The organism is Oerskovia sp. Root918 (assembly GCF_001428945.1).
GTDB classification, from domain to species: Bacteria; Actinomycetota; Actinomycetes; order Actinomycetales; family Cellulomonadaceae; genus Oerskovia; species Oerskovia enterophila.
The window spans coordinates 113288-228229 of the sequence record NZ_LMJG01000011.1 but is presented as its reverse complement, the minus strand read 5'-3'; the positions used below and the strand labels follow the sequence as shown (position 1 = coordinate 228229).

The following is a 114942-nucleotide window of genomic DNA, read 5'->3' as shown; positions in this document are numbered from 1 at the left end:
GCCAGCAGGACGAACGGCTCCGGACGGAACCCCAGCGAGGCCCCCACGACGAGGAGGAGCCCGACGCCGACGGCGATCGCCTTCGGCAGGTCGCGTCCGGCCTTCGGCGTCCGCCGGGGCTCGGACGCGACAGCATCACGTGTCATCGGTGCGTTCGGAGTTCGCCATCAGACCTCGAGGAGCTCGCTCTCCTTGCCGGCGAGCAGCGCGTCGATCGTGTCGACGTGGCTCTTGGTGAGAGCTTCGAGCTCCTTCTCCGCACGCGTGCCCTCGTCCTCGCCCGCTTCGCCGTCCTTCACGATGCGGTCGAGCTGCTCCTTGGCACGACGACGGATGTTGCGCACCGAGACGCGTGCGTCCTCGGCCTTGCCCTTGGCGAGCTTCACGTAGTCGCGGCGACGCTCCTCCGTGAGCACGGGGAGCACGACCCGGATGATGTTCCCGTCGTTCGACGGGTTCACGCCCAGGTCCGAGTCACGGATCGCCTTCTCGATCGCGGACAGCGCGGTCTTGTCGAAGGGCGAGATGACGATCGTGCGGGCCTCGGGCGTGTTGAACGAGGCGAGCTGCTGGAGGGGCGTCGGGGCCCCGTAGTACTCGACCGTGATCTTGTTGAACATCGCGCCACTCGCACGTCCCGTGCGGATGTTGGCGAAGTCCTCCTTGGCGACCTCGATCGCCTTGTCCATCTTCTCTTCGGCCTCGAGGAGGGTCTCGTCGATCACCAGTGCTCCTTCGTCGTGCGTTGCAGGGCTTGCCGTCCTGTGCGCCGCGGGGCGCACCGGGACGCAGCGCGCCCCGGGTCGTGCGTCGGTCGTCCGGTCAGCTCGTGGTGACCAGTGTCCCGATATTGTCCCCCAGGAGGGCGCGGGTCACGTTGCCCGGGTCCCCCATGCCGAAGACGCGCATGGTCACGTCGTTGTCGCGGCACAGGCTCAGGGCCGTGGCGTCCATGACGGCGAGGTCGCCCACCAGGGCGTCGGTGTAGGTGAGGTGGTCGAGCTTGACCGCGTCCGGGTTGGTGCGCGGGTCCGCGCTGTAGACCCCGTCGACGCCGTTCTTGCCCATGAGGACTTCCTGGCAGTGGGTCTCGAGCGCGCGCTGGACCGAGACGGTGTCGGTCGAGAAGTAGGGCATGCCCGCGCCGGCACCGAAGATGACGACGCGCCCCTTCTCCATGTGACGGATGGCGCGCAGCGGGATGTACGGCTCGGCGACCTGGCCCATCGTGATGGCGGTCTGCACGCGCGTGTCGACGCCCGCCTGCTCGAGGAAGTCCTGGAGCGCGAGGCAGTTCATGACCGTGCCCAGCATGCCCATGTAGTCGGCGCGCGCACGGTCGAGGCCACGCTGCGAGAGCTCGGCCCCGCGGAAGAAGTTGCCGCCGCCCACGACGATCGCGACCTGCACGCCCTGACGCACGGCCTCCGCGATCTCGCCCGCGACGCGCTGGACGACGTCCGGCGCCAGGCCGATCTGTCCGCCACCGAAGGTCTCACCGGAGAGCTTCAGCAGAACTCGTCGTGCCGGGGTCGTGGTCTCGATGTTGTCGCCCATGTGCAGCGCCACCTGTTCTTCGTCGTTCCGAGCTCCCGAGGTCTGCCCCAGGACGTTCCGAGGACGGTCCTGCGAGGTGTCCCCGGGGTGTTGCGTGGTGCGCCGGGACCTGGCCGGGTCCCGGTGCGCGGTAGCCCGGTCCGCGCGGGTGCGCGGACCGGGCCACCGGTGGAGTGCGTCAGGCGCCGACGCGGTACCGCACGAACTCGGTGACCGTGCCACCGACCTCGGCGAGCACCTGGCCGACGGTCTTCTTGGGGTCCTTCGCGAGCGGCTGGTCGACGAGGACGACGTCCTTGAAGAAGCCGTTCAGGCGGCCCTCGATGATCTTCGGCAGCGCGGCCTCGGGCTTGCCCTCGTTGCGCGAGGTCTCCTCGGCGATGCGACGCTCGTTGGCGACGACGTCCTCGGGGACGTCCTCACGCGTCAGGTACGTCGGGGACAGCGCGGCGATGTGCTGCGCGATGTCCTTGGCGACGGCCTCGCCGGCAGCGTTCGTCGCGACGACGACGCCGATCGACGGCGGCAGGTCCTTGGCGGTGCGGTGCAGGTACGCGGTGACGCGCTCACCGGCGATGCGCGTGGCACGGCGAAGGACGACCTTCTCGCCGAGCGACGCAGCGGTGTTGTCGATCACGAGCTGGACGGACTCGCCGTCGGCGTCCGCGGCGAGGGCCGCGTCCGTGTCCGCAGCACCCGAGTCGGCGACGGCCTTGAGCACGCGCGCCGCGAGGTTGAGGAAGTTCTCGTTCTTCGCGACGAAGTCCGTCTCGGAGTTGAGCTCGATGAGCGTGGCGACCTGGCCACCCTCGGTCTCGGAGATGTCGACGGCCACGAGGCCCTCGGAGGTCGAACGGCCCTCGCGCTTGGCGACGCCCTTCAGGCCCTTGACGCGGATGATCTCGAGCGCCTTCTCGGAGTCGCCGTCGGCCTCGTCGAGAGCCTTCTTGACGTCGAGCATGCCGGCGCCGGTGCGCTCGCGCAGTGCCTTGATGTCGGCTGCGGTGTAGTTCGCCATGGTGCTGTCCTTACCTGTCTGGGGTCCCGGGGCTCCCCGGGGAGAACGTGGAGCGGGCGGTGCGGCGGGTGCGCGCCCCTCGTGAGAGGGGCGCGCACCACGTCGTCACTTGGACTCGTCGGCCTCTTCGGCGATGACCTCGGCCTCGGCGACGACCTCAGCCTCAGCGGCGGCCTCGACGGCAGCCTCAGCGACCTCGGCAGCAGCCTCGGCGACGACCTCGGCCTCGGCAGCAGCCTCGACGGCGACCTCGGCGACGACCTCAGCGGCGGCTGCGGTCTCGACAGCGGCCTCTGCCTCGGAACCGGCGAGGAGCTCGCGCTCCCACTCGGCGAGGGGCTCTGCCTCGGTGGCCGTGCCGGCCTCGGCGCCCGTGCGGCCCGAGTGGCGCTGGAGCAGGCCCTCGGCGGCGGCGTCGGCGATCACGCGGGTGAGCAGCGTGACGGCGCGGATCGCGTCGTCGTTGCCCGGGATCTTGTAGTCGACGACGTCGGGGTCGCAGTTGGTGTCCAGGATCGCGACGATCGGGATGCGCAGCTTGCGCGCCTCGTCGACGGCCAGGTGCTCCTTGTTGGTGTCCACGATCCACACGGCGGAGGGGACCTTCGCCATGTCGCGGATGCCGCCCAGGGTGCGGGTCAGCTTGTCCTTCTCGCGACGCAGGACGAGCAGCTCCTTCTTGGTGAGACCCGAGGCTGCGACGTCGTCGAAGTCGATCTCCTCGAGCTCCTTCATGCGCTGCAGACGCTTGTGCACCGTGGTGAAGTTGGTGAGCATGCCACCGAGCCAGCGGTGGTTCACGTAGGGCATGCCCACGCGAGCGGCCTGCTCGGCGACGGGCTCCTGCGCCTGCTTCTTGGTGCCGACGAAGAGGATCGTGCCACCGTGGGCGACGGTCTCCTTGACGAACTCGTACGCGCGGTCGATGTAGGACAGCGACTGCTGCAGGTCGACGATGTAGATGCCGTTGCGCTCCGTGAAGATGAATCGCTTCATCTTCGGGTTCCAGCGGCGGGTCTGGTGTCCGAAGTGGACTCCGCTGTCGAGGAGCTGGCGCATGGTCACGACGGCCATGGCACGTCCTTTCAGGCGTGACGCGGGATCCTCCCGCTGCTCACGCTCGTTCGTCCGACCGGGCGCGCGGCGTCCGGTCGGTGCTTTCGGTTGTCGGTGCGGGCCGGGATTGGCCGTGCACCCCTGGCGTCACACCGCCTGGCGACGCCGGACCCTGGCGAACGAGGGTCCGGACCGTTGTCGTGGCAGCCCCTGCCGCTGGCCCTGACGAGCCGGGAGGCGGGGAAGTGACGCGCGAAGTCGACGGCGCGCAGCGGGGGCCGTGGCGTCTCCGGCGGACTCCGCCGGAGGTGCTCGTGGGCCGTCCGAATGAACGTGCCGATCGCGGCGTTAAGTCTACCTGATGCGCGGCCCCGACCGGACCCGTCCACAGGTCCTCGCGGATCGGTCCGGTCCACAGGCTCGGATGCCGGCACACCGCACGCCACGGCGGTGCGCGATGCTCGGCCCGTGCCCGCCATCCTGTCACGCCCCGCCCGCCTCTCCGCCGTCGTCGCCGGGGCCCTCGCGCTCGCCCTCGTCGCGTCGCCTGCGCCCCTCGCACTGGGCGGGGGCGCAGGTCCGCCGGCGAGCGATCCCTGGGTCGCGCCGGTCGCCGGCGACCTCGTCCTGCTGCGCCCCTTCCTCCCACCCGACCAGGACTGGCTCGCCGGGCATCGCGGCGTGGACCTCGGCGCGTCGCCCGGGGCGGCGGTCGTCGCTCCTGACGCCGGGGTCGTGACGTTCGTCGGGACGGTCGTGGACCGCGGCGTCGTCGTGGTGCTGCACGACGACGGGCTGCGCACCTCGCTCGAACCCGTCGCGGGGAGCGTGGGTCCCGGGACGAGGGTCGCGCGCGGCGAGGTCGTCGGGACTCTCGAGAGCGGCCCCGACGGAGGTGGCGGGGCCGCCGCCGGGCACTGCGTGCCGGCGTCGTGCCTCCACTGGGGCGTCCGGCGGGGAGAGCACTACCTGGACCCGCTCGCCCTGCTGGCACCGCGTGAACCGATCGTGCTCCTGCCGCTGCGCTGAGCCTCGCCCGGCCGAGCACGACGTCGGCGTCGACGTCAGCGTCAGCGTCGGTACCGGTGCAGCAGCGGCCCCGGGCCCAGGCCCAGGCCCAGGCCCAGGCGATTGACGCCCCGCGCCCGCCGGCCGCGGCAGGGACCCGTCACGCCCTCGGGAACGCCTGCTCGAACGAGGCCCGCAGCCGGTCGGCGCTGACGTGCGTGTAACGCTGCGTCGTGGAGAGCGTCGCGTGCCCGAGCACCTCCTGGACGCTGCGCAGGTCGGAGCCGCCCTGCAGCAGGTGCGTCGCGGCGCTGTGGCGCAGGTCGTGCGGCGTCACGTCGTCGACGCCCGCGAGCGCCGCGAGCCGGTGCACCGTCTCGCGCGCCTGTCGCTGGCCCCATCGATGCCCGCGGTCCCCCAGCAGGAGCGCCGGTCCGGAGTCGGCCACCGCGAGCGCGGGGCGACCGGCGTCGAGCCAGCGACGGATCGCCCGCCCGGCAGGCACCCCGAACGGCACGACCCGCTCCTTGTCGCCCTTGCCGACCACGCGCAGGGTCCGCTCCCCCAGGTCCACGTCGTCGACGTCGATCCCGACGAGCTCGGCGACACGCACACCCGAGGCGTAGAGCACCTCGAGAGCGGCCCACTCGCGCAGCCGGGCAGGGTCGCCGTCGGCGGCAGACTCGCGGGCGGTCTCCATGAGGTGTGCGGCCGAGTCGACCGCGAGGACCGTGGGCAGGTGACGCGGGACGCGGGGGCTCGCGAGGCGCAGTGCGGGGTTCTGCGCAGTGCGCCCCGTGCTCGTGGTCCAGGCGAAGAAGGCGCGCGCCGCGGCGCCGCGGCGGGCCATCGTGGTGCGCGCCAGGTCCCGCGCCCCGAGGTCGGCGAGCCAGTCGCGCAGCACCGCGATGTCGACGTCGTCGAGCTCGCGCACGCCCGTCCCGACGGCGCGCCCCAGGAGCGAGCGCACGTCGCCCGTGTAGGCGCGCACGGTGTGTGCAGAGAGTCCGCGCTGCACGACCAGGTGCTCCTCGAACGCCGCGACCGCGGCGGTCAGCCCGGCCGGGAGGTCGGGCGCGGCCTCCGGCTGCCCGGGTTCGTCCTGCCCGGCCTTCTCGGCACCGTGCGGACGCTTCTCGGAAGTGCTCATGGCCCCAGTCTCGCGGAGCGCCACCGCCGAGCCGGGTCTGCCACGCCCGGCAGCCCTACCTGCCGAGCCGGCGCCACCGCCCGCCCGACTGCTCGGCGAGCCCCACGAGCTCGAGGTGGCCGAGGCCTCCGAGCGTCTCCTGGCTGCCGAGCCCGGCCGTCCGGGCCACCGACTCGACCGGAGCGTGGGCTCGCACCGGGAGCGCGTCCCAGAGCCGCCGGCCCACCTCGTCGAGCCCGTCCTGCGGCTCGTGGCGTCCCTCCGGGACCGTGACCGCGTCGGCCCCCGCGGTGCCTCCCAGCTCGGCAGCCTCGGCGGCGTCGGTGACGCAGACCGCCTTCGCGTCCCGGAGCAGCCGGTGGCACCCGCCCGAGGCCATCGAGGTGACCGGTCCGGGGACCGCGCCCACGGGGCGCAGGAGCGCAGCCGCGTGCGTCGCGGTGCTCAGTGCCCCCGAGCGCCAGGCCGCCTCGACCACGACGGTCGCTCCGGAGAACGCGGCGATGAGGCGGTTGCGGTGCAGGAAGCGCACCCGGCTCGGGACCGAGCCCGGCGGGACCTCGCTGACCACGCTCCCCTCCTCCAGGACGGCGCGCAGCAGGTCGGTGTTCCCCGCGGGGTAGAGACGGTCCGCCCCTCCGGCGAGGAACGCGACCGTCCGCCCTGCGGCGGCGAGAGCGCCGCGGTGCGCGGCGGCGTCGATCCCGTAGGCGCCTCCCGAGACCACCGTGAAGCGACGGTCGACCAGTCCCACCGCGAGGTCCGCGGCGACGTGCCGCCCGTAGTCCGTGCACGCGCGCGCCCCCACGAGCGCGAGCGAGCGGGTCGAGAGCGCGGCGAGGTCGTCGTCGCCCCGGACCCAGAGCGCGAGCGGGGCGGCGGCGCCCAGGTCGTCGAGCGCGGTCGGCCACCGCGGGTCCTCCGGGACCACGAGGCGGCCGCCGATCCTGCCGAAGGCTCCCAGCTCACGCGCAGGGTCCAGGCCGGGCAACCGTCCTCGCCAGCGCTCGACCGCGCGCACGAGCCGGTCCCCTGCGGGTCGCTCGTCGCAGCCCGCGAGCGCTCCCAGCGCCAGCCGGTGGGGGTCGTCGACGACCTCGTGGAGCCACGCGAGAGAGTCGGCGGCACCGAGGTGCGCGACGAGCGCGCCCGCGACCTGGTCGCCCGGCTCCGTGATCCGGCTCCACGCCGCACGCGCGAGCAGCGGGTCGGAGAGGTCGAACGAGGCACGACGCCGCTCACCCATGGTGGCCCCTGGTCCGCAGCGCGAGCCCCTGCCCCACGTCCGACCGGGTGGGCGCGGCCCGCCCCGCGAGGTCCGCGACGGTCCAGGCGAGGCGCAGCACCCGGTCGGCCCCGCGCAGCGAGAGCGTCCCGCGGTCGAGCGCCGTGTCGACGTCGGCCAGCAGGCCTCGCCCCGCGCCCAACCGTTCGCGCAGCCACGTGCCGGGCACCTCGGCGTTCGTCGACCAGGGGGTCCCCGCGAGCCGAGCCTTTGCCGCGGCCCGCGCGTCGGCGACACGCACGGCGACCGTCGCGCTCGTCTCCACGTCCCCCTCGCCCGCACGGTCCACCCGGGTCACGGGGCGGACCTCGACCTGGACGTCCACGCGGTCGAGCAGCGGCCCCGAGAGGCGCCCGAAGTACCGTCGGCGGACGATCGGCGTGCACTGGCACTCGATCCCCTTGCCGATCGAGAGACCGCACGGGCAAGGGTTCGCGGCGAGCACCAGCTGGAAGCGTGCCGGGTAGCGCGCCGAGCCCGCGGCCCGGTGGATCACGAGCTCGCCGTGCTCGAGCGGTTGCCGCAGCGTCTGGAGCACCCGGGAGCCGAACTCGGGGGCCTCGTCGAGGAAGAGCACCCCGCGGTGCGCCCGCGAGGCGGCACCGGGACGAGGCAGGCCCGACCCTCCTCCGACGATCGAGGCGGCCGTCGCCGTGTGGTGGGGGTCCTCGTAGGGCGGACGCCGCACGAGTCCCTGACCGGGGTCGAACACCCCCGCGACCGAGTGGACCGCGGTGACCTCGACGGCCTCTGCTTCGTCGAGGTCCGGCAGGATGCTCGTGATCCGCGACGCGAGCATGGTCTTGCCCGCCCCGGGGGGTCCGACGAGCAGCAGGTGGTGACCTCCCGCTGCGGCGACCTCGACGGCTCGTCGGGCCTGCTCCTGCCCCAGGACGTCCCGCAGGTCGCCCTCGGCCCGTCGTGGCCGTTCGACCCGTGGCGCACGGGAGGCGGCCGACGGCAGGACCATGCCGGGGACCTCGGCGCCGTAGAGGGCCGCGACCTCGGCGAGGCTCGCGACGCCGACGACGCGCGCCCCGGGCACGAGGCGCGCCTCCTGCGCGTCCTCCAGCGGCACGACGACGTCGCACAGCCCGGCCGCGACCGCGGCGGCCACAGCAGGGAGCACCCCGCGGACGGGCTGCAGCCGACCGTCGAGCCCGAGCTCGCCGATGTGCACGACCTTCTCGGGGTCGGACACCGAGATCCGGCGAGCGCCGGCCAGCATCGCGACGGCGATGGCCAGGTCGAAGCCCGAGCCGGACTTCGGCAGCGACGCGGGAGACAGGTTGACCGTGACCTTGCGCTGGGGCCACGAGATGCCGGACGAGGCGATCGCGGCCCGGACCCGGTCGCGCGACTCGGACAGCGCCGCGTCCGGCAGCCCCACGAGCGTGAACCCGGGGACCGAGGCCGCCAGGTGGGCCTGGACCTCCACGAGGTGGCCCGAGAGGCCCACGAGCGAGACCGCGAAGGTCGTGCCGAGGGTCATCAGCTGACCCCGACGAGGTGCTCGACCTGCGCGGCCCCTGCTTGCGGGAGCACGACGGCCACGACGTCGATCCGGACCGAGCCCGGTCGCACCGGGTGGGTGGCCATCCACTCACCGGTCAGCCGGCGCAGCCGCGCGAGCTTGTCCGGGGTCACGGCCTCGGCGGGATGCCCGTAGGCCGTGCCTCGTCGCGTCTTGACCTCGACGACGACGAGCACGTCGCCGTCCCTGGCCACCACGTCGAGCTCGCCCCGGGTGCCGCGCCAGTTGCGGTCGAGCACGACCCACCCGGCCTCGACCAGGTATCTCGCGGCGATCTTCTCCCCGTACCGACCGACAGCGTCCTTCGCTCCCATGTCCCACCTCCGGGCCACACCCTGACGCACTCAGGGGTGGCGCGGGGCGCGGGGGCGCAGGGCCTGTGGACAGCCCCGCGGGTCACGCACCTGTGCACGGCTCGAAGCCGCGGGCGGCCGCCGCGTGACCGTGCACGGCGGCTGACGGCAGCACCGCACGCGGCGATCACGGGTACAGGTACGGGCGGGCCAGCACGGGCTCAGCAGCACCCGCCGCCGCCCCGTGGCTCCTAGAGCTGGAGCTCCGCCTTGGCCAGCTCCTCGACGTTCACGTCCTTGAACGTCACGACGCGCACCGACTTCACGAAGCGGGCCGACCGGTAGACGTCCCAGACCCACGCGTCGGCCAGCCGTAGCTCGAAGTACACCTCGCCGGCGGCCGAGCGGACCTGCAGGTCCACCTGGTTCGCGAGGTAGAAACGTCGTTCGGTCTCGACCACGTAGGAGAACAGACCCACCACATCGCGATACTCGCGGTAGAGGGCCAGCTCCATCTCGGTCTCATAGTTCTCGAGGTCTTCGGCGCTCACTGGACCATCATGGACCATCGGCGGACCGAACCCGGGACGCGCACCCGCGCACGCACGCTGCGGCGCGCCGACGAGCCTCGCGCTCAGGCCCCGTCCTGCTCGGGGAGCCGCCAGCTGCGCCGGTGCTGCGGCGTCGGGCCGTGGGCCTTGAGCGCCTCGACGTGCACGGCCGCGCCGTAGCCCTTGTTGCCGTCCCAGCCGTAGGCCGGGTACTGCCGGGCGAGCCCCGTCATGAGACCGTCGCGCTCGCACTTGGCGAGCACGCTCGCCGCCGCGACCGAGGCGCACTGGAGGTCGGCCTTGACCAGGGTCCGCACAGCCGGGTCCGGCAGCGCCCCCAGGTCGTCCTCCGGGTCCAGGTCGAAGGCCTCGAAGAGGTCGACCGTCGGGCGGGTCAGCCAGTCGTGCTTGCCGTCGAGCAGGACGGCGTCGACAGGTCCGAGCGACCTGCGGACCTGGGCGAGCGCACGGCGCCCGGCGAGCCGGAGGGCGGCCACGATCCCGTGGGCGTCGATCTCCGCCGGGCCGGCGTGCCCGACGGCCCATGCGAGACCCCAGTCGCGCACCGCGGGCAGCATCGCCTCGCGCGCCGCGGGCGTGAGCATCTTGGAGTCGGTCAGCCCCTCCGGGAACGCGCCCGTGGTCAGGTCGACCACGACGACGCCCACGCTGACCGGTCCGGCGAGCGCCCCGCGCCCGACCTCGTCCATGCCGGCGACGAACCGTGCCCCCGAGTCGAGCATCGAGCGCTCGTGGCGCATGGTCGGCGGCACGGGACCGGTCGCCCGCTTCGCGGGGGCCTTGCGGGGCTTGTTCGCGGCCGCGGGGCGCGCACCGAGGTCGGTCGTCACGGCTCCGGCACCTCCGCGAACACGTCGCCCGGGTTGCGCATGAACGTGAAGTCGCTCAGGGGCCAGACCTTGACGAACGCGGTCCCCACGACGTTGTTGATCGGCACGAACCCTCCGCCCGGCTTGCCCGTGTTGTAGCGCGAGTCGGCGGAGTGCTGGCGGTTGTCGCCCATGACGAACAGCATGCCCTCCGGGACCACGGTGTCGAAAGGGTCCTGGCTCGGGACGGAGCCCGGCTTGATGTACGTCTCGTCGATGGGCTGGCCGTTGACGCTCACGCGCCCCTGGGCGTCGCAGCACACGACGGTGTCGCCCGGGAGGCCGATCACGCGCTTGATGAGGTGCTCGCCCGTGTCCTGCGGGAGCAGTCCCACGAACGTCATGGCCGACGTCACGGCGTTGCCCACCGGCCCGCGGTCGGGTGCGACGTACGGTGGGAGCCAGCTGCCCGGGTCCTTGAAGACGATGACGTCCCCGCGGTGGACGTCGAACGCGTCGGGCACGAGCCGGGAGACCATCACCCGGTCCCCCTCGACGAGCGTGTCCTCCATCGAGGCGCTCGGGATGAAGAAGGCCTGCACGAGGAACGACTTGATGAGCCACGAGAGCACCAGGGCGCTGACCAGGATGATCGCGGTCTCGCGCACGAGCGACGGCCTGCGGGGTGCGCGGCGCGCGCCGGGCTGCTGCTCTGCCATCTCGCTCCTTGCGTGAGCACCGGCCCCCGGATGGTCACCGGGGGCGGGTTCGGGTCGGGCTGCTGCCTGGGCGGCGCTCTCTGTCACGCGCTCACTGTGCCATTTCGACGCCCGAGAGGGGAAAACGGCGCGCGCCGGGACGCCGACGGGCGGCCACCTCGAGAGGTGACCGCCCGTGGGCGTGCAGTGCGGCTGACGGGGTGTCAGGACCGGATCACTTGGCGGGAAGCGCGTCGCGCTTCTCCTTGATCTTCGCCTTCTTGCCGCGCAGCTTGCGCAGGTAGTACAGCTTGGCGCGACGGACGTCACCGCGCGTGACGACCTCGATCGTCTCGAGCGTCGGGGAGTGCACCGGGAAGGTACGCTCCACGCCGACACCGAAGCTGATCTTGCGGACCGTGAAGGTCTCGCGGACGCCGCCACCCTGGCGGCCGATGACGACGCCCTGGAACGCCTGGACGCGGGAGCGGTTGCCCTCGACGACCTTGACGTTGACCTTGACGGTGTCTCCGGCCCGGAACTCCGGGATGTCGCTACGCAGCGATGCTGCGTCGACGCTGTCCAGCGTGTGCATTGTTCTCTCCCCGCTCTGCCACAGGTCAGACGCGTTCTCGTGGCCCACCGCGAGGTGGGTCCGGTTCAGTACAAGGGTGGTGCTCGCATGAGATCGGTCGCGCACGCGGACGTGCGGTGAGCCTCCCCTGTGGCAGAGACCCGACCGGCGGACACCGAGGGTCTATTCTGCCACACCGCCGGGAACGGTCCCCGGGCCTGTTTCAGGAGCAGGGTTCTCGACCGTCACCGGGCGGCGCAACGCGCCGTCGGCGATCGTCCACCCGAGCCCTGCCAGGAACGCGCGGTCGTGCTTGTCGAGCGTGCTCACCTCGAGCGTCTCGATCAGGTCCGGCCTGCGGGCTGCGGTCTTCTCGAGCGCGCGGTCCCTGCGCCAGCGGCGGATCTTCGCGTGGTGGCCGGAGAGCAGGACGTCGGGCACCTCGATGTCCTGCCAGACGGGCGGCTTGGTGTACACGGGGTACTCGAGCAGGCCGGCCGCACCGTGCGACTCCTCCACGAGCGACTCGGGGTTGCCGATCACTCCCGGCAGCAGGCGGGCGACGGCCTCGACCATGACGAGCGAGGCGACCTCACCGCCGTTGAGCACGTAGTCGCCGATCGAGAGCTCGCTCACGCGGTGCCCCGCGGCGCGGTAGTGCTCGGCCACGCGCGCGTCGATCCCCTCGTAGCGCCCGCACGCGAAGACGAGCTGGTCCTCGGTCGCCAGGGCTTCTGCGGTGCGCTGGGTGAACGTCGTGCCCGACGGCGTCGGGACCACCAGGTGCGCGGGTCCGGTCGAGGTCAGCTCGTCGATGGCCTGCCCCCACACGTCGGGGCGCATGACCATGCCCGCTCCCCCGCCGAAGGGCGTGTCGTCGACCGTGCGGTGGCGGTCGGTCGTCCAGTCGCGCAGGTCGTGGACACGCAGGTCGAGCAGTCCTGCGACGCGCGCCTTGCCGACGAGCGACAGGTCGAGCGCGGCGAGGTACTCGGGGAAGATCGAGACGATGTCGATGCGCACGTCAGTCGTTCGTCCCGTCCGCACCGGCCGAGTCGTCGGAGTCGTCGGCGTCGTCGCCCGAGCCCGGCGTGGGCTCGGCGACCTCGAGCCGGTCCGCGTCCCGGGCGAGGAGCCCACCCGGCGGGTCCAGCACCACGCGACCGCCGGGGACGTCGACCACGGGCACGATCGCGTGCACGAACGGCACGAGCGTGCGCGAGCCGTCCGTCTCCTTGATCACGAGCATGTCGTGGGCGGGCAGGTGCTCGAGCCCCTGGACCTCACCGACGACCGTCCCGTCCTCGAGCTCGGCGCGCAGGCCTGCGAGCTCGTGCGGGTACCAGGCGTCCTCCTCGTCGGACACGTCGGCCTCGACCACGAGCGTGACACCGCGCATGCGCTCGGCCGCGGAGCGGTCCGTCACACCCGCGAAGGTCACGAGCCACTTGCCCTGGTGCAGCCGTGCGCGCTCGATCGTCAGTGGGCCCGCCTCGGCGGGCTCGGTGTCGATCGAGGACCCGACGACGAGACGCGCCTCGGGGTTGTCGGTGCGCAGGTCCAGCGCGACCTCGCCGCGCAGTCCGTGGGCGCGGCCGATACGGGCCACCGTGAGCTGCATCGTGTGCTCCTTCTCGTCGTGTACGTGCTGGTCGTTCCGGGGCGCGGACCGCTCGACCGGACGGGACCACCGTGGCACCCGCACGGCATCGCCGCACTCGTGCCCGGTGTCGGACAGACGACGAGGCCCGGTCCACCGTGAGGGGACCGGGCCTCGTCGTACCGTGCAGTCGGCGGACCGACCGTCACGTCGTGCTGTGAATCGGCTCTGCGCTCAGCAGGCGTCAGCGGCGATCGACGTCAACGACGTCGACCCGCACCGGACCGTCGACCGACAGGGCTCCGATCACCGTGCGCAGCGCGCGGGCAGTGCGCCCGCCTCGCCCGATGACGCGTCCGAGGTCCTCGGGGTGAACCCGGACCTCGAGCAGCTCGCCCCGGCGCAGCGGCTTCGCGTTGACCCGGACCGCGTCCGGGTTGTCCACGATCCCGCGCACTAGGTGCTCGAGCGCCTCGCCGAGCATCAGGCCTGCTCTTCGGCTGCCTCAGCCGCGTCAGCGGACTCGACCGGAGCAGCGGACTTCTTCTCGGCAGCCTTGGCCTTGGCCTTCTCGGCGTCCTGAGCGGCAGCCTCGATGGCAGCGGCCGGGTCGACCTTCTCGCCCTTGACGCGCAGGGTGCCCTCGGCACCCGGCAGGCCCTTGAACTTCTGCCAGTCACCCGTGATCTTGAGGAGCACGAGCACCTGCGGCGACGGCTGGGCGCCGACGCTCAGCCAGTACTGCGCACGCTCGGAGGAGATGTCGATGAGCGACGGCTCCTCGGTCGGGTGGTACTTGCCGATCTCCTCGATGACGCGACCGTCGCGCTTGGTGCGCGAGTCGGCGACGACGACACGGTAGTACGGCGCACGGATCTTGCCGAGACGCTTCAAACGAATTCTGGTGGCCACTGTGGTGGTCTCTCCTGGTTCTGGGTGAGGTGACCCGTGCATCCTCCCGGTGGGGACCAGGCGAGCACGAGGTCGGGACACGGCGTAGCGCGGAGAGAGGGGCCGGGCACGCCGAGTACCCGGCTATTGTGCCAGACCAGGCACCGTGCGACCAACCCGTCCTTCCGGGACCCGGCACGCACGAGCGCGCGCCGTCAGACCGGAGACACCACCCTCACCCACCACGCACGACGCGCCCAGGCGAGGGCCCCACCCCTCAGACCGGAGACACCACCCCCACCCACCACGCACGACGCGCCCAGGCGAGGGCCCCACCCCTCAGACCGGAGACACCAGTTCCCCGCGCAGCACCACGGCCTTCGGGTGCCGCAGCACCTCGATGTTCTCGCGCGGGTCCTCCGGGTAGACCACGAGGTCCGCGCTCGACCCCTCGACGAGCCCGCCGTAGCCCAGGAACTCACGCCCCTGCCAGCTCGCGGCCGCGACGACGTCGGCCGTCGGGACGCCCGCGGCCACCATCTCCGCGCACTCGTCGGCGATCCGGCCGTGACCGAGGGTGCCGCCCGCGTCGGTGCCGACCAACAGCTGGATGCCGGCCTCGTGGAGCTGGCGCACCTGCTCGTACCGACGCTCGTGCATGTCGCGCATGCGCGAGGCGAAGAGCGGGTACTTGCCCTCGGCCTGCCGGGCGATGTTCTCGAACTCGGCGACCTGCAGGAGCGTGGGCGTCACGGCGATGCCCCGCTCGGACAGCGTGTACATGTCGTCGGGGTGGATCCCGGTGCCGTGCTCGATGCAGTCGACGCCCGCGGCAAGCAGCGAGGGGACGACCTCGCTCGAGAACGCGTGGACCGTGACGCGCGCGGCCTCGGCGTGCGCGACCGCGACGGCCTCGGTCAGCACGTCCTGCGGCCACAGGGGGCGCAGGTCGCCGTCGGCGCCGAGGTCGCGGTCGATCCAGTCCCCGACGAGCTTGACCCAGCCGTCCCCGGCGCGCGCCTCCTGGCGCACGACCTCGGGGAGCTGCGAGACGTCGTCGAGCTCGAGACCGAAGTTGCGCAGGTAGCGCTTGGGGCGCGCGATGTGGCGCCCCGCCCGCACGATGCGCGGCAGGTCGCGGCGCGACCGGACCCACCGGGTGTCGAGCGGGGACCCCGCGTCACGCAGCAGGAGCACGCCGCTGTCGCGGTCCGCGACGGCCTGCGCCTGTGCGGTCGCGTTGTCGACCGGCCCGTCAGGACCAAGACCGACGTGGCAGTGCACGTCCACGAGCCCGGGCAGCACCCAGCCCTCGATCGCGACCATGTTCGTGCCCTGCGCGGACGGGCGGGTCAGCGTGACGTGGCCGTCCTTGACCCAGAGGTCGGAGACCTCGCGGTCGTCTCCCAGGAGGATGCGACCTCTGATGTGCAGCGAGGGGCCTTCCAGCGCGGACATCGGTCTCCAGGTTCTCGGACGGTCGGGGTGCGTCCGTCGCGCAGCCGGACGGGCCGGACCACGGTGTCGGACGAGGGGTCGGACGAAGGTCGGGTGTGAGCCACCGTGACCTGCAGGACATAACCTAGCGCGCTAGCGCCCCAGGAACTTCTCCAGGTCGGGTGGGAGCTGCAGGTCGGTCGCGTCGGTCGACTTCTGGGTGGCCTTCGCGCCACCCAGCCCACCGAACGCTGCACCGGGCGCCGCGGGCGGCGCGGCTGGGCCGCCCAGGGCGCGCGCCTGGCGCGCGGCCTCCTCCGCTGCCCGCTTGGCCGGGTTGCCGGACTTCGCCTTGCGCCCCTTGGCCGGGGGCGCGACGCGCCCGCGGGCCTTCTTGCCCCCCATACCCGGCAGGTTGCCCATGCCCGGCATGCCAGGCATGCCGCCGCCGCGGCTCATCTGGCGCATCATCTTCTGCGCGCCCGCGAACCGGTCGAGGAGCTGGTTGACGTCGCTCGTGGTGACACCCGAACCACGGGCGATGCGCGCACGGCGCGACCCGTTGATGATCTTGGGGTTCTCGCGCTCGCCCGGCGTCATCGAGCGGATGATCGCCTCGATGCGGTCGACCTCGCGCTCGTCGAAGTTGTCGAGCGCCTCGCGCATCTGCCCCATGCCCGGCAGCATGCCGAGCATCTTCTTCATGGAGCCCATGTTGCGCATCTGCTGCATCTGGACGAGGAAGTCCGCGAGCGTGAAGTCCTGGCCCGTGGCCACCTTCTCGGCCATCTTCGCGGCCTGCTCGGAGTCGAACGCCTTCTCGGCCTGCTCGATGAGGGTGAGCACGTCACCCATGTCGAGGATGCGCGAGGCCATGCGGTCGGGGTGGAAGGCCTCGAAGTCGGTGAGCTTCTCACCGGTCGAGGCGAAGAGGATCGGGCGGCCCGTCACACGGGCGACCGACAGCGCCGCACCACCGCGCGCGTCGCCGTCGAGCTTCGACAGGACGACGCCCGTGAAGTCGACGCCCTCCTCGAAGGCCTTGGCGGTCGCGACCGCGTCCTGGCCGATCATGGCGTCGATGACGAACAGGATCTCGTCGGGGTCGACCGCGTCGCGGATGTCCGCGGCCTGGCGCATGAGCTCGGCGTCGACGCCGAGGCGGCCTGCGGTGTCGACGATGACCACGTCGTGCTGGCGCTGGCGCGCGGTCTCGACGCCGTCGCGGGCCACCTGGACCGGGTCGCCGACGCTCGTGCCCGACTCGCCCTCGGAGCCCTGGTTGCCCGGCAGCGGCGCAAAGACCGGCACGCCCGCGCGCTCACCCACGACCGACAGCTGGTTGACCGCGTTGGGGCGCTGGAGGTCCGCGGCGACGAGGAGCGGCGTGTGCCCCTGCTCGCGCAGGTGCAGCGCGAGCTTGCCCGCGAGGGTCGTCTTGCCGGCGCCCTGGAGGCCCGCGAGCATGATGACGGTCGGCGGGTTCTTCGCCAGGCGCAGGCCGCGGCTCTCCCCGCCGAGGATCGCCACGAGCTCCTCGTTGACGATCTTGACGACCTGCTGGGCAGGGTTGAGCGCGCCGGAGACCTCGGCCGACAGGGCCCTGGACCGGATGGCACCGGTGAAGTCCTTGACGACGGGTACAGCGACGTCAGCGTCGAGGAGCGCGCGCCGGATCTCACGGATCGTGGCGTCGATGTCCGCCTCGGAGAGACGGCCCTTGCTCCGCAGGTTCTTGAAGGTCGACGTCAATCGATCTGACAGCGTGGCGAACACCGCGTCATCCTTACCGCTCGTGAATCAGGGAAGTGCCCAGCCTACCGGTCGGGGGCGTCGGCTCGGGCAGCACGGCCCGGGTCGCGACCGTGAGGTCGTCCACGAGGCGCGCGCGCCACGAGGTCCAGGCCGTGGGGCCGAGCGATGAGGAGTCGGCCTCGGTCAGCGCGCGCAGCACCTCGAGCAGGTCCCGTCGGTGCCCGACGGCGTCGGCGAGCTCGGCGACGGTCGCCGGGTCGTCCGGGTCCGCCGAGACGGCGAGCCGCGAGAGGGTGAGGTGGTGGCGCACGAGGCGCGCGACGTCGTCGGGCACCCCGTCCTCGAAGCCCATCCGGTGCAGGATGCCCGGGACGAGCCGCGCACCCTCCTCCGAGTGGTCGGCCGCGCCGCGCCGCTTGCCGATGTCGTGGAACAGCGCCGAGAGCAGCAGGAGGTCGGGGCGTGCGACCTCCTTCCGGTCGCGCGCGGCCCGCGCGACCGTCTCGACGAGGTGGCGGTCGACCGTGTGCCGGTGGATCGCGGCGCGCTGAGGCCGGTTGCGCACCCCGGCCCACTCGGGGATCCAGGTCGTGACGACCCCCGCGAGGTCGAGCGCCTCCCAGACCGCGACCTGTGCGTGACCGCTGCCGAGCAGCGAGAGGAAGGCCGCCCGCGCCGCGGCGGGCCACGGTTCGGGGAGCGGTGGGCAGTGCGCGAGGCTGCTCACCGAGACGGGCGAGAGCGTCAGGCCCGTCCGTGCGGCCGTCGCGGCGGCGCGCAACGACAGCATCGGGTCCGTCTCGGGGTGCGCGTCGATGGCCAGGACGAGCTCGCCGTCGTGCTCGACGAGCCCGTCCCCGACCGACCGCAGCCGGGGCGCGGCCCGTCGGCCCCGCACGAGGACCGGGCGGCGCGTGGTGCTCGGCCGCTGGAGGGCCTGGCGGGCACGGCGGACCGTGGTGTCGAGCGCGTAGGAGATCTCGCGCCCGGAGGCCGCGAGGCTCGCGAGGAGCTCGTCGGGGTCGTCGTACCCCGTGAGCGCCGCGACCTCGTCGAGGTCCGCGAGCAGGAGCTTGTTGGTGTGCCGTCCCGTGACGACCTGGATCGCGTCGCGCACGTCGAGCAGGTGCGCGTGGGCCCGGTCGACCGTGCCGTGCGGCCGGTCCGTCAGCCAGGTCGCGGCCAGGGCCGAGAGCACCACGGCGTCACGGATCCCGCCACGCGACTCCTTGAGGTCGGGCTCGATCAGGTACGCGATCTCGCCCGACCGCTCGGCCCGCTCCTTCGTCGAGGACAGGAGCTCGGGCAGGCGGCGCCGCGAGGCGGAGCGCCAGTCCGTGAGCACGGCCGACGCGGCCCGGTGCACCACGAGCGCGTCGCCCGCGACAGGACGGACGTCGAGCCACCCGACCGCCGCCGGGACGTCCTTGGACGCGACCTGGCGGCACTGGGACAGCGACCGCACCGCATGGTCCAGGTCGACGCCCTCGTCCCACAGCGGGTACCAGAGGCGTTCGGCGATCGCCGCGACCTGCTCGGCCGAGTGGCTGCGGCCGTCGTGCACGAGCACCAGGTCGAGGTCGCTCGCGGGCCCCATGTCCGCGCGCCCCAGGCTCCCCACGGCTGCGAGGGCCACACCCTCGGTGCTCGTGCCGGCCGTGGCCTCCTGCCAGAGGGCCGTGAGCCGGTCCGTGACCAGGGCGCAGACCGCCGAGCGGCGAGCCACCCCCGAGCTGCCCGGGCCGCTCAGGTCCCGGGCCACCGCGAGCATCTCGGCCCGGAGGCCCCGCACCCGAGGTGGGTACGGGGCCTCCGCCGGTTCGCCGGACCCCTGGGGGGTCCCTTCGTGCGCTGCGCCGGTCATCTCGACCGCGCCCCCTGCTGCACCGCTGACGACACCATGCCGTTCTCCTGTCCGGTCCGGATCACCTAGAGGGCGCCGGCGCCGTGCTCGCCGGTGCGGACCCGGGCGACGTCGTCGACCGTGACGGTCCACACCTTGCCGTCGCCGATCCGCCCGGTCTGGGCGGCCTTGACGATCGCCTCGGTGACCGTCGAGGAGTCCTCGTCGTCCACCAGGACCTCGATGCGGACCTTGGGGACCAGGTCCACGGTGTACTCCGCACCGCGGTAGACCTCGGTGTGGCCCTTCTGCCGGCCGTAGCCGCTGGCCTCGCTGACCGTCATGCCCCGGACCCCTGCGGCCTCGAGCGCGGACTTCACGTCGTCGAGACGGTGCGGCTGGATGATTCCTGTGACGAGCTTCATGCCCTGACCTCCTGGATGACACGACCCTGTGCGATGGTCTCGTATGCGGTCTCACCGTGCTCCGCGAGGTCGATCCCGCCGACCTCGGCGTCCTCGCTGACCCGCCAGCCCATCGTCACCTTGATGACGAAGCCGATGACGAACGTGAGGACTCCGGAGAAGATCACGGCCGCGAGGGCGATGACGACCTGGATCACGAGCTGGTCGATCCCGCCGCCGTAGAGCAGGCCCGTGTCCGTGCCCAGCAGACCGATGAGGACGGTCCCGACCAGGCCGCCGACCAGGTGGACGCCGACGACGTCGAGCGAGTCGTCGTAGCCGAAGCGGTACTTGAGACCGACCGCGAGGGCGCAAAGAACACCGGCGACGGCGCCGAGCGCGATCGCGCCGATCGGGTTGACGGCCGCGGCGGCCGGGGTGATCGCGACGAGGCCCGCGACGATGCCGGACGCGGCACCCAGGCTCGTGGCGTGCCCGTCGCGCAGACGCTCGGTGAGCAGCCAGGCGGCCATCGCGGCGCAGGTCGCGACCGTGGTGTTGACCCAGGCCAGGCCCGCGACCTCGTTGGCGGCCCCGGCGGAACCGGCGTTGAAGCCGAACCAGCCGAACCACAGGAGCGCCGCGCCCAGCATCACGAACGGGAGGTTGTGGGGACGCATGGGCTCCTTGCCGAAGCCCTTGCGCTTGCCGATGATCAGCGCGAGCACCAGGCCCGCCACACCCGCGTTGATGTGGACGACCGTGCCACCGGCGAAGTCGATCGGGGCCACGTTGGCGATCCCGTCGGTCACGCCGTAGATCGCCGCCGCGATGCCGTTCTCGCCGGCACCGAGGATGCCACCGCCCCACACCATGTGGGCGAGCGGGAAGTAGACGAGCGTCACCCAGACACCCGCGAAGACGAGCCACGCGCCGAACCGCGCACGGTCCGCGATGGCGCCGCTGATCAGGGCGACCGTGATGATCGCGAAGGTGGCCTGGAACCCTGCCGCCACGAGAGCCGGGACGCCGCTGCCTGCCAGGAGGCTGTTGGCGTCGTCGGTCAGGGGGGCCAGACCGAAGAACTCGGTCGGGTTGCCGAAGATGCCGGCCACGTCGGACCCGAAGGTCATCGAGTAGCCCCAGAGCACCCAGATGATGCCGACCACGGCGATCGCGCCGAAGCTCATCATCATCATGTTCAGGACGCTCTTGCCGCGGACCATACCGCCGTAGAAGAACGCCAGGGCCGGGGTCATCAGCAGCACCAGAGCGGCTGACGTCAGGAGCCAGGCCGTGTTTCCAGTGTCAAGTTCGAAGGGCATGCGCTGTCGCCTCTCACCTCGCCAGCCGGGCGGCCGGACAGGTCAAGAGTCGTCCAGCGGCGTTTCCCTGCGACTGTCGCGCGGTTACGCGGGTGTGACGCGGTGCACTCGTGTGTAAACGTTGCGTTACCCGGGCTCGTCAAGGCCCCGCCCAGGCCGGCCCGGCGGCGTCCTCGCCCCCGGGCCGGCCGCGGGTTCAGTCGCCCAGAAGACCGTCGACGAACTCCTGCGGGTCGAACGGGGCCAGGTCGTCGGGCCCCTCACCCAGGCCGACGAGCTTGACCGGCACGCCCAGCTCGCGCTGGACCGCGACCACGATCCCGCCCTTGGCCGTGCCGTCGAGCTTGGTCAGCACGATGCCCGTGACGCCCGCGATCTCCCCGAAGACGCGTGCCTGGTTGAGCCCGTTCTGGCCCGTGGTCGCGTCGAGCACCAGGAGCACCTCCGACAACGGCGCCTCCTTGGTGATGACGCGCCGGATCTTGCCCAGCTCGTCCATGAGGCCGGCCTTGTTCTGCAGCCGGCCCGCGGTGTCGACGAGCACGACGTCGACGCCCTCCTCCCGGCCCTGACGGACCGCGTCGAACGCGACGGCGGCCGGATCCGCGCCGTCCCGGTCCGAGCGCACGGTGCGCACGCCCACGCGCGCGCCCCAGGTCTCGAGCTGGTCCGCCGCGGCGGCGCGGAAGGTGTCGGCGGCACCGAGCACGACCGTGCGGTCCTCGGCGACCAGGACGCGCGCGAGCTTGCCCACGGTCGTCGTCTTGCCCGTGCCGTTGACACCCACCACGAGCACGACGGCGGGCAGCCGGGACCCGTCCTCGGCCGTCTGCGGGGCCGTGGCGAGCGAACGGTCCATGGTCGGGTCGACGAGCGCCACGAGCTCCTCGCGGAGCAGCGCGCGCACGCTCGCGGCGTCGCGCACGCCCAGCACTCGCACCCGCGTGCGCAGCGAGTCGATGAGCTCGCCCGCGGGCCCGGCGCCGACGTCGGCCAGCAGCAGGGTCTCCTCGAGCTCGTCCCAGTCGTCCTCGGTCAGGTGGTCGCGGGAGAGCACGGCGAGCAGCTTGCTGCCGAGCGGCGAGCCCGAGCGTGCGAGGCGCCCGCGCAGACGTGCGAGACGGCCGCCGACCGCCTCGGGGACCTCGACCGCAGGAGGAGCCTCGAGGTCCGAGGGCGCCTCGGCCGTCGCCACACCGCCGCCCTCGGCGGCCTCGGCGGGTTGCTCCCCGGGAGCGTCGCGCTCGAGCGTGGTCGTGCCCGACGGGGCGGGAGGGAGGGAGTCGCGCGACCCCGAGCGCCGACGGACGCCGAGGAAGCCGAGCCCGAGGACGGCGAGGACGGCGAGGGTGATCCAGAGCCAGAGGAGATCGTTCACCGTCGAAGTGTCTCAAATCCGGGCGCGACGTGCGGGCAGGTGGGCCAGGCGTCCTCGCAGGCGCGAAGAGATCAGTCCTGCGGGAGGACCGGGGGGCTGGTCGGCGCCGTCGTCGACGAGACCGACGGGACGGTCCCCGTGGCGGGGCGGCGCACGCCCGCGCTGTGCAGCGTGTGGGTCGCGCGCTCGCGGGCCCGGTGCAGCACGTCGGTGATCTCGTCCGCGTCGATGTATGCCGGGTCGTCGACCTCGGTCGCCGCGAAGAACTCGTCCATGCCCGTGTCCACGGGCTCGACCGTCGACCTGCCGGCGTGCTCGTCGCGACGGGAACGACGCCAGGAGGTGAGTCCCGACACGAAGTCGCGCCAGAAACCCTTGAGCCCGACGGGCGGACCCGTCCGGTCGTTGCGGTCGTCGATGCGCGTGACGACGCTCGCGAACAGGAAGACGACGACGGCCGCCACGAGCGCGATCCCCAAGAACACGAACATCCAGAACATCGTTCGATTATCACGGGAGAACGGCCAGGCGACCTTCGCTGCGGCGGCGAGTCCGATGTTCGCCACAGCATCTTCACGGGACCGGGTCCGCGAGGTGACACAGGACACGCCCTCGGCGCCGGCCTCCACGCCTCGATGGCCGCAGCCGTACCCGCGCGCCGGTCGCTCGCGCACGGCGCCGCGACCCGACCGCCTGCTCGTCGCTACGCGGGGACCTCGTCGCGCAGCCGCTGGCTGATGACGGTCGTGACCCCGTCTCCCCGCATGGTGACCCCGTACAGCGCGTCGGCGATCTCCATGGTGCGCTTCTGGTGCGTGATGACGATGAGCTGAGAGTCCTCCTGGAGCTCGCGGAAGATCTCGAGCAGACGGCCCAGGTTCACGTCGTCGAGCGCGGCCTCGACCTCGTCCATGACGTAGAACGGGCTGGGACGAGCCTTGAAGATCGCGACCAGGAGCGCGACCGCCGTGAGCGAGCGCTCACCGCCGGACAGCAGCGACAGCCGCTTGACCTTCTTGCCCGCGGGACGCGCCTCGACCTCGATGCCCGTGGTGAGCATGTCGTCCGGGTTCGTCAGGACGAGCCGCCCCTCGCCGCCCGGGAACATCCGACCGAACACGTGGACGAACTGCTCGGCCGTGTCGTGGTACGCCTCGGTGAAGACCTGCTCGACGCGCTCGTCGATCTCGCGGACGATCTCGAGGAGGTCGGCCCGCGACTTCTTGAGGTCGGCGAGCTGGGTCGTGAGGAACGTGTGCCGCTCCTCGAGCGCCGCGAACTCCTCGAGCGCGAGCGGGTTGACCCGGCCGAGCTGGCCCAGCGCCCGCTCGGCCGAGCGGAGCCTCTTCTCCTGCGCGGCGCGCACGTACGGCTCGGTCACGGGCTCACCGTCCTCGTCCTCGCGGACCGTGCCGTCCTCGGCGAGGACCGGCACCGGGCGGTCAGGCCCGAACTCGTCGAGCAGGACCTCGGGGTCCAGGCCGAGCTCGTCGACGCTGCGGCCGTGGAGCTGCTCGATCCGCAGCTGCTGCTGGGTACGAGCCACCTCGTCGCGGTGTGCCACGTCGGTCAGCTCACGGAGCTGGCTCGCGAGCGCGTCGACCTCGGCCCGCCGTGCCGAGACCGCCTGGTCGAGCTCTCCCCGCGCGGCCTCCGCCGTGTCGCGCTCCTCGCGGGCCCGTCCGAGCGACCGGTCGAGCGCGGCGAGCGCGACCTGGGCGCCGTCGCGGACCGCCTCGGCACGCTCGGCCTGACGCACGCGCGCCGCCTCCCGCGCCGCCGCGCGCTCGCGGGCGGCACGCTCGGTCGCCGCCGCACGGGCGAGCGACTGCGCGCGCCCCGTCAGGGCCCGCGCACGTTCCTCGCTCGTGCGCAGCGCGAGCCGCGCCTCGGTCTCGGCCGCCCGTGCAGCGGTCGCGAGACCGTTCGCCCGGTCGCGCTCGGCCGTCGCGGCAGCGACCGACTCCTCGGTCTGCTCGGGTGCCGAGGCCGCCTCGTCGTGACGTGCGACGAGTCCCGCGAGCTCGGTCTGCTCGGCCACCAGCATGGCCTGCGCCTTCTCGAGGGACGCACGCACCCGGGCGGACTCGGCCGCGGCCGCGCGCGCCGTCGCGCCCAGGTGTCCCAGCTGCTCGGCGACCGCGGCCAGGGCCGCGTCGGACTCGTTGAGCCGGTCCAGGGTCGCGTCGTAGCGCTGCTGCGCCTCCTCGGCCTCCTCGAGCGCGCCCACGAGGGCGAAGCGGGTCCGCTCGCCGCGCGCGACGGCGTCGTCCCGCGCCGTCTGCGCCTCGTCGAGCGCCGACTGCAGGTGCAGGACGCTGGGCGCGGTCGCCGAGCCTCCCCAGGCGCCGTGCGCGCCGAGCAGGTCGCCGCCCCTGGTCACGGCGGTGACCTGAGGCGACGACGCCACGAGGGCACGGGCCTGCGCCAGGTCGTCGACGACGACCACGCCGTCGAGCAGGAGCTCCACCGCCGGGGCGACCGACCTCGCGGGCGTGACGACGTCCGCGGCCCACGCGGCGCCGTCGGGCAGGACGACGGACCGTGCACTCACCGTGCCCTCGGCGGGCGCTCCCCCGCCCACCACGAGGCTCGCGCGCCCCGCGTCCTCCTGGCGCAGGTGGCGCAGCGCGTCGACGGCCGCCTCGAGGCTCTCGACCGCGACCGCGTCCGCGGCCGGCCCCAGGGCGGCAGCGATCGCGTCCTCGTACCCCGTGTCGATGCTCAGCAGCGCCGCGAGCGAGCCGAGAGCGCCCACCTGGTCCGCTGCGAGCAGCGCGCCCGCACCGTCCTTGCGGACCAGGCTCATCTCGAGCGCCTCGACGCGGGCGCTCCAGGTCGCGCGCTCGCGGTCCGCGGTCTGCTCCTCCTCGCGCAGCCGTGCGACCACGGCCCCGGTGCGCTCGACCGCGTCGGCCGCCTCCTCGTGCTCGGCGTCCAGGCCCTCCTCGCCCTCCTCGACGCCCACGACCTGCGTCTCGAGCGTGGCGAACTCGACGTTCGCCTGGTTCCCCCGCCGCTCGGTCTCCGCGAGCGACTCGCGCAGGCGCCCGATCTCCGCCTCGGTCGCCTCGACGCGCGACCGCCGAGCGGCGACCTGGCCGGCCAGGCGCGCGAGGCCCTCACGGCGGTCGGCAGCGCCCCGCAGCAGCGTCGCGAGCGCCCGCTCGGCGGCCTGCGCCTGCTCCTCGACCGCCGTCCGTTCCCCCACGGCCGCCTCGAGCGCAGCGCGCGCGACCGCGACCTCCGACTCGAGCTCGAGCTCGGCCGCCCGGGCGCGCGCGGCCTGCGCGTCCAGGTCGTTCGGGTCCTGTCCGCGCTGCACGGTCTCCGGGCGTCCCAGCAGGCGCAAGCGCTCGGCCGCGAGGGTCCGTGTCCCGCCCAGCCGCTCCGTGAGCGAGGACAGGCGGTACCAGACCTCGCTCGCGCGGGCCAGGGCGGGCGCGGCCTCGGCCGCCTGCGTCTCCAGAGCCCCCAGCGCGTCGCGCGCGGCCGCGAGCGACCGCTCGACCTCACCCTGGCGGGCCCGCAGCGCCGACTCGTCCGCGATCTCCTGCTCGAGCGTCGCGGTGAGCTGGGCCAGGTCGTCCGCGAGCAGCCGCGCCCGCGCGTCGCGCAGGTCGCGCTGGACCACCTGTGCCTTGCGCGCGATCTGCGCCTGGCGTCCGAGCGGGCCCAGCTGACGCCGGATCTCGGCCGTCAGGTCCCCGAGGCGCGTCAGGTTCGCCTGCATCGCGTCGAGCTTGCGCAGCGCCTTCTCCTTGCGCTTGCGGTGCTTGAGGACGCCGGCGGCCTCCTCGATGAAGCCGCGCCGTTCCTCGGGGGTCGCACGCAGCACTGCGTCGAGCTGCCCCTGACCCACGATCACGTGCATCTCGCGCCCGATGCCCGAGTCCGACAGCAGCTCCTGGATGTCCAGGAGCCGGCACGACGACCCGTTGATCGCGTACTCCGAGCCGCCGTTGCGGAACAGCGTCCGGGAGATGGTCACCTCGGAGTACTCGATCGGCAGCGCGCCGTCGGTGTTGTCGATCGTCAGGGACACCTCGGCACGACCGAGCGGAGGGCGGCCCGTGGTCCCGGCGAAGATGACGTCCTCCATCTTGCCGCCGCGCAGCGACTTGGCGCCCTGCTCGCCCATGACCCAGGACAGGGCGTCGACGACGTTGGACTTGCCCGAGCCGTTCGGTCCCACGACGCACGTGACCCCGGGCTCGAAGCGCAGGGTCGTCGCCGACGCGAACGACTTGAACCCGCGAAGGGTCAGGGTCTTGAGGTGCACGGGTCAGAGCCTAGTGCGACGTGGCGGGTGAACCGGGGAGGTGACGGTCTGTTCCGGCCCGGCCCCGGACACAGGCAGGCGCCCCCGTCGAAGGACGGGGGCGCCTGTCTGCAGGGTGCCGTGCCGGCTGTGCCGGCGGTGCCGGGCGTCAGCGGGTCGTGCGGGAGCCGCTCAGAGGCCCGGGAACCAGAGCGCGATCTCCCGCGCGGCGGACTCCGGGGAGTCCGAGCCGTGGACCAGGTTCTGCTGGACCTTCAGGCCCCAGTCGCGCCCCAGGTCACCACGGATGGTGCCGGGCGCGGCTGCGGTCGGGTCGGTCGTGCCGGCGAGCGAGCGGAAGCCGGGGATGACGCCCTGGCCCTCGGCGACGATCGCGAGCGTCGGGCCCGAGAGCATGAAGTCGACCAGCGGCTGGTAGAACGGCTTGCCCTCGTGCTCGGCGTAGTGCGCCGCGAGGAGCTCGGGGGTGGCGTCCAGGAGCTGGACGGCGGCCAGGGTGTAGCCCTTGGCTTCGATACGGCGGAGGATCTCGCCCGACAGTCCACGGCGGACGCCGTCGGGCTTGACCAGGACGAGGGTGCGCTCGATGGTCTCGGAGAGCGCGTCGGCCAGTGCGGGGGCTGCAACATCAGTCATGCGCACGACCCTACCGGCCCTGCTCACATGTTCGGCGCGGTCTCCGGGTGCTCTGCGTCGTACTCGGCACGCTCACGGTCGATGCGCCCGCCGAGGCGCAGCGAGACGATCCACAGCACCACGAAGATGCCGCCCACGAGGAACATCAGCGGGACGGCGAAGCCGCACGCGATGACGGGGATCTGCACGGCCGAGCCCGCGACGTACCCGCCCGGCCCGCCGACCATGCGGCTGAGCAGGAGCAGGACGACGATCAGGGTGCCGCCCACGATCCAGATCGCCGGCCCCGAGGGCACCTGCATCTTGTCCGGCCACGCGTAGGGGACGTTGCGCAGCCCGTACGCGACGAGGGTCGCGAACAGGATCAGGAACGCCTCCAGCATCAGCGTCGTCGACGTGAACTGGATCTTCGCGGACTTCTTGGCCTTGATGCGGGGCGCGTCCGCCGCGCCCTCCGCCATGGGGGCGGAGGACGCGACGGACCCGTCGACCGGTTCGTTGGTGGAGCTCACGGGGCTTAGTTTACCGGCGCGTCCTGGCGGGAGGAGCCGCCCGCCGCGTCGTCGCCCGTGGGGATGGTGGCACCGTCAGGCCCGACGGCGTCGCGCACCGGCGCGTCCGTCCCGCCCTCGACCAGCGCGCCCTTCGGGTCGGCGATCGCCTCGCCGCGCGCGACCATGCCGGCCTCGCCCGAGAGCTTGACCTCCTTGAGGAACAGCGCGAGCACGAACCCGACGACCACGAGCGGCACGAGGTACCAGAACGCCGGGGCGAGCGCGTCCGTGAACGCGTCGATCACGCCCGTCTTGACGGGCTCCGGGAGGGCCTGGACCGCGGCGGGGGTCAGGCTCGACGCCTCTCCCCCACCCGTGGCCGCGCCACCGGGGATGACCTCGGCGAGGTTGGCCGACAGCCGCGTCGTGAAGATCGTGCTGAAGAGAGCCGTGCCCACGGCCGCGCCGATCTCGCGGAAGAAGTTGTTCGCGCTCGTCGCGGTCCCGATCTCGTGGGGGTCCACGGAGTTCTGGACGGCCAGCACGATGGTCTGCATGACGAGCCCCATGCCGGCACCCATCACGAAGATCATGGCGCCGAACAGGACCATGGACATGTCGCCCGTGATCGTCGTGAGCCAGATGATGCCCGCGGTCGTGATCGCGAGGCCCACGACGGGGTAGATCTTGTAGCGGCCCGTCTTGGTGATCGCGAACCCGGACCCGATCGCCGTGATCATGACACCGACCATCATGGGGAGCATGAGGAAGCCGGACTCGGTCACGCCTGCGCCGGTCGACATCTGCAGGAACGTCGGCAGGAACGCCAGCGCGGAGAACATGCCCATGCCGAGCACGAGGCCGATGAGCGTCGCGATGGTGAACGTGCGGTTCTTGAAGAGGTGCAGCGGCAGGAGGGGCTCCTCCGCACGCCGCTCGACCACGATGAACAGCGCGATCGAGGCGAGGGTCGCGGCGACCATGCCCAGGAGCTTGGGGTCGGACCAGTCGTAGCCCCGGCTGGAGGTCAGCGACTCCCAGCTCGTGAGCAGGACGATCCCCGAGGTCCCGACGACCAGGAAGAAGATGCCGGCGACGTCGATCTTGCGCCCCGAGCGGTGGCTCGGGAGCTTGAGCGTGAACCATGCGACGAGGAACGCCGCGATGCCGATCGGGACGTTGATCCAGAAGGCCCAGCGCCAGCCCGGGCCCTCGGTGAACCAGCCGCCGAGGAGCGGACCGATCACGGCCGCGATGCCGAACAGGGCGCCCATGGGTCCCATGTACTTCCCGCGGTCCTTGGCCGGGACGATGTCCGCGATGATGGCCTGCGACAGGATCATGAGGCCACCGCCACCGAGGCCCTGGACGGCTCGCCACGCGACGAGCTCGGGGAACGTCTGGGCGAAGCCCGCACCCGCGGACGCGATGGTGAACAGGCCGATCGCGACGAGGAACGGCCAGCGGCGTCCCCACAGGTCGCCGAACTTGCCGTAGAGGGGCATGACGATCGCGATCGCCAGGATGTAGGCCGTGATGACCCACCCCTGGTGCTCGACGCCGTGCAGCTCGCCGACGATCGTGGGCATCGCGGTGCCGACGATCGACTGGTCGAGCGAGGACAGGAACATGCTGGCCATGAGCGCGCCGAAGATCAGCCAGACCGTGCGCTGCGTCAGCACGATGAGCGGCTTGCCGTTCTCGGCAGACGCGCCGGCCCCGGTCGGCGCGGCCGACGTGGTGGAGCGGGAGGTGGACATGAGGGATCCGTTCGGGTGGGGTCAGATCGGTGGTGACGCCCGTCGACGCGAGACGGCGGGCGTGGGCGTGGGCGTGGTGGTGGCGGTCAGCCGGGGCTGCCGGGTTCTCCCGGCGGGCGTCCCGGACACACGAGCGCCCGGAGCTGGTCGACGACCGAGCCCAGGTGGTCGACCGGCTCGCCCGTGCGGCCGAGCCGTTCCCACTCGAGCGTCGTGGTGCGCAGGAGCGCCATCACGACCATCGCGAGCAGCTCGGGCTCGGGCATGAACGGGTGCTGGGTCCGGCGCCGGTCGAACACGTCGATCAGCCCGGTCCGCAGGTTCTCGATCCACCACATGTGGCGGGCGAGGAGCCGGTGCTCGCGCTCGACGAGCTTGATCGCCCGGTGCACGCGCTCCAGGGACATGACCTGGTGCGCGAGCAGGTCGGCGACGAGCTCCTGGAGGTCGTCGAGGAGGTCGCCCGTGGGACCACCCGCCACGAAGTCCTGGACAGCACCGGCCGAGGGCGAGAACTCCTCGACCCCGAGCACGGCGTCGTCCTTGAACGCGAAGTAGTTGAAGAAGGTCCGCGTCGAGACGCCGACCGATGCGCAGATGTCGTCGACCGTGACCGCGTCCAGCCCGCGTTCGAGCACGAGGGTCTGGGCAGCGTCGATGAGCGCCTCGCGGCGTTCACGCTTCTTGCGCTCGCGCAGCCCCGTGGGGGCGACGGAGGGTTCGACAAGGTTCTGCACAGCAAGCAAATTTACACGTCGTGCAACTTTGCAGGCAATGCAGTCTTCACGTGACGCTCGTCACCGGCGCGGATCACACCTCGCCGAAGCCGCCCTCGACCGCGGCGACGGCCGCGTCCCGGGCCTCGTTGGCCTGCGGGCCCTCCGCGGCGATCACCAGCTCGCGACCACCGGTCGCGCCCAGCTTCATCATCTCCAGCACGCTCGCGGCGTTGACCCCGTTGATCGTGACCTTGGCGTCGTATCCCGCGACCAGCCGCGCGAGGATCGCCGCCGGACGCGCGTGGAGCCCCAGCGGGTTGCGGAGCGTGACCGAGCGCGGCGCCCCGGGCGAGTCGTCCTCGAGCCCGGCGGCCGCGGCCAGCTGGTCCGCGGGGCTGGCGGACGGCACGAAACGGTCGTCGGGTGACCCGCTCTGCGCGAACGTGCCGCCTGCGGCCTCGGCCGAGGCGAGCACCTCGGTGAGGGTCCCGCCCCCGTGGGCCGTGACCGCAGCGGCGACCGCCCCCTCGACGAACGGCGCGTCCGCGAGGACGACCCGCCCGTCGAGCGAGTCGTCGAGCTCGATGACCGACTCGATCGTCATGACCGCCGAGCCCAGGTCCGCGAGGACCACCACTCCCTCGGTCCCGACGAGCCCCTCGGCGACCGCGGTGGACACCACGTCGTAGCTGGTTCCGAGGCTGCCGTCGTCCGTGCCGCCCGCAGGCAGGAGCAGCACACCCGGGGCCATCTGGGCGGCCAGCTCCGCGGCGCCCTGCGCCAACCGGGCCGAGTGGGACACGAGGACCAGGGCGATCCGCGCGCGGTCGCCGACGTGTGGGGTTGTCATCCGGACATCATTCCCCGGGAGCATCGACCGCCGCGACCGCAGCCCGGAGGATCACCACGGTCGAGGTCGCCCCCGGGTCCTGGTGCCCGACGCTGCGCTCGCCCAGGTAGCTCGCGCGGCCCTTGGTCGCGAGCATCGGGACCGTCGCGAGCGCCCCGGCCTCGGCCGCGGCGAGCGCGGCCTCGAGGACCCCGGCCGGGTCGCTGCCGGAGTTCGCGGCCTCGACGGCCGCGTCGACCGCGGGCTGCCACGCGTCGACCATGGTCTTCTCGCCCGGGACCGCCTTGCCGCGAGCCGTGATGCCCTCGAGCGCGCCCTCGAGCAGCGCGACGACGGCGGACGAGTCCAGCTCGGTGAGTCCCGTGACCTTCGCGGCGCGCAGGAACGCGGTGCCGTACAGGGGTCCGGACGCTCCCCCGACCGACGACATGAGGGTCGTGGCGACGAGCTTGAGGACGTCGCCGATCTGCGCGGGCTGCTCCTCGAGGCCGTCGAGCTTGGCGACGACCGCCTGGAACCCACGGTTCAGGTTCTCGCCGTGGTCCCCGTCACCGATCTGACGGTCCAGCTCGGTGAGCTCGTCCCGCGACGACACGATCATCGTCGCCGCGCCTCGCATCCAGCGCACAGCCCACGCAACGTCCAGCGTCATTCCTCGCCCTTTCGTTCCTGTCCCGGGCACGGCTCCCGAGGAGCAGGGTCCGGGGCGCCGCTCCCCGGCTCTCGGGGGTCGGCTGGAGTCACCACCGCAGAGCGGCGGTGTGCACGGGCGCGTCCCACAGCGCGGTCAGCTCGTCGTCCAGCCGGAGCACGGTGACCGAGGCCCCCTGCATCTCCAGCGAAGTGACGTAGTTGCCCACGAGCGAGCGTGTGACTGCCACGCCGCGCGCCTCGAGCAGCCTCCGTGCCTGACGATAGACGACGTAGAGCTCGGACTGGGGCGTACCGCCCATTCCGTTAACGAACAGCAACACTCGCTCCCCGCCCGCGAGCCGCAGGTCCTCCGCGACGGCGTCGACGAGCATGCCGGTGATCTCGTCCGCAGGCGCCATGGGGATGCGGTGCCGGCCCGGCTCGCCGTGGATCCCGATCCCGATCTCGATCTCGGTCTCGTCGAGGTCGAAGCTCGGCTTGCCGACGTGCGGCACGGTGCAGGCCGAGAGCGCGACGCCCATCGAGCGGACGTTCGCGACGACCCGCCCGGCGATCTCGGTGACCTTGCCCAGGTCGTCGCCGCGCTCGGCGGCGGCTCCCGCGATCTTCTCGACCGCGACGGTGCCCGCCACGCCGCGGCGACCCGCGGTGTAGAGCGAGTCCTCGACCGCGACGTCGTCGTTGACGAGGATGCTCGCGGCCTGCGTGCCCTCGGCCTCGACGAGCTCGAGCGCCGTCTCGAAGTTGAGCACGTCGCCCGTGTAGTTCTTGACGATCGCGAGCACGCCCGCGCCCGAGTCGGCGCCGAGGATCGCGGGCACGATCTGGTCCGGCGTGGGCGAGGTGAACACCGCCCCGGGGACCGCGGCGTCGAGCATCCCCGCGCCGACGAAGCCTGCGTGCAGCGGCTCGTGCCCCGCACCGCCTCCGCTGACGAGCCCGACCTTGCCCGGCACCGCGCCTCCGGCACGGGACACGTACAGGGGTGCCCGGTGCACCTCCACGAGGTCGGCGTGGGCCAGCTCGAACCCGTCGAGCGACTCCGTCACCGCATCCTGCGGGTCGTTGAGCAGCTTCTTCATGGCGCATCCCTCCGTCGGACTGCTGCGGCACGTCCGGCCGCGTGCACTGCTCGCGCGCCGGTGGCTCGTGCCCCGGCGCCCGTCCCCCCATCAAACACCCCCGCAGCGGCCGTGGCACCCAGGGAGACGTCCGGGCAGGTCCCGTCCGCCCGACGACGCAGGGTGCCCCTCGGAGCGAGGGACACCCTGCGTCGTGGTCGGGTCGAGCGGAGCCGCTGGGCCGCGACCTGCTGCGGCGCGCCGCGCGCCGAGAGGTCAGCCGCGCCCGAGCAGGATCCGGACGTCGGCCGCGGTGATGACCGAACCTGTGACGAGCACTCCCGTGCCCACACCGACGCCCACCGAGTCGTCGCGCTCGGCGAGGTCGACCGCGATCGCGAGCGCCTCGTCGAGACGCTCGGCCGTGTGCACCCGGTCCTCGCCGAAGACCTCGATCGCGACCTCGGCGAGGTCGGTCACGTCGGCCGAGCGCTCGGCCGAGTTGCGCGTGATGACGACCTCCGCCAGCACGGGCTCGAGCACCGAGAGGATCTGCTCGGAGTCCTTGTCGCCCATGATCGCGACGACCCCGATCAGGTGCTCGAACTCGAACGCCTCGTCGATCGCCGCGACGAGCGCCTCGGCGCCCGCCGGGTTGTGCGCGGCGTCGACGATCACGGTCGGGCTGGACCGCAGGACCTCGAGCCGTCCCGGAGAGGTCGCGTCGGCGAAGGCCGCCTCGACCACACCGCCGTCGAGCGCGCGACCGCCCGAGAGCAGCGCCTCGGTGGCCGACAGCGCCAGGAGGGCGTTGTGGGCCTGGTGCTCACCGATGAGCGGCAGGAAGATCTCGGTGTAGAGACCCGCGGGCGTGCGCAGGTCGACGACCTGCCCGCCGACGGCCGGGGTCCGCCCGGCCACCGCGATGTCCTGGCCCTCGCGCAGGACGCGCGCGTGCTTGACGGCTGCCGCCTCGATGACGATCGCCTCGGCCGCGTCGCTCTGCTCGGCGAGCACGACGACCGCGTCCTCCTTGACGATCCCCGCCTTCTCGGACGCGATCTCCTCGATCGTGTGACCGAGCCAGCGCGTGTGGTCGATCGAGATGGGCGTCACGATCGCGACGTCGCCGTCCACGACGTTGGTCGAGTCCCAGCCGCCGCCCATGCCGACCTCGACGATCGCGACGTCGACGGGGGCGTCGGCGAACGCCGCGAACGCCATGACCGTGAGCACCTCGAAGAAGCTCAGGCGAGGACCGCCCGCCTCCTGCGACTCGCGGTCCGCGACGCCGACGTACGGCGCGACGTCCTCCCAGATCTCGACGAAGCGCGCGGGGCTCACGGGCTCGCCGTCGATCGCGATGCGCTCGGTGACCGAGGTCAGGTGCGGGCTCGTGAAGCGACCCGTGCGCAGACCGTGCTCACGCACGAGCCGCTCGACCAGGCGCGAGGTCGACGTCTTGCCGTTCGTCCCCGTGATGTGGATCGTGCGGTAGGCCTTCTGCGGGTCGCCGAGCAGCTCGAGGACACGCTCGACGCGTTCGAGCGTCGGGTCGATGTCGTGCTCGGGGGCCCGGTCCATGATGTGCGCGTACACCGTGGCCAGGTCCTCGAGCGCGGCGGCCTCCTCGGCCGTGCGCTGGTGCGCGGCACCTCCGGGACGCCGGGCGTCCTTGTCCCCCGGGCGTTCGCCGGCGCCACGGCCGACGCGGACGCCGCTCATGCCTGCGCCCCGTCGGTCTGGTCGGACGACGCCTTGGCGACGAGCACGCTGCGCTCGTCGGTGGGCGACAGGTCGATCGTGACGCTCACGGCGAGGGTCTCGCCCGCGATGAGCTCGCGGTGGTCCTCGACCGCCCCCTGCCAGGGGCCGGGCACCGAGAGCGACAGGTCGATCCGGTCGGAGACGTCGAGTCCGGCGGCCTTGCGGGCGTCCTGGACCTCGCGCACGATGTCGCGCGCGTAGCCCTCGGCCAGGAGCGCGTCGTTCAGCTCGAGGTCGAGGACCACGAAGCCGCCCGTGGGCAGCACGGCCGCCGCGATCGACGGAGCCGCCGGGTCGACCTCGTCGTGGCCCTGCTCGGCGAGCACCACGGTCGTCAGCTCGTACTCCGAGCCGAGCAGCGGCACGTCGCCGTCGGGCGTCTCGACGACGACGAACCCGTCGTCGCCCACGCGCCACGACCCCGCCTTGGCGGCCTTGATGGCCGCCTGGACCCCGCGCCCCAGGCGCGGACCCGCGGCACGCGCGTTGACCGTGAGCTTCTGCGAGACGCCGAACTCGTCGGCCGCACCGGACTCGAGGTCGAGGAAGCGCACGGACTTGACGTTGAGCTCACGGGCGAGCAGGTCGCCGTAGGGCTCGAGCGCGGCCGGGTCCTCGGTCACGACGGTCAGGGTGCTCAGCGGCTGGCGCACGCGCAGCGAGTGCGCCTTGCGCAGACCGAGCGAGAGGGAGGCCACCGAACGGACCAGGTCCATCGAGGAGACGAGCGCGTCGTCGGCGACCAGGACGCCCGCGAGCGAGTCGCCCGTGCCGTCGGTCGTCTCCTGCGCCGCCACGCTCGGCCAGTCCGTCAGGTGCACGCTGCGCCCACCCGTGAGCCCGCGCCAGACCTCCTCGGAGAGCATGGGCGCGAGCGGCGCCATGACGCGCGTGAGGACCTCGAGGGCCGTCCAGAGCGTGTCGAACGCGTCCTTGTCCTCGTCCCAGAAGCGGTCGCGCTGCGTGCGGACGTACCAGTTGGTCAGCAGGTCGAGGTGCTCGCGCACGGTCTCGCACGCCCCCGCGATGTCGTACGCGTCGAGCTGGGTCGTGGCGGTCGCGACCAGGTCGTGCGTGCGCGCCAGCAGGTAGCGGTCGAGGGCCGGGAGGTCCGCGACGCGCTCCGGTGCCACGCGCTGCGCGGTGTATCCCGCGCCGCCGTTCGCGTTGTTCGAGTAGAGCGTGAAGAAGTAGTACGTGCTCCACAGCGGCAGCAGCACCTGGCGCACCGAGTCGCGGATGCCCTCCTCGGTGACGATGAGGTTCCCGCCACGCAGGATGGGCGAGCTCATGAGGAACCAGCGCATCGCGTCGGAGCCGTCCCGGTCCAGGACCTCGGAGACGTCCGGGTAGTTGCGCAGCGACTTGCTCATCTTGCGCCCGTCCGAGCCGAGCACGATCCCGTGCGAGACGGCCGAACGGAACGCCGGGCGGTCGAACAGGGCCGTGGCCAGGACGTGCAGCGTGTAGAACCAGCCGCGGGTCTGGCCGATGTACTCGACGATGAAGTCGCCCGGGTAGTGGTGCTCGAACCAGTCCGCGTTCTCGAACGGGTAGTGCACCTGCGCGAACGGCATGGAGCCCGAGTCGAACCAGACGTCCAGGACGTCAGGGATGCGGCGCATGACGGACTTCCCGGTCGGGTCGTCCGGGTTGGGGCGTGTCAGGTCGTCGATGAAGGGCCGGTGCAGGTCCGTGACGGGCACGCCGAAGTCGGCCTCGAGCTCGGCGATCGAGCCGTAGACGTCGATGCGCGGATAGTTCGCGTCGTCCGAGACCCACACGGGGATGGGCGTGCCCCAGTAGCGGTTGCGCGAGATGGACCAGTCCCGAGCACCCGCGAGCCACTTGCCGAACTGGCCGTCACGGATGTGCTCGGGCGTCCAGGTGATGTCCTGGTTGAGCTCGACCATGCGGTCGCGGAACTCGGTCACGCGCACGAACCAGCTCGAGACCGCCTTGTAGATCAGGGGGTTCCGGCAGCGCCAGCAGTGCGGGTAGGAGTGCTGGTAGGTCTCGTGGCGCAGCACGACCGCGCGCGAGGCAGCCGCGACGCGCGCGAGCGGGCCCGTGCCCTCCTTGAGGTCCTTGATGACCTTGGGGTTGGCGTCGAACACCTGCTCGCCCGCGTAGTCCGGGACCGCGTTGGTGAAGCGCCCACGGGCGTCGACCGGCACGACGGGCACGATCCCCGCGGCGTCGCACACGGCCATGTCGTCCTCACCGAAGGCCGGAGCCAGGTGGACCACACCGGTGCCGTCCTCGGTCGTCACGAAGTCGGCCACGAGCACCTGGTGCGCGGTGGGCCAGCCTTCGGCCGAGCGGTCCGTGAAGTAGTCGAAGGCCGGCGTGTAGCGCAGCCCGGCGAGGTCGGCGCCCTTGACGGTCGCCAGGACCTCGGCGTCCTCCCCGAGCTCCTTGACGTAGGCGCCCAGTCGGGCGGCGGCGAGCACGACCTTGTCGCCGGCCACTGCCGAGCCGGCCCCGGCGCGCACCACGACGTAGTCCACGTCCGGCCCGACGGCGACCGCCAGGTTCGAGGGGAGCGTCCAGGGCGTCGTGGTCCAGACGAGGACGAGCGCTCCCGCGGCGGGCGAGGCGACGCCGTCGACGTCCTCGCCGGAGAGCCGGAACCCGACCGTGAGGGCCGGGTCCTGGCGCGACTGGTACACGTCGTCGTCCATGCGCAGCTCGTGGTTCGACAGCGGCGTCTCGTCGCGCCAGCAGTACGGCAGCACGCGGTAGCCCTCGTACGCGAGGCCCTTGTCGTACAGGCGCTTGAACGCCCAGATCACCGACTCCATGAAGGTGATGTCGAGCGTCTTGTAGTCGTTGTCGAAGTCGACCCAGCGCGCCTGGCGCGTCACGTACTCCTTCCACTCGTCCGTGTACTTGAGCACGGACTCGCGGCAGGCGTCGTTGAACGCGGCGATGCCCATGGCCTCGATCTGGGACTTGTCGGTGATGCCCAGCACGCGCTCGGCCTCGAGCTCGGCCGGCAGACCGTGCGTGTCCCATCCGAAGCGGCGCTCGACGCGCTTGCCCCGCATGGTCATGTAGCGCGGCACGACGTCCTTGGCGTAGCCCGTCAGGAGGTGGCCGTAGTGCGGCAGACCGTTCGCGAAGGGAGGGCCGTCGTAGAAGACGAACTCGTTGTCGCCGTCCTGGCCCGCCTCACGGTGCTCGATCGACGCACGGAACGTGTCGTCCTTGGACCAGTACGACAGCACGCCGCGCTCGAGCGAGGGCAGGTGGGGGCTGGCGGGGATCTGGTGGCCCTGACCGTCAGGGGCGGTGTCGTCGGTGCGGTGCAGCGGGTAGGCCATGGCTCAGTGGCTCCATCGTGAGTGGCAGGCGGTGGTCCGGGACGTGCTCGTGCGAGGACGACCACCCCTCCCTGGTTCCCGAGGGAGAAGGCGAGCCGCGGTACCACCCCGCTTGCCGTCGTCGGGCACCTGAGGAGCCCGAGCGGCGACCGCTCGACACGGCTGTGACGGGCCTACCCGTCCGGTTCTACTGAGGCCCCGCGGACGGGGCCCGTTCTTCCGGAGGCTCACCGGTGATGGCCGGGTCGATGCCTGTGGACCCCATGGTAACGCGCCACCTGCCGGTCGCGCCCGAGCCGACCGGAAGGCGGCCGGGCGGTCGAGCAGTCGGGCGGCGAGCCGGCAGGCACGCAGGCGGGCCAGCAGGCACAGGAGGCCCCGGCACCGTGCGGTGCCGGGGCCTCCCCCTCGTCGGACGGCTCAGGCTCCGGCGCCGTTGGCCATCGCGAGGAGCTGGTCGACCTGCTCGGGGCCGAGGCTGTCGCCCGCGATCATGCCGATGCGCCCGATCGGGAACGAGCCCATCATCTTCGCCATGTCGACGCCCTCGGGCATGATCGATGCGGCACCCTCCATGGCCGAGGCCATCTGCGCCATGGCCTGCTGCACGATCGGCCCCGCGACCGGGTGCGCGAAGACCTCGGCCAGCGAGGACTCGCGCGTGAGCGGCAGGACGAGCGTGTCGCCGGCCACCTCGACGGTCGTGGACGAGCGCAGGTCGCGGCTCGACGCCGCGACGTCGACCGTGTACTCGCCGCCCTCGACCACCCAGCGGTCCGTGCGGACGTGCCAGTACGCGAGGTCGGCACGACGGACCGTGAGGACGACCTCACGGCTCTCGCCCGCCTCGAGCTCGACCAGCGCGAACGCCTTGAGCTCGCGCTCGGGACGCTGCACGTCCTCCGAGGCCAACCCCGTGTAGACCTGCACGACCTCGCGGCCCGCGCGGTCCCCCGTGTTGGTCACCGTGACACGCACCTCGACGTCGCCGTCGGCGCCCACGGACGCCGACGCGTCCCCGTACCCGAACGTCGTGTAGGACAGGCCGTGCCCGAACGGGAAGGTCACCTCGATCTTGCGCGCGTCGTACCAGCGGTAGCCGACGAACAGGCCCTCGCCGTAGCGGACGTGACCGTCCTCGCCGGGGAAGTTGAGGAATGCCGGGCTGTCCTCCAGACGCACCGGGATCGTCTCGGTGAGCTTGGCCGACGGGTTGACGTCGCCGCAGAGCACGTCGGCGATCGCGCCGCCCCCGGCCTGGCCGAGCAGCCAGCCCTCGAGGATCGCCGAGACGTCGTCCGCGAACGGGAGCGCGACGACGCTGCCGTTGGACAGGACGACCACGGTGTCGGGGTTGACCTCGAGCACCGCGTCGAGGAGCTCGAGCTGCACGGCCGGCAGGTCGATGTGCTCGCGGTCGTAGCCCTCGGACTCTGCGGCCGCCGGCAGGCCGAGGAAGACCACGGCGACGTCGTTCTCCGCCGCGAGGGCGACGGCCTCGGCCCGCAGCACTGCCGCGTCGCCCGAGCCGTCGAGCGTGAAGCCCTGCGCCTGGGAGACGAGATCCTCACCGACCTTGATCGCGACCTCGCGGGCCACCGAGTCGATCCGGGTCGGGTTGATCATCGAGGACCCGGCCCCCTGGTACCGGGGCTGGTCGACGAAGGCCCCGATGAGTGCCACCGAGCGCTCCGCCCGGAGCGGGAGCAGTCCCCCGTCGTTCTTCAGCAGGACGATCGACCGCCCGGCCACCTCCCGCGCGAGCGCGTGGTGCGCATCGACGTCCAGCGGGCCGGCGACGCGCGGCGTGCCCTGCCAGCGCGTCGCGAGGTGCGCGACCCGCGCGGCCGAGGCGTCCACGACGCTCTCGTCGAGCGAGCCATCGCGCACCGCGTCGACGATCTGCGCGTCGGTCGCTCCGCCCGAGGACGGCATCTCCAGGTCCAGGCCCGCCGCGAGCGCCGAGACCCTGTCGTTGACCGCGCCCCAGTCCGAGACCACGAGCCCCTCGAAGCCCCACTCGTCGCGCAGCACCCGGGTCAGGAGGAACGGGTCCTCGGACGCGAAGACGCCGTTGACGCGGTTGTAGGAGCACATCACGGTGTACGGCTGGGCGTCCTCGACCACGCGCTGGAAGCCTCGCAGGTAGATCTCGCGCAGCGGACGCGGGTCGACGTCGCTCGACGAGCGCATGCGGTCGTGCTCCTGGTTGTTGGCCGCGAAGTGCTTGAGCGACGTGCCGACCCCCGTCGACTGCGTGCCCCGCACGAGTGCGGCGGCCATCACACCGGAGACGATCGGGTCCTCCGAGAAGTACTCGAAGTTTCGGCCGCACAGCGGCGAGCGCTTGATGTTGACGCCCGGGCCGAGGATGACCGCGACGTCCTCGATCGAGGACTCCACGCCCAGCGCCTCGCCGACGCGGTGCGCGAGCGCGGTGTCCCACGACGAACCGAGCCCGACCGCGGGCGGGAAGCACGTCGCCGGGACGCTGTCGCCGATCCCGAGGTGGTCGGCGCTGCCGCGCTGCTTGCGCAGACCGTGCGGGCCGTCGGTGAGCATGACGGACGGGATGCCCGCACGCTCGACCCCCTTGGTCCACCAGAAGCTCGCGCCGCTGGTCAGCGACGCCTTCTCCTCGAGCGTCAGGTCGGCGGCGAACGCCGTCGCTGCCCCCTGGTTGGTGATGTCGATGTCGGTCATGTGCTCGTCCTTGTCTCTCGATCGCGGTTCAGGCTGGGGAGGGCTGGTGACGGCGCCCGAGGTGGCAGAACCACACGGGGCGCCCGTGGTCGCGCTGGATCAGGGGCCAGAACGCCCACCACATCAGGAGTGCGCCGGCGATGCCCGCGACGAGTCCGAAGACCGTGTCGGAGAGCCAGTGCGCGTTGATGAGCGTGCGCTGCCACACCATGCCGAGCAGGATCAGGCCGCCGACGGTCCACCAGAGCGTGCGCGCGGAGCGCCGCGTGGCCGGGATTAGGGCCGCGATACCGACGACGAGCGCGCCGGCCATGACGGCGTGCCCCGAGGGGAACGACCCGTGGTCGACCCGGAACAGCGGCCCGAACAGCCCGAGCGTCTCGTCGACGGCGGGACGCGGGCGGTCCACGAGGTTCTTCATCCCCTGGGAGAAGAGCCCCGGGCCGACCAGCGTGACCGTGAGGAAGAAGAGCCCGGAGCGCCAGCGCCCGACGATCGCGAGCACCGCGGGGACCAGGACGACCCCCACGAGCGCGCCCGGGCCTTCTCCCAGGTGCTGGAAGAACATCGGGACGGCCGAGGTGTGGATGCTCCCGTCCGCGGACACGCCGACGAGCGCACGCCACCAGTCGTCGAGCGGCTGCGTGAAGGGCGCCGCCGGGTTCAGCCCGACGAGCAGACCCATGAGCGCGAACGCGGCGACCAGGCCCAGCGACCAGGCCAGCATCGCCCGCGGGCGACGCGTCCGTGGTGCGGGGACGACGGCGTCGGTCGCCTCCTGCGGCTGCGGCAGCGACGTGTCGGCGACCATCAGCGCACCGCCTTGATCGGCCAGACCGCGCAGGCGCCGAGAATGCTCAGGACGATCCCGACCGGGAACAGTGCGATGTACCCGCCGAAGCTCAGGATGATCATGCCGGCGAACGCGGGGGCGAGCGTCTGCGGCAGGGTCGCGGCGATGTTGACGACGCCGAGGTCCTTGGCGAACGACTTCGCCGACGGCAGCACCTCGCTCATGAGCGCCGTGTCGACGGCCTGGAACATGCCGAAGCCGAGGCCCGAGACGAACGTGAAGACGGCCCAGCCCGCGAAGCTCGGCACGAACATGGGGATGAGGAGCGCCAGGCCGACGAGCGCCGACGAGAGGAAGACGAACACCTTGCGGCGCTGGAACCGGTCGGACAGCGGTCCGGAGACGAGCGTCGCGACGAGCACGCCCGCGAGGCTGATGACGCTGAACAACGGCACGGCGGCGACCGCCCCGGCCTGACCGAGACCGATGTAGTCCTGCAGGATGAACAGCTGGTAGCCGGTCACGGCGAAGTACCCCGTGTACAGGAGCAGGCGTCCGGTGAAGGCCCAGAAGAAGTCGGGGTGCTTGCGCGGGCTGACCCAGAAGGTGCGCAGGAACTCGCCGATGTCGAACGGCTCCTTGGCCAGGTCCTTGCTGGAGTGGTCGGGGTTGAACACGACGAACAGGGTCAGCACGATCAGGGTGAAGCCCGCGAAGACCAGGTAGCCGAGCTGGATCGAGTCCGCGAACTGCGCACCCAGGATCGATCCGCCGAGGGCTCCGAGCATCAGCCCCAGCCCGGAGAGCGCGGCAAAGGTGCCGCGCAGGGTACGGGGGACGCGGTCCGGCATGATCGCGCTGAGGGGGCCTTGCGCGAAGTTGTAGGCGATCTGGACGATCATCCAGCCGATGACGATGCCGACGAGCGAGCTCGCGAAGCCCATGGCCAGCAGGCCGAGGCCACCGACGAGGGCACCGAGGACGAGCCACGGGGCGCGCCTGCCGAACCTGCTGCGCGTGCGGTCCGAGATCTGACCCGCGACGGGCTGCGCGAGTAGTGCGGCCAGGGCGCCGAACGTCCCGACCACGGCCAGGTTCGCGACCTTGTCCTCCTCACCCAGGAGCTGCACCTGGAGAGGCATCAGGAGTCCGCCCACGGCGCCCCAGATCATGAAGACCGAGAAGTTGGCCGGGACGATCCACCCGAGCAGGCGCCGAGGGGTGCCCCGGACGAGCGGGGGCGGGTCGTCCTGGCCGGACGCCTCCTCGATGAACTCCTCGGCGGCAGCGGACGTGTCGACAGCGAACGCCGGCGCAGGGGTGGGCGTCGGGGCCGAGACCGGAGCGGTGGATGGGGAATCGGACGGCAGTGTCATGGCGGATCCTTCGTCGGACAGGCGCTCATCCTTGAGCGTCGCCAAAACAGTATGGCACTCGGTATTGAAGTGCAAGGGTCTCCGGTCTAGGGTCGACGCATGGCACAGCGAGGTTCATACGCGAAGGGCATCGCCAAGCGGGAGGAGATCCTCTCGACGGCGCTCGAGGTCATCGCCCGCGAGGGATACCGGGGGGCATCGGTCAAGGAGCTCGCGGACGCGGCCGGCCTCAGCCAGGCGGGTCTGCTGCACTACTTCGACAGCAAGGACGAGCTGTTCACCGCGATCCTGCGCAAGCGCGACGAGCTTGATCTGGAGACCTACCGCACGGAGTCCAGGCTCGACCCCTTCCGGGTGTTCCTGCAGGTCATGCGGCACAACGCCGAGGTCCCCGGACTCGTCGAGCTGTACACGCGCCTCAACGCCGAGGCGAGCGACCACGCGCACCCGGCCCACGCCTTCTTCGCCGAGCGCCGGGCGGGCATGCAGGCGATGTTCACGGGACTCGTCGAGGAGGGCAAGCTCGCCGGGCAGTACCCCACCGACGTCGACACGGCCTCGCTGGGCCTCGTCATCACCGCCGTCGCCGACGGCCTGCAGACCCTCTGGCTGCAGGACCCCACCATCGACATGGCCTCCGAGATCGAGCGGCTGCTCGTGTCCCTCGGGGTCTTCCCCTCCGAACGGAGCACCACCGCATGAGCACCCCCGAGACCGTCACCGAGTCGGTCGACCCCACCCTGGAACGCCCCGTCGTCACGATCGACTCGGGCCAGGTCCGTGGGATCTGGCGCGAGAGGTCCGCGGCCTTCCTCGGCATCCCCTTCGCCGAGGCCCCCGTCGGGACCCTCCGGTTCGAGGCGCCCGTGCCCGTCGCTCCCTGGGACGGGGTCCGCGACGCCGCGGAGCTCGGCCCGACCCCGCAGCGCAAGCAGCTCGCCGAGATCACGCTGATCCCCGAGCCCTCGATCCCCGGCGACTCGACCCTCAACGTCAACGTCTACACGCCCTCACCCGGTGCGCCCGACGCCGCCCTGCCCGTTCTCGTCTACATCCACGGCGGCGGCTACACGGCCGGCTCGCCGGCGAGCCCCTGGTACGACGGGCGCGCGTTCAACCGCGACGGCGTCGTGACCGTGTCGATCTCCTACCGGCTCGGCTTCGACGGGTTCGGGTACATCGAGGGCGCGCCGTCCAACCGTGGCGTGCACGACTGGCTGCTCGCCCTGGACTGGGTGCAGCGCAACGTCGCGGCGTTCGGCGGCGATCCTGCGCGCGTCACGATCGCCGGCCAGTCCGCGGGCGGCGGCGCGGTGCTGACGCTGCTCGGCATGCCGGCAGCACAGCACCTGTTCCGGTCGGTGTGGTGCCTCTCGGGCGCCGTCGCCGACGTCACCGAGGCCCGGGCGAGGACGTTCGCCGAGACGCTCGCGCGTCTTGCCGGGGTCGAGGCGACGCGGGACGGGTTCGCGTCCCTGCCGGAGACCCGCGTCCTGGAGCTGCAGGACGCGGCGACCAACCCGGACGACCTCGACCCGATGGCAGGCGTCGCCGCGATGCTCCAGGACGGACTGCCCTGGGGCCCGATGATCGACGGCGACCTCATCACCCGCCCGACGCTCGACTCGCTGCGCAGCGGCGTGGGCGGCGACAAGCCGCTCGTGCTCGGCGCCACGGACGACGAGTTCACCATGGCGACCGACGCCCAGAAGAACAAGCTGCGCTTCGTGCCTGCCTCGCTCGTCCTGGGCAGGCTGCTCACCGACCGTGACCGGCGCAAGGCCTACCTCGCTGCCAACCGGCCGCAGCGCCGCAAGGGCACGGCGGCCGTGCTCGGCCGCTTCATGACCGACAGCATGTTCCGCGCGCCGATCGTCCGGGTCGCCGAGGCCCGAGCCGCCCACCCCACCTGGGTGTACCGCTTCTCGTGGGCGTCGCCGAAGCTCGGGTGGGCCGCCCACTGCCTCGACGTGCCGTTCTGGTTCGACTGCCTCGACGCCGAGAAGGTGGACTTCATCGCGGGCGGCAACCCGCCCCAGGCCCTGGCGAGCGAGCTCCACGGTGCAGCCGTCTCGCTCGTGCTCGAGGGGACACCGGGATGGCGCGCGTGGTCGGACGCCCCGGGTGCCACGCGGGTCTTCGGCGGCGAGGCGCCGGCCCCCTCGGTCCTGGCCGACGGGTACGCCGAGGTCCGCGCCCTGGTCTGACCGGACACGAGCCCGCGGGCCGCGCCGGGGCGACAATGATTAGTGAATCATGATTTACTAACTGCCATGACGCGCCCGCGGACCGTGAACGACGAAGACCTGCTCGACCGCATCGACCGCGCGCTCTCGTCCCGACGCACGTCGGGGACGTGGACGCTGCAGGAGGTCGCCCCGGCCGCGGGGATCAGCCCTGCCGGACTGATCAAGCGGTTCGGCTCCAAGGCCGACCTGCTCCATGCCCTCGCTCGCCGATGGATCGATCTCGTCCCGTCCTCACCCACGGAGCAGGAGCCGGAAGAGGAGCTGCGCGCCTACATCTCCGCGGAGTTCGAGGCCCCGTCGGCAGGCGCAGCGATCTTCGCCCTCGAGGAGCTCCTCGCGGACCTGCGGACGCCCGAGTCGAACTCCCTGCTGCGCGAGGGGTGGGACAAGCAAGCGAGGTACCTCGGGCAGCTCCTGTCGGCGATGCGGCTCCCGCGGCTCGTGGATCCACCGCGCGGCGCGCTGCTGCTCCTCGACGCACTCCACGGATCGCTCTATCGACGCGGGGTCGACCTGCGCCCCTCTCCGCCGACCGACACCCTCGACCAGCTCATGGAGGCATGGACATGACGACGACCCGCGAGTGGACCGGATGCGTCTTCATCGGCGTCAGCCTGGACGGTTTCATCGCACGCCCCGACGGCAGCCTCGACTGGCTCACCGCTCCGGCGCTCCAGGACCACGTCGCTCCTGCGTCGACCTCGCCGGCGCTCGTGTGGGAGACGTTCTTCCCGACCGTCGACACCGTCGTCATGGGACGTTCCACCTACGAGACGGTGCTCGGCTTCGACGAGTGGGCCTTCGACGGCAAGGACGTCGTCGTCCTGAGCACGACCCTTCGCACGGACGACCCACGCATCCACGTCGCACCCTCGGTCGAGGACGTGCGTCAGCTCCTCGACCGCAAGGGCCCGGGACGCGTCTACGTCGACGGCGGTCGCACGATCCAGTCGTTCCTCGCCGCCGGCCTGGTCGACGAGCTCACCCTGTCCGTCGCACCGCTGCTCCTCGGCACGGGCAAGCGCCTGTTCGGGGCGCTCGACCGGGACGTGCGCCTCACCGTCCGCGGAGTCCACACGACGGCCGACGACGGGCTGGTCCGCGTCACCTACGCCGTGACGTCGGCCTGACGCACCTGACGACGCGCCGGCCGTCGCACGACGGCCGGGCCGCTCAGCGCCCCGCGACCGACCGACCGCGCGAGGAGGCCCGACGGCGGGCACGGTAGGTGTCGATGTCGCGCGCGACGAGCCACTCGATCGTGAGGGCGGCGCCCTGGGCGGGCTGCGCCGTCGGGCCGTGCGAAGCGGACGGCGCGCCGCCCAGCGATGCGGCGCCGAACCAGGGGTCGTGGGCGACGAGGCGACCGAGGGGATCGATGCCCCCGGCGGTGTCGAACGGGTGGGCGATCAGTGCGATGGCGTTCATGGGGAGTCCTGGTGTCGAGGCGGGTGCTCACGAGGGCAGACCGACCAGGACCGGAGAACTGATCGGTGACCATCACGCCCTCTCTTCAGAGGGAGGGGCGTGGCACTGCTCGCTGACACCAGGTCGCACGCTGCTGGAGCGTCAGCGAGCCCTCAACAACAGCTCGACGTGCGGACCGGCCGCGGGCGCACGGCGAGCACTCGGGTGCTCAGGGGGTGCGCGGCGGGGGTCACGGGCGCCATCATGCCAGCCCGCGTGCGCGCCGACAAGCGCGTCTCGGCCCGGCGCTCAGCGGCGAACTGGGGTCACCCCAGCCCGGGCAGCGCCCCGGGCCGGGGTGCGTCCCCTGTCCGTCACCTGCGCGTCACGAGCGGTCCGCGGGCCAGCAACGTGGTCGAGGACTGCGCGACGGGACGCAGTACCAGGGTGTCGATCGCGACGTGCTGGGGCCGGGTCACGGCGAAGGTCACGACGTCGGCCACGTCGTCGGCGGTCAGCGGCGCCTCGACACCGTCGTAGACCGCGTCGGCCCTGGCCTGGTCGCCGTCGAACCGGGTCAGCGAGAACCCTTCGGTGCGGACCATGCCGGGCGCGATCTCCAGGACCCGGATGGGTTCGCCGTTGAGCTCGAGACGCAGCGTGTCCGCGACCGCGGCCTCGGCGTGCTTGGTCGCGACGTATCCCGACCCGCCGCTGTACGCGTCGTGCCCCGCGGTCGAGGTCAGGACCAGGACCGTCCCGAAGCCCGCACGGCGGATCGCGGGCAGGAACGCCTTGGTCACGCGCACGGTGCCCAGCACGTTGGTCTCGAACATGGCCCGCCAGCGGTCCAGGTCGCTCGCGTCGATCGGGTCCGTGCCGCTCGCGAAGCCCGCGATGTTGAGCACCGCGTGGACCGGCCCGCGGGCCTCGGCCTCGCGCACGAGGTGCGCGACGTCGTCGTCGCTCGTGACGTCGCCGACCACGGGGTGCGCGCCGGTCCCGGCCGCGAGCGCGTCGAGCAGGTCGGCGCGGCGCGCGAACGCGACGACGTCCCACCCTGCGGCACGCAGGTGGCGCACGGTCGCGGCGCCGATGCCCGACGAGGCGCCGGTGACCACGGCCCGCCGGGTCGGTGCGTCCGCGTCGGCGGCCTCTGAGGTCGAGGAGATGGGCTGGGTCGGGGTCTGCGAGGTCGTCACGTCCCTTACCTTGCCACGCCGGCGAGGCGAGGTCGGCGCCGTCGGGCCGGGTGCCCGCATCGTGGGACGCCCCCTGCGCGGGGCCTACGCCACGCGCACCTCGACCGTGTCCCAGCCGCTCGACCCGTCGGGCGCGGGCGGCGCCTGGGTCGAGGTCTGGACGGTCCCGTCCGCGTCGGTCGCCCGCACCGCGAGGCGGTGCTCCCCCGCGCCGGGCCCGCTCCAGGTCCACGTCCACTGCCGCCACGTGTCGGCCGAGACGGTCTCCGCGAGCTCGGCGGGCTCCCACTCCCCCTCGTCGACCCGCACCTCGACGCCCGCGACGCCCGAGTGCTGGGACCACGCGACGCCCGCCACGACCACGTCGCCCGCCGCGTCCGGCGACACCGTCGCCCCCGCGCGAGGCACGTCGATGCGCGACGACATCTTGATCGGCCCACGCTCGGACCAGCCGCGCGTCGACCAGTACGCGACGTCGTCGGCGAAGCGCGTGACCTTGAGCTCGACGACCCACTTGGTCGCCGAGACGTACCCGTACAGCCCCGGCACGACCATGCGCACCGGGAAGCCGTGCGCGAGCGGCAGCGGCTCGCGGTTCATGCCGACCGCGAGCAACGACTCGCGGCCCGGGTCCGTGAGCACCTCGAGCGGCGTGCTCGCGGTCCAGCCGTCCGCACTGCGTGAGAGCACCATGTCCGCGTCCGCGTGCGGGCGGGCGCGGGCCAGCAGGTCGCGCAGCGGGTACCCGAGCCACACCGCGTTGCCGACCAGGTCCCCGCCGACCTCGTTGGACACGCACGTCAGCGTCGTGGCGTGCTCGACCAGGGGCAGCGCGAGCAGCTCGGCGAACGAGATCTCGACCTCCTCCTCGACGAGCCCGACGACGCGCAGCCGCCAGTCGTCAGGGTCCACCTCGGGCACGCGCAGGGCCGTGTCGATGCGGTAGAACTCGTCGTTGGGCGTCACGTAGGGCGTGATACCGGGCACGTCGAGGTCCGCCCCGGCGGGGACCACGACCGCGGGACCGGTCGGGGCGGGGAGCCGGATCGCGTCCCGCACGGCGGTCAGGGCCCGCGACCCCGCGGACAGCACGCGCGCCGTACCGCCGACCACGAGCGCGGTCACGGTCGTCAGGCCCGCGAAGACGAGGAAGGACCGACGGTCGAGCGCCTCGCGCTCCCGTCGGGCCGAGAGCGGGGTCTCGGGCGCCTCGCCCGGCACCGCCGACCCCGTCGCCCGGTCCTCGGCCGCGAGGGCCGAGGACCGCCACGCCCGCAGGCGCGCGGCCCCTGTCCGCAGGAGCATGATCCCGACGCCGACGCCCACCACGGTCGGCAGCGCCCACAGGGTGGTCGCGTCGGGCCGCGTCACGGCCGCTGCGACCCCCACGGCCCCGACCGCCACGAGCAGGACCGTCCCCCACGGCGGTCGCCTCGTCTCGAGGATCCCCGCCGCGACGGCCGCGAGCGCCAGCACCACGACGATCCCGAGGATCAGCACGGTCTTGTCCGCGGTGCCGAAGGTCTCGACCGCGAAGTCCTTGAGCCACGGCGGGACCCGGTCCACGACACCCGCCCCCACGACGAGCACGGGGCTCGATCCGGAGCCCACGACCAGCGCGACCAGCTCGGCCACCGCGAAGGCGCCGAGTGCCGAGGCGACGCCCAGCAGCGGGGCCCACCACCGGGACGGGTCCGCGCCCCGGCCTGTCTCGTGCTGCGCGCGACCGGACGTACCGGGAGGGCCGGGCTCCGTCGTCGGGCTCATGCGCCCACTGTAAGTCCGCGAGGCGTGTCCGCGAGGCCGCGGCATCGGGTGCGTGGTTCGTGCGCGTCCGACCTACTAGGCTGGGAGGCGGATCGCGAGCCCTGCTTGGCTCGCCGCAGCGGCCCGTGCTTGGGCCGCGGATCCTCGTCGCGGATTGTGGCGCCCTTCCCTCTCGCATCTCGCCGCGCCGCCGTGCCCTGCACCGGCCGAGCCGGCGACCTCCCCGACATGGAGTCCCGTGCTGTCCTCGTCCGCTCGCCCTCGCGTCCGCAGGTCCCCTCGTCGCATCCTCTCCGCCGGCCCGACGGCGGCGCTCGCCCTGGGCGTGTCCCTCACCCTCGCCGCGTGCTCGGACGCGGGGAGCCTCGCGACGGGCGGAGCGACCACGCCCCCGGTCGCGCCACCTGCCGCCGCCTCGACGGCCTACCCCCTGACGCTCGACAACTGCGGGTTCGAGGTCACGTTCGCCGGTGCCCCGCGCCAGGTCGTGACCATCAAGTCGAGCACGACCGAGATGATGCTCGCGCTCGGCCTGGGCGACCGGATCGTGGGGACCGCGTTCCCCGACGGCCCCGTGCCCGACCAGTGGGCCGACGCGGCCGACGCGGTGCCCGCGGTCGTGACCCCGATGGCCGACAAGGTCCCGGGAGCAGAGGCCGTGCTCACGCTCGAGCCGGACCTCGTGTACGCGGGGTGGGAGTCCAACCTGACGGCCGAGGGGGCCGGAGACCGGGCGACCTTCCAGCAGCTCGGCGTCCAGACCTACGTCTCGCCCTCGGCGTGCAAGGACGAGGCGTACAAGCCGGACCCGCTCACGTTCGACGACGTGTTCGCCGAGATCACCGAGGCCGGTCAGATCTTCGACGTCGCCGGGACCGCGGCGGACCTGGTGTCGGCCCAGCGCGCCGAGCTCGACGCCCTCGAGCCCGACGACCGCGGGCTCACGGCGCTGTGGTACTCCTCGGGCTCCGACATCCCCTACGTGGGTGCCGGGATCGGTGCGCCGCAGATGATCATGGACGCCGTCGGCGTCGAGAACATCGCGGCCTCGGTCCAGGACACCTGGACGCCGTTCTCGTTCGAGGAGATCATCGCGGCCGACCCCGACGTGATCGTGCTCGTCGACTCGGCCTGGAACACTGCGCAGTCGAAGATCGACGCGCTCAAGGCCAACCCGGCCACGGCCAACCTCACGGCCGTGCAGGGCGACCGCTTCCTGACCGTGCCGTTCCCCGCGACCGAGGCGGGCGTGCGCAACGTCGACGCCGTCAAGGACCTCAGCGCACAGCTCTCCGCGCTGACCATCCCCTGAGGAGACCCCCACCGGTGAGAAGCCTCGTGCCCGTGACAAGCGCCGACCCGTCGGGAGCGCGCGCCATCGTGCACCGCTCTGCGCGCCGCACTCCAAGGCTCCGGCGAGCCACCCCGTGGTGGCTCGCCGGAGCCTCGGTCGCGCTCGTCGTGAGCGTCGTGGTCGCCGTGACGATCGGCCCCGCGGACCTCACGTGGGGCGACGTGTGGCGCTCGATCGCGACGCACCTCGGGCTCGGCGGGGCGCTCGGCCTCGAACCGCTCCCCCTGCTGCAGGACGGCATGGTGTGGCAGCTCCGGCTGCCGCGCGTCCTGACCGCCGCGGCCGTGGGAGCAGGGCTCGCGATCTGCGGCGCCGTCATGCAGTCCCTCACGCGCAACCCGCTCGCCGACCCGTACCTGCTCGGGCTCTCGTCGGGCGCCTCGCTGGGCGCGGTCCTCGTCCTGGTCCTCGGCGTGAGCGTCCTGCTGCCCGTCGCGGCGTTCGGCGGGGCGGTCGTGGCCCTGGTCGCGGCCCTCGCGCTCGCGGGCTCGCTCGGGGCCATCACCCCCACGCGGACCGTGCTCGCAGGTCTCGCGGTGAGCCAGCTCGCGGCCGCGGCGACGTCGTTCATCATCTTCTGGTCCGCGACCGGTGACTCCTACCGCGAGATCCTGTCGTGGCTCATGGGGTCGGTCGCGGGGGCCACGTGGACGTCCGTGGCGATCGCGGGCGGGGCCGTGCTCGTCCTGGGGACGCTGCTCGCGTCGACCGGGTCGGTGCTCGACGCCTTCACGTTCGGCGACACCGCGGCCGCGGGCCTCGGCATCGCGGTGAACCGGACCCGGTGGCTCCTGCTCGTGGGGGTCGCGCTGCTCACGGGAGCCTTGGTCTCGGTCTCGGGGGCGATCGGGTTCGTCGGGCTGATCCTGCCGCACGCCGTCCGGCTCCTGACCGGGGCGCGGCACCGCGTGCTGCTGCCCCTCGCGGCCCTGCTCGGCGGCTCGTTCCTCGTGTGGGCCGACACGCTCGCCCGCACCATCTTCGCCCCGCGCGAGCTCCCCGTGGGCATCCTGACGGCCGCGATCGGCGCGCCCGTCTTCGCGATCATCCTGTGGCGAGGGAGGCGGGCGCTGTGACGGAGCCGAGAACGATGGGCATGGCGGGCACCGGGCGCGCGGAGGCGCACGGGGAGGCGCACGACCGCGGTGGATCATCGACCTCGCGTGACGGCGCGCCGGACGCCGGCGCGCGCGCCGCCAGCCCGCCACCTCGCGAGCGAGCAGCCCACGGGCTCGATGCCTCGCGCGTCTCGTGGTCGGCCGGGTCGCGGCTGATCCTCGACGGCGTGGACTGCACGGCTCCCCCGGGAGCGGTGAGCGGGCTGCTGGGCCCCAACGGGTCCGGGAAGTCGACGCTGCTGCGCACGATCGCGGCCACGCAGGTACCCGATGCGGGCGAGGTCCGGTTCGACGGCGAGGACCTGCTGCGCATGCCGCGGCGCCGCCGGGCGCGCAGGCTGGCCCTCGTCGAGCAGGACGCGTCGACCGACCTGCCCCTCTCGGTGCTCGACGCCGTGCTGCTCGGCAGGATCCCCCACCGCTCGCTCCTCGCGGGCGACACCGACGCGGACCGCGCCGTGGCCCACGAGGCCCTGGTGCGGGCCGGGGTCGAGGAGCTGGCCGAACGGTCGCTCGCCACGTTGTCGGGAGGTGAGCGCCAGCGCGTGCACATGGCACGCGCCCTCGCCCAGGACCCCGCGCTGCTGCTCCTCGACGAGCCCACGAACCACCTCGACATCGCTGCCCAGCTCGCGGCCATGACCGTGCTGCGCAAGCTCGCCGCGGACGGCGTGACGGTCCTCGCAGCCCTGCACGACCTCAACCTCGCGGCGGCCTCGTGCGACCACGTCGTGGTCCTGTCGGGCGGGCGCGTCGTCGCGGCGGGTTCGGTGCGGGACGTGCTGGTCCCCGACGTGATCGAGCCCGTGTACGGGGTGCGGTGCGACGTGCTGCCCCATCCGCGGACGGGTCGCCCGGTGCTGGTGTTCGGGGACTGACGGCCTGCGGCGTCGCCGGGTGCATGCCCGGCGCCACCCGGCGCCGAGCATGCGGTTGGGGTTCGCAACCACATGCTCGGCCCGGGCGCCTGCACGACCCCAGATCCCACCGGCGCCGGGGTACGAGGAGCGACGGGCCCTAGAACCCGCGCAGCCGTTCGGGCGTGAAGCGCAGCACCTCGGAGTACGCGGCGTGGAACTCCTCGGGACTCATCCCGAGGCCGGCGATCGGCGACCGGTACTTGGTGTCGTAGCGCGTGCGCTCCTCGGCGCTCAGGCCGACCGGGTCCAGGACGAGCCGGCCCGTGAGCACCTGCACGTCCCATCCTGCAGGCGTCGAGTTGAGGTGCAGCGCGGCGCGCGGGTTGGCGGCGGCGTTGCGCAGCTTGGCCTTGCGCGGCTCGCTGAGGATGACGACGTCGTCCCCGCTGCGGATCTGCCACACCGGCGTCGGCTGCGGGGTCCCGGTGGGGTCGACCGTCGTGAGCCAGACGACGAGGTCGGCGTCGAGCCGTTCGGCGGCGCGCGCACCCAGCGTGGTCGTCGTGTCGATCGCAGTCACGTCGGCCTCAGCCCTGTGCCGGGACGGCGGGCCCCAGGCGCGGCCACTCGATCGCGGGGCAGCGGTCCATGACCATGTCGAGCCCGGCGTCGCGGACCCGCGCGAACGCGTCCTCGTCGACGACGTCGAGCTGGAACCAGACGGCCCGCGCACCGATCTCGACGGCCTGGTCCGCCACGTCCCCGGCGAGGTCGGAGCGCACGAACACGTCCACGACGTCGACCGGGAACGGGATCTCGGCGAGCGAGGCGTAGCCCTGCTCGCCGTGCACGGTCTCGGCCGCCGGGTGTACCGGCACGATGCGCTTGCCCTGACGCTGGAGCAGCCGGGCCACCCCGTACGCGGCGCGGGCCGAGTTGTTCGACAGCCCGACTACGGCCCACGTCTCGGTGTCCGCGAGGACCTTGCGGATGACGGCTTCCTCGCCCCAGCTCTCAGCGCTCATACCGGGGCAACCCCGGCGCGGGGACGGCTATTCCGGGCTGCGCCCTCCTCCGGTGCGCCGAGTGCGGAGTTCTTGCGCGACTCGCCGGGCGTGTCGCACAAGAACTCCGCACCCACCGTTCATCCGGTGCCCGACGGCGCGGCTCACCCCGCGAGTCGCGTCACCAGTCCCAGGGTCAGCAGCAGGGCGGCCACCGCGCACGCCAGGGTCCGCACGTGGTTCCAGGCGACCCACCGCTCGAGGAAGCCCGCCCAGACCCGGTCTCGCTCCGCCGTCGGGCTGGCGGGACGAACCCTCGTCCCAGCCGACCCTCCACCTGAGGGTGAGGCTTCACCCGACCGTGCGCCCGAGGTCGAGACCGCAGCGTCCGCGGCCTCGAGCCGGTCGTTGAGCGGCACGTTGACCGCGGCCGTGACCCCGATGCCACCGACGAGGTAGACGACGGCCCCGGCCAGGACGAGCCCCGCGCCCGCCTCGTCCAGCCGCGTGGCAGCCACGACGCCGAGGACCACCACGAGCCCGGTCGTCACGAGCAGGAGGGACCCGAACGGAGCCCTGGTCGCGTGACGGTTGATCGCGGCCATCGCTGCGGCACCGACGTCGGGCGCGACCGAGCGCAGGCCCGCCATGACGAAGGTCGAGAACGCGAAGAGCACTCCCCCGACCAGTCCGCACCCGACCGCCGCCGCCACGACCGCCCACCCGAGGACCCCGAGCGCGTCCATCAGTGCACCTCGTCCAGGGCGGCCGGTGCGGACACGGGCGAGGAGACCGGCGCCCAGGCCCCGGCCTCGCGACGCGCGAACTCCGTGAAGTCGTGCGGCTCGCGCCCGAGAGCCTCCCGCACCCCGTGCGTCAGGTGCTCGTTGCGTCCGTCGAGGACCTCCTCGAAGAGGTAGCGCGTGAGATCGACGGCGTCAGCAGGGACGCCCGCGGCGGTCAGGCCCGCCGCGAACTCGTCACCCGTGACGGTCACGAGCCTGACGTCCCGGCCGCTCGCCGCCCCGACCTCCGCGAGCGCCTCGCCGAAGGTCAGCAGCCGCGGACCCGTGAGCTCGTAGACCCGGCCCGCGTGCCCGTCCTCGGTGAGCGCCGCGACCGCGACGTCCGCCACGTCCTCGAGGTCGACGAACGGCTCGACCACGGCGTCGACCGGGAGCGGGACCACGCCGTCGAGCACGGGGTCCAGCAGGAAGCTCTCGCTGAAGTTCTGCGCGAACCACGCGCAGCGCACGACCGTGCGCGCGGGGAACGCCTCGGCGACGAGCTGCTCGGCGCGCCGCGCCTCGGGCTCACCGCGGCCCGAGAGCAGCACGAGGCGCTGCACGCCCACGTGCGCCGCGACCCGGGCGAAGCCGGCGACGACCTCGGGGATGCCCGGCGCCGCGAGGTCCGGCGCGACCGCGACGTACGCGGCGTCGGCTCCCGCGAGCGCCGGCGCCCAGGTCGCGGCGTCGTCCCAGTCGAGCCTGGTCTCGGTGCTCCGCGAGACAGGGCGGACGGCGATGCCCTGTGCGGCGAGGCGGGCCGCGACGCGGCGACCGGTCTTGCCCGTCGCGCCGACGACGGCGACGAGGGCTGGGCGACCGGCGTCGCCCGTCGAGGTGGTGGGGTGCGGCTGGTTCGCGGTCATGTCGGTCTCCTGTGATCGGTCGTCCGGTGCTGTGGTTCGAGTCAACCGGTCAGCGTCGAGACGCTCCATGGCTGAACGGCTCGACCGCATGTCCGTTCGTCTTCCGTCGGGGACGTGGGCGGCGTACGGTCGGGACATGGACGCTGTCGCCGGACTCCTCGACGGGCCCCGTGCACGGGGCGCCTTCCTGCTGCGCTCCCTCCTCGCGCCGCCGTGGTCGATGCGCATCGAGGACGAGGCACCCCTGACGCTCGTGCCCGTCGTGCGCGGGTCGGCCTGGATCGGGATGGACGCCGGTCCACGGCCCGACGAGCCGTCTCTCGAGGTGTACCTCGACGAGGGCGACGTCGCGCTCGTGCGCGGGCCCCGCCACTACACCGTGGCCGACTCCCCCGGGACGGCGCCGCAGATGGTGAGCGACGCCGTCGGGGCCTGCCGGGCGATCGGCGACGCCCCCTCGCCCCTCGTCGACCTCGGCGTCCGGACCTGGGGCAACGACCCCGACGGGCCGACCGTGCTGCTGACCGGGACCTACCCGCTCGACGGCGAGGTGGGCGGCCGGCTGCTGAGCGTCCTGCCCCCGCTCGTCGTGCTCCGCCGCGGGGACCTCGACGCCGACCTCGTCTCGCTGCTCGCGCGCGAGGTCTCGCAGGACCGGCCCGGCCAGGAGGCCGTGCTCGACCGGTTGCTCGACATCCTGCTCATCGGTGCGCTGCGCGCCTGGCTCGACCGCGGCGAGGCCCCGGGGTGGTACCGCGCGGACGCCGACCCCGTGGTCGGGCACGCGTTGCGTCTCATGCACCACGACCCGGCCAGGGCCTGGACGGTCGAGTCGCTCGCGCGGACCGTCGGGCTGTCACGGGCCGCGTTCTCGCGCCGTTTCACCGAGCTCGTGGGCGAGCCGCCCATGGGCTACCTCACCGGGTGGCGCCTGACCCTCGCGGCCGACCTGCTGCTGGAGCCGGGGGCGACCGTCGGCTCGGTGGCGCGGCAGGTCGGGTACGGGACGCCGTTCGCGCTGAGCGCCGCGTTCACACGCGTGCGGGGCATGAGCCCGACGGCGCACAGGGAGCGGGTGGGGGCGGGGTCAGGGGCGGCCTGACGGTCCGCCTCGCCGCGGCGCCGGAGCTCCTCGGGTGCCGAGCACGAGGTTGCGGTCGATATGGCGGGCTTCACGACCGCAACCTCGTGCTCGGGTGCACGCAACCTCGTGCTCGACGAGCGCTCGCTGTTGCGCCGTGCGGTGGCCGCACCTCGCCCGCGCGCGCACCATGGCTGACATGCCCATCCCGCACCTGGTCACCCGGACCAACAAGCGGTACGTCAACCCGCTCGTGCTCCGCGTGTCGTCGCGCGTGCCGCCGTTCGCGACGGTGCACCATCGCGGGCGGCGCAGCGGACGGCCGTTCACGACCCCCGTCCTGGCGTTCCGCGAACCCCCGTCGGCCACGTCCCCGCGCGAGGTCCGCGTGATCATCGCGCTGACCTATGGATCAGACGTCGACTGGCTCAGGAACGTCGAGGCGGCCGGGCTGTTCGGGCTGACACGAGGTGGGCGCGGCTACGTCGTCGACGACCTGCGACGGTTGCACGGCGACGCCGGTCTCCGGCTCGTGCCGGGCATCGTCCGGATCGCTCTGCGGGGGCTGCGCGTGGACGAGCTCCTCGACGGACGGGTGGGACCGCCCCGCTGAGCGGCAGCCCGGCGCGACGGCGTCCGCGCGACCCGGCTGCCATGATGGGGACATGGCACACGACCTGTGGTTCACCGGAGACCCGGAAGCCGACGCGCTGCTGTCCACCGACCCGTTCGCCCTGCTCATCGGGATGCTCCTCGACCAGCAGGTCACCATGGAGTCCGCGTTCGCCGGGCCGCTCAAGATCTCCCAGCGCATGGGCGCGTTCGACGTGCACCGCATCGCCTCCGCCGAGCCCGAGGCGTTCGCCGCGATGGCCGCCACTCCCCCGGCGATCCACCGTTACCCGGGGTCCATGGCAGGTCGCGTGCAGGCCGTGGCCCAGGTCGTCGACGAGCAGTACGACGGCGACGTCACCCGCCTGTGGACCGACCCCGGGCCCGACGGTGGAGCCCCGGACGGCCCGCTCGTCCTCAAGCGGCTCAAGGCGCTGCCCGGCTTCGGGGAGCAGAAGGCGAAGATCTTCCTCGCGCTCCTCGGCAAGCAGTACGGCGTCCAGCCCGAGGGGTGGCGCGAGGCGGCGGGAGCCTACGGCGAGGACGGGTCGCGGCGCTCGATCGCCGACGTCGTCGACCAGCACTCGCTCGACCAGGTGCGCGAGACCAAGAAGGCGGCCAAGGCCGCCGCGAAGGCGGAGCGCGCGGCCAAGGGCTGACGTTCCGGCACGCCACCCGGGGACGCCTGCGACGCGGTGTATGTTCGCTCGCATGCCTGTCTTCTCCGTCCAGGGTCACGCGACCCGGCACCAGCCCGCCGAGCGCGGGACCATCCGCCTGACCGTGCAGTTCCGCGGTGAGAACCGGGCCTCCGTCCTCGCGCACGCGGCCCGCGTGCACGCGGACGTCGTCGACCGTGCGAAGGCTCATGTCGCCGGCGGTGCCGCGACCTGGTGGGGCTCCCAGGCCGTCCTCGCGTGGGCTTTCGACGAGTGGGTCAAGCCGAGCCCGAACGTCGACCAGGTCAAGGTGCGGCGGTTCCGCGCGGGCGCCGACGTGCAGGTGAAGTTCCAGGACTTCGCAGCCCTCGCCGCGTGGGCGGCAGAGGTCGCCGCGATCGAGGGTGTGGCGGTCAACGGCATCACCTGGGCGCTCACGGACGCCCGACGCGACGGCCTGCAGCGCGACGTGCGCGCCGACGCCGCGCGGGACTCGGTCGAGCGCGCCCGCGCCTACGCCGACGCTCTCGGGTACGGCGACGTCCGGCTCCTCGCCCTGTTCGAGGACGGGCTGCGGCCCCACGTCTCCGGGGGCGGCGGCGGGATCGGGACGGGCATGCGCGGCGCTCCGCCGCCCGCCGGGGGCGCGCAGGCGTTCGAGATGCGGCCCGACGACATCGTGGTCACGGCAGCGGTCACTGCCGACTTCGAGGCGGTCTGAGCGGCAGGGCCGCAGGCACCTGGGACGTCGACTTCCCGGTGTCCCTGCGAGAGCCTTCACGCCACCCCGCGCGTAGCGTGAGAAGAGGGCACGGCCCCGTGCCCGTTCCCTGGGAGGACCTCATGGCTCACGGTGACATCACGCACATCGACATCCCCGTCGGCGACACCGACCGCGCCCGAACGTTCTACAGCGGGCTGTTCGGCTGGGACATCGCCGAGGCCCCCGGTTTCGAGGGCTACCCCATGTGGCGGGCCCCCAACCAGATCAGCGGCGGCGGCCTCGCTCCGCGCGAGGAAGGGTTCACGAGCCCGCGGAGCTACGTCGAGGTCGACTCGATCGAGGAGTCGCTGGCCCAGGTCGAGGCCCTCGGCGGCAAGGTGCTCATGGGCAGGTCGCAGATCAGCCCGACGAGCTGGTGGGCGGTCTTCGAGGACCTCGACGGGAACCGGTTGGGCCTCTACGAGGGCGTCACCACGATGGACTGAACCGGGCCGCTCACGCCGACCCGAACACGATCCTCCCGTCGGGGTCGCTCGCGCGTCGCGGCCGCAGCCGTGCCGGCGCCGGCCACGGCAGCTCGTGCCGGACCACGGGAGCGTCGATCGCTCCGAAGTCGTCGGTCTGGACCACGACGCGCTCGGGCGTGACCTCGACGAGCCGGACGCGGACCGGTTCCGGCCCGTCGCCGTCGAGCATCCAGACGTCGGCGAGCCAGGACAGTCCGGTGCTGTCGAGGGCCTCCTCGGCGTCGAGCCAGTCGACCGGACCGGTGAGGTCGTGCCCCAGCAACGAGACGGCGACCCAGGCGTCGCCGTCCGGACGGATCCACCCGATGTGCTCACGGTCGTCAGGGCGGCGGTGCGAAATCCAGGAGGCAGGCAGCATCCAGGAACGATAGCGAGCGTCCGGCCGATCCGCCCAGCAGATTCTCTGCTGGACGTCCGGAGCCGGTGCCCCCTGCCAAGCACGACCTTCCGTTCAGCCGACCACGACCTTGCGGTCGCCAGACCCCTCAGAACGACCACAACCTCGTTCTCGGCACCCGGTCCCCTGAGCGATCGCGGACCGTCGGACCAGAAGGTCGAAACACGCTCAGCCAGCACCGCCCGCGCGGCCGCGGGTCGTCGCCGCGACGTGCCGGATCCGTCGGGTCCGACCGCTCGCGGCGAGGACGCCCAGGACGTCGGCACGCGTCGCGGAGCTCGCCGCGCGCAGCTGGAGCCAGTCGGACCAGCCGTCGAGGCCCAGCCCTTCGGCCTCCGGTCGGAGCCAGTCGCCCGGCGCGGGGACGGCGCCCGACACCGACTCGAGGATCTCCAGCTCCGCGGCCCGCCGGGCCACGAAGTCGGCCACCGCCCAGTCGCTCGTGAGGGCCACCCAGCGTGCCCTGTCTGCCGACGGGACACGCTCGAGAGCGGCGACGACGACCCCGCTCGCCATGACCCGGTCGTCCTCCTCGGCGACGGCAGCAGCCACCAGGTCGTGCAGGCCCTGCCCGAACGCCTGGTCGTAGAGCGCCCAGCGGGCGTGCTCATCGGCCAGGTCGCCGGAGAACGCGAGGTCCCGTACGAGCCGGCTCAGGCCCGCTCCCGGCTCCCGCCGCGCCACCGGCCCACCCGCAGCAGTCATCGAGCACGACCTTCCGTCCAGTCGACCACGACCTTGCGGTCGCCACACCCCTCAGAACGACCGCAACCTCGTGCTCGGCACCCGGGCCACCCCGACCACCCGGGCCACCCGGGCCACCCGGGCCACCCGGGCCACCGACGACGCGCTCACCCCTGCTGCGGAGTGCCCGTCCCCTCGCGGAACCCCTCGGCGAACCCTTCGCGGTATCCGTCGGCGTACCCGGCCTCACGAGCGGCCCGCTCGGCATCGCCGGGCTCGATCGCGGCGGCCCCGGCCGCGTCGGCACGCCCCGCGGTCACGCCCCGCGCGTACGCCTCGGCAGAACCCTCACGGAACATGTCGGTCTCCGAGTCCCGCACGAGCACGCGCGCCCCCGGCCCGTCCTCGTCGGTCACGAACCGCCCGAGCCCGCGCACGACGGCCACGGGTCGGCCCGCAGCCTTGCCGCGGACGAGCTCGGAGGCCGCGGCGACCTGGTCCGCGACGGCCGTCACGGTCACGGACAGCTCGCGCCCGTGGGAATCGACGCCGCCCCGCAGGTCGTCGAGCGCGACCACCCCGGCGACGCCGATCGCCAGGTCCGTGAGCCCCTCGCGCCACGCGCGCCCGGCCGTGTCGGACACGATGACCCCGACCCGCGCCCCGAACCGTTCCGCGAGCGCCGCCCGCAGCGCGCGGGCCGAGGCGTCCGGGTCGACGGGCAGCAGCAGCACGGTGCCCTCGGGCGTGTTGGACGCGTCGACGCCCGCCGCGGCCATGACGAGGCCGAGCCGGTTCTCGACGATCCGCAGCACGCCCCCGGGCGACGGCCGGGTGGCCACGACGCGCACGGTCTCCTCCGTGATGGCCTGCTCGCGGTCGGCGGCAGCGACCACGCGCCCCTCGGCCTTGGACACGACCTTGCTCGTCACGACCACGACGTCGCCGTCGCGCAGCCCGCCCTCGCGGTCGAGCGCGTCGCCCACGATGCGCGCCAGGTCGTCACCGGGCGAGATCTCCCCGATGCCCGACGGCGCCGCGACCGTGAAGCGGGTCTCGTCGCCCTCGGCGTGCCCCGCCCCGGGCGACGCCCCCCGCTCGGGGCGGGCTCCGCCGTCGGGCAGCGGGACGGACGGGCCCGTCACCGGACGAGCTTCGGCAGGACGTCGCGCGAGAAGGTGTCGATCCACTCGCGCTGGTTGCGGCCCACGTTGTGCAGGTAGATGCGGTCGAAGCCGAGGTCGACGAACTTCTGGATGTAGGCGCGGTGCACGTCCGGGTCGGACGAGATGACGAGGCGTCCCTCGAAGTCCTCGGGACGCACGAGCTTGGCCATCTGCTCGAAGTCGAACGGGGAGCGGATGTCTGCCTTGGGGAACTTCATGCCGCCGTTGGGCCACTCGGTCATGGCGTTCGCGAGCGCCTCCTCGTCGGTCTCGGCCCACGACATGTGGAGCTGGAGGACCTTGGGCATGGTCTGCGGGTCACGGCCGGACTCGCGGACGCCGTCGTCGAACTTGCCGAAGAGCATCGAGATCTTCTCGAGCGGTGCGCCCACCGTGATGAGCCCGTCGGCGTGCTTTCCCGCGCGCTTGGCCGTGACGGGCCCCGCGGTCGCGACGAGGATCTCCGGGGCGACCTCGGGCATGGTCCACAGCCGCGTGGACTCGTGCTTGTAGAACTGCCCCGAGTGCTTGGTGTCCTTGCCCGCGAGCGATGCGGCGAAGAGCTTCTTGATGATGTCGATGGCCTCGAACATGCGGTTGATGCGCTCGGGGGCCTCCGGCCAGTACTGCGCGGTGACGTGCTCGTTGAGCGCCTCGCCCGAGCCCAGGCCCAGCCAGTGGCGTCCCGGGTACATCGCGGCGAGGGTCGCCGAGGCCTGCGCGACCATCGCGGGGTGCCAGCGGAACGTGGGCGCCGTGACGCCGGGACCCAGGTCTCCGCGCGTGCGCTCGCCGAGGGCCGACAGGACGTTCCACACGAACGCCGAGTGCCCCTGCGCGGGGACCCAGGGCTGGAAGTGGTCAGCGGCCATGACGCCGGAGAAGCCCTTGCTCTCCGCATACTCGGCGAGGGCGATCACCTCGGTCGGGTGGAACTGCTCGAGCATCGCGGCGTAGCCGATCGTCAAGTCCATGGACCGACCTTAGTACGGGCGCCCGGCCCTCTCGCGTCGGTACCGGGTACTTGCCGCAGGGGTACCTGGTACCTGCCGCAGGACGGCCACCCGGTCGTGCGGACCGGGCGGCCGTCCTCGTCTCAGCCGGTGCTGCTCACGTGAACAGCGGCGTGAGCGCGGCGTACTCCTCGACCGAGCCGTCGCGCAGGCACACCTCGATGATCTGGCGCCCCAGGGGGTCCAGGTCGTCGGTGAGGAACTGCTGCAGCTCGCTCTTGAAGAAGTCCGTGATGATCCTGGCCCCCTCGTCGTAGGCCTCGACCCCCACCTGGGACTGCATCTCGGGTCGGAGGAACGTCGGGCGGACGAGCTGCCCGTCGATCTTCATCTCCTGGAGCGTGTAGCCGAACAGGGGGCAGCGCGAGGGCGTCAGCTCCTCGGTGCGGATCTTGCCGCCGCCGCGCCGGGCGAGGTACTCGCGCGTGAGCCACTCGGCCGCGAAGTCGACCTTGTACGCGCCGATGTGCTGGTTGGGCGTGAGCACGTAGCGGGTCCGGTCCATGTCGACGAGCTGGCGCAGCAGCAGGTTCGCGGCCGCGACCTTGGTGCCCGTCGAGAAGGGCCAGTACGAGCCGACGCCCTCGGCGACCATGCCGCCGTGGGCCAGCTTGTCGGTCGCGGTCTTGGACTCACCGATCGAGGGGTTCTTGTCCCCGCGCGGGGCGATGAGCCGCCAGATCCATGCGAGCGACGGCGGCACGATGTGCATCATGCCCATGATCCCGTAGGTCGGGTTGTCGCGGGTGCAGGCCGGCATCCGGGCACCGAAGGTCCGCACGTCGACCTCCTCGGCGCCCGTGACGTCGGTCAGGAGGTGGCGGGGCACGACCACGCGGGGGTTGGGGCAGCGCTTGCCCGTCGAGTCGAGCGTGTGCTCCCAGGGCAGCACGGTGGCGTCCGGTACGCCGTCGATGTTGAAGAAGACGAGCGGCTGGTCGGGGTGGATGCAGGCCCGCTCGAGGTGGGCGTCCTGGCCGTAGCCCGTGAGGTTGTCGACGCGTACGAACCACCCGTCCTCGGCGTCGGCGACCACCAGGCGCCCGTCGCCCGTCTGCAGGTCGACGTGGCACAGGGTCATGTCGTCCGTCACGGGGTCCAGGGCGCTCGTCTCGCCGAGGTTGATGACGTAGGGCTCGTCGGTCACGACGTTGGTGCCCAGCAGGATGCGCCCGTCCTCCTGGCGGCGGATCTCCTGGCACATCTCGGACTTGCCGCCGCCCGAGGCGCCCTCGTGCATGATCACGGTCTCGTTCTCGTAGGGGGTCGTGACCCGGACCGAGGACGCGTGCGCGGTGACCCATCCCTCCTGCTCGCCGACGTCGAGCAGGACGGAGAACACGCCCTTCTTGGCGCTCGGGCCCGGGTACAGGTTGTACGCGAAGACCTCGTGCAGCGTCTCGGAGCGGTCGTGGACCACGACCTGGCGGCCCTCGAAGTGGGTGTGCCGGAACGGCGGGGCGACGTAGAGTATCGAGCGCGGCTCGAACGGGCCCAGCTCGTCGAACGTGACCCAGCCCTGCAGGTCGACCAGGGTCAGTGCGAAGAAGGCCGAGTTGACCGGGCAGATCGCGAGCGACGGGTAGCCGTGCGTGAGGCCACCTGCCTTGAAGGGCACGACGACGAGGTCCTGACCGGCGAGCCAGTCGAGCGTCTCGGCCTTGACGGCGTCGAACTCGGCGTCGAACACGTCGCGGTAGCGGGGCTTGTCGGTCGGCAGGTCGTCGGCGATGCGCATGCAGTCCGGGTCACGACGGCGCATGTAGTCCTCGGGGTAGTTCACCGCGATGCCGTTCTTGCACCGCACGACCTCGGCCTCGGGGACGAGCGTGCCGAACACGTCGTACTCGACCGTGAACCGCGGCCCGCCCTGGGGCCCGAGCGAGAGCTGGTAGAGCTCCTCGCGGGAGGAGGGGACGATGATGTTCGCGCACGCATCCAGGGCGGCCTGGACAGCGGGGGGAAGGACCATGCCTGCGGGGATGCCGGCGGGAAGGGCGCCGGTGCCGCGCACGGCCACGCTGTCGATCAGTGTCATTGCTACTCCAGGGTCAGGCCTCGCACGAAGGCGGCGGAGAGACGGGGCACACCCACACGCGCCCATGTCTTTGCTGGAAGGTTACGAGTAGATGACCTTGCGAACCAGGGACCTTCGGCCCTTCCCGCACCCGTCAGAGGTCACCTCGGCTATCGTCGCCGGGTGATCACGCCCTCCGCAGGACAGCGGCCCCTCGACGTGCGCGCACTCGTGGAGCCCGTGGACCGCTCCGCGGTCCTCGCGGACCGCTCCCACGGACCCGCTCGCCGCTCGGCCGCGGTCGTGGTGGTCGGGACCCTCCTCGGAGTGGTGCTGGGCGCCTTCGCGCTCTCGCTCGTGGCCGTCACGATCGGCCTCGTCCTCACCCTGATCACGCAGTGGGTGTACGGCGCCCTGGACGTGGCCCCCTCGTTCGCCCTCGTCCCGTGGCTCACCGTGCCCGCGGCCGTGGGCGTCTGCGTACTCCTCGTCGTGGGCGTGCGCCGAGGCACCGCGCAACGGCGCGAGCGGTCCTACCGGCTGAGCCGCTTCGCCGCGGCGAACGGGCTCGACTTCACGCCCGAGACCACGGACCTGGACCGGCCCGGGTCGATCTTCCGGATCGGGGTCGACGGCGTCGTCCGTGACGTCCTGCGCACGCGGGGCCCGCGTCCGGTGGAGATCGGCAGCTACACGTCCCAGGAGAACAGCACGCGCGGCGGGAGCCACTCGTGGGACTACCTGGCGTTCCCGTTGGACCGCGCCCACCCGCACATCGTCCTCGAGCGACGCCGCACCCGAGACGCGCGCGGGACCGCGGCCCCGCGTCGCCCGCTGCGCTCGCTCGACCTCACGCTCGGGAGCGGGCTCGACGAGCACGTCCGCGTCCTCGGCCCCCGGGCCGCGCAGGACGTGGCCCGGCAGATCCTGTCCGTCGAGGTCGTCATGCCCCTGCTCGGAGCGCCCGTCTCGGCCGAGATCATCGAGGACCGCTTCTACGTGTACAGCCGAAGCCCCCTGGTCACCCTCGACCCGGCGACGTGGGAGTGGCTCCTGCGACTGGTCGCGACGCTCTCGAGCGCCCTGCACGACGGGAACGGACGGAGGGCCACCGAGGCGACGCACGAGCCTCCAGGCCCCCTGCCGTCTCCGCGCCGGGGCGACGACCGCTGGGTGGTGCGGACCCTGCTGCTGTATCCGGTCGCGGCGACCGTCGCGATCCTCGTGGCGGCACTGGCCGCCCGCGGCTGACAGCCGCACGCAGGGCACGGGCCCGGGGCGCGGCGGGGCGTACCGGGCGCCGAGATGCCGTCGGCCCATGCCGCCGGATCTGGGAGAATGTCGACCATGAGCTCACCCGCCGAGGGCACCACGCCCGCACCCGCCACCCCTCCCACCACCGCACCCGCCCCCGTCGAGGGCACCGAGGTCATCCGTGCCGTGGTCGGAGAGGTACCGGACAAGGTGAGCCTCGACGGCCTCGAGGCCAAGTTCGACGCCGCCTGGAAGGACCAGGGCACCTACTCGTTCGACCGCTCCAAGACCCGCGAGCAGGTCTACTCGATCGACACCCCGCCGCCCACGGTCTCGGGCTCGCTGCACGTCGGGCACGTGTTCTCCTACACGCACACCGACGTCGTCGCGCGCTTCCAGCGCATGCGCGGCCGCGAGGTCTTCTACCCCATGGGCTGGGACGACAACGGCCTGCCGACCGAGCGCCGTGTGCAGAACTACTACGGCGTGCGCTGCGACCCGACGTTGCCCTACGTCGAGGGCTACGAGCCCCCGCTCCAGGGAGCCGAGGGCAAGAGCGTCAAAGCCGCCGATCAGCAGCCCGTCTCGCGGCGCAACTTCGTCGAGCTGTGCGAGCGCCTGACGGCCGAGGACGAGGTCCAGTTCGAGGAGCTGTGGCGCCGCCTGGGCCTGTCGGTCGACTGGTCGCACCACTACCAGACCATCGGCGTGCCGGCACGCATCGTCGCGCAGAAGGCGTTCCTGCGGAACCTCTCGCGCGGCGAGGCGTACCAGTCCGAGGCCCCGGGCCTGTGGGACGTCACGTTCCAGACGGCCGTCGCGCAGGCCGAGCTCGAGGCGCGCGACTACCCGGGCCACTTCCACAAGGTCGCGTTCCACGCCGCCGGCGGCGAGAAGGTCTACATCGAGACCACGCGCCCCGAGCTGCTCGCGGCCTGCGTCGCGCTCATCGCGCACCCCGACGACGAGCGCTACCAGGGCCTGTTCGGCACCACGGTCACGTCCCCCCTGTTCGACGTCGAGGTGCCCGTCCTGGCGCACCCCGCCGCGCAGATGGACAAGGGCGCGGGCATCGCGATGTGCTGCACGTTCGGCGACCTGACCGACGTCCAGTGGTGGCGTGAGCTGCAGCTCCCCACGCGCTCGATCATCAACCGCGACGGACGCATCACGCGCGAGACGCCGGCGTGGCTGACGTCCGAGCGCGCGGTCGCCCTGTTTGAGGAGATCGCGGGCAAGACGACCTTCTCGGCCCGCACGGCCGTGGTCGACGCGCTGCGCGAGACCGGCGACCTGGACGGCGAGCCCGTCGCGACCCAGCGCAAGGCGAACTTCTTCGAGAAGGGCGACAAGCCCCTCGAGATCGTCACCTCGCGCCAGTGGTACATCCGCAACGGCGGGCGCGACGTGCCGCTGCGCGAGGAGCTGCTCGAGCGCGGGCGTGAGCTCAAGTTCCACCCCGAGTTCATGCAGGTGCGCTACGAGAACTGGGTGGGTGGCCTCAACGGCGACTGGCTCGTCTCGCGTCAGCGCTTCTTCGGCGTCGCCATCCCGCTGTGGTACCCGGTCCTGGAGTCGGGCGAGACCGACTACGAGCACCCGATCGTCCCCGACGAGGCGCTCCTGCCGATCGACCCGTCCTCGGACGTCCCGGCCGGCTACACGGCCGAGCAGCGAGGCGTGCCCGGTGGGTTCGTGGGCGAGCCGGACGTCATGGACACCTGGGCCACCTCGTCGCTGACCCCGCAGATCGCGGGCGGCTGGGAGTCGGACCCGGATCTGTTCGAGCGCGTCTTCCCCATGGACCTGCGCCCCCAGGGCCAGGACATCATCCGCACGTGGCTCTTCTCCACGGTGGTCCGCTCGCACCTCGAGCACGGCTCGCTCCCGTGGACCAACGCCGCGATCTCGGGCTGGATCCTGGACCCCGACCGCAAGAAGATGTCCAAGTCCAAGGGCAACGTGGTGACGCCCATGGGCCTGCTCGAGGAGCACGGCTCGGACGCGGTCCGCTACTGGGCCGCCTCGGCCCGCCTCGGCACCGACGCGGCGTTCGAGGTCGGCCAGATGAAGATCGGCCGCCGCCTCGCGATCAAGGTCCTCAACGCGTCCAAGTTCGCGCTGTCGTTCGGCGGCAGCGAGATCACGCTCGACCCGGCCCTCGTGACCGAGCCGATCGACCGGGCGATGCTCGCGGGCCTGGCCGACGTCGTGGACCGCGCGACCGAGGCACTCGAGAGCTACGACCACACGCGCGCCCTGGAGCTCTCGGAGACGTTCTTCTGGACGTTCTGCGACGACTACCTCGAGCTCGTCAAGGACCGCGCCTACGGCGCCGGAGCCGGGCCCGACGACGTCACGCCCGAGACGCAGTCTGCTCGCGTCGCGCTCGCCCTGGCTCTCGACACCCTGCTGCGTCTGTTCGCGCCGTACCTGCCGTTCGCCACCGAAGAGGTGTGGTCGTGGTGGCGCACGGGCTCGGTGCACCGCGCACCGTGGCCCACGTCCGCAGGTCTTCGTGCAGGTGCGGGCGACGCCGACCCCGTGGTCCTGACGGGGGCCGGTCACGCCCTGGCCGCGCTGCGCAAGGTCAAGTCCGAGGCCAAGGTGTCCATGCGCACCCCGATCCTCGCGGCCGAGCTCGCCGTCCCGGCCGCCGCGATCGAGGGCGTCCGGGCGGCCGAGGTCGACATCCGCGGCGCCGGCCGCGTGACCGGGTCGTTCGACGTCGTCGAGGCGAGCGAGGGCCAGGGCGACCCGGCCGTCCAGGGCGGGATCGTCGTCGTGCACTCGGAGCTCGGTGAGCCCGAGGTGCGCAACCGCGGCTGACGCCGCCGAGCAGCATGACGCAGGGCCCCGACCGCACGTGCGGTCGGGGCCCTGCGTCGTCCGTCAGACCGAGGTCACACGATCTCTCCCCGGAGCCTCTTGTCGTCGCCCGACATGGTCGCGGCGACCTCGTTGGGCGTCCCGTCGTCGTTCCACCGCAGCGTGGCCCCGACGCCCTCGATGAGGTCGACGCTGCCGTCGGGTGAGAACGTGAGCCCAGCGTCCTGGCCGATCGCCGCGCGGACCAGAGCCACCGTCGCGGGCAGCTCCTCGATCCCCTCGCTCACGCCCAGGTCCGTGATGTCCGAGCGCGCGGAGCCGATGTGCAGCGGGCTCGGCCCGATCCACAGCGTGCGCCCGTCGAGCTCGGTGTCCTGGCCGTACTCGTCGGCCAGGATGAGTTCCTTGACCTGTCCGCGCGACAGGACGGCGACCACGTCCTCGAGCGAGGTCACCGCGGCGGCCTCGCGACCCTGCTCCTGGCGGAACTCCGCGAGCACGGACTCACGGCGCCGCTCGCGGAAGCTCGCGAGCGCGTCCGCGACCTTGGCCTCGAACGCCGCCTCGTTGATGCCGGGCCCGCGACCACCGCCCGCGACCTCGACCACGAGCTCGTCGGTGGCCTTGTTGAGGGCGGCGCGCACGAGCGGGACCGCCCGGACGTCGCCCGTGATGAGGATCAGCTCGGGGCGGTGCTCGAGGACCTGCCGGTCGAGCTCGGTCGCGACGGCCTCGGCGTTGCGGTCCCACGAGTCCTCGGCGCGTGTCTCGATGCGCTTGTGCGAGAGACCACCGGTACGGACCTTGTTGATGACGTCGTGCCCGCCCTCGACGGACTCGGCGTCGCCGTAGGGCAGGTGCCCCCCGGCGACCGACCAGGTGATGTCCGCCCCCTGGCGGTCGACCACGACGCGGACGTAGTCCACGGACTCGTCGGCCGCCCGAGCGGCCTGCAGCAGCGCGGGGACGGGGCCCCAGAGCCCCTTGGTCACGGCGGGCGGGTCCTTCAGCACGCGGTCGACGAGGACCCCCTCCTCGTCGGCGATGAGGACGCGGCCGTGCGGTCCGGGCATCCTCGTGGGCAGGGTGACGGACTCCTCGAGCTCGTCGATGATGCTTGCCGGCGCTCCCGCGTTCGCGAGGGCCCGGCGCACGCCCTTCCACCGGTTCTCGACCTCGCGATCACCCGCCTCGTTGGAACGCGTCGCGTCGAGGTAGACGGTCGCGAAGGGGCCGGGGTGGCCGAGCAGGGGCTTGAGCCAGTCGATCTTCATGCAGGCACCTCTAGACATCCATCGTCGGAGGGACGGTCGGAGGCCGACCGCCCCGATGTCCTCACCAGCCTGGTGCACGGGCACGGCGACCGCCACCGGGGGCGCGGCTTCGTCGCCCGGGACCGGGCAGGGGCTGCGGTCGCGCCCGGGCAGGGGCTGCGGCCACGCCCCCGGTGGCGCGCAGCCGACAGGCGCACCCCGTCCGACTCGTGCCTCAGGACGCCTCAGGAACCTTCACGGAGCCTCAGGAGTACGTGTCGAGCACGGGCGCCTCGCCGTGGTGCGCCTCGGCGATGCTGCGGTGGTGGCGGATGACCTCGCTCACGATGAACTCGCGGAACTGCTCGGCGAACGCCGGGTCGAGTCCCGAGGCCTCGGCGATGCCGGTCAGGCGGTCGATCTGCTGCTGGTCCCTTGCGGGGTCCGCGGGCGGGAGTCCACCCTGGGCCTTGAGCTCGCCCACGCGGCGGGTGAACTTGAAGCGCTCGGCGAGGAGGTGGACCAGCGCAGCGTCGATGTTGTCGATGCTCTGGCGGAGGGTGAGGATCTCGGGGGGCACGGGCGGCACCTGCGTGCCGTCGGCGTGGGGCTCGGTCATCCGTCGATCCTAGGCACCTGCGAGCCCGCCGGAGCACGGCCGGAAGAACATGAGACGCCGAGTACACAGTAAAGTCGGTCCTTGCCCCACCACTCACCGGAGAGTAGACATGACCGAATTCGCGTCGCCGAGCCTCGTCGAGGTACCGGCCACCAGCAGCATCAGCACCCTTCTCACCGACCGCGCGGAGCGGTCCGGTGACGACGCGGTGATCGAGCGACGCCTCACGCAGGGCGGCCCCTGGCAGCCCGTCACGGCCCGCGCCTTCGACGACGAGGTGATCGCGGTCGCCCGCGGCCTGGTCGCGCGCGGTGTCGCCGCGGGAGACCGCGTCGCGATCATGTCGCGCACCCGCTACGAGTGGACGCTGCTCGACTTCGCGATCTGGGCCGCAGGCGCCGTCCCCATCCCGGTCTACGAGACGTCCTCGGCCGACCAGGTCGAGTGGATCCTGTCGGACTCCGAGGTGAGCCTCGTCGTGGTCGAGACGTCCGCGCACGCGCAGGTCGTGGCGAGCGTCCGCGAGCGGCTCCCGCTCCTCCGGGACGTCCTGGTGCTCGACGACGGCGCGGTCGCCGACCTGCAGGCCGCCGGTTCCGCGGTCGAGCGCACCGAGATCGACGCGCGCCGCGCGGCCACGGGCCGCGACGACCTCGCGACCATCATCTACACCTCGGGGGCCACGGGACGCCCCAAGGGTGTCGAGCTCACGCACCTGAACTTCGTGCACCTCGCCCGCAACGGGGTCCAGGGCCTCGGCGAGATCGTCGCGACGCCCGACGCCCGCACGCTCCTGTTCCTGCCCCTGGCGCACGTGTTCGCGCGCTTCATCCAGGTCGTGTGCATCGCGTCGCCCACCGCGGTCCTCGCGCACTCTGCGGACATCAAGCAGCTCGTGCCGGACCTGGGCACGTACAAGCCGACGTTCCTCCTCGCGGTCCCCCGCGTGTTCGAGAAGGTCTACAACGCGGCCGAGCAGAAGGCCGGCGCGGGCGCCAAGCGCCGCATCTTCCACTGGGCCGCGAAGGTCGCCATCACGTACTCGCGCGCCCTGGACAAGCCGTCCGGCCCCTCGGTCGTGCTCAAGGCTCAGCACGCGGTGGCCGACCGACTGGTGTTCGCCACGATGCGCGCCGCGCTGGGCGGCGACCTCACGCACTCGATCTCGGGCGGGGCCCCGCTCGGCGAGCGCCTGGGCCACTTCTTCCGCGGGGTCGGCCTGACGATCCTCGAGGGCTACGGCCTCACCGAGACCACGGCACCGACCGCGGTGAACCTGCCCGGCCTGCTCAAGATCGGCACGGTGGGCCCGGCGTTCCCCGGCACCGCGATCAAGGTCGACCCCGACGGCGAGCTGCTCGTCCGGGGCGACCACGTCTTCCGCGGGTACCACAACCAGCCCGACCTGACCGCCGAGGTGCTCCAGGACGGCTGGTTCCGTACGGGCGACCTCGCCTCGATCGACACGGACGGCTACCTGCGGATCACGGGGCGCAAGAAGGAGATCATCGTGACCGCGGGCGGCAAGAACGTCGCCCCGGCCCAGCTCGAGGACCGCCTGCGCGCCCACCCGCTCGTGAGCCAGGTCGTCGTGGTCGGCGACCAGCGTCCGTTCATCGGCGCCCTGGTCACGCTCGACCCCGAGATGCTCCCGGGGTGGCTCTCGACGCACGGACTGCCGTCCATGGACGTCGCGACCGCCGCCGCGGACCCCACGGTCCTCGCGGCCCTCGACCGCGCCGTGACCCGCGCCAACGAGGCCGTCTCGCGGGCCGAGTCGATCCGCAAGATCCAGGTGCTGACGACCGACTTCACCGAGCACAACGGGTACCTGACCCCGTCGCTCAAGGTCAAGCGCGGACTGGTCCTCAAGGACTTCTCGACCACGATCGACGACCTGTACGGGTCGCAGGTGTCGGTCGAGGCCTGACGACGGTCCCTGCCGCACGACGAAGGGCCCGGACCGTGAGGTCCGGGCCCTTCGTCGTGCGTCAGAAGTGCGGCGCCGGCTAGGCGCTCCGCTCGCGCGGGGCCCGCTTGATCGCCGTGCGCGGGATCAGCGTGGGGTTCACGTTGTCGAGCACGGCCTCGCGCGTGATGACCACGCGCTCGACGTCGTCACGGCTCGGGACGTCGAACATGACCTGCTGGAGGACCTCCTCCATGATCGCGCGCAGCCCGCGGGCACCGGTCCCCCGCAGGAGCGCCTGGTCCGCGATGGCCGCGATCGCGTCGTCCTCGAACTCGAGCTCGACCCCGTCGATCTGGAACATGCGCTGGTACTGCTTGACCAGAGCGTTGCGCGGCTCGGTCAGGATGCGTACCAGGGCGTCGGTGTCGAGCTTGGCGACCGACGTGATGATGGGCAGACGACCGATGAACTCGGGGATGAGCCCGTACTTCTGCAGGTCCTCGGGGCGCACCTCGGCGAAGAGGTCCGCTTCCTCGTGCGTGTCCATGGGGGCACCGAAGCCCACGCCGCGCTTGCGCGAGCGGGTCGCGACGATCTCGTCGAGCCCGGCGAACGCGCCGGCCACGATGAACAGGACGTTCGTCGTGTCGATCTGGATGAACTCCTGGTGCGGGTGCTTGCGCCCACCCTGGGGCGGCACCGACGCCGTGGTGCCCTCGATGATCTTCAGCAGGGCCTGCTGGACGCCCTCTCCCGACACGTCACGGGTGATCGAGGGGTTCTCCGACTTGCGGGCGACCTTGTCGACCTCGTCGATGTAGATGATGCCCGTCTCGGCCTTCTTGACGTCGTAGTCGGCGGCCTGGATGAGCTTGAGGAGGATGTTCTCCACGTCCTCGCCGACGTAGCCGGCCTCGGTGAGCGCCGTGGCGTCCGCGATCGCGAACGGCACGTTGAGCATCTTCGCGAGCGTCTGGGCGAGGTAGGTCTTGCCGGTCCCCGTGGGACCGATCAGCAGGATGTTGGACTTGGCGATCTCCACCTGGGAGTCGTCCGACGGGCGGGCCGTCTCGCCTGCCTGGATCCGCTTGTAGTGGTTGTACACGGCGACGGCCAGCGCTCGCTTGGCGGCGTCCTGGCCGATGATGTACTGCTCGAGGAAGTCGAAGATCTCGCGCGGCTTGGGGAGCTCCACGAGCCCCAGCTCGGCCGCTTCCGACAGCTCTTCCTCGATGATCTCGTTGCAGAGCTCGATGCACTCGTCGCAGATGTACACGCCGGGACCCGCGATGAGCTTCTTGACCTGCTTCTGGGACTTACCGCAGAAGGAACACTTCAGCAGGTCCGCACCATCTCCGATCCGAGCCACTACGAGCCTCCTAGCCTCGGTCTTGCTGCTCCGCCGGTGTCGATGACCCGGTGGTCCGGACGGCACCTGCCGACCTACACCCCATTGCACACCACCGGGGGCCCGTTGTCAGCCGGGCACCCCGGTGGGTCGGGAGGAATTGTCCCGATCAGGGCTTGTTCTGGATGACCGGCTTGCGGCTCTCCAGGACCTGGTCGACCAGGCCGTACTCCAGGGCCTGCTTGGCCGTGAGGATCTTGTCGCGCTCGATGTCCTCGCGGACCTGCTCGACGTCACGACCCGAGTGCATGGCCAGGGTGTCCTCGAGCCACTCGCGCATGCGGATGAGCTCGTTCGCGTGGATCTCGATGTCCGAGGCCTGCGCGTAGCCGCCGCCCTCCATCGCGGGCTGGTGGATCAGCACGCGGGCGTTGGGGAGCGCGAGGCGCTTGCCGGGCTGGCCCGCCGCGAGCAGCACCGCGGCGGCCGAGGCGGCCTGCCCCAGGCACACGGTCTGGATCTGCGGCTTGATGTACTGCATGGTGTCGTATAGCGCCGTCATGGCCGTGAACGAGCCGCCGGGCGAGTTGATGTACAGGATGATGTCGCGGTCCGGGTCCTGGCTCTCCAGGACCAGGAGCTGCGCCATGACGTCGTCCGCCGAGGCGTCGTCGACCTGGACACCCAGGAAGATGATGCGGTCCTCGAACAGCTTGGTGTAGGGGTCCTGGCGCTTGAAGCCGTAGGCCGTGCGCTCCTCGAACTGCGGGAGCACGTAGCGCGAGGACGGTGCGCCGTGCGGGAGCGCGATGCCGCCGCCTGCGCCGGCGCCCGCGAGGCGCTGAGCGGTCGAGATGTACTGCGATTCCTGGCTGGCTGAGTAGCTCAAGGTGTCTCCTCGGGTGGGGTCGTGGACGTGTGGGCGGGTTGTCGGCGAGCTCAGCTGCTCGTCGTGCCGCCGCCACCCGTGACCGACGAAGCGTTCGTCACGACGTGGTCGATGAAGCCGTACTCGAGGGCCTCGGGAGCCGTGAACCAGCTGTCGCGGTCGTTGTCCTTGAGGATCTTCTCGAGGGGCTGGCCCGTCTGCTCGGCCGTCAGCTCCGAGAGGACCTTCTTCATGTGCATGATGAGCTGCGCGTTGATGCGCACGTCGGTCGCCGTGCCGCCGATGCCGCCCGAGGGCTGGTGCATCATGACGCGGGCGTGGGGCGTCGCGTAGCGCTTGCCCTTGGTGCCCGAGGAGAGCAGGAACTGCCCCATCGAGGCCGCCATGCCCATCGCGATGGTCGCGACGTCGGGCTGGATGTACTGCATGGTGTCGTAGATCGCCATGCCTGCCGTGATCGACCCGCCGGGCGAGTTGATGTAGAGCCAGATGTCCTTCTCAGGGTCCTCGGCCGCGAGCAGCATCATCTGGGCGCAGATGGCGTTCGCGTTCTCGTCGCGCACCTCCGAGCCCAGCCAGATGATGCGCTCCTTGAGCAGCCGGTTGTAGATGGAGTCGTTCAGGCCGAGTCCCGGCCCCTCGGCTCGTGCCACCGGAAACTGATCGCTCACGTCCATCTCCTTCGTCGTTCCCTCGTCGCTCGCGACGCTCGAACGTCGCGGCTGGTCGGCTCGTCCGTCGTCGACGGAGTCACCGTTGCTGTGACCCTAACGCGGGCAGGGAGCGGAAACCGTCCCGATATCCGGGGTTTTCGCTGTCGGCGCAGGAAGGGCTCCCCCGCTGCCCGACGGCGCCGCTCACCAGACGTTCCCGGGCCCGTTCGGGGACCCTCGCCCAGGCGACCCCGCGGGTCTCGCCGGACACGGGAGCGGGCCCTCCTCCCCGTGCCGTCGCCGACCCGACCATGCGCGACGGCCCCCACCTCCGCGCGGAGGTGGGGGCCGTCGTCGGGCAGCTCGTCGAGCCGCTCCTCGGGGAGATCAGGCCTTGTCGGCTGCTGCCTCGTCCTCGGAGACGACCTCGATGCCCTCTTCGTCGGTGATGCCGGTGACGTCCTCGCCCGCAGCGGCGGCCGCGGCGTCAGCAGCAGCGTCCTCTTCGTCCGAGCCGATGAACTCGCTCAGGTCCACGACGTTGCCCTCGGAGTCCTTGACCTCGACCTGGCGCAGTGCCACGGCGAGCGACTTGGAGCGCGCGACCTCGCCGACCATGGCGGGGATCTGGCCGCCCTGGTCGAGCGACTGGATGAACTCGTTCGGGTCCATGCCGTACTGGCGCGAGGCGTTGACGAGGTAGTCCAGGAGCTCGTTCTGGGCGACCTTGATCTTCAGCTGCTCGGCGAGCGTGTCGAGGAGGATCTGGTTCTTGAGCGCGTTGGTGGCGTCGACCACGACCTCGGCACGGTGCGCGTCGTCCTCGAGACGACCCTCGGACTCGAGGTGGCGGTGCACCTCGGCCTCGACCGCGCCCTGGGGCACAGGGATCTCGGTGTTCTCGACGAGGTGCTTGACGAGAGCGTCACGCGCCTCGACGGCCTGGTTCGAGGTCTTGATGCTCGCGACCTGCTCGCGCAGGTCCGCCTTGAGCTCCTCGATCGTGTCGAACTCGGACGCGAGCTCGGCGAACTCGTCGTCGGCCTCGGGGAGGTCACGCTGCTTGACCGAGGTGGCCGTGACGGTGACCTCGGACTCCTTGCCCTCGTGGTCGCCGCCCGCGAGCGGCGCCTTGAAGGTCGTGGTCTCGCCGGCCGAGAGGCCCGTGAGCGCCTCGTCGAGGCCCTCGAGCATGTTGCCCGAGCCGATCTGGTAGCTGATGCCGGAGACCGAGTCGATCTCCTCGTCGCCGATGACGGCCTTGAGGTCGATGACGACGAAGTCGCCCTCGGCTGCGGGGCGGTCGACGCCGACCAGCGTGCCGAAACGCTCGCGCAGCGCGTCGAGGCGCTCCGCGATGTCGTCGGCGGAGACCTCGGCGGCCTCGACCGTGAGCTTCACAGAGTCGAGCGCGGGGATCTCGATCTCCGGGCGGACCTCGACCGTGGCCGTGAAGTGCAGCGAGCCCTCGGCGTCGAGCGGCACCTCGGTGACCTCGACGTCGGGCTGGCCGAGCGGGCGGATGCCCGACTCGTTGACGGCCTGGCGGTAGAAGCCGGAGAGGCCGTCGTTGATGGCGTGCTCGAGCACGGCAGCACGACCGACGCGCTGGTCGATGATGCGCGCGGGGATCTTGCCCTTGCGGAAACCGGGGACGTTCACCTGCTCCGCGATGTGCTTGTAGGCGTGGTCGATGCTCGGCTTGAGCTCGTCGTACTCCACCTCGACGGTCAACTTGACCTTGGTGGGGTCCAGGGTCTCGACGGCGCTCTTCACTTCGATGATCTCCAACTGATCGGGGAGCCGACGTGCGGCAACGGGGTGCGTGCATGTCCCGCCGGTTGCAGCGGGACCTGTTCGAACGTTCATCGATCGGGGCAGGCGCTGGCGCCTGGTCGATCGCGTCGCCTCGAGCGGTGCGGGCAGGAGCCTCGAAGGGCTCCGACCGGAAGGGCGCACGGACAACCCGTCCATGGTACGCCACACCTCGTGGGCGTCGGTTCGCCGGAAGCAGGGGCGGTGGCGGTGGCGCGGGTGCGGGCACCGGTGCCGGCGCCGGCGCCCGCATCGAGCCCTCCCGGCACACCAGGCCCAGCCCGGGAGGACCGACGGGGCGACGGAGCCGGGCTGGGGAGGCCCCCGGCCCGGCTCCTGCGCTCCCGGCCGCGCCCTCGCGCGGTCCCCCGGCTCCCCGGCCGGTCAGCCCCCGAGCGCCGACGTCGCGAGCAGCGCGCGCTCGAGCTCGGGACGCAGCACGCCGGCGGCCGTGGCCGTCAGGTGGCTGCCGTCGCGGTAGAGGAGCAGCCCGCCGAGCACGGCCGGGCATCGCTCGGTCGAGCAGAGGACCCCGGAGACGTCGACGGCCTCGACCCCGGGCAGGTCGCCCAGCGCGACGTCGACCAGCAGCGGGTCGGGCGGCAGTCCTTCGGCCCGGGCGAACGCGCACTCGTCCCAGTCGTCGATCGCCCCGGAGACGCAGCTCGGGACGTCGAAGACGGGCGTCGGGGTGTCTCGCAGGTACACGACGGGCACGTCGTGCTCGGCGAACCGGTCGAACGTCGAACGCCAGGCGTCGAGCCGCAGGTCGGCCGCCTGCTCGTCAAGGAAGTACGCGGCGCTCGACCCCAGGATCACCACGTCGGCGTGCGCGGCGATCCGGGCGACCTGCGCGTCGCGCCAGCTCTCGCAGTGCTGCGACTCCTCGAGCAGAGCCTGCGGCAGCGCAGAGGGCGTGCAGCCTCCCTTGGTCACGATCGTCAGGTGCCAGCCCTGGTCCAGGGCGATGTCACGCAGCGCCCCGCTCCACTGGAACGCCTTCGAGTCGCCGAACAGCACGACCTCGGGCCCGCCGGGCGGTCCGACGACGCACTCGTCCGGCCAGTCGGTCGCGCTCAGGCTCAGCGAGCCCAGGCACGGCGTCTCGGCGGGCGGGGCGTCGAGCGCCGCGCGCGTGAGCCCTGGCGACACCGGTCCCCCGGTGCGTGCGAGCGAGGCAGGATCGAAGATCTCGTCGAGCGCGACGTCCGCCGCCGCGACGTCCTCGTCCGCGAGCGCCCCGTAGACCGCCGACCCGGCGCCCAGGCTCGCGGTCAGTGCCAGCACGACCCCGGTGAACCCCACCGAATAGCTCGCCGAGGGCCGGAGCACCACGGCCGGGGAGTGCCGGAGCGGGGCCTCGACGCACCGGAGCACGAGCCACGCGAGGCCGCCCGCGCCGAGGGTCAGGACCACGCGCTGGGGCCATCCGAGCGGCCCCCACGCGGCGTCGGCGAGGACGAGCACCGGCCAGTGCACGAGGTACCAGGCGAACGAGAGCCGCCCGACGAACCGCACGGGCGGCGTCGCCAGCACGTGCCCCACGGTCCCGGGAACCACCCGGACGTCCGCCGGCGCGGCGAGGATCGCGACCGTCCCGAGGGTCGGCAGGAGCGCTGCCATCCCGGGGAACGCCGTGGCCTCGTCGTAGACGACGGCCGACCACCCGATCGCCGCGCACCCGGCCCAACCGACCAGCGTCCACGTCGCGCGCCGGAGCCCCCGGCGACCACGCGCCGGGGCGAGGCTCGCGTGCGAGAGCGGTGCGGCGCCGTCGGGCCTGCCGAGCAGCGCCGCCGCCAGGAGGCCTCCCACCCCGAACTGCCACGCCCGCGTGAGCGGCGACATGTAGGCGACCGCAGGGTCGCTCGCGGTCAGGACCAGCGAGACGACGAACGAGGCGACCGTGGCCACCACGAGCACCCACACCGCGGCGGGCAGGGGGCGACGACGCGTGCGCGCCGCGAGGACCCCCGTCAGCGCGAGCAGCAGCGGGAGCACGACGTAGAACTGCTCCTCGACCGCGAGGGACCAGTAGTGCAGCACGGGGCTGGGAGCCGACGCGGCCGCCATGTAGTCGGTCTCCTGCGCGATGAACCGCAGGTTGGCGACCTGCAGCGCGCTCGCGAGGACGTCGATCATGGTGTCGCGCGCTCGCAGCGGAGGGAGCACCCACCAGGCCGCGACGGCCGTGCCGACGAGCACCACGCACGCCGCGGGCAGGATGCGGCGCGCGCGGCCCGCGAAGAACGCGTGCAGGCCGATCCGTCCCGAGGACGTCAGCTCGCGCAGCAGGAGCCCCGTGATGAGGAAGCCCGAGACGACGAAGAAGAGGTCGACGCCCACGTAGCCCCCGGGCACGCCCGGGACGCTCGCGTGGAACAGCAGGACGAGCACGACGGCGAGCCCCCGCAGCCCCTCGACGTCGCCGCGGAACCCGGGCCGGTCACGCCCGGTCCGCGCGCTCACAAGGCCCCGATCATGGGGTCGAAGACGCCCGACGCGAGGAGCCCCACGAACGCGATCGCCGTCGTGAGCGCCGTGACGGCGGGCCAGCGGAGACCGCCTCCGGAGCGCGCGCTCACGCTCGGGCCCCTGCGGGCTCGGCCACGACGGGAACGCGCGAACCGCCGGCAGGAGCGCTCGGCCCCGCAGCAGACCGGCTCGGACCCCGCGGCGCCAGGACACGCAGGCCGGCCACGACGAGAGGGACCGTGACGTACGCGTAGAACCCCGCGAGCACGACCATGGCCCAGTACCGGTCCAGGCCGTGGGCCGCGGCCCCGAGCACCACGCCGACACCCCAGGCGAGGGTCCCGAGGCCGAGCGTGACGACCATGACCCGCGCGATCGTGCGGGCGAGCACGCTCGACGAGCCCTTGCCGCCCGTCGGGACCCAGCCTGCGCTGCGTCCGACGAGCGCGTGCCCGAGCACCACGAGGTGGCTGAAGCTCTGGGCGAGCTGGACCCGCAGCACCTCTGGCCGCCACCTGGTGCGGTGGACCGCCGGGTAGAGCACGAGCAGGACCCACAGGCTCGGGAGGAAGACCAGGAAGCTCGTCGGGCTGACCTGCTCCGGGAACCAGAAGCACATGACGATCGCAGGGACGTACAGGTTGAGCGCGAACAGGGCCGTCTCGGAGTAGTAGACGAAGCCGGCCCAGACGGCGAGCCGCTGCCGACGGTCCAGCCCCGCCGTGGCCTCGCGTCCGTCCGCGACCAGGGCCACCGAGCCGTTGGCCCACCGGTACTGCTGGGTGAGGAACGGCGCGAGCTCGTCGGGGCACAGGCCGCGGGCGAGGCGCACGGGGACGAACCGGGTCACGAACCCGGTGCGCAGCAGGGCGATGCCCGTGTACATGTCCTCGCTGTGGTCGATCTCCGGGAATCCCCCGACCGTGTCGAGGGACGAGCGCCGGTAGAGCGCGTTGGTCCCGCAGCACACGGTCGCGCCGTAGCGGTCGCGCGAGGGCTGGACCCAGCGGTAGAAGATCTCCTGCGTCGCGCCCGCGGTGCGCTGCAGCCACCCCATGCACTCGTCGGTGTCGAAGTCCTGCGGGCTCTGGACGATGCCCACGGTCGGGTCGTCGAGGTACGGGACCAGGTGGTGCAGGAAGTCGGTGCGGGGGCAGAAGTCGGCGTCGAAGATCACGATCACCTCCCCCGTCGTGACGCGGTAGGCCGACCGGAGGTTCCCGGCCTTCTTGAGGTGGCCGCGGTCCGGGCGCACCCGGTAGCGGAAGCCGTGGCGGGCCGCGAGCGCCTCGACCTCGGGGTCGGCCCCGTCGTCGAGGACCCACACCTCGACCTCGCCGGGCCAGTCGAGCCGGGCGACGTGCCCGAAGGTGTTGTCCAGGACCCGGACGTCCTCCCCGCACACGGGCAGGTAGACGTCGATGCTCGGGTGGGTCGACGGCGTCCACCCGGCGACCTTCTGCTCGTGCGAGGCACGCGTGACCCGGCCGCGCGCCGTCCCGGTCAGCAGCCACAGCGTGATGCTCACGAGGGTCAGCCCGACGGTCAGGTAGAGACCCCACAGCCACGGCGAGCGCGCCGCGAACAGGCACACAGCGACGAGGATCGGGAGCGTGGCGACGATCCCCACGGGCTGCACCCAGCGCTGGAGCCGTTCGAGGTCCTGGTAGACGTCGTCGTCGTCCGGCGGGGACGGGAGGAGCATCCCGCTCGTCGTGGGCGGGGCGCCCGGCGTGACGGCGGCCTGGTCGCTCGACCGGGCACGTCCCGACGACGGGGCGTCCGCCGGTTCGAGCGGGCGCCCCGACCGGTCGTGGGTCGCCGGTGGGCGACCGGTGAGGAGCGGGGCAGGTCTTTGTCCGCGCAGGGCTGTCACAGGAGTTCTCCGCTTCGATACCAGGTGCGCCCGAGGGCGCGGATGGCTCGCCGCGGCGACGTTGACTCGGCGGCAACCGGTCACGACGACCGATATGGAAGGAACGCTAACGATCTATTGCCACCCTAAGCGGGCGAAGTGCTCAAAACGGCCTGCGCATCTCATCCCATAAGACAGATTCGCCTGATCTGTCAGGTTCCTGCCAGCGCGACCCTGCCCGCGGGACGACGAAGGCCCCTGCTCCGTGGGCGGAACAGGGGCCTTCGTGCTCGTCGGGGTGACAGGATTTGAACCTGCGACCTTCCGCTCCCAAAGCGGACGCGCTACCAACCTGCGCCACACCCCGATGGAGACGTCACCCGGAGGCGACGGGCGGCGGCGAGACGCAGCTCCCCTCGGGAAGACGCACCGCTCCACCACCAGCAACGGCCAAGTGTACGGGTCCTCGCGCACGTGCGATGCCACGTTCCGCCTCACCTGACCCGCGCCCGCACGGGGCAGGTCCCGCACGGGCGCCCCGGGTGCGACGACCCTGCCGGACCTTTGCTAAGGTAGCGCCGCAGACCTCGCCACCACGGCGGTCTCTTCTGCGCGGATGTAGCTCAATGGTAGAGCCTCAGTCTTCCAAACTGATCACGCGGGTTCGATTCCCGTCATCCGCTCCGCACCACGACGGCGGCCCTGGATCCCAGGGCCGCCGTCGTCGTCCCACGACCGTCTACTGGTGCCGCATGGCTGCGGCCAGCTGGTCCTCCGGATCGATCAGGTGACCGTGATCGTCGTCACCCAGGTCGATCTGCGCCCAGTGGATCGTCCCCGAGAACTCCCCGCGCGACGGCACACGGACGTTCCCGACGACAGGTGCGAGCCCGGCACCTCGCGACGGGAAGGAAAGCCCGCCCGACGGCGTCGGCGCCTGCGTGCGACGACCCACGCGTCTTCCCCCGCGAGCCGTGCCAACCGACTTCACCCGCGAGGGGTCCGGTCGGGGATGAGACACCGTTGCAGCCCGGTGCAGGGGCCGATAGCCTCGGGCCAGGCACCATGACTCCGCAGGGCACCTCGCCGACCACGGCGCGGGCAGCGACTGCGGGCAAGGACGAGACAGGACGAGGAGAGCGATCATGACCACGCGTCACGCCGGCTCCTCCCCCGCGGTGAGCACCCCCGCGCGCGCCCTGTCCTGTTGTCCGTGCCCCACCTGTCGCTAGAGCGTCCCCTCCCCCGGGAGACGCTCCACCCGACGACAGGCCCCGTGGCGCGTCCCCTGCCCCGTCGCAGCCCCGTGCCACCCCAGGCAGCTCCCGCTGATCCCCCTCGGTCCCGGCTCTCGCCGCAGGCCACCAACGATGAAGAGGAAGTCATGGCACGCATCTACGACGACGTCACGAAGCTCGTCGGCAACACGCCCCTCGTCCGCCTGAACAAGCTCACCGAGGGCCTCGGCGCCACGGTCGTGGGCAAGCTCGAGTTCTACAACCCCGCGAACTCGGTCAAGGACCGCATCGGCGTCGCGATCATCGACGCGGCCGAGGCCTCGGGCGAGCTCAAGCCGGGTGGCACCGTCGTCGAGGCGACCTCGGGCAACACGGGCATCGCCCTGGCCATGGTCGGCGCGGCACGCGGCTACGACATCGTCCTGACGATGCCCGAGACCATGTCCAAGGAGCGTCGCGCGCTGCTGCGCGCGTTCGGCGCCGAGCTCATCCTGACGCCGGGCTCCGAGGGCATGAAGGGCGCGGTCAACAAGGCCGACGAGATCGTGGCCGAGCGCGAGGGCGCCATCCTGGCCCGCCAGTTCGCCAACGAGGCCAACCCCGCGATCCACCGTGCCACGACGGCCGAGGAGATCTGGGCCGACACGGACGGCGAGGTCGACATCGTGGTCGCCGGCATCGGCACCGGTGGCACCATCACCGGGGTCGGTCAGGTCCTCAAGGAGCGCAAGCCGAGCGTCCAGATCGTCGCGGTCGAGCCCGAGGAGTCCGCGATCCTCAACGGCGGCGCCCCCGGCCCGCACAAGATCCAGGGCATCGGCGCGAACTTCGTGCCCGAGATCCTCGACACGAGCGTCTACGACGAGGTCATCGACATCAACGCCGAGACCGCGGTCGAGTACGCGCGTCGCGCCGCCAAGGAGGAGGGCCTGCTCGTGGGCATCTCGTCCGGCGCCGCGATCGCGGCCGCCCTGCGACTCGCGGAGCGTCCGGAGAACGCCGGCAAGCTCATCGTCGTGATCATCCCGTCGTTCGGCGAGCGCTACCTGACCTCCGTGCTGTACGCCGACCTGCTGGACTGATGAGACCTCCCAGTCCCCTGCGACGCTTCCTGAGAGTCCTCAGGGAGGACCTCGAGGCCGCTCGGCACCGCGATCCCGCGGCGCGGAACGGCTTCGAGGTCGCGCTCATCTACCCGGGCCTGCACGCGGTGTGGGCGTACCGCCTCACGCACCGCATGTGGCGCGAGCCCGCTCTGCGCCTGCCCGCCCGGATCATCGCCCAGGTCGCTCGGGCGGCGACCGGCGTGGAGATCCACCCGGGAGCCAAGATCGGGCGCCGCCTGTTCATCGACCACGGCATGGGCGTGGTCATCGGTGAGACGGCGGTCGTGGGGGACGACGTGCTGCTCTTCCACGGGTCGACCCTCGGCGGGCGCTCGATGAAGCGCGGCAAGCGGCACCCGACCCTGGGCGACCGCGTGGTCGTGGGGGCCGGCGCCAAGATCCTCGGTCCGGTCTGGGTCGGCGACGACGTCCAGGTCGGCGCCAACGCCGTGGTCGTCAAGGACGTGCCCGCGGGGTCGGTGGCCGTGGGGGTCCCGGCCCGCAACCGCGTCCCGGAGCCGGTCGTCTCGCCCGCCGAGCCGGCCGAGGACCCGTCGCTGCTCATCGAGTACGTGATCTGACGACCGACGGCCATCAGGCCGAGCACAGGAGGGGCGGCGCCACGCGCGCCGCCCCTCCTGTGCTGTCCGGGGCGACGGGCCACGCTGCCGCCTCGCCTCCGGGCGCTCCCGGCCAGACCACGACCCTCCGCAGGCCGACCGCCGTGGCGGGTACCCGGCGTCGGGCACGGTAGATTGAGCCGCGGTTCCTAGGACTCCCGGTTCTGGGAACCTCGCTCGACGCACGTCGAGCCCGCGGACCCGTCCGCACCTCAGCGCCGAGGAACACACGAGGAGAACGCCATGCGCATCGGCATCCACACCGGCTACTGGTCCGCCGGACCCCCGCCCGGCATCCAGGAGGCGATCGTCGCCGCGGACCGCCTGGGCGTCGACTCGATCTGGACCGCCGAGGCCTACGGCTCGGACGCCTTCACGCCGCTCGCGTGGTGGGGCTCGCACACCTCGCGCATCCGGCTCGGGACCGCGGTCGCGCAGATGTCCGCCCGCACCCCCACCGCGACCGCGATGGCCGCACTGACGCTCGACCACCTCTCGGGCGGGCGTGCGATCCTCGGGCTCGGCGTCTCGGGCCCGCAGGTCGTCGAGGGCTGGTACGGCCAGCCCTACCCGCGTCCCCTGGCCCGCACGCGCGAGTACGTCGAGATCGTGCGCGACGTGATCTCACGCCAGGGCCCCGTCACCTACGACGGCCAGTTCTACCAGCTGCCCCTGACCGGCGAGGGCACCACGGGGCTCGGCAAGGCGCTGCGCTCGACCGTGCACCCGCTGCGCCCCGAGATCCCCATCCACCTCGCGGCCGAGGGCCCCAAGAACATCTCGCTCGCGGCCGAGATCGCCGACGGCTGGCTGCCCCTGTTCTACAGCCCGCGCATGGACCCCCTGTTCCGCGGCCTGCTCGACGAGGGCTTCGCCCGACGCTCGGACGAGCGCTCCCCCGCCGCCGGCTTCGAGGTCTCGGCCACCGTCCCGGTCGTGGTGGCCGACGACGTCGAGCAGGCCGCCGACAAGGTGCGCCCCTTCATCGCGCTCTACGTGGGCGGCATGGGCGCCAAGGGCGCGAACTTCCACCGCGACGCGCTCGACCGCCTCGGCTACTCGGACGCGTGCGACGAGATCCAGGCGCACTACCTCGCGGGCCGCAAGGCCGAGGCCGTCGCGGCCGTCCCGACCGCCCTGGTCGAGGACGTCGCGCTCGTAGGGCCCGAGGCCAAGATCGCCCACGACCTCGAGGCGTGGCGCCGCACCGCGGTCACGACCCTCCTGGTCCAGGGGGACCCGACGGCGGTGCGCACCGTCGCGGGGCTGCTCGCCCGGGCCTAGGTCCCGCCGATCGCGGAGCCCCGTGCGCGGTACGCCAGGCGTCGCTCGCACGGGGCTCCGGGACTCAGGAAGGCTGCTCGGGAAACCAGACCGCCCTGCGCAGGTCGACGCGCTCGCCGCTCGGCCGCAGGGGACACCCCTCGGCCCGCAGGTTCGCGAGCGCGGTCGTCAGGTGATGGGCCGGTGGGGATCCCGCAGCGTTGACCACGCGCCACCACGGCAGGTCCGCATCGCCGGGGCCGTCGCCGTCGGAGCGCGCGAGCACCTGGCCCACCTGGCGCGGGCCACCCCGGCCCAGGGACTCCGCGACGATCTCCGCGACGAGGCCGTACGTCATGGCCCGCCCGCTCGGGATCACCGCGACGAGAGCGAGCACCGCGTCCGCATACTCCTGGCGGGCGTCGGCAGGGTCGGTTGCGTGGTCCACCGGGCGAGCGTACCCGGCGCTTCCCCCCGACAATTCCCCTGGCACGCTCGCCCCGCACGCCCTGATGATGAGGGCATGACCACCCCCTCCCGCCGTCCCCTGCCCGCCGGCTACCGCATCGCGCCGCTCACCGGGGCCGACAAGCGCGCGCTCCTCGACGTGGACACGTGGGCCTTCCCCTCCGAGGTCGACCTCGACGAGCAGGTCGACCTCCCGCTGCCCCTGACCTGGTCGCGGACGTTCGGCGTGGTGAGCGAGCACCAGGACGCCGACGCCGTCCCGCTCGACGGCGCGGTCCCGACCGTGAGCGAGCTCGCGGCCATGCACTCCTCGTACCCGTTCTCCCAGTTCCCGGTGCCGGGCGGGACGCTTCCGGTGAGCGGCCTGACCTGGGTGGGCGTGCATCCGCAGCACCGTCGCCGGGGCATCCTCAGCGCCATGATCGACGTCCACTTCGAGCAGGCCAGGGCCGCGGGCGAGCCGGTCTCGGCACTCTTCGCGGCCGAGGCCCCGATCTACGGACGCTTCGGCTACGGGCAGGCCGCGCAGGACCTGCGCCTGACCATCCCCCGGGGTGCAGCCCTGCGCGACGTCGCGGGCGCCGACGAGCACACGGTCCGCATCGAGAAGGCCGACCGCGCGCGGCACGGGGAGCTCGTCGACACCCTGCACCGCGCTGCCGGGGCCGACCCGGGCGGTCACGGCACGGGGATCAACCGGCCCGGCTGGGTCACGCGCGAGACGCCCGAGCTGCAGGAGTCGTGGTGGTCGGACCCGGCCGTGTTCCGCCGGGGCCGCGAGTCCGAGCGCATCGTGGTCGTCGAGCGCGACGGCGAGCCCCGCGGCTACGCGACCTTCCGCCGCAAGGTCGCGTGGGAGACCACGGGCCCGCGCGGCACGGTCAGCACGGGCGAGGTCGTCGCGCTCGACGCCGCTGCCGCCCGGGCCCTGTGGGGCGTGCTGACGGACCTCGACCTCACGAGCGAGATCGAGCCGTTCATGATCCCGGTCGACGACGCCATCACCCACCTCCTGGTCAACCCGCGCGCCGCGGCCGGGCGCGTGGCCGACAACCTGTGGGTCCGTGTGCTCGACGTCCCCGTGGCCCTCGCCGGACGCCGGTACGCCGGGGACGTCGACGTCGTCCTGCACGTGAGCGACGAGCGCGTCCCGGACAACTCGGGCCACTGGCGGCTGCGCGCCACGGCGTTCGGCGAGGCGGCGTGCGAGCGCACCGACGACCCGGCCGACCTGTCGCTCGACGTGCGCGAGCTGGGCTCGGTGTTCCTGGGCGGAGTCTCGCTCGCCGCGCTCGCGACGGCCGGGCTCGTCACCGAGCACCGGCCGGGCACGCTGGGAGCCGCCGCCGCGGCGTTCGGGTGGCCCGTGGCGCCCGTGTCGAGCTGGGTGTTCTGACCGACCCCACGTCGAGTGCATGGTTCGGCTGCGACACGCCGGGCGTGTCGCAGCCGAACCATGCACTCGACGGCCAGGAGAGGACCGGCTCAGCGGTCGGCGAGGCCTCGGGTCACCGCTGGCACGTCGGGCACCAGTAGAGCTTGCGGCCCGCGAGGTCCTTCATGAGCACGGGCGTGCCGCACACCCGGCAGGGCAGCCCGTCGCGGTGGTAGACGTAGAACGCCTGGTCGGCGGGCACCACCCCGGCCGATCCGTCGGTGTTCTGGCGCACCTGCTGACGAGGGGCCCCGGGACCAGGAGCTGGGCGCGGGTGCGTGGCGCCGTCGGGCAGGCGGTCCTCCGGGCGGGTGGTGACGATCGCGCCCGTCGCGGCCCCCTCACGCATGAGGACGACCAGGTCCTCCCAGATCGCCCGCAGCGTCTCGGCGGGCACGTCGCGGCCCGCGGCGAGCGGGTCGAGACCCGCGCGGAAGAGCGCCTCGGCGCGGTAGATGTTGCCCACCCCCGCGACGACGTCCTGGTTCATGAGGAGCTGCCCCACGCTCGTGCGCGAGCGTCGCACGGCCGCCACGAAGCGGTCGGGGCCGCCCGCGGGGGGCGGGTCGTCGCGGATCGGGTCGGGTCCGAGCCGCGCCTCGACCGCGCGCACCTCGTCGGCGGACACGACCTCGCACGCCGTGGGACCGGTCAGGTCCGCGACCGCGTGGTCGCCGACCAGCCGCGCGCGCACGGCCCCGCGGGGCGGCGGAGGGGTCCACCCGTCCTCGCCCGGTGAGGCGAGCGACGCGAGCGGACCGGCGGGGATCGAGTCGCGCTCGCCGATGCGCTTGCGGGGCGCACCGATCGCGTGCACGACGGCGGAGCTCCCGTCCCCCGCGAACGTCCAGGCCCCGTAGAGGCCCAGGTGGACGCGGAGCCAGCGCAGCTCGTCGTCGGGCGGGACAGTGGGCGCACCGCCCGGACCCGGGTGTGCGGACGCGTCGGCGAAGCCCAGGAAGAGCTGCTTGCCCCAGGCGCGCGAGGCGACCAGACGTGATCCGTCGAGCAGCGCCGCGCCCGCCTCGAACCGGCCCTGCGGGCTCGAGACCGCCAGGACCTGGCCCGCGAAGAGCTCGCCGAACGTCCGCGCGAGGCGGTGGACGGTGTGGCCCTCAGGCACGGGTCGCGCCGTACACCCCGCGCACGCGGGAAGTCGCCGACAGCCCGCGCACGCCGGCCACGGAGAAGTCGGACCTCACGCCTGGTGGCGCGAAGCCTCGTAGGCGGCCAGCTGGTCGATGCGACGCTGGTGGCGCGCGTCGCCGCTGAACGGCTCGGCGAGGAACGCGTCGATGAACGACGTGGCCTCCTCGACCGTGTGCTGGCGCCCGCCGACCGAGATGACGTTGGCGTCGTTGTGCTGACGGGCCAGCTTCGCGGTGTCGAGGTTCCAGGCCAGGGCGGCGCGCACGCCGTCGACCTTGTTGGCGGCGATCTGCTCGCCGTTGCCCGAGCCGCCGATCACGACGCCGAGGCTCCCGGGCTCCGCGACGACGGCCTCGCCGGCCGCGATGCAGAACGACGGGTAGTCGTCGAGGGCGTCGTACTCGTGGGCGCCGTGGTCCACGACGTCGTGGCCCGAGCTCTTGAGGTGCGTGACGAGGTGAGCCTTGAGCTCGTACCCCGCGTGGTCCGCTGCAATGTGAACGCGCATGGCCCCCATCATCCCCGATGGACGCCCCGGATGCGTTCGCGCTCGCATAACCTGAGACGCATGACACAGACCACACCACACGTCGCGGGTCGCACGGCGGGCGCCGCCGGCACTGCGCGAACGGTGACCTCCGGCATCGACCTGTCCGCGATCGACCCGGCCGTCCGCCCGCAGGACGACCTGTACCGGCACGTCAACGGCAGGTGGATCGACTCGCACGAGATCCCGGCCGACCGCTCGATGGACGGCTCGTTCCGCGCGCTGCACGACCAGGCCGAGGAGCACGTGCGCGAGATCATCAAGGATGCCGCGGCCGCGGTCGAGGCGGGCGACGCCACGGGCGTCCAGGCCCAGATCGGTGCGCTCTTCGCGAGCTTCATGGACACCGGCACGATCGAGGCGCGCGGCGTGACCCCGCTCGCCCCGGACCTCGCGCTGCTCGCGGCCGCGACGACCCAGGCCGAGCTGACGGGCGCGCTCGGCGCGCTCCAGCGCACGGGCGGGGCCGGCGCGTTCGGGTTCTGGGTCGACAACGACGCCAAGGACCCCGAGCAGTACGTCGCGTACCTGTACCAGGGCGGCCTGGGCCTGCCCGACGAGGCGTACTACCACGAGGAGCAGTACGCCGAGGTGCGCGCCAAGTACGTCCCGCACGTCGCGCGCATGCTGACGCTCGCGGGCGTCACCGCGGACACGTGGGGCGCGACGCCCCAGGAGGCCGCCGAGCGCGTGCTCGCGCTCGAGACGCAGCTCGCAGCCCACCACTGGGACGTGGTGCGCGACCGCGACGCCGACCTCACATACAACCCCATGACGCTGGGTGCCCTCGCCGGGTCCGCGCCGGGCTTCGACTGGCACGCGTGGGTCCTGGCCCTGGGGGCGCCCGAGGGGTCGCTCGACCACCTCGTGGTCCGCGAGCCGGGCTTCGCGACCGGGTTCGCCGAGCTGTGGCAGTCGGTGCCGCTCGAGGACTGGAAGCTGTGGGCCGTCTACCACCTGGTCTCGGCGCGCGCACCGTACCTCACGGACGAGCTGGTCGAGGCGAACTTCGACTTCTACGGCCGTACGCTCTCCGGGGCGCAGGAGGTCCGCGAGCGCTGGAAGCGCGGCGTCTCGCTCGTCGAGGGCGCGCTGGGCGAGGCCGTGGGTGCGGTGTACGTCGAGCGGCACTTCCCGCCGGCCCACAAGGCCCGCATGGAGGAGCTGGTCGCCTACCTCGTCGCGGCCTACCGCGAGTCGATCCTGGGGCTCGACTGGATGACGGAGGAGACCAAGGTCAAGGCGCTCGCGAAGCTCGAGGCCTTCACGCCCAAGATCGGGTACCCGGTCAAGTGGCGCGACTACTCGGCCCTCGTGGTCGAGGCCGACGACCTGCTGGGCAACGTGCGCCGCTCGAACGCGTTCGACCAGGACCGCGAGCTCGGCAAGATCGGCAAGCCGCTCGACCGCGACGAGTGGTTCATGACCCCGCAGACGGTCAACGCGTACTACAACCCGGGCATGAACGAGATCGTCTTCCCGGCCGCGATCCTCCAGCCTCCGTTCTTCGACCCCGAGGCCGAGGACGCGGTCAACTACGGCGGGATCGGGGCCGTGATCGGCCACGAGATCGGCCACGGTTTCGACGACCAGGGCTCCAAGTACGACGGCGACGGCCGCCTCGAGGACTGGTGGACGCCCGAGGACCGGGCCGAGTTCGAGATCCGCACCAAGGCGCTCATCGCCCAGTACGACGCGTTCCGCCCGGTCCAGCTGCCCGCGGACGGCCCGCACGTCAACGGCGCGCTGACGATCGGCGAGAACATCGGCGACCTGGGCGGGCTGTCGATCGCGCTCAAGGCGTACCGCATCGCGCTGGGCCGGCCGTTGTCGGAGGCGCCCGTGATCGACGGCCTCACGGGCATCGAGCGCGTGTTCCTCGGCTGGGCCCAGGTGTGGCAGTCGAAGGGCCGTGACGAGGAGGTCGTGCGCCGTCTCGCGACGGACCCGCACTCGCCCAACGAGTTCCGCTGCAACGGCGTGGTCCGCAACGTGGACGAGTTCTACGAGGCGTACGGCGTGACGGAGTCCGACGCGCTGTACCTCGCCCCGGAGGAGCGCGTCCGCATCTGGTGACCTCCCCTGACGGGCGCTGCCCCGGTCCCCGTCGGGGGACCGGGGCAGCGTGCGTCGCGGTGCCGGGGCGTGCGCCGCGGCTGCTCCGGCCCGACGGCGCCGCTCGCCCGGGTGCGTCACGCACCCGGGCGGTTGGCGTCAGAAGGAGGACAGCCCGGCCTTGGCCACGTTGAACCCCTTGCCGGTCTCGCTGTCCGTGCAGCGCATGCCGGTCTTGGAGCTCGTGCACGTGTAGGTCCCGACCGTCTTGGTCTGGTCGTACTCGAGCACGGCCACGTCGTCGCCGGCCTTCTGCGGCTGGGCGGCGGCCGGGACGCACGGGATGTCGACCCCGTCTGCGGTGAGGGTCACGAGGTAGCCCGTGGTGCCCTTGCACCCCTCGACGGGTGCGGGCTGCGACGCGAGCTCGGCGATCCCGCACGAGATGCCCTGGTCACCGATCGTGCAGGTGATGTTCTTGCTGGGCGTCGTGACGGTCTCGCCCGTGACCGCGACCGGGGCGTCCTCGGCCGGGGCCTCGGGGGTCGCCGCGGGCGCCTCTGCGACCGTGCCCTGCCCCTCGGGCGTCGCCGGGTCCTCGCCGCCGCCCGCCAGGCTGATCGCGAACGCGATGACGATCGCGACGAGGACGACGTCGACCGCGATGAACGCGATCCAGCCAGGGCTGAGCCGACGGCCACCACCCGAGCCGCCGCCCTTCCCCGGGCCCTTCGGCCGTGCCGGGGGCTGCGCGGGTCCTGCCGGCTGCGCCTGCTCGGCGTAGGTCGGCTGGTAGGGCTGCGCGGCCGGCTGAGGTGCGTACGCCTGTTGCTGGGGAGCCGCCTGCTGCGGCTGGTAGGCGACCTGGGCCTGGTAGGCGGCCTGCTGGGCGGCTTGGCCCGAGCCTGGGGCGAACGCGGGCGGGGGCGGCTGGTACGCGGGCTGCTGCTCGTAGACCGGCTGGGCCGCGGGGGCGACGGGCTGCGCGGGCTGGTACGCCGTCGCCTGCTGGTCCTGGCCGTAGCCCGGCTGGGCCGGCGGCTGCTGGTAGGCCGGCGGCTGCGCAGCGGACACGGGCGCCTGGTAGGCCGTCGCCTGACCGTCGCCGTACGACGGCTGCGCGGGCTGGTACGCCGTGGCCTGCTGGTCCTGGCCATAGCCGGGCTGGGCCGGCGGCTGCTGGTAGGCCGGCGGCTGCGCAGCGGGCACGGGCGCCTGGTAGGCCGTCGCCTGACCGTCGCCGTACGACGGTTGTGCGGGCTGGTACGCCGTGGCCTGCTGGTCGGGCGACGGAGGGTTCGGGTACGTCACGGGCTGCTGCGCCGCCGGCTGGAAGGCCGGCGGGCGCTGGGCAGGCTCGGAGTGCGGGGGCGGCGGAGGCACGGGGGCGTTGCCGGACATCACAGCTCCTCAGGGGACTGGACCCCGCAGTTTCGGGGCAGAAGTACGCAGCATGGCACGACGATCCTGCGTCGGTCGAACCGCACCCCTGTCCGATGAGTCCCCTATGCACCCCATGCGAGGTCGGCGTTCCGGACTCCTGTCCCCTGCTCGGGGCGGGTCAGCGCACCTGCTCGTGAACGTGGACCCCGGTCCCAGGCCGCCAGGTCTCGGTCCGGACGCTCTCGCCGTCGACAGTCGTCAGCGCGACGCGTGCGAGGTCGATCCAGAACAGCCGGAAGGACTCGCCTGGGCCCTCCGCCCCGGCCGCCCCGATGCGGAGCGCGTCGTCGGCCGAGGAACCGCGGGCGGTGCCGTCGATCTTCACGTCCCCGCTGGTCATCGACCCGTCGCCCGGGTTGGAGTGCAGCACGAACCGCGGGTCGAGCCGCAGGTCCATCGATTTGCCCGAGCGCGACGCCGAGCCGATCCACGCCTCGTCCCCGGCGAAGCCGACCTCGGTGCCGCTGACCCGGGGCGAGCCGGTGAGCGTCCGCGTCGCGAGGACGTGCTGCGAGGTCGCCTCGAAGCGGGCGCGCACCCGCGCGGCGAGATCGGGGGCGTCGTCGACGAACTGCTTCCAGGAGGCCATGCCGCGATCCTTCCACGTCGGCCGAGGCGCCCGCCCCGACCGAGCAACGACGACGGCGCGCCTCCGGCCCGGGCCGGGGACGCGCCGTCGGGCGGGAGGGTCCGTCAGTCGAAGACCGGGCCCTGCGTGCGCGTGCGCTTGAGCTCGAAGAAGCCGGGCGTCGAGGCGACCAGGACGACCCCGTCCCACAGTCGTCCAGCGTCCTCGCCCTTGGGCGCGGGAGTCACGACCGGACCGAAGAACGCGACGTCGCCGAACGCGACGACGGGCGTCCCCACGTCCTCGCCCACGCGCGAGATGCCCTCGGCGTGCGAGGCGCGCAGCTCGGCGTCGTAGCGGTCGCTCGTCGCGTGCTCGGCGAGCGACGCAGGGAGGCCGACCTCGGCGAGCGCCTCGGCGATCACCGCGTCGAAGTCGCTGCGCCCATCGGGGTGCAGGCGCGTGCCGATCGCGTCGTAGAGCGGCTTGACGACCTCGTCGCCGTGCTCCTGCTGCGCCGCGATCACGACACGGACCGGACCCCAGCCGCGCTCCATGAGGTCCCGGTACTTCTCGGGCAGCTCGCGACCCTCGTTGAGGACCGACAGGCTCATGACGTGCCAGCGCACGCTCACGTCGCGGACCGTGGAGACCTCGTCCATCCACCGGCTCGTCATCCACGCCCAGGGACACAGGGGGTCGAACCAGAAGTCGGCGGTACGCACGGGGGCGTCGGTCTCGCGCAGGTCGTCAGCGATGTCCGACGTCGTCACAGCAGTCACGTGGTCAGGTCTCCTCGGTGGGTCGAAGGTCTCGCGAGGGCAGGACGTACCTGCTCCCCGAGCACTCAACGTCGCCCGTGCCCCGGTCATTCCTGCAGGCCAGGCATGCTGCGCAAAGTCCGCGACCGGCCGGTCGCCGCGTGGGAGAATCGTCGTGGCCTACCGGCCAGCCCGATCCGTACTGAGGAGATGTTGTGCCCGGAGAGAACCTCACCCGCGCCGAAGCCGCCGAGCGCGCTGGTGTCGTCACCGTCCGTTCCTACGAGGTCGCGCTCGACCTCACGACCGGACCCACGACGTTCGGCTCGACCACGGTGGTGCGGTTCGCCGCGACCCCCGGGGCGAGCACCTTCATCGACCTGATCGCACCGACGGTCCACGAGATCACCCTCAACGGTGAGGCTCTCGACGTCGCGCAGGTCTTCGCGGACTCCCGCATCCAGCTGTCGGGCCTTGCCGCCGAGAACGAGCTCCGCGTCGTCGCGGACGCCGCGTACACCAACTCGGGCGAGGGCCTGCACCGCTTCGTCGACCCGGTCGACGGCGAGGTCTACCTGTACAGCCAGTTCGAGGTCCCCGACTCGCGCCGCGTGTTCGCCGCGTTCGAGCAGCCCGACCTCAAGGCCACGTTCCAGTTCACGGTCACCGCGCCGTCCGCCTGGCAGGTCGTGTCGAACTCCCCGACGCCGGCGCCCGTCCCCGCGACCCACGCGACCGACTCCACGGTCGAGGCCTCGACCTGGGCGTTCGAGCCCACGCAGGTCATCTCGACCTACATCACCGCGATCGTGGCGGGCCCCTACGTGGTCGAGCGTTCCGAGCTCACGTCGTCGGACGGACGCGTGATCCCGCTCGGCGTGTTCGCACGCAAGTCCCTCGCGCCGCACCTGGACGCCGACTACATCTTCGAGAAGACCCGCCAGGGCTTCGCGTTCTTCGAGGAGAAGTTCGACTACCCGTACCCGTTCGCCAAGTACGACCAGCTCTTCGTGCCCGAGTTCAACGCCGGGGCCATGGAGAACGCGGGCGCCGTGACGTTCACCGAGACGTACGTCTTCCGCTCCAAGGTGACCGACGCGATCAAGGAACGCCGCGTCGTGACGATCCTGCACGAGCTCGCGCACATGTGGTTCGGCGACCTGGTCACCATGAAGTGGTGGAACGACCTGTGGCTCAACGAGTCCTTCGCCGAGTGGGCCTCGACGCTCGCGACCGCCGAGGCCACCGAGTGGCACGAGGCCTGGACGACGTTCGCGGCCATGGAGAAGTCCTGGGCGTACCGCCAGGACCAGCTCCCCTCGACGCACCCGATCGTCGCGACGATCAACGACCTCGAGGACGTGCAGGTCAACTTCGACGGCATCACCTACGCCAAGGGCGGCTCGGTCCTCAAGCAGCTCGTCGCCTGGGTCGGCATCGACGCGTTCATGGCCGGCGTGGCCCAGTACTTCAAGAAGCACGAGTACAAGAACACCGAGCTGAGCGACCTGCTCACCGAGCTCGAGGCCACGAGCGGGCGCGAGCTCGGCTCGTGGTCGCGGCTGTGGCTCGAGACCGCGGGCGTCAACACCCTGCGCCCTGAGATCGAGCTCGACGCGCACCACCGCATCGTGTCGTTCTCGGTGCTCCAGGAGGCCCCGGCCGACTACCCGACGATCCGCCCGCACCGCCTCGCGATCGGCTTCTACAACGTGGTCGGCGGCAACCTGGTGCGCGAGCACCGCGTCGAGATCGACGTCGACGGCGTCCGCACCGAGGTCCCCGAGCTCGCAGGGCTCGACCGACCGCAGCTCGTGCTGCTCAACGACGACGACCTGGCGTACGCCAAGATCCGTCTCGACGAGTCCTCGCTCGAGGTCGCGATCGAGCACCTCGCGGACATCACGGACCCGCTCGCCCGCTCGCTCGTGTGGGGCTCGGTCTGGGACGCGACGCGCGACGGCGAGACCCCGGCAGGCGAGTACGTGCGCCTGGTCCTCGGCAACATCGCCCGCGAGACCGAGTCCACGACGATCCGCACCACGCTCAACCAGCTCGCGCTCGCGGCGAAGTCCTACGTGACGCCGGGCAAGCAGGCCGCGACGCTCGCGGTCGTCGGCGACGAGCTGTGGCGCCTGGCCCAGTCGGCCCAGGCCGGCACCGACGCGCAGTTCCAGTTCGTGAAGTTCTTCGCGCACCTGGCCTCGACGCCGGCCCACGCCGACGCGCTGCGCGGGCTGCTCGACGGGGCCGTGACGCTCGAGGGCCTCGAGATCGACACCGACCTGCGCTGGGAGATCCTCGAGGGCCTCGTCCTCCTGGGCCGTGCGGACCAGGCCGAGGTCGACGCCGCGCTCGCCCAGGACCACACGGCCACGGGCCAGCAGTCGGCCGCACGTGCGACCGCGACGGCCCCGACGACCGACGCCAAGCTCGCCGCGTTCGCGTCGCTCGTGGACTCGGACGAGGCGCCCAACGCGATCGTGCGCGCCACGACGCAGGGGTTCCAGCACGTCAACGACCCGGCCGTGCTGGCCCCGCTCGTCGAGAAGTACTTCGCCTCGCTCACCACGCTGTGGGCCGAGCGGAGCTACCACATCGCCGAGACGCTCGTCGTGGGGCTCTACCCCGCGCCGCTCGCGAACGCCGAGCTGCGCGACGCGACCCAGGCCTGGCTCGACTCCCACACCGACGCGGCCCCCGCGCTGCGCCGCCTGGTCGTCGAGAACCTCGCAGGCGTCGAGCGGGCGCTCGCAGCGCAGGCTGCGGACGTCTGAGGCTGACGCACCGCTGACGACAGGACGCCGGGGTGGAGGGGAAGGTCCCTCCACCCCGGCGTCCGTCGTTCCCGGCGCCTGCACGAGGTAGCGGGATCACGTCGACGTAGAGGGCCGGAACCCTCTGTCTCGACGGCAGGCCTCTACCCCGGCGACAGGATCAGGACAGCGCCTCGCGCATGACCTTCGCGAGCGAGAGCAGCCGGGCGTTGTCGAACAGGTCCTCGAGCAGCACCACGTTGCCGGACGGATCGCCCAGCGGCACCTTCCAGTTGGGGTACTCCTGGTCCGTGCCGGGCTGGTTCTGCGTGCGTCGCTCCCCCACGGCGTCCGCGAGCGAGACCCCGAGGAGTACCGCGGGCGACTGGGTGACCAGCACGTGCAGGGCCTCGACGAGCTCCCGCTCCGACGGGTCCTCGCCCACGAGCCCGCGCTCGACGAGCAGGCCGACCATCGTGTCGCGCTCCTCGCGCGCCTCACGGCGGACCACGTACGCGGGCTCGGTCAGCAGGCCGAGCCGTTCGCGCAGGTCCACGTGCTCGCCCGCGAGGTATCCGGCGGTCGGCGGCAGGTCGTGGGTCGTGATCGTGGCGAGCGCGAGCCGACGGTACGCCTCGGGAGGCAGCGGGCGCCCGCCCTCCCCCTTCTCGAACCACAGCACCGAGGTGCCGAGGATGCCGCGCTCGGTCAGGTAGTCACGGACCCAAGGCTCGAACACCCCGAGGTCCTCGCCGATCACGACCGCCCCGGCGCGCTGCGCCTCGAGGCACAGGATCCCGATCAGCGCCTCGTGGTCGTAGCGGACGTAGGCTCCCGCGTCGGCGCGCGCCGCTCCCGGGATCCACCAGAGCCGGAACAGCCCGATGATGTGGTCGACCCGGATCGCGCCCGCGTGCCGCAGCACGGTGCGCAGCAGGTCCCGGTACGGCGCGTAGCCGGCCTTGGCGAGCGCCTGCGGGTGCCACGGCGGCTGCGACCAGTTCTGGCCCTGCTGGTTGTACATGTCGGGCGGCGCGCCGACCGTCACGCCCCCGGCGAGCACGCCGCGGTGCGCCCACGCGTCCGCGCCGTGCGGGTGCACGCCCACCGCGAGGTCGTGCATGACGCCGATCGACATGCCGGCCTCGCGGGCCGTGCGCTGCGCGACCTCGAGCTGCTCGTCCGCGACCCACTGGAGCCAGCAGTAGAAGTCGACCTGGTCGTCGAGCTGCTCGCGCAGCGCCGCCACCCCGGGAGAGGACGGGTCGAGCGCGTACGGCGGCCAGTCCTGGTCACCGAAGTGGTCGGCGAGCGCGCACCACGTCGCGAAGTCCTCGAGCCCCTTGCCCTGCTCGGCGCGGAACGCGTCGAGCGCCGCCTGCCGGGCCGTCGAGCGCGGCGCGGCGAACACGACCTCGAGCGCAGCCTTCTTGGCCTCCCACGCGGCGTCGCGGTCGATCGGCCCGGGGTCGGAGCTGAGGTCGCGGACGGGGTCGAAGGCCCACTCGACGAGCGACCTGTCGGCCGCCGTGAGATAGCCCGTCTCGCGCACGTCCTCGACGCGGATGTACAGCGGGTTGACGAAGCGCCTGCTCGTGGGCAGGTAGGGCGAGGGCGTCATGGGGGTTCGTGGCTCGGCCGCGGCCAGGGGGTTCACGAGCACGAAGTCCGCACCGGCCCGGTGCGCGCCGAGCCATGCGAGGTCGGCGAGGTCCGCCAGGTCCCCGACGCCCCACGAGGCGCGCGAGCGCACCGAGTAGAGCTGCGTCATGAGGCCCCAGGCGCGGCCTCCTGAGCGCAGGGGATCAGGGAGCTCCAGGCGCTGCGGCGTCACGACGAGCGTCGCGCGGGACTGCGTGCCGTCGCTCGTCGCGTGGATCTCGTGCCACCCCAGGGGCAGGTCCTCGGGGACGGCGAAGGTCGCTCGGCCCACGGCGCGCCCGTCGACCGTGCGAGGCTCGACGTAGTCGTCGACCTGCGGCAGGTCGCGCCGTTCGCGCACCGCGGGGGCCGTCGACCGGTAGCCCGGCGCCTCGGGAGGCTCGAGCTCGACCCACACCTCGACCTGCGCGCCGTCCGTGACGTGCACGGGGAAGCGTGCGCCGACGCCCTGCCGGACCACGACCGTGGGCGGCAGCATCTGGCGCCACGTGTCGTCCTCGGAGTGCTCGAGGCTCACGGCGACCTTCTCGGGGGACGAGGCGGGCACCCCGAGCGCCTCGAGCACCGCGACGAGCGTCTGTGCGCTCACGGGGCGACGTTCCCCGTCGAACCCCCAGAAGTCGGGCGCCACTCCGTGGACCGCGGCCAGCTGGACCAGCGGTTCGGGCACGTCGGCCGTGACATGTTGGAGAGCGCTCACGAGGCGATCCTGCCAGAGCACGACCCGCTCGGCAGACCTTCGGCCCGGCGCGGCGCCGCGCCGGCCGCCGGGCCACGCCCCCACCCGCACCCGTGGCGTCCCGTCGCAGGTCCCTCACGGCGTCTGCGCAGACCCCGCCCATGCTCTCCTGGTGAGGCTCGTCACGCGGGGTGCGCGACGCCGTCGGGCGCCCTGCGAGGACCGGTAGCCTGCCGGGATGGCATCACCGACCCCGACCCCCCTCGACGACGTCACTGACAAGATCGCAGACCAGGCCAACGTCTGGCTCGAGTGGTTCCTCGGTGCTCCCCTCCGGATCATCCTCATCATCGCGATCGGCTCGATCGCGCTCGCCGTGGTCCGGCGCATCATCGGCAACGTCACCGAGCACATCGCGGACGGCACCCCGATCACCGAGCGGCGCGGCATGAAGGGCCTCAAGGGCCTCTCCGAGTCGCCCATGGGCACCATCCTGGTGCGCGCCAACCCGCTCGCGAGCGCACGCCGCGCTCAGCGGGCCCGGACGATCGGGTCGGTCCTGCGCTCGACCGCCAACATCCTGGTCGGGACGACCATCGTGCTCATGGTCCTCACCGAGCTCGGCATGAACATCGCGCCGTTCCTCGCCTCGGCGGGGATCGTGGGCGTCGCGCTCGGGTTCGGCGCCCAGAGCCTCGTCAAGGACTTCCTGTCCGGCACGTTCATGCTGCTCGAGGACCAGTACGGCGTGGGCGACTCGGTCGACTTCGGGGTCGTGTCCGGGACGGTCGAGGAGGTCGCGCTGCGCGTGACCAAGGTCCGTGACGGCGACGGCACCCTCTGGTACATCCGCAACGGCGAGATCCTGCGCACGGGCAACAAGTCGCAGGAGTGGGGCCGGGCCTCGGCCGAGGTGCACGTCGCGTACTTCGCGGACCTCGACGAGGTCCAGCGGTGCCTGCGCGAGGCGGGCGCGGAGGTCGCCGCCGACCCCGTCCTGGGGACCTACCTCCTGGAGCAGCCGACCGTGTCCGGCATCGAGTCCATGAGCCCCGAGGAGCTCGTGCTCAAGGTCAGCGTCAAGACGCAGGCCTCGATGCAGGGCGAGATCTCCCGGGCGCTGCGCAAGGCGGTCCGCGAGCGCCTCGCCGCGGCGCACGTCCCGATGGCCGGCGCCGAGGACCCCTCGACGACCGAGGCGGCCCCCGCGGACCAGCTGATCGTCCCTGTCCACGGGACGCCGCCCGCCCAGGTGTCGGCTCCCGCGGCCACGCCCCACGACGCGGCGCGTGCGGACGCCCCGCGCGAGGCGCCCCAGGACTCGCCGATGGCCGAGCGGTAGCCGGAAGCCGGTCGTCGGGCAGCGAGCCTCAGGACCAGGTCAGGACGGGTTCGCCCGCTGCGACCTGCGTCCCGGGTGCGACGAGCAGCGTGAGCAGCCCGGGATCCCCCTGGAGCGCGACCACCGGGCACACCGTGGACAGCCCGAGCGAGGCCACTCGCGCGGGCTCCCAGGTGATGAGCGTCGCGCCCGCGACGACCCGTTCGCCCGCCTCGACGTGGAGCCGGAAGCCCTCGCCGCCGAGCCGGACGGTGTCGATGCCGAGATGCACGAGGACCGTGCGTCCGTCACCGGTCTCGAGCGCGAACGCGTGCGGGAACAGGGACCCGACGACCCCCGCGGCCGGCGACACGACCGCCGAGACCCCGGTCTCGTCCGCGCGGGGTTCGATCGCCAGCCCGGGTCCCACGAACTCCTGGGCGAACACCGGGTCAGGGACGTCCGCCAGCGCGACGACCGTCCCGGACAGCGGCGCTGCGACAACGAGGCCCGGCCCATCGTCCGGCGAGCCGGGCCCCGTGGGCCGTGCGTCGTGTCCGCTGCGGGGCATCTGCTCGCGTCAGCGCAGGGTGTCGAGCTCGGCGGCGAGGTTGTCGGCCTCCGGGCCGACGATCACCTGGATGATCCGCCCCGACCGCACCACACCGAACGCCCCGGTGGCCTTGAGCCGCGCCTCGTCCACGAGCGTCGGGTTGGTCACCTCGACACGCAGCCGGGTGATGCAGGGTTCGAGGTCGACGACGTTCTGCTGTCCGCCGAGCGCCTCGAGGATCTGCTGTGCCTTGCTCATGTACGAACTCCTGACTCCTGTGCTGCGGGCGCCGTTGCCTGTGCGAAGGACTGCGAACAGGCCTCTTTCCTCCACCCTAGTCTCAGTCCGTGCCCGGGGGGCGTGAGGCGTGCGGGCGATTTCTCGGCGTCCTCGCACGCCCGACGGCGCCGCTCGCCTCGTGCGCGGCGGTCACCGCCCGCTTGGCGGTCCGCGTGCGGCTGGGGAACACTGCGGGAGAGGACACCGGCCGACCGCCGGACCCGACCAAGACCCTGGAGGACGACGTGGCCAGCGAGGTACAGCGGACCATCACCGGTATCGGGGTGTGCCCCGGCAAGGTCGTGGGACCGGTCGTCTTCCTGCCGGAACCGCTCGCGGAGCCCTCGCCCGGGCTCCGGTTGCGCCCCACCGCGGACCTGCAGGCCGAGGCCGACCGCATCCCGGTGGCCGCCGCTCAGGTCCAGGCGGACCTCGAGCGGGCCGCGGCGAGCGCGACGGGCGACACGCGCGACGTCCTCGAGGCCACGGCTGCCATGGCGGCCGACCCGACGCTCGCGGCCGACGCCGCGCGCCGCGTCATCGACGAGCACCTGATCGCCGAACGAGCCGTCTGGGAGGCCGCCGAGTCCGTCGCCCAGCAGTTCGAGGCCCTGGGCGGATACTTCGCCGAGCGCGCGCGCGACATCGCCGACGTCCGCGACCGGATCGTCGCGGCGCTCTCGGGCAGGCCTGCCCCCGGCGTACCCGACCACCCCGAGCCGTTCGTGCTGGTCGCGCTCGACCTGGCCCCCTCGGTGACCGCGAGCCTCGACCCCGCCCGCGTCCTCGCGATCGTGACCGACGGCGCCGGACCCACCTCGCACACCGCGATCGTCGCGAACGCCATGGGTATCCCCGCGGTCGTCGCCGCGACGGGCGCGAGCGAGGCGCTCGCCGCCGGCGACACGGTCCTCGTGGACGGGTCCGCGGGCACGGTGCTGGTGCACCCCACCGACCAGCAGGTCGCCACTGCCCGGGCTCTGGCGGCGACCGTCCGCACGTTCTCGGGCGAGGGGCGCACGGCCGACGGCCACCGCGTCCAGCTCCTGGCCAACATCGGCGACCCTGCGGGAGCCGAGCCCGCCGCGGCGGCCGGAGCCGAGGGAGTGGGACTGTTCCGCTCCGAGTTCTGCTTCCTCGACCGCGAGCAGCCGCCCACGACCGAGGAGCAGGTCTCGGCGTACCGCACGGTCTTCCACGCGTTCGCCGGGCGCAAGGTCGTGATCCGCACGCTCGACTCGGGGGCCGACAAGCCGTTGCACTTCCTGTCGGTCGACGACGAGGAGAACCCCGCGCTCGGTGTGCGCGGCCTGCGCACGGCCGAGAAGTGGCCCGAGCTCCTCGAGCAGCAGCTCGAGGCCATCGCGATCGCCGCCGCGGCTGAGGAGGCCGAGGTCTGGGTCATGGCCCCCATGGTCTCGACCGTCGCCGAGACCGAGTGGTTCGTCGCGCGCTGCGCGGCGCACGGCCTCGAGACCGCGGGCGTCATGATCGAGGTCCCGAGCGCGGCCCTGCTGGCCGGCCCCATCCTCGCGCGAGCCCACTTCGCATCGATCGGCACCAACGACCTGACGCAGTACACCATGGCGGCCGACCGTCTCCTGGGGTCGCTCGCCGAGCTCTCCGACCCGTGGCAGCCCGCGGTGCTCCAGCTCGTCGCCGCCACCTGTCGCGGTGGGGACCTGCAGGGACGACCCGTCGGCGTGTGCGGCGAGGCGGCCTCGAACCCCGTGCTCGCGGCCGTGCTCGTCGGGCTCGGGGTGTCCTCGTTGTCCATGACCGCGCGGGCGATCCCGGACGTCGCCGCGCTGCTCGGCGCGGTCACGATCGGCCGGTGCCGTGAGGTCGCCCAGCTCGCGCTCGCCGCCGAGAGCGCGACCGGCGCGCGCGCCGTCGTGCGGGCTGCCCTGCCCCAGCTCGACGAGCTGGGGCTGTGAGGTGCACGGGAGCGGCGAGCGTCACGTCGTGACGGCACCCCCGGGCGTGACGCCGGGTGGGATGATGGCGGCGTGACCAGCGATCCTGTTCCCCACCCCGGCGCCTCGCCCGCGCCGCTCCCCGTGAGCGCCGCCGCCCCGCGGCTGCGCGAGTCGCTCGCCTCGACCGGCTCGTTCTACGACGAGATCGGCGGGCACGAGACCTTCGTGAAGCTCGTCGACGTCTTCTACGCGGGCGTCGCGGCGGACCCGGTGCTCAAGCCCATGTACCCCGAGGAGGACCTCGGCCCGGCCAAGGTCCGGCTGACGACGTTCCTCGAGCAGTACTGGGGCGGGCCCACCACGTACTCCGAGCAGCGCGGGCACCCGCGCCTGCGCATGCGCCACGCGCCGTACAAGGTGAACCCCGACGCGAGGGACCGCTGGCTCGCCCACATGCGCGCCGGCGTCGACTCCCTGGACCTCGCCCCGCTGCACGAGGCCACGCTCTGGGACTACCTGGAGCGTGCCGCCCACTCGCTGATCAACACCTTCGAGGAGTGACGTGACCGACGTGACGGCCCCCCGCGCCGACCAGTCCGAGCAACGCGACCAGACCCAACCCCTGCGTACCAAGGTCACGGCCGACGAGCTCGCCCGTGACCCGCTGGGCAACCTGCTGCGCGCGCTCCAGCTCGAGGAGAAGCCGGCCGACGACTCGCGCTCGGACGGCGCAGACGTGCGCTTCGGCGGGTTGAGCGTCGACCAGCCCAACGCCCGGATCTACGGCGGCCAGGTGCTCGCCCAGGCGCTCATGGCCGCGGGCCTGACCGTCGAGGGCGACCGCCGTCCCCACTCGATGCACGGCTACTTCCTGCGCGCGGGCGACCTCGACGCCCCCATCGAGTTCGCGGTCGAGAAGCTGCGCGACGGCCGCTCGTTCAGCGCGCGCCGCACCCACGCGGTGCAGCACGGCAAGCCGATCCTGTCGATGATCGCCTCGTTCCAGGAGGAGCAGGACGGCGTCGAGCACACCTCGCCCATGCCTGAGGCCCCGGACCCCGAGACGCTCCCGTCGGCGTTCGACGAGCTCGGCAAGATCCCGCACCCCGCGGCCCGTTCGCGCTCGCACGAGGCCGCGTTCGACCTGCGGCACGTGGGCGGCTCGCTCTACCTGGGGCCCGGCGCCGAGCGCACCGACCAGCAGATGGTGTGGATGAAGGCGCGCGGCCCCGTCGAGGGCGACCAGCTCCTGCACCGCGCCCTCATGGCGTACGCGTGCGACCAGATCATGCTCGAGCCCGTGCTGCGCAAGACGGGGTCGAGCTGGGTCACGCCCGGGGCGTCGATCGCGAGCCTCGACCACGCGATGTGGTGGCACCGTGACGCACGCGTCGACGAGTGGCTGCTCTACGTCCAGTCCTCGCCCAGCGCGCAGGGCGGGCGCGGCCTCGGCGCCGCCCGGGTCTTCACGCGCGACGGGACGCTCGTGGCGAGCATCGCGCAGGAGGGCATGCTGCGGCTGCCGGTCTGACGGGCGAGCCGCCGGGACGCGGGGCAGGATGACCGGATGGTCCGCCTGCGCCGTGTCTCGGTCTCCTCGCCCGGGTACGGCCGACGCCGCCACGGGAAGGGCTTCTCGTACCTCGACGTCGACGGGTCGCGGCTGACCGACCCGGACGAGGTCGCGCGCTGCACGCGCCTGGTCGTCCCGCCCGCCTGGTCGGACGTCTGGATCTGCCGGTACCCGGACGGGCACATCCAGGCGTTCGGGTACGACGACGCGGGGCGCGGTCAGTACCTGTACCACGACCAGTGGCGGGAGCGCCGCAGCCGCCGCAAGTTCGACCACGTCCTCGCGGTGGGCGCCCGCCTGCCTGCGGCTCGCCGCCGCGTCGCCAAGGACCTCGCGCTCGACGGGATGCCGCGGGACAAGGTCCTCGCTCTCGCGTTCCGGCTCCTGGACCTCGCGTACTTCCGGGCCGGCAGCGAGGCGTACGCGAAGCAGAACGGCAGCTACGGGCTCGCGACGCTGCGCACCGAGCACGTGCGCGTGCGGCGCGACGGCTCGGTCCACTTCCGCTACCCCGCGAAGTCGGGCCAGGTGCGCGACGTCGTCGTCGAGGACGAGCGCGTCCGCGAGGTCGTCACGACGCTCGTGCGGCGCCGCGGGGCCGACGAGCTGCTCGCCTGGCGCGAGGAGACGCCCGACGGCGTGGTCTGGCACGACGTCACGAGCACCGACGTGACCGGGTACCTCAAGGACCGCCTGGGCGAGGACGCGACGGCGAAGGACTTCCGGACCTGGCACGCGAGCGTCCTCGCGGCCCGCGCCCTGGCAGAGGCAGGCGACCCGCCCCGCTCGGCCCGCGCTCGACGGGCCGTGGTCGCGAGCGTGGTCCGGGACGTCGCCGACGAGCTCGGCAACACCCCGGCCGTCGCGCGGTCGTCGTACGTCGACCCGCGCCTGATCGACCTCTGGGAGGCCGGGCGGACCATCGCGCCGCTCCTGGGCAAGCGCCGGAGCCAGGCCGCGGTGGAGCGTGCGGTGCTGGACCTGCTGGCCTGACCCGCGGGTCGCGAGCGGCCGCGCCCCGGGTCACCATGGGGAGCATCATGACTCCAGCCGACGACACCGCTCCCCCGCCGACCGCGACCGCCCCTGCCGACCTGCCGACCGCGGGCTCCGCGCCGGCCCCCCTGACCGTCGCCGTCACGGGCGTCACGGGGTACGTCGGTGGCCGCCTGGTCCCCGAGCTCCTGGATGCCGGGCACCACGTCCGGGCGCTCGCCCGGCGGCCCGAGCGGCTGGCCGGACGCGACTGGGCACGCCGCGCGGACCTCGTGCAGGCCGACGCGTCGGACCTCGACCAGATCCGCGACGCGCTCCGAGGGGCCGACGTCGCGTACTACCTCATCCACTCCCTCGGCACGGGCAGCTCGTTCGCGGCCCGCGACCGGCGCACCGCGCTGACCTTCGCGCAGGCCGCCCGCGAGGCGGGCGTGGGCCGGATCGTCTACCTGGGCGGCCTGTTCCCCGACGTCGACGACGCCGAGCTGTCCCCGCACCTGGCCTCGCGCAAGGAGGTCGGGGAGATCCTCCTCGCCTCCGGGGTCCCGACGACGGTGCTCCAGGCCGCGGTGATCCTCGGCTCGGGCTCGGCCTCGTTCGAGATGATGCGCTACCTGACCGAACGGCTGCCCGCGATGACGACGCCGCGCTGGGTCGACAACCGCATCCAGCCGATCGCGATCCGTGACGTGCTGCGCTACCTGGTCGGCAGCGCCACGATGCCCGCGGACGTCTCGCGTGCGTTCGACATCGGCGGTCCGGACGTCCTGACCTACCGGCAGATGATGCAGGGCTACGCCCAGGTCGCCGGGCTCCCCCGTCGACTGATCGTGAGCGTCCCGGTCCTGACCCCGCGGCTGTCGAGCCACTGGGTGGGCCTCGTGACCCCCGTCCCCGCGAGCATCGCGCGCCCGCTCGTCGAGTCGCTCGTCCACGAGGTCGTGTGCGACGAGCACGACATCGCGCGGTACGTCCCGGACCCTCCCGGCGGGCTGATCGGCTTCCGGCGCGCGGTCGAGCTCGCGCTCGAGCGCATCCACGACGGCGAGGTGACCACCCGCTGGTCGTCGGCCGCGGTCGAGGGCGCGCCGAGCGACCCGCTGCCCTCGGACCCCGACTGGGCGGGCGGCTCGCTCTACGTCGACGAGCGGCGCCGCGTGGTCGACGCCCCGCCCGACGTCCTCTGGAAGGTCGTCGAGTCGATCGGGGGGCAGGGCGGCTGGTACTCGTGGTCGCTCGCGTGGCGGGTCCGCGGGCTCATGGACCGGTTGTCCGGCGGGCCGGGCCTGCGCCGAGGGCGCCGGGACGAGAACACGCTCGTGGTCGACGACGTCCTGGACTTCTGGCGCGTCGAGGCGATCGAGCCGGGGCGCCGTCTGCTGCTGCGCGCCGAGATGCGGCTCCCCGGCCTGGCATGGCTCGAGCTGCGCGTGGACGAGGCGGCCGAGGAGGTCACGGGGCCCGACGACGTCGGCCCCGCCCCCGAGGACGCGTCCGGCCCGGGCCGGACGTACTTCGCGCAGCGCGCGCTCTTCCACCCGCACGGGCTCGCGGGCCAGGCCTACTGGTGGTCCGTCAAGCCGTTCCACGGCGTGGTGTTCGGAGGCATGCAGAAGAACATCGCCGAGGCCGCCGAACGGGCAGCCGCCGCGACGCGCACGGCCGACCGGGTCGTCACTCCTCCGCGGTGAGCATCCGGTCCACGAGCGCGAACGCGGTCTCGCTCACGACCATGCCCGCGAGGGTCACGTCCGTGAGGTCCGCATAGTCCTCGATGAGCTCGCGGATGTCCTCGTCGAGCACGCCAGGCCGGTGGACCGCTCCGCGCGCCGGGACGGCCCCCGAAACGAGGTCGAACGCGAGCGAGGCGATCGCGGCGAGCAGGGGGTCGTCCGAGGCGATGAGCCGGGCGATCGCGGCCCGTCCGGCGAACGAGGTCGCCTCGCCCGTGACGGCCTGGACCGCGAGCAGCGCGACCTGCAGTGTGCGCGGCCCACCGAGGAACGCGGCGTCCAGGCCGGGCAGCAGCTCCTGCGCGGCGAGCAGGACCTCGAGCTGGAGGTCGACCTGCTCGGCGGGCTCGCCGGGCAGGTGCGCGGCCCCCATGGTCAGCAGCAGGAGCGCGACGCCGCTGCGGACCTCCTCGGCCAGCCCCTCGTCGCGCACGACCGCGGCCAGCACGCGCAGCGCGGGCAGCGACGCCTCGTAGAGGGCACCGTCGTGGTTGACGACCTGCCACAGCAGGTCGAGCGCCTCGTCGCGCTCGGGTCCCTCGGGCCCGACGACGGCGCGCACCAGGGCAGGGAACGCGTCGGCCGGGCCGAACGCCCCCTGGAGCCCCTGCCAGTCCACGGCGTCGAGCTCCGCCTCGACCTCGGAGACGGGAGGGATCACCCGCCGGTCGGCAGGCACTGCAGGCGCGGCGATCTCGGGTTCGACGGTCTCGCGTTCGGCGGTGACGGCCTCGGCCTCGCCGACGACCTCTACGGTGTCCACGCGCGCATCATGACATCTACCGGGGACATCCGTCACCGTCGGGTTCGTCACCACCCCTCTCAGCACCTCGTCAACGTCCCCTGCGCCGGAACTCCAGCGGGTCCTCGACGAACGGCTGCCAGGCCGCGCGCTCGGCGTCGGTGATGCGCCGCGGGGCCCCCGTCGACGCGTCGACGACCACGATCGTCGTCGCGGCCTTGGCGTAGGGGCGGCTCCCGATCGAGGGCCCGGTGCGCTCCGAGGGCTCGGGCCACTCGGTGTGCACCTCGTAGCAGACCTCGAGGCTCGCCCCGCCCAGGTGCCCGAGCCACATCTCGACGCGCACGGGGCTGCGCGTGAAGCCCAGCGGCCGCAGGTACTCGATCTCCTGGCGGGCGACGAGCGTGTGCGAGGTCGCGTGCGGGCCCGTGTCGAGCACGGCCGTGGGCCAGCTCTCCTCGACCGTGGCCTCGGGATGACGCCAGAAAGCCGTGATGCGGGCGTCCTCGAGGAGCCGGAGCATCTCGACGTTGTTGACGTGCTGGTAGGCGTCGAGGTCGGACCAACGCAGGGCGACGGGGACGTGCAGGCGGGTCATGGAAGTCCTTTCTTCGATTCCGCAGGGCCTCGCACCACGTCGCGGCCGATGGCTCGGGACGTGGGGGCACCCGGGCCACCCTACGCCCGCCTCACCCCGCCGCGATATGGGCAGCCACGCGGCACGTGGTCAGGGCCGACAGCTCCTCGGCCACGGGCAGGCGCACCTGGCCGTCCGCGACCCGTCCGATGCTCTCCCGCAGCCTGCGCCGGGCGCGCGCGGCCCGCCGTCGGGCACCCAGCGCCCCCGCCAGGCGCGAGACGAGCGCCACGACCAGACCGACCAGCGCCCCGCCCACGACCATGAGCGTGGGCCACGGGAAGCCGCGCCAGGTCGGCGTCTCGGGGGCAGGCAGCTGGAGGTACGCCAGGACCGCGAGCACACCGAGCCACACCAGCCCCGCCACCAGCACGCCCAGCACGACCCACTGGACGAAGCTCACCACGCCCCACCAGAGGGGGCGCCGCGTGGCCTCGAGCTCGGTGCCGGCCACGGCGAGGTCGAGCGCGTCGTCCAGACCGTCGGTGCCCGCCGCGACCCGGGCCCGCGCGGCGAGCACCCAGTCCTCGGGCGCGCCCGTCGTCATGGTGCCGACGTACTCGCGGACCGCGACGTGGGCGCGGGCAGCGAGCGTGGGCGAGGCGGGCGGGAGCGAGGTGCGCGCGAGCTCGGGCCGGTCCGTGCCGCGCGTCAGGCCGAGCCTGCGCAGCGGGTCCACGCGCAGCCGCCCGATCCAGCGCGTGGGGGGCCAGCCGGTCGCGGCCCGGGCGCGCCGGTTCGCCGACCCCCGCACGGCGTCCACGACCGTGGGCACCCCGGCCGCGGCCTCGAGCGCGTCGACGAGCCGCTCGCGCGCGGCCTTCTGCGAACGGTCGGGGACCTTGTCGCCGCACGCGTCCGCGATCCGTGCCGCGACCGTGCGCAGGTCCGCGACCATGCGTGCGACGGCCGCCTCGCGCCGCGCCGCAGCCTGGTCCAGGAGGGTGTCGAGCTCGTCGATCCCCTGGCCCGTGGTCGCCGAGACGCCCAGCACGCGGGCCGCCGCGAGCCCGTCCTCGGCCACGAGGCGGCGCAGGTCCGCGAGGCACGCGGTCGCCTCCTCGGGGGTCAGCCGGTCGATCTGGTTGAGCACGATCACGACGACGTCGCCGTGCCCCGCGAGCGGGCGCAGGTAGCGCTCGTGCAGCGCCGCGTCGGCGTACTTCTGCGGGTCCACGACCCACACCAGCAGGTCGACCCGCTCGACGAGCCGCTCGGCGATCGCCCGGTGCTCGGTCTCGACCGAGTCGTGGTCGGGCAGGTCGAGCAGCACGAGGCCCCGGGTGGCCACGGTCGCACGGTCGGCGGCGTGGTGCCGGTCCCCGACCTCGAGCCAGCTCAGGAGCGGGTCCGCGCCCGGGCCCCAGACGACCGCCATGGGGCGCGACGTCGTCGGGCGCGTGATGCCCGGGCGCGCGAGCGGCGCCCGGGCGATCGCGTTGAACAGCGACGACTTGCCCGAACCGGTCGAGCCCGCGAGCGCCACGACCGTGTGCTCGGCCGACAGCGCGCTGCGCGTGGCCGTGCGCTCCAGGACCGCTCGGGCGTCGTCGAGGAGCGGGGCGGGCAGGCGGCCCTCGCCCGCGGAGACCGCGGTCTCGAGCGCGGCGACCCGGTCGGCGAGGTCGAGGCGGGCCATCAGCGCCCGTCCCCGGGCTCGTCGGTCGAGGGCTCCTCGGTCGCGTCGGCCGGGCGCGCGCCGAACAGGCGTCGCCAGAAGCCGGGGCGCTCGGTGCCCGGCGCCTCGTCCGCGGGGGCGTCGGGGGTCTGCGGGTCGCGCACGTGCGCCCCGCGCAGGGCCCCCGCCTGCCCGACGACGGAGCCGGGGTCCTGCGCGCCGTTCACGTCCGCGGCACGGGCCTTCTGCTCGCGCCGCGCGGCCCGGCGCACCTCCTCGGCCGCGGCTCGCAGCGGGGTACCGGTCGCGTCCCCCGTGCCGAGCGCGTCGAGCTGGGACGTGAAGCGTCGGGCCTCGCCGTCAAGCACGGCCCCTACGCGGGCCGAGAGACGGTCCTGGGCCGTGCGCGTGAGCCGGCGCACGGCGTCGTCGCCGAACACGGCCTCGAGGAGCTTCTGGGCGAGCACCGCCGTGCCCCCCGCGATGCCGAGCTCGGCCCCGGTGATCCCGCCCGTCGACGCGAAGACCAGGACCATGAGCGAGACGCCCAGCCCGTTGAGCCCGAACGACAGGGCGCGGGCCGTGCCCCGCTTGGCCGCGGCCTGCTCGCTCACGAGCGCGAGGACGTCCGCCTGCCAGCCCCGGATCTCCTCGGCGACCCGCGTGCGCAGCGTGCCCGACGCGCGGGACAGGTCCAGCCCGTCGAGCAGCGCGGCCCCCGAGGGGTCGGCACGCCATGCGCGGTAGCTGCGCTCGGCGGCCTCCTCGGCAGCGTCGAGCACGACCGACTCCAGCCCGTGCGTGATGGCCTCCTCGACCTCGGGGACCTTGCGCCCCTTGCCGCGGAAGAAGCCGCTGACCGCGTCACGGACCGAGCCGACCTTCTGCTCGACGGCGCGGAAGAACTCGCCCGTCCCGACGAAGTCCTGCCAGCGAGAGAGCACCTCGCCGCGCAGCATGGTGCCGTCGCTCGTCGCGGCGAGGATCGTCCGACGCGCGTCCTCGTACGCGGCGTCGACGGCTGCGCGCAGGTGCCCGTCGGCCTCGTGCTGCGCGTCGACCGCGCCCGCGAGGTCGGTCGCGCGGCGCACCAGGTCGTCGACCACGCCGTCGCGCGTCGCGTCGATCACGGCCGAGCGCGCGCCCGCGTCGCCACCGAGGGCCGTGAGCCAGCGCGAGATCTCCCCCACCGCGGTCTCGGGGAGGAGCCCGTCGACGAGCTGCGCCTCGGGCACCAGGAAGATCGGCGCGTGCCCGAGCCCGTTCTCGGAGGCCAGGCGGTGCAGGTCCGCGCCCACGGCCTCGGCGCCGGGGTCGACCCGGTCGAGCACGAGGGCCACCTGGGCGCGGCGGCGGGCGGCCTCGTGGAGCAGGTCCCACGGCACGGCGTCGGCGTAGCGCGCGGCCGTCGTGACGAAGAGCCAGAGGTCCGCCGCACCGAGGAGCTGTGCCGCGAGCTCGCGGTTCTCGACCACGACCGAGTCGACGTCCGGTGCATCGAGGAGCGCGAGGCCCTGCGGCAGGACCTCGGACGCGACCAGGCGCACCGCGCGGTGCGACGACGCGCCGTCGGTGTGGTCGACCGCACCGGTCACGCGGGCGAGCCCGGGCAGGATGCGGTCGGTGCTGAACCAGCGCCCGTCCAGGGGATGGTGCACCAGCACGGGCGAGCGCGTCGTGGGACGCAGCACCCCGGGCGTCGTGACCTTCTCCCCCAGGACCGAGTTCACGAGCGTGGACTTGCCCGCTCCCGTCGAGCCGCCCACGACCACGAGCAGCGGGGCGCTGCGGGCTCGCAGGCGCGGCAGCAGGTAGTCGTCGAGCTGGTCGACCGCGAGCGCGAGGGTCCGACGGTCCTCCTCGACCCCGGGCGTCGTCAGCGGCAGGCGCTGCGCGGTGAGCTCGCCGCGCAGGACGTCGAGGGCCGCGACGAGCTCGTCCGTGCCGGCCTGCGGAGCGCGCACGAGCGACCGCTCGACCACCGGGTCTGCGTCGGCGACGTGCCGACCGTGACCGCTCTCGTCGAGCGAGGGGCCGGGCGCCGGGGCGCCGAGGTCCTGACCAGTTCCGCCGGGACCCGCGCCGGTGCCGGGCGCGCCCGGCCCGTCGCCGCTCGTGCGCGCGGCACCGCCGTCGGGGTCACCGCCGACGGTCCGGCCTGCGTCGTCGCTCGGGATGGTCATGGGCCTCAGTCTGCCGGACCCGGCAGCCGAGCGACCGGTGAGCGCGCCGCGGGCGCCGGGTGACGTCGGGCCGGAGCGCGTGGGGCCGGACGGGACAGGCTTGACCGGCCGGGCAGGGAGGAGCGACGAGGGCGGCCGGTCCAGCCCGCGGGGCGGCACGGTCCACGCGAGAGGGCCCCGACGAATCCTCGTCGGGGCCCTCTCCGCCGCCGGCAGGGCGGCACGCGTCAGCGACGGGTCAGTCGCGCGTCAGCTTGCGGTACGTGACGCGGTGCGGGCGCGCGGCGTCCGCCCCGAGGCGGCTGATCTTGTTCTCCTCGTACGAGGCGAAGTTGCCCTCGAACCAGTACCAGTTCGCCGGGTCCTCCTCGGTGCCCTCGTACGCGAGGATGTGCGTCGCGACGCGGTCGAGGAACCACCGGTCGTGCGAGACCACGACGGCGCAGCCGGGGAACTCGAGCAGGGCGTTCTCGAGCGAGCCGAGGGTCTCGACGTCCAGGTCGTTGGTGGGCTCGTCGAGCAGCAGGAGGTTTCCACCCTGCTTGAGGGTCAGCGCGAGGTTCAGACGGTTGCGCTCACCACCCGAGAGCACGCCGGCCGGCTTCTGCTGGTCCGGCCCCTTGAAGCCGAACGCCGCCACGTATGCCCGGGAGGGCATCTCGACGTTGCCGACCTTGATGAAGTCGAGCCCGTCCGAGACGACCTCGAACAGCGTCTTCTTGGGGTCGATCCCGCCACGCGACTGGTCGACGTAGGAGATCGACACGGTCTCGCCGACCTTGAGGTCGCCGCCGTCGAGGGGCTCGAGGCCCACGATCGTCTTGAACAGCGTCGTCTTGCCGACACCGTTCGGACCGATCACGCCGACGATGCCGTTGCGCGGCAGCGTGAAGCTGAGACCGTCGATGAGCTTGCGCCCGTCGAAGCCCTTCTGCAGGTTCGAGGCCTCCAGGACGACCGACCCCAGGCGCGGGCCCGGCGGGATCTGGATCTCCTCGAAGTCCAGCTTCCTGGTGCGGTCCGCCTCGGCAGCCATCTCCTCGTAGCGCGCCAGACGCGCCTTCGACTTGGTCTGGCGGCCCTTCGCGTTGGAGCGGACCCACTCGAGCTCGTCCTTCAGACGCTTCGCGAGCTTCTGGTCCTTCTTGCCCTGGATCGCCAGGCGCTCCTGCTTCTTCTCCAGGTACGTGGAGTAGTTGCCCTCGTAGGGGTACAGGCGCCCGCGGTCGACCTCGCAGATCCACTCCGCGACGTGGTCGAGGAAGTAGCGGTCGTGGGTCACGGCGAGGATCGCGCCGGGGTACGACGCGAGGTGCTGCTCGAGCCACAGGACCGACTCGGCGTCCAGGTGGTTGGTGGGCTCGTCGAGGAGCAGCAGGTCGGGCTTCTCGAGGAGGAGCTTGCACAGGGCGACACGGCGACGCTCACCACCCGAGAGCACCGACACGTCGGCGTCCGGCGGCGGGCAGCGCAGCGCGTCCATGGCCTGCTCGAGCTGCGAGTCGAGGTCCCACGCGTCGGCCGCGTCGATGGCCTCCTGGAGGGTGCCCATCTCGGCGAGCAGCGCGTCGAAGTCGGCGTCCGGCTCTGCCATGAGCGCCGAGATCTCGTTGAAGCGGTCGAGCTTGCCCTTGATCTCGGCCACGCCCTCCTCGACGTTGCCGAGGACCGTCTTCTCCTCGTTCAGCGGCGGCTCCTGCAGCAGGATGCCGACCGAGTACCCGGGCGAGAGCCGGGCGTCGCCGTTCGAGGGTTGCTCCAGCCCGGCCATGATCTTCAGGATCGTGGACTTACCGGCACCGTTGGGGCCGACCACACCGATCTTGGCACCGGGAAGGAAGTTCAGGGTGACGTCGTCGAGGATGACCTTGTCACCGTGCGCCTTGCGCGCCTTGTACATGGAGTAGATGAACTCAGCCACTGGCTCTGTTCCACCGTTCGATCGCTCGCGGGATGCTGTGCGCCCGCCCCGGACCCGGGGTGCCCCAGGTGGGGCGGGCGTCTTCGACCCCTCAGCCTACGCGGTCGGGGTTCAGCGCGTCGCCAGGAGCTCGCGGGTCACGTCTTCCGGGTCGACGTCTCCGTCCTCGTCGTCCGCGTGGCCGTCGTCCGCGGCGAGCAGCCCGAGCGCGTCGTCGACCAGGCCGTGCTCGGCGTCGTCGTCCTCGGTGACGGGCTCCCCCAGCGCGCCCAGGTCCCACTCCGTGTCGCCGCCCGCCACAGCGAGGAGGCCCGAGGTGTTCTCGCTGCCGGCCCCCGGCTCGGGGGCGGCGGCCGCCTGGCCGTGCGCGGCGCCGTCGGGCGTGGTGGGGCGGTGGACCGTGGGCGAGAAGCGCGCCTGTCCCCGCGTGAGGTCCGGGCCCAGGGCGCTCGCCTCGATCACGAGGTTGGTGCGAGGCCCCTCGGGGCTGGTCCACTCGTCGACAGCGAGACGCCCCGTGACGACGACCGCGTCGCCCTTGCGCAGCGAGGCCACGACGTTCTGGGCCATGCCCCTCCACGCCTTGACGGTGAACCAGATGGTCCGTCCGTCGACCCACTCGCCGCGCGTGCGGTCGAGGTAGCGCGTGGTGCTCGCGATGCGGAAGCTCGTGAAGTCGTTGCCGGTCGGGGACGCGAACAGCTTGGGGCTC

The 114942-nt window shown here is 72.7% G+C and carries 101 protein-coding genes and 2 tRNA genes (2 of these 103 only partly in view); 29 read left to right on the top strand and 74 right to left on the bottom strand.

Going from position 1 to position 114942, the window contains the following annotated elements; translation table 11 throughout:
• The 5 genes from ASE27_RS08650 to rpsB form a co-directional block, all read right to left on the bottom strand.
• Window positions 1–146, bottom strand: the start of a protein-coding gene (locus ASE27_RS08650; protein WP_056648689.1) for a phosphatidate cytidylyltransferase. 700 nt of this gene lie to the left of the window's left edge; only the first 146 of its 846 coding nucleotides appear in the window; the start codon lies at window positions 144–146; the stop codon falls past the left edge of the window.
• A gap of 21 nt (window positions 147–167) precedes the next feature.
• Entirely contained in the window at window positions 168–725 is a 558-nt protein-coding gene (gene frr / locus ASE27_RS08645) for a ribosome recycling factor (protein WP_056648687.1), read from the bottom strand.
• A 97-nt stretch (window positions 726–822) separates the two neighbouring features.
• Window positions 823–1557, bottom strand: coding sequence for a UMP kinase (gene pyrH, locus ASE27_RS08640; protein WP_056649018.1), 735 nt, complete (start codon window positions 1555–1557; stop codon window positions 823–825).
• Between the two features lie 178 nt (window positions 1558–1735).
• A complete protein-coding gene (tsf, locus tag ASE27_RS08635; protein ID WP_056648686.1) occupies window positions 1736–2575 on the bottom strand; it encodes a translation elongation factor Ts in 840 nt (279 codons plus the stop codon).
• 105 nt (window positions 2576–2680) lie between these two features.
• The gene (rpsB, locus tag ASE27_RS08630; RefSeq protein WP_056648684.1) at window positions 2681–3649 is read right to left on the bottom strand and encodes a 30S ribosomal protein S2; all 969 of its coding nucleotides are present in this window, start codon (window positions 3647–3649) and stop codon (window positions 2681–2683) included.
• A 450-nt stretch (window positions 3650–4099) separates the two neighbouring features.
• Here rpsB and ASE27_RS08625 point away from each other — a divergent pair, with 450 nt between their 5' ends.
• Window positions 4100–4660 (top strand): M23 family metallopeptidase, encoded by a 561-nt coding sequence (locus ASE27_RS08625; RefSeq protein ID WP_235535392.1) that lies wholly within the window; start codon window positions 4100–4102, stop codon window positions 4658–4660.
• A gap of 139 nt (window positions 4661–4799) precedes the next feature.
• Here ASE27_RS08625 and ASE27_RS08620 read toward each other — a convergent pair whose 3' ends face one another.
• From ASE27_RS08620 to ASE27_RS08465, 32 genes are all read right to left on the bottom strand, one after another.
• On the bottom strand, window positions 4800–5789 hold the full coding sequence (locus tag ASE27_RS08620; RefSeq protein ID WP_082608707.1) for a tyrosine recombinase XerC: 990 nt from the start codon (window positions 5787–5789) through the stop codon (window positions 4800–4802).
• A 55-nt stretch (window positions 5790–5844) separates the two neighbouring features.
• Window positions 5845–7035: a DNA-processing protein DprA gene (gene dprA, locus ASE27_RS08615; protein WP_056648682.1), complete on the bottom strand. Its 1191-nt coding sequence runs from the start codon at window positions 7033–7035 to the stop codon at window positions 5845–5847.
• Window positions 7028–8566, bottom strand: coding sequence for a YifB family Mg chelatase-like AAA ATPase (locus ASE27_RS08610; protein WP_056648679.1), 1539 nt, complete (start codon window positions 8564–8566; stop codon window positions 7028–7030). Before ASE27_RS08610 ends, dprA begins: the two co-directional genes overlap by 8 nt.
• A complete protein-coding gene (locus ASE27_RS08605) occupies window positions 8566–8922 on the bottom strand; it encodes a YraN family protein (RefSeq protein ID WP_056648677.1) in 357 nt (118 codons plus the stop codon). The genes ASE27_RS08610 and ASE27_RS08605 overlap by 1 nt, the downstream gene beginning before the upstream one ends.
• A 230-nt stretch (window positions 8923–9152) precedes the next feature.
• Complete coding sequence (locus ASE27_RS08600) at window positions 9153–9452, bottom strand: DUF2469 domain-containing protein (protein WP_024840525.1); 300 nt, start codon at window positions 9450–9452, stop codon at window positions 9153–9155.
• A gap of 83 nt (window positions 9453–9535) precedes the next feature.
• Window positions 9536–10303 carry a ribonuclease HII gene (locus ASE27_RS08595; protein WP_056648674.1) on the bottom strand — a complete coding sequence of 256 codons (768 nt, stop codon included), beginning with the start codon at window positions 10301–10303 and terminating at the stop codon, window positions 9536–9538.
• Window positions 10300–11001 carry a signal peptidase I gene (gene lepB / locus ASE27_RS08590; protein WP_056648673.1) on the bottom strand — a complete coding sequence of 234 codons (702 nt, stop codon included), beginning with the start codon at window positions 10999–11001 and terminating at the stop codon, window positions 10300–10302. Before lepB ends, ASE27_RS08595 begins: the two co-directional genes overlap by 4 nt.
• 214 nt (window positions 11002–11215) lie before the next feature.
• Complete coding sequence (rplS, locus tag ASE27_RS08585) at window positions 11216–11575, bottom strand: 50S ribosomal protein L19 (protein ID WP_056648670.1); 360 nt, start codon at window positions 11573–11575, stop codon at window positions 11216–11218.
• Between the two features lie 162 nt (window positions 11576–11737).
• Window positions 11738–12577 carry a tRNA (guanosine(37)-N1)-methyltransferase TrmD gene (trmD, locus tag ASE27_RS08580; protein WP_082608706.1) on the bottom strand — a complete coding sequence of 280 codons (840 nt, stop codon included), beginning with the start codon at window positions 12575–12577 and terminating at the stop codon, window positions 11738–11740.
• A gap of 1 nt (window position 12578) precedes the next feature.
• The gene (rimM, locus tag ASE27_RS08575; protein WP_056649012.1) at window positions 12579–13175 is read right to left on the bottom strand and encodes a ribosome maturation factor RimM; all 597 of its coding nucleotides are present in this window, start codon (window positions 13173–13175) and stop codon (window positions 12579–12581) included.
• Window positions 13176–13398: 223 nt separating this feature from the next.
• Window positions 13399–13638 (bottom strand): RNA-binding protein, encoded by a 240-nt coding sequence (locus ASE27_RS08570; RefSeq protein ID WP_030150613.1) that lies wholly within the window; start codon window positions 13636–13638, stop codon window positions 13399–13401.
• Complete coding sequence (rpsP, locus tag ASE27_RS08565; protein ID WP_056648668.1) at window positions 13638–14066, bottom strand: 30S ribosomal protein S16; 429 nt, start codon at window positions 14064–14066, stop codon at window positions 13638–13640. The genes ASE27_RS08570 and rpsP overlap by 1 nt, the downstream gene beginning before the upstream one ends.
• Before the next feature lie 318 nt (window positions 14067–14384).
• Window positions 14385–15503, bottom strand: coding sequence for an amidohydrolase family protein (locus ASE27_RS08560; RefSeq protein ID WP_056648666.1), 1119 nt, complete (start codon window positions 15501–15503; stop codon window positions 14385–14387).
• A 132-nt stretch (window positions 15504–15635) separates the two neighbouring features.
• The gene (gene ffh / locus ASE27_RS08555; protein ID WP_056648663.1) at window positions 15636–17258 is read right to left on the bottom strand and encodes a signal recognition particle protein; all 1623 of its coding nucleotides are present in this window, start codon (window positions 17256–17258) and stop codon (window positions 15636–15638) included.
• A 10-nt stretch (window positions 17259–17268) separates the two neighbouring features.
• On the bottom strand, window positions 17269–19101 hold the full coding sequence (locus tag ASE27_RS08550; RefSeq protein WP_056648662.1) for a [protein-PII] uridylyltransferase: 1833 nt from the start codon (window positions 19099–19101) through the stop codon (window positions 17269–17271).
• A gap of 65 nt (window positions 19102–19166) precedes the next feature.
• On the bottom strand, window positions 19167–19505 hold the full coding sequence (locus ASE27_RS08545; RefSeq protein WP_056648660.1) for a P-II family nitrogen regulator: 339 nt from the start codon (window positions 19503–19505) through the stop codon (window positions 19167–19169).
• Window positions 19502–20809 carry an ammonium transporter gene (locus tag ASE27_RS08540; protein ID WP_056648657.1) on the bottom strand — a complete coding sequence of 436 codons (1308 nt, stop codon included), beginning with the start codon at window positions 20807–20809 and terminating at the stop codon, window positions 19502–19504. Before ASE27_RS08540 ends, ASE27_RS08545 begins: the two co-directional genes overlap by 4 nt.
• 196 nt (window positions 20810–21005) lie before the next feature.
• Window positions 21006–22187, bottom strand: a complete 1182-nt coding sequence (gene ftsY / locus ASE27_RS08535; RefSeq protein WP_056648655.1) for a signal recognition particle-docking protein FtsY — start codon at window positions 22185–22187, stop codon at window positions 21006–21008.
• A 71-nt stretch (window positions 22188–22258) separates the two neighbouring features.
• A complete protein-coding gene (locus tag ASE27_RS08530) occupies window positions 22259–22753 on the bottom strand; it encodes a hypothetical protein (RefSeq protein WP_157257468.1) in 495 nt (164 codons plus the stop codon).
• 137 nt (window positions 22754–22890) lie between these two features.
• Complete coding sequence (gene smc, locus ASE27_RS08525) at window positions 22891–26469, bottom strand: chromosome segregation protein SMC (RefSeq protein WP_200955922.1); 3579 nt, start codon at window positions 26467–26469, stop codon at window positions 22891–22893.
• Window positions 26470–26640: 171 nt separating this feature from the next.
• Window positions 26641–27105, bottom strand: a complete 465-nt coding sequence (ndk, locus tag ASE27_RS08520; RefSeq protein WP_056648652.1) for a nucleoside-diphosphate kinase — start codon at window positions 27103–27105, stop codon at window positions 26641–26643.
• A gap of 23 nt (window positions 27106–27128) precedes the next feature.
• On the bottom strand, window positions 27129–27617 hold the full coding sequence (locus ASE27_RS08515; RefSeq protein WP_269452529.1) for a DUF4233 domain-containing protein: 489 nt from the start codon (window positions 27615–27617) through the stop codon (window positions 27129–27131).
• Window positions 27618–27622: 5 nt separating this feature from the next.
• Entirely contained in the window at window positions 27623–29359 is a 1737-nt protein-coding gene (locus ASE27_RS08510) for an MDR family MFS transporter (RefSeq protein ID WP_082608705.1), read from the bottom strand.
• 86 nt (window positions 29360–29445) lie between these two features.
• Entirely contained in the window at window positions 29446–30096 is a 651-nt protein-coding gene (locus ASE27_RS08505; protein WP_056648650.1) for a TetR/AcrR family transcriptional regulator, read from the bottom strand.
• Window positions 30097–30169: 73 nt separating this feature from the next.
• On the bottom strand, window positions 30170–30928 hold the full coding sequence (dhaM, locus tag ASE27_RS08500; protein ID WP_056648648.1) for a dihydroxyacetone kinase phosphoryl donor subunit DhaM: 759 nt from the start codon (window positions 30926–30928) through the stop codon (window positions 30170–30172).
• A 7-nt stretch (window positions 30929–30935) separates the two neighbouring features.
• The gene (dhaL, locus tag ASE27_RS08495; RefSeq protein WP_056648646.1) at window positions 30936–31580 is read right to left on the bottom strand and encodes a dihydroxyacetone kinase subunit DhaL; all 645 of its coding nucleotides are present in this window, start codon (window positions 31578–31580) and stop codon (window positions 30936–30938) included.
• 88 nt (window positions 31581–31668) lie between these two features.
• Entirely contained in the window at window positions 31669–32664 is a 996-nt protein-coding gene (dhaK, locus tag ASE27_RS08490) for a dihydroxyacetone kinase subunit DhaK (RefSeq protein ID WP_056648644.1), read from the bottom strand.
• A 255-nt stretch (window positions 32665–32919) separates the two neighbouring features.
• Window positions 32920–34368: a folylpolyglutamate synthase/dihydrofolate synthase family protein gene (locus tag ASE27_RS08485; protein WP_056648642.1), complete on the bottom strand. Its 1449-nt coding sequence runs from the start codon at window positions 34366–34368 to the stop codon at window positions 32920–32922.
• Complete coding sequence (gene ileS / locus ASE27_RS08480) at window positions 34365–37736, bottom strand: isoleucine--tRNA ligase (RefSeq protein ID WP_056648640.1); 3372 nt, start codon at window positions 37734–37736, stop codon at window positions 34365–34367. Before ileS ends, ASE27_RS08485 begins: the two co-directional genes overlap by 4 nt.
• Before the next feature lie 420 nt (window positions 37737–38156).
• A complete protein-coding gene (locus tag ASE27_RS08475) occupies window positions 38157–40439 on the bottom strand; it encodes a glycoside hydrolase family 3 C-terminal domain-containing protein (protein WP_056648639.1) in 2283 nt (760 codons plus the stop codon).
• 28 nt (window positions 40440–40467) lie between these two features.
• Window positions 40468–41250, bottom strand: a complete 783-nt coding sequence (locus ASE27_RS08470; protein WP_056648637.1) for a phosphatase PAP2 family protein — start codon at window positions 41248–41250, stop codon at window positions 40468–40470.
• On the bottom strand, window positions 41250–42608 hold the full coding sequence (locus tag ASE27_RS08465; RefSeq protein ID WP_082608704.1) for an MFS transporter: 1359 nt from the start codon (window positions 42606–42608) through the stop codon (window positions 41250–41252). Before ASE27_RS08465 ends, ASE27_RS08470 begins: the two co-directional genes overlap by 1 nt.
• A gap of 99 nt (window positions 42609–42707) precedes the next feature.
• Between ASE27_RS08465 and ASE27_RS08460 the strand changes: the two genes are divergently transcribed.
• The 4 genes from ASE27_RS08460 (at window position 42708) to ASE27_RS08445 (ending at window position 45987) form a co-directional block, all read left to right on the top strand.
• Window positions 42708–43310, top strand: coding sequence for a TetR/AcrR family transcriptional regulator (locus ASE27_RS08460; protein ID WP_068625631.1), 603 nt, complete (start codon window positions 42708–42710; stop codon window positions 43308–43310).
• Window positions 43307–44815, top strand: coding sequence for a carboxylesterase/lipase family protein (locus ASE27_RS08455; RefSeq protein WP_056648635.1), 1509 nt, complete (start codon window positions 43307–43309; stop codon window positions 44813–44815). The genes ASE27_RS08460 and ASE27_RS08455 overlap by 4 nt, the downstream gene beginning before the upstream one ends.
• Before the next feature lie 66 nt (window positions 44816–44881).
• Window positions 44882–45427, top strand: a complete 546-nt coding sequence (locus ASE27_RS08450) for a TetR/AcrR family transcriptional regulator (RefSeq protein WP_056648632.1) — start codon at window positions 44882–44884, stop codon at window positions 45425–45427.
• Window positions 45424–45987, top strand: coding sequence for a dihydrofolate reductase family protein (locus ASE27_RS08445; protein WP_056649003.1), 564 nt, complete (start codon window positions 45424–45426; stop codon window positions 45985–45987). The genes ASE27_RS08450 and ASE27_RS08445 overlap by 4 nt, the downstream gene beginning before the upstream one ends.
• A gap of 43 nt (window positions 45988–46030) precedes the next feature.
• Here the strand turns inward: ASE27_RS08445 and ASE27_RS08440 are convergent, their stop codons facing one another.
• From ASE27_RS08440 to ASE27_RS08430, 3 genes are all read right to left on the bottom strand, one after another.
• Window positions 46031–46285 carry a hypothetical protein gene (locus ASE27_RS08440; protein ID WP_056648630.1) on the bottom strand — a complete coding sequence of 85 codons (255 nt, stop codon included), beginning with the start codon at window positions 46283–46285 and terminating at the stop codon, window positions 46031–46033.
• A 353-nt stretch (window positions 46286–46638) separates the two neighbouring features.
• The gene (locus ASE27_RS08435) at window positions 46639–47466 is read right to left on the bottom strand and encodes an SDR family oxidoreductase (protein WP_369819002.1); all 828 of its coding nucleotides are present in this window, start codon (window positions 47464–47466) and stop codon (window positions 46639–46641) included.
• 84 nt (window positions 47467–47550) lie between these two features.
• Window positions 47551–49233, bottom strand: coding sequence for a molybdopterin-dependent oxidoreductase (locus ASE27_RS08430; protein ID WP_082608702.1), 1683 nt, complete (start codon window positions 49231–49233; stop codon window positions 47551–47553).
• Between the two features lie 238 nt (window positions 49234–49471).
• Here ASE27_RS08430 and ASE27_RS08425 point away from each other — a divergent pair, with 238 nt between their 5' ends.
• Genes ASE27_RS08425 through ASE27_RS08415 form a run of 3 tightly spaced genes read left to right on the top strand, consistent with a single transcriptional unit; the run spans window position 49472 to window position 52583 of the window.
• Window positions 49472–50545, top strand: coding sequence for a putative F420-0 ABC transporter substrate-binding protein (locus tag ASE27_RS08425; protein WP_235534207.1), 1074 nt, complete (start codon window positions 49472–49474; stop codon window positions 50543–50545).
• Between the two features lie 32 nt (window positions 50546–50577).
• On the top strand, window positions 50578–51663 hold the full coding sequence (locus ASE27_RS08420) for a putative F420-0 ABC transporter permease subunit (protein ID WP_369800566.1): 1086 nt from the start codon (window positions 50578–50580) through the stop codon (window positions 51661–51663).
• Window positions 51660–52583: a putative F420-0 ABC transporter ATP-binding protein gene (locus ASE27_RS08415; RefSeq protein ID WP_235535391.1), complete on the top strand. Its 924-nt coding sequence runs from the start codon at window positions 51660–51662 to the stop codon at window positions 52581–52583. Before ASE27_RS08420 ends, ASE27_RS08415 begins: the two co-directional genes overlap by 4 nt.
• A 139-nt stretch (window positions 52584–52722) precedes the next feature.
• Here the strand turns inward: ASE27_RS08415 and ASE27_RS08410 are convergent, their stop codons facing one another.
• The 4 genes from ASE27_RS08410 to ASE27_RS08395 all read right to left on the bottom strand — a co-directional run bounded on the left by ASE27_RS08410 (window position 52723) and on the right by ASE27_RS08395 (window position 55223).
• Window positions 52723–53145: a TIGR03667 family PPOX class F420-dependent oxidoreductase gene (locus tag ASE27_RS08410; protein ID WP_056648629.1), complete on the bottom strand. Its 423-nt coding sequence runs from the start codon at window positions 53143–53145 to the stop codon at window positions 52723–52725.
• A gap of 7 nt (window positions 53146–53152) precedes the next feature.
• On the bottom strand, window positions 53153–53590 hold the full coding sequence (locus tag ASE27_RS08405) for a CoA-binding protein (RefSeq protein ID WP_056648627.1): 438 nt from the start codon (window positions 53588–53590) through the stop codon (window positions 53153–53155).
• Between the two features lie 143 nt (window positions 53591–53733).
• Window positions 53734–54315: a DUF1772 domain-containing protein gene (locus tag ASE27_RS08400; RefSeq protein WP_056648625.1), complete on the bottom strand. Its 582-nt coding sequence runs from the start codon at window positions 54313–54315 to the stop codon at window positions 53734–53736.
• Window positions 54315–55223, bottom strand: coding sequence for an NAD(P)H-binding protein (locus tag ASE27_RS08395; RefSeq protein WP_056648623.1), 909 nt, complete (start codon window positions 55221–55223; stop codon window positions 54315–54317). The genes ASE27_RS08400 and ASE27_RS08395 overlap by 1 nt, the downstream gene beginning before the upstream one ends.
• A gap of 136 nt (window positions 55224–55359) precedes the next feature.
• Between ASE27_RS08395 and ASE27_RS08390 the strand changes: the two genes are divergently transcribed.
• The 5 genes from ASE27_RS08390 (at window position 55360) to ASE27_RS08370 (ending at window position 58784) form a co-directional block, all read left to right on the top strand.
• Entirely contained in the window at window positions 55360–56325 is a 966-nt protein-coding gene (locus ASE27_RS08390; protein ID WP_056648621.1) for an AraC family transcriptional regulator, read from the top strand.
• Window positions 56326–56503: 178 nt separating this feature from the next.
• Window positions 56504–56917, top strand: a complete 414-nt coding sequence (locus ASE27_RS08385; protein ID WP_157257466.1) for a nitroreductase family deazaflavin-dependent oxidoreductase — start codon at window positions 56504–56506, stop codon at window positions 56915–56917.
• A 52-nt stretch (window positions 56918–56969) separates the two neighbouring features.
• Window positions 56970–57575: an HhH-GPD-type base excision DNA repair protein gene (locus tag ASE27_RS08380; protein ID WP_056648617.1), complete on the top strand. Its 606-nt coding sequence runs from the start codon at window positions 56970–56972 to the stop codon at window positions 57573–57575.
• A 52-nt stretch (window positions 57576–57627) separates the two neighbouring features.
• Complete coding sequence (locus tag ASE27_RS08375; RefSeq protein WP_162259122.1) at window positions 57628–58296, top strand: SIMPL domain-containing protein; 669 nt, start codon at window positions 57628–57630, stop codon at window positions 58294–58296.
• 122 nt (window positions 58297–58418) lie between these two features.
• Complete coding sequence (locus tag ASE27_RS08370) at window positions 58419–58784, top strand: VOC family protein (RefSeq protein ID WP_056648612.1); 366 nt, start codon at window positions 58419–58421, stop codon at window positions 58782–58784.
• A gap of 10 nt (window positions 58785–58794) precedes the next feature.
• On the opposite strand, the gene ASE27_RS08365 is transcribed toward ASE27_RS08370, so the two are convergent.
• The 5 genes from ASE27_RS08365 to ASE27_RS08345 all read right to left on the bottom strand — a co-directional run bounded on the left by ASE27_RS08365 (window position 58795) and on the right by ASE27_RS08345 (window position 64058).
• Complete coding sequence (locus ASE27_RS08365) at window positions 58795–59184, bottom strand: hypothetical protein (protein WP_056648610.1); 390 nt, start codon at window positions 59182–59184, stop codon at window positions 58795–58797.
• A 207-nt stretch (window positions 59185–59391) separates the two neighbouring features.
• Window positions 59392–59928: a hypothetical protein gene (locus tag ASE27_RS08360; protein WP_157257464.1), complete on the bottom strand. Its 537-nt coding sequence runs from the start codon at window positions 59926–59928 to the stop codon at window positions 59392–59394.
• A 146-nt stretch (window positions 59929–60074) separates the two neighbouring features.
• The gene (gene cofE, locus ASE27_RS08355) at window positions 60075–60932 is read right to left on the bottom strand and encodes a coenzyme F420-0:L-glutamate ligase (protein ID WP_235534277.1); all 858 of its coding nucleotides are present in this window, start codon (window positions 60930–60932) and stop codon (window positions 60075–60077) included.
• Between the two features lie 116 nt (window positions 60933–61048).
• Entirely contained in the window at window positions 61049–62047 is a 999-nt protein-coding gene (locus ASE27_RS08350) for a TIGR03557 family F420-dependent LLM class oxidoreductase (protein ID WP_056648607.1), read from the bottom strand.
• Between the two features lie 136 nt (window positions 62048–62183).
• Window positions 62184–64058 (bottom strand): DUF4914 family protein, encoded by a 1875-nt coding sequence (locus tag ASE27_RS08345; protein WP_056648992.1) that lies wholly within the window; start codon window positions 64056–64058, stop codon window positions 62184–62186.
• A 228-nt stretch (window positions 64059–64286) separates the two neighbouring features.
• Between ASE27_RS08345 and ASE27_RS08340 the strand changes: the two genes are divergently transcribed.
• Together ASE27_RS08340 and valS are read left to right on the top strand one after the other, a co-directional pair.
• Window positions 64287–65354 (top strand): hypothetical protein, encoded by a 1068-nt coding sequence (locus tag ASE27_RS08340; protein WP_056648605.1) that lies wholly within the window; start codon window positions 64287–64289, stop codon window positions 65352–65354.
• A 96-nt stretch (window positions 65355–65450) separates the two neighbouring features.
• A complete protein-coding gene (valS, locus tag ASE27_RS08335; RefSeq protein WP_082608745.1) occupies window positions 65451–68186 on the top strand; it encodes a valine--tRNA ligase in 2736 nt (911 codons plus the stop codon).
• A 74-nt stretch (window positions 68187–68260) separates the two neighbouring features.
• On the opposite strand, the gene ASE27_RS08330 is transcribed toward valS, so the two are convergent.
• Together ASE27_RS08330 and ASE27_RS08325 are read right to left on the bottom strand one after the other, a co-directional pair.
• Complete coding sequence (locus ASE27_RS08330) at window positions 68261–69460, bottom strand: Vms1/Ankzf1 family peptidyl-tRNA hydrolase (RefSeq protein ID WP_056648600.1); 1200 nt, start codon at window positions 69458–69460, stop codon at window positions 68261–68263.
• Between the two features lie 244 nt (window positions 69461–69704).
• A complete protein-coding gene (locus ASE27_RS08325; RefSeq protein WP_056648598.1) occupies window positions 69705–70058 on the bottom strand; it encodes a chorismate mutase in 354 nt (117 codons plus the stop codon).
• Between the two features lie 109 nt (window positions 70059–70167).
• Here ASE27_RS08325 and ASE27_RS08320 point away from each other — a divergent pair, with 109 nt between their 5' ends.
• Window positions 70168–71988, top strand: a complete 1821-nt coding sequence (locus ASE27_RS08320) for a long-chain fatty acid--CoA ligase (RefSeq protein ID WP_056648596.1) — start codon at window positions 70168–70170, stop codon at window positions 71986–71988.
• Between the two features lie 79 nt (window positions 71989–72067).
• Here ASE27_RS08320 and clpX read toward each other — a convergent pair whose 3' ends face one another.
• The 7 genes from clpX to ASE27_RS08285 all read right to left on the bottom strand — a co-directional run bounded on the left by clpX (window position 72068) and on the right by ASE27_RS08285 (window position 81372).
• Window positions 72068–73339 (bottom strand): ATP-dependent Clp protease ATP-binding subunit ClpX, encoded by a 1272-nt coding sequence (clpX, locus tag ASE27_RS08315; RefSeq protein WP_056648595.1) that lies wholly within the window; start codon window positions 73337–73339, stop codon window positions 72068–72070.
• A 148-nt stretch (window positions 73340–73487) separates the two neighbouring features.
• Window positions 73488–74207: an ATP-dependent Clp protease proteolytic subunit gene (locus ASE27_RS08310; protein ID WP_082608699.1), complete on the bottom strand. Its 720-nt coding sequence runs from the start codon at window positions 74205–74207 to the stop codon at window positions 73488–73490.
• A gap of 50 nt (window positions 74208–74257) precedes the next feature.
• A complete protein-coding gene (locus ASE27_RS08305; protein WP_056648593.1) occupies window positions 74258–74884 on the bottom strand; it encodes an ATP-dependent Clp protease proteolytic subunit in 627 nt (208 codons plus the stop codon).
• 363 nt (window positions 74885–75247) lie between these two features.
• Entirely contained in the window at window positions 75248–76636 is a 1389-nt protein-coding gene (tig, locus tag ASE27_RS08300; RefSeq protein WP_056648987.1) for a trigger factor, read from the bottom strand.
• A gap of 423 nt (window positions 76637–77059) precedes the next feature.
• Window positions 77060–79144, bottom strand: a complete 2085-nt coding sequence (locus ASE27_RS08295) for an acyltransferase family protein (protein WP_056648591.1) — start codon at window positions 79142–79144, stop codon at window positions 77060–77062.
• Between the two features lie 112 nt (window positions 79145–79256).
• Window positions 79257–80855, bottom strand: coding sequence for a glycosyltransferase (locus tag ASE27_RS08290; protein WP_082608697.1), 1599 nt, complete (start codon window positions 80853–80855; stop codon window positions 79257–79259).
• Window positions 80856–81298: 443 nt separating this feature from the next.
• Window positions 81299–81372: transfer RNA gene (locus ASE27_RS08285), tRNA-Pro, on the bottom strand.
• A gap of 245 nt (window positions 81373–81617) precedes the next feature.
• On the opposite strand from ASE27_RS08285, the gene ASE27_RS08280 reads away from it, so the two are divergent.
• A tRNA-Gly gene (locus ASE27_RS08280) sits at window positions 81618–81688 on the top strand.
• A 56-nt stretch (window positions 81689–81744) separates the two neighbouring features.
• Here ASE27_RS08280 and ASE27_RS20220 read toward each other — a convergent pair.
• Complete coding sequence (locus ASE27_RS20220) at window positions 81745–81960, bottom strand: hypothetical protein (RefSeq protein ID WP_157257462.1); 216 nt, start codon at window positions 81958–81960, stop codon at window positions 81745–81747.
• A gap of 429 nt (window positions 81961–82389) precedes the next feature.
• On the opposite strand from ASE27_RS20220, the gene cysK reads away from it, so the two are divergent.
• The 3 genes from cysK to ASE27_RS08265 all read left to right on the top strand — a co-directional run bounded on the left by cysK (window position 82390) and on the right by ASE27_RS08265 (window position 85253).
• A complete protein-coding gene (gene cysK / locus ASE27_RS08275) occupies window positions 82390–83325 on the top strand; it encodes a cysteine synthase A (RefSeq protein ID WP_056648589.1) in 936 nt (311 codons plus the stop codon).
• Complete coding sequence (gene epsC, locus ASE27_RS08270) at window positions 83325–83930, top strand: serine O-acetyltransferase EpsC (RefSeq protein ID WP_056648587.1); 606 nt, start codon at window positions 83325–83327, stop codon at window positions 83928–83930. Before cysK ends, epsC begins: the two co-directional genes overlap by 1 nt.
• Before the next feature lie 282 nt (window positions 83931–84212).
• A complete protein-coding gene (locus ASE27_RS08265; protein ID WP_056648585.1) occupies window positions 84213–85253 on the top strand; it encodes an LLM class F420-dependent oxidoreductase in 1041 nt (346 codons plus the stop codon).
• A gap of 64 nt (window positions 85254–85317) precedes the next feature.
• Here ASE27_RS08265 and ASE27_RS08260 read toward each other — a convergent pair whose 3' ends face one another.
• Entirely contained in the window at window positions 85318–85680 is a 363-nt protein-coding gene (locus ASE27_RS08260; protein WP_056648583.1) for an MGMT family protein, read from the bottom strand.
• A gap of 75 nt (window positions 85681–85755) precedes the next feature.
• On the opposite strand from ASE27_RS08260, the gene eis reads away from it, so the two are divergent.
• The gene (eis, locus tag ASE27_RS08255) at window positions 85756–87096 is read left to right on the top strand and encodes an enhanced intracellular survival protein Eis (RefSeq protein ID WP_056648582.1); all 1341 of its coding nucleotides are present in this window, start codon (window positions 85756–85758) and stop codon (window positions 87094–87096) included.
• A gap of 112 nt (window positions 87097–87208) precedes the next feature.
• Here the strand turns inward: eis and ASE27_RS08250 are convergent, their stop codons facing one another.
• Window positions 87209–88258: an Fpg/Nei family DNA glycosylase gene (locus ASE27_RS08250; protein WP_056648580.1), complete on the bottom strand. Its 1050-nt coding sequence runs from the start codon at window positions 88256–88258 to the stop codon at window positions 87209–87211.
• A gap of 75 nt (window positions 88259–88333) precedes the next feature.
• A complete protein-coding gene (locus tag ASE27_RS08245; protein WP_056648578.1) occupies window positions 88334–88792 on the bottom strand; it encodes a ribose-5-phosphate isomerase in 459 nt (152 codons plus the stop codon).
• A 60-nt stretch (window positions 88793–88852) separates the two neighbouring features.
• On the opposite strand from ASE27_RS08245, the gene ASE27_RS08240 reads away from it, so the two are divergent.
• Window positions 88853–90907 carry a M13 family metallopeptidase gene (locus ASE27_RS08240; RefSeq protein WP_082608696.1) on the top strand — a complete coding sequence of 685 codons (2055 nt, stop codon included), beginning with the start codon at window positions 88853–88855 and terminating at the stop codon, window positions 90905–90907.
• A 138-nt stretch (window positions 90908–91045) separates the two neighbouring features.
• Here the strand turns inward: ASE27_RS08240 and ASE27_RS20870 are convergent, their stop codons facing one another.
• The 3 genes from ASE27_RS20870 to ASE27_RS08225 form a co-directional block, all read right to left on the bottom strand.
• Entirely contained in the window at window positions 91046–92287 is a 1242-nt protein-coding gene (locus ASE27_RS20870; RefSeq protein ID WP_056648573.1) for a hypothetical protein, read from the bottom strand.
• Window positions 92288–92447: 160 nt separating this feature from the next.
• On the bottom strand, window positions 92448–92918 hold the full coding sequence (locus ASE27_RS08230) for a hypothetical protein (protein ID WP_056648571.1): 471 nt from the start codon (window positions 92916–92918) through the stop codon (window positions 92448–92450).
• A gap of 104 nt (window positions 92919–93022) precedes the next feature.
• Window positions 93023–93679, bottom strand: coding sequence for a disulfide bond formation protein DsbA (locus ASE27_RS08225; protein ID WP_369819001.1), 657 nt, complete (start codon window positions 93677–93679; stop codon window positions 93023–93025).
• Between the two features lie 194 nt (window positions 93680–93873).
• Here ASE27_RS08225 and pepN point away from each other — a divergent pair, with 194 nt between their 5' ends.
• A complete protein-coding gene (gene pepN, locus ASE27_RS08220) occupies window positions 93874–96435 on the top strand; it encodes an aminopeptidase N (RefSeq protein WP_056648569.1) in 2562 nt (853 codons plus the stop codon).
• Between the two features lie 160 nt (window positions 96436–96595).
• Here the strand turns inward: pepN and malQ are convergent, their stop codons facing one another.
• On the bottom strand, window positions 96596–98776 hold the full coding sequence (gene malQ / locus ASE27_RS08215; RefSeq protein WP_056648984.1) for a 4-alpha-glucanotransferase: 2181 nt from the start codon (window positions 98774–98776) through the stop codon (window positions 96596–96598).
• 217 nt (window positions 98777–98993) lie between these two features.
• On the opposite strand from malQ, the gene ASE27_RS08210 reads away from it, so the two are divergent.
• Entirely contained in the window at window positions 98994–100097 is a 1104-nt protein-coding gene (locus tag ASE27_RS08210) for a mechanosensitive ion channel family protein (protein WP_056648567.1), read from the top strand.
• A 28-nt stretch (window positions 100098–100125) separates the two neighbouring features.
• On the opposite strand, the gene ASE27_RS08205 is transcribed toward ASE27_RS08210, so the two are convergent.
• Window positions 100126–100647: a glucose PTS transporter subunit IIA gene (locus tag ASE27_RS08205; protein WP_082608694.1), complete on the bottom strand. Its 522-nt coding sequence runs from the start codon at window positions 100645–100647 to the stop codon at window positions 100126–100128.
• Window positions 100648–100656: 9 nt separating this feature from the next.
• On the bottom strand, window positions 100657–100887 hold the full coding sequence (locus ASE27_RS08200; protein ID WP_056648565.1) for a glucose PTS transporter subunit EIIB: 231 nt from the start codon (window positions 100885–100887) through the stop codon (window positions 100657–100659).
• 266 nt (window positions 100888–101153) lie between these two features.
• On the opposite strand from ASE27_RS08200, the gene ptsP reads away from it, so the two are divergent.
• The 5 genes from ptsP (at window position 101154) to ASE27_RS08175 (ending at window position 107087) form a co-directional block, all read left to right on the top strand.
• Window positions 101154–102845: a phosphoenolpyruvate--protein phosphotransferase gene (gene ptsP / locus ASE27_RS08195; RefSeq protein WP_056648980.1), complete on the top strand. Its 1692-nt coding sequence runs from the start codon at window positions 101154–101156 to the stop codon at window positions 102843–102845.
• 144 nt (window positions 102846–102989) lie between these two features.
• Window positions 102990–103388: a globin gene (locus tag ASE27_RS08190; protein ID WP_056648978.1), complete on the top strand. Its 399-nt coding sequence runs from the start codon at window positions 102990–102992 to the stop codon at window positions 103386–103388.
• 61 nt (window positions 103389–103449) lie between these two features.
• Window positions 103450–104358: an acyl-CoA thioesterase II gene (locus ASE27_RS08185; RefSeq protein ID WP_056648976.1), complete on the top strand. Its 909-nt coding sequence runs from the start codon at window positions 103450–103452 to the stop codon at window positions 104356–104358.
• Between the two features lie 36 nt (window positions 104359–104394).
• A complete protein-coding gene (locus ASE27_RS08180) occupies window positions 104395–105393 on the top strand; it encodes a DNA topoisomerase IB (protein WP_056648563.1) in 999 nt (332 codons plus the stop codon).
• Between the two features lie 47 nt (window positions 105394–105440).
• Window positions 105441–107087 (top strand): SDR family oxidoreductase, encoded by a 1647-nt coding sequence (locus tag ASE27_RS08175; protein WP_056648973.1) that lies wholly within the window; start codon window positions 105441–105443, stop codon window positions 107085–107087.
• Here ASE27_RS08175 and ASE27_RS08170 read toward each other — a convergent pair.
• From ASE27_RS08170 to ASE27_RS08145, 6 genes are all read right to left on the bottom strand, one after another.
• Window positions 107071–107892, bottom strand: coding sequence for a hypothetical protein (locus ASE27_RS08170; RefSeq protein WP_056648561.1), 822 nt, complete (start codon window positions 107890–107892; stop codon window positions 107071–107073). The two genes, ASE27_RS08175 and ASE27_RS08170, sit on opposite strands and share 17 nt — an antisense overlap.
• Window positions 107893–107962: 70 nt before the next feature.
• A complete protein-coding gene (locus ASE27_RS08165; protein WP_056648559.1) occupies window positions 107963–108469 on the bottom strand; it encodes a thioesterase family protein in 507 nt (168 codons plus the stop codon).
• A 91-nt stretch (window positions 108470–108560) separates the two neighbouring features.
• Complete coding sequence (locus ASE27_RS08160) at window positions 108561–110147, bottom strand: GTPase family protein (RefSeq protein ID WP_056648556.1); 1587 nt, start codon at window positions 110145–110147, stop codon at window positions 108561–108563.
• Entirely contained in the window at window positions 110147–112309 is a 2163-nt protein-coding gene (locus ASE27_RS08155; RefSeq protein ID WP_056648554.1) for a dynamin family protein, read from the bottom strand. The genes ASE27_RS08160 and ASE27_RS08155 overlap by 1 nt, the downstream gene beginning before the upstream one ends.
• A 238-nt stretch (window positions 112310–112547) precedes the next feature.
• The gene (ettA, locus tag ASE27_RS08150; protein ID WP_056648551.1) at window positions 112548–114230 is read right to left on the bottom strand and encodes an energy-dependent translational throttle protein EttA; all 1683 of its coding nucleotides are present in this window, start codon (window positions 114228–114230) and stop codon (window positions 112548–112550) included.
• Between the two features lie 111 nt (window positions 114231–114341).
• Window positions 114342–114942, bottom strand: the 3' portion of a protein-coding gene (locus ASE27_RS08145; protein ID WP_056648549.1) for a single-stranded DNA-binding protein. Its footprint extends 44 nt past the window's final position; only the last 601 of its 645 coding nucleotides appear in the window; its start codon lies off the right edge, out of view — the gene reads right to left on this strand; it ends in the stop codon at window positions 114342–114344.

Excerpts from the sequence above, each read along its gene's own strand:
- ASE27_RS08390 (WP_056648621.1), top strand. The coding sequence starts at position 55,360 with ATGGACGCTGTCGCCGGACTCCTCGACGGGCCCCGTGCACGGGGCGCC.
- ASE27_RS08325 (WP_056648598.1), bottom strand. The coding sequence starts at position 70,058 with ATGACCGAGCCCCACGCCGACGGCACGCAGGTGCCGCCCGTGCCCCCC.
- ASE27_RS08475 (WP_056648639.1), bottom strand. The coding sequence starts at position 40,439 with ATGACCGACATCGACATCACCAACCAGGGGGCAGCGACGGCGTTCGCC.
- dhaK (WP_056648644.1), bottom strand. The coding sequence starts at position 32,664 with ATGAAGAAGCTGCTCAACGACCCGCAGGATGCGGTGACGGAGTCGCTC.
- pyrH (WP_056649018.1), bottom strand. The coding sequence starts at position 1,557 with ATGGGCGACAACATCGAGACCACGACCCCGGCACGACGAGTTCTGCTG.
- valS (WP_082608745.1), top strand. The coding sequence starts at position 65,451 with ATGAGCTCACCCGCCGAGGGCACCACGCCCGCACCCGCCACCCCTCCC.
- ASE27_RS08350 (WP_056648607.1), bottom strand. The coding sequence starts at position 62,047 with ATGGACTTGACGATCGGCTACGCCGCGATGCTCGAGCAGTTCCACCCG.
- dprA (WP_056648682.1), bottom strand. The coding sequence starts at position 7,035 with ATGGGTGAGCGGCGTCGTGCCTCGTTCGACCTCTCCGACCCGCTGCTC.
- ASE27_RS08610 (WP_056648679.1), bottom strand. The coding sequence starts at position 8,566 with ATGACCCTCGGCACGACCTTCGCGGTCTCGCTCGTGGGCCTCTCGGGC.
- rimM (WP_056649012.1), bottom strand. The coding sequence starts at position 13,175 with ATGCAGCTCACGGTGGCCCGTATCGGCCGCGCCCACGGACTGCGCGGC.
- ASE27_RS08305 (WP_056648593.1), bottom strand. The coding sequence starts at position 74,884 with ATGGACGTGAGCGATCAGTTTCCGGTGGCACGAGCCGAGGGGCCGGGA.
- dhaM (WP_056648648.1), bottom strand. The coding sequence starts at position 30,928 with ATGACAACCCCACACGTCGGCGACCGCGCGCGGATCGCCCTGGTCCTC.
- ileS (WP_056648640.1), bottom strand. The coding sequence starts at position 37,736 with ATGGCCTACCCGCTGCACCGCACCGACGACACCGCCCCTGACGGTCAG.
- ASE27_RS08465 (WP_082608704.1), bottom strand. The coding sequence starts at position 42,608 with ATGACACTGCCGTCCGATTCCCCATCCACCGCTCCGGTCTCGGCCCCG.
- ASE27_RS08265 (WP_056648585.1), top strand. The coding sequence starts at position 84,213 with ATGCGCATCGGCATCCACACCGGCTACTGGTCCGCCGGACCCCCGCCC.
- ASE27_RS08210 (WP_056648567.1), top strand. The coding sequence starts at position 98,994 with ATGGCATCACCGACCCCGACCCCCCTCGACGACGTCACTGACAAGATC.
- ASE27_RS08430 (WP_082608702.1), bottom strand. The coding sequence starts at position 49,233 with ATGAGCCCGACGACGGAGCCCGGCCCTCCCGGTACGTCCGGTCGCGCG.
- dhaL (WP_056648646.1), bottom strand. The coding sequence starts at position 31,580 with ATGACGCTGGACGTTGCGTGGGCTGTGCGCTGGATGCGAGGCGCGGCG.
- ASE27_RS08405 (WP_056648627.1), bottom strand. The coding sequence starts at position 53,590 with ATGAGCGCTGAGAGCTGGGGCGAGGAAGCCGTCATCCGCAAGGTCCTC.
- ASE27_RS08440 (WP_056648630.1), bottom strand. The coding sequence starts at position 46,285 with ATGAACGCCATCGCACTGATCGCCCACCCGTTCGACACCGCCGGGGGC.
- ASE27_RS08155 (WP_056648554.1), bottom strand. The coding sequence starts at position 112,309 with ATGACCATCCCGAGCGACGACGCAGGCCGGACCGTCGGCGGTGACCCC.
- ASE27_RS08290 (WP_082608697.1), bottom strand. The coding sequence starts at position 80,855 with ATGCTCCTCCCGTCCCCGCCGGACGACGACGACGTCTACCAGGACCTC.
- ASE27_RS08180 (WP_056648563.1), top strand. The coding sequence starts at position 104,395 with ATGGTCCGCCTGCGCCGTGTCTCGGTCTCCTCGCCCGGGTACGGCCGA.
- ASE27_RS08240 (WP_082608696.1), top strand. The coding sequence starts at position 88,853 with ATGACACAGACCACACCACACGTCGCGGGTCGCACGGCGGGCGCCGCC.
- rplS (WP_056648670.1), bottom strand. The coding sequence starts at position 11,575 with ATGCACACGCTGGACAGCGTCGACGCAGCATCGCTGCGTAGCGACATC.
- ASE27_RS08365 (WP_056648610.1), bottom strand. The coding sequence starts at position 59,184 with ATGCTGCCTGCCTCCTGGATTTCGCACCGCCGCCCTGACGACCGTGAG.
- ASE27_RS08320 (WP_056648596.1), top strand. The coding sequence starts at position 70,168 with ATGACCGAATTCGCGTCGCCGAGCCTCGTCGAGGTACCGGCCACCAGC.
- eis (WP_056648582.1), top strand. The coding sequence starts at position 85,756 with ATGACCACCCCCTCCCGCCGTCCCCTGCCCGCCGGCTACCGCATCGCG.
- lepB (WP_056648673.1), bottom strand. The coding sequence starts at position 11,001 with ATGGCAGAGCAGCAGCCCGGCGCGCGCCGCGCACCCCGCAGGCCGTCG.
- ASE27_RS08540 (WP_056648657.1), bottom strand. The coding sequence starts at position 20,809 with ATGCCCTTCGAACTTGACACTGGAAACACGGCCTGGCTCCTGACGTCA.
- ASE27_RS08245 (WP_056648578.1), bottom strand. The coding sequence starts at position 88,792 with ATGCGCGTTCACATTGCAGCGGACCACGCGGGGTACGAGCTCAAGGCT.
- ASE27_RS20870 (WP_056648573.1), bottom strand. The coding sequence starts at position 92,287 with ATGTCCGGCAACGCCCCCGTGCCTCCGCCGCCCCCGCACTCCGAGCCT.
- ASE27_RS08605 (WP_056648677.1), bottom strand. The coding sequence starts at position 8,922 with ATGGGAGCGAAGGACGCTGTCGGTCGGTACGGGGAGAAGATCGCCGCG.
- ASE27_RS08455 (WP_056648635.1), top strand. The coding sequence starts at position 43,307 with ATGAGCACCCCCGAGACCGTCACCGAGTCGGTCGACCCCACCCTGGAA.
- cysK (WP_056648589.1), top strand. The coding sequence starts at position 82,390 with ATGGCACGCATCTACGACGACGTCACGAAGCTCGTCGGCAACACGCCC.
- ASE27_RS08570 (WP_030150613.1), bottom strand. The coding sequence starts at position 13,638 with ATGCTCGGCGAGGCGCTCGAGCACCTAGTGCGCGGGATCGTGGACAAC.
- ASE27_RS08470 (WP_056648637.1), bottom strand. The coding sequence starts at position 41,250 with ATGGTCGCCGACACGTCGCTGCCGCAGCCGCAGGAGGCGACCGACGCC.
- ASE27_RS08200 (WP_056648565.1), bottom strand. The coding sequence starts at position 100,887 with ATGAGCAAGGCACAGCAGATCCTCGAGGCGCTCGGCGGACAGCAGAAC.
- ASE27_RS08510 (WP_082608705.1), bottom strand. The coding sequence starts at position 29,359 with ATGTCCACCTCCCGCTCCACCACGTCGGCCGCGCCGACCGGGGCCGGC.
- ASE27_RS08460 (WP_068625631.1), top strand. The coding sequence starts at position 42,708 with ATGGCACAGCGAGGTTCATACGCGAAGGGCATCGCCAAGCGGGAGGAG.
- tsf (WP_056648686.1), bottom strand. The coding sequence starts at position 2,575 with ATGGCGAACTACACCGCAGCCGACATCAAGGCACTGCGCGAGCGCACC.
- ASE27_RS08385 (WP_157257466.1), top strand. The coding sequence starts at position 56,504 with ATGCCCATCCCGCACCTGGTCACCCGGACCAACAAGCGGTACGTCAAC.
- ASE27_RS08160 (WP_056648556.1), bottom strand. The coding sequence starts at position 110,147 with ATGGCCCGCCTCGACCTCGCCGACCGGGTCGCCGCGCTCGAGACCGCG.
- ASE27_RS08485 (WP_056648642.1), bottom strand. The coding sequence starts at position 34,368 with ATGAGCGGCGTCCGCGTCGGCCGTGGCGCCGGCGAACGCCCGGGGGAC.
- rpsB (WP_056648684.1), bottom strand. The coding sequence starts at position 3,649 with ATGGCCGTCGTGACCATGCGCCAGCTCCTCGACAGCGGAGTCCACTTC.
- ASE27_RS08545 (WP_056648660.1), bottom strand. The coding sequence starts at position 19,505 with ATGAAGCTCGTCACAGGAATCATCCAGCCGCACCGTCTCGACGACGTG.
- ASE27_RS08230 (WP_056648571.1), bottom strand. The coding sequence starts at position 92,918 with ATGGCCTCCTGGAAGCAGTTCGTCGACGACGCCCCCGATCTCGCCGCG.
- ndk (WP_056648652.1), bottom strand. The coding sequence starts at position 27,105 with ATGACTGATGTTGCAGCCCCCGCACTGGCCGACGCGCTCTCCGAGACC.
- ASE27_RS08450 (WP_056648632.1), top strand. The coding sequence starts at position 44,882 with ATGACGCGCCCGCGGACCGTGAACGACGAAGACCTGCTCGACCGCATC.
- ASE27_RS08370 (WP_056648612.1), top strand. The coding sequence starts at position 58,419 with ATGGCTCACGGTGACATCACGCACATCGACATCCCCGTCGGCGACACC.
- ASE27_RS08205 (WP_082608694.1), bottom strand. The coding sequence starts at position 100,647 with ATGCCCCGCAGCGGACACGACGCACGGCCCACGGGGCCCGGCTCGCCG.
- ASE27_RS08400 (WP_056648625.1), bottom strand. The coding sequence starts at position 54,315 with ATGGACGCGCTCGGGGTCCTCGGGTGGGCGGTCGTGGCGGCGGCGGTC.
- ASE27_RS08330 (WP_056648600.1), bottom strand. The coding sequence starts at position 69,460 with ATGAAGATCGACTGGCTCAAGCCCCTGCTCGGCCACCCCGGCCCCTTC.
- ASE27_RS08345 (WP_056648992.1), bottom strand. The coding sequence starts at position 64,058 with ATGGTCCTTCCCCCCGCTGTCCAGGCCGCCCTGGATGCGTGCGCGAAC.
- ASE27_RS08395 (WP_056648623.1), bottom strand. The coding sequence starts at position 55,223 with ATGACCGCGAACCAGCCGCACCCCACCACCTCGACGGGCGACGCCGGT.
- ASE27_RS08380 (WP_056648617.1), top strand. The coding sequence starts at position 56,970 with ATGGCACACGACCTGTGGTTCACCGGAGACCCGGAAGCCGACGCGCTG.
- ASE27_RS08175 (WP_056648973.1), top strand. The coding sequence starts at position 105,441 with ATGACTCCAGCCGACGACACCGCTCCCCCGCCGACCGCGACCGCCCCT.
- ASE27_RS08560 (WP_056648666.1), bottom strand. The coding sequence starts at position 15,503 with ATGTCCGCGCTGGAAGGCCCCTCGCTGCACATCAGAGGTCGCATCCTC.
- ASE27_RS08375 (WP_162259122.1), top strand. The coding sequence starts at position 57,628 with ATGCCTGTCTTCTCCGTCCAGGGTCACGCGACCCGGCACCAGCCCGCC.
- ASE27_RS08620 (WP_082608707.1), bottom strand. The coding sequence starts at position 5,789 with ATGAGCACTTCCGAGAAGCGTCCGCACGGTGCCGAGAAGGCCGGGCAG.
- epsC (WP_056648587.1), top strand. The coding sequence starts at position 83,325 with ATGAGACCTCCCAGTCCCCTGCGACGCTTCCTGAGAGTCCTCAGGGAG.
- ASE27_RS08360 (WP_157257464.1), bottom strand. The coding sequence starts at position 59,928 with ATGACTGCTGCGGGTGGGCCGGTGGCGCGGCGGGAGCCGGGAGCGGGC.
- ASE27_RS08445 (WP_056649003.1), top strand. The coding sequence starts at position 45,424 with ATGACGACGACCCGCGAGTGGACCGGATGCGTCTTCATCGGCGTCAGC.
- ASE27_RS08550 (WP_056648662.1), bottom strand. The coding sequence starts at position 19,101 with ATGACCGGCGCAGCGCACGAAGGGACCCCCCAGGGGTCCGGCGAACCG.
- ASE27_RS08165 (WP_056648559.1), bottom strand. The coding sequence starts at position 108,469 with ATGACCCGCCTGCACGTCCCCGTCGCCCTGCGTTGGTCCGACCTCGAC.